95 protein-coding genes, 2 tRNA genes and 4 pseudogenes (1 of these 101 only partly in view) are annotated in these 83,344 nt (G+C 52.4%); 38 read left to right on the top strand and 63 right to left on the bottom strand.

From position 1 onward, the window contains the following. The 4 genes from IPK79_13245 to IPK79_13230 all read left to right on the top strand — a co-directional run. On the top strand, positions 1-568 hold a 568-nt coding region (locus IPK79_13245), incomplete at its 5' end, for an AAA family ATPase (protein MBK8191399.1). A 113-nt stretch (positions 569-681) separates the two neighbouring features. Continuing rightward, positions 682-1,044 (top strand): hypothetical protein, encoded by a 363-nt coding sequence (locus IPK79_13240; protein MBK8191398.1) that lies wholly within the window; start codon positions 682-684, stop codon positions 1,042-1,044. A gap of 18 nt (positions 1,045-1,062) precedes the next feature. Continuing rightward, positions 1,063-1,827, top strand: coding sequence for a hypothetical protein (locus IPK79_13235; GenBank protein MBK8191397.1), 765 nt, complete (start codon positions 1,063-1,065; stop codon positions 1,825-1,827). After that, positions 1,821-2,012, top strand: a complete 192-nt coding sequence (locus IPK79_13230) for a hypothetical protein (protein ID MBK8191396.1) — start codon at positions 1,821-1,823, stop codon at positions 2,010-2,012. The genes IPK79_13235 and IPK79_13230 overlap by 7 nt, the downstream gene beginning before the upstream one ends. Positions 2,013-2,298: 286 nt before the next feature. On the opposite strand, the gene IPK79_13225 is transcribed toward IPK79_13230, so the two are convergent. Together IPK79_13225 and IPK79_13220 are read right to left on the bottom strand one after the other, a co-directional pair. Next, positions 2,299-2,949, bottom strand: a complete 651-nt coding sequence (locus IPK79_13225; protein MBK8191395.1) for a hypothetical protein — start codon at positions 2,947-2,949, stop codon at positions 2,299-2,301. A gap of 59 nt (positions 2,950-3,008) precedes the next feature. Further along, entirely contained in the window at positions 3,009-3,245 is a 237-nt protein-coding gene (locus IPK79_13220) for a hypothetical protein (protein ID MBK8191394.1), read from the bottom strand. Between the two features lie 649 nt (positions 3,246-3,894). Between IPK79_13220 and IPK79_13215 the strand changes: the two genes are divergently transcribed. From IPK79_13215 to IPK79_13185, 7 genes are all read left to right on the top strand, one after another. After that, a complete protein-coding gene (locus tag IPK79_13215; GenBank protein MBK8191393.1) occupies positions 3,895-4,521 on the top strand; it encodes a DUF1738 domain-containing protein in 627 nt (208 codons plus the stop codon). Next, positions 4,428-4,781 (top strand): hypothetical protein, encoded by a 354-nt coding sequence (locus IPK79_13210; GenBank protein ID MBK8191392.1) that lies wholly within the window; start codon positions 4,428-4,430, stop codon positions 4,779-4,781. The genes IPK79_13215 and IPK79_13210 overlap by 94 nt, the downstream gene beginning before the upstream one ends. Positions 4,782-4,895: 114 nt before the next feature. After that, positions 4,896-5,291: a hypothetical protein gene (locus tag IPK79_13205; protein MBK8191391.1), complete on the top strand. Its 396-nt coding sequence runs from the start codon at positions 4,896-4,898 to the stop codon at positions 5,289-5,291. Positions 5,292-5,343: 52 nt separating this feature from the next. After that, the gene (locus IPK79_13200) at positions 5,344-5,697 is read left to right on the top strand and encodes a winged helix-turn-helix transcriptional regulator (GenBank protein MBK8191390.1); all 354 of its coding nucleotides are present in this window, start codon (positions 5,344-5,346) and stop codon (positions 5,695-5,697) included. Continuing rightward, a complete protein-coding gene (locus tag IPK79_13195; GenBank protein MBK8191389.1) occupies positions 5,678-6,280 on the top strand; it encodes a recombinase family protein in 603 nt (200 codons plus the stop codon). The genes IPK79_13200 and IPK79_13195 overlap by 20 nt, the downstream gene beginning before the upstream one ends. Before the next feature lie 189 nt (positions 6,281-6,469). Next, positions 6,470-7,177 (top strand): hypothetical protein, encoded by a 708-nt coding sequence (locus IPK79_13190; GenBank protein MBK8191388.1) that lies wholly within the window; start codon positions 6,470-6,472, stop codon positions 7,175-7,177. Further along, the gene (locus tag IPK79_13185) at positions 7,174-8,616 is read left to right on the top strand and encodes a hypothetical protein (GenBank protein ID MBK8191387.1); all 1,443 of its coding nucleotides are present in this window, start codon (positions 7,174-7,176) and stop codon (positions 8,614-8,616) included. Before IPK79_13190 ends, IPK79_13185 begins: the two co-directional genes overlap by 4 nt. Before the next feature lie 245 nt (positions 8,617-8,861). On the opposite strand, the gene IPK79_13180 is transcribed toward IPK79_13185, so the two are convergent. From IPK79_13180 to IPK79_13095, 18 genes and pseudogenes are all read right to left on the bottom strand, one after another. Continuing rightward, on the bottom strand, positions 8,862-9,545 hold the full coding sequence (locus IPK79_13180; protein MBK8191386.1) for a zeta toxin family protein: 684 nt from the start codon (positions 9,543-9,545) through the stop codon (positions 8,862-8,864). A 573-nt stretch (positions 9,546-10,118) separates the two neighbouring features. Next, positions 10,119-11,648, bottom strand: a complete 1,530-nt coding sequence (locus tag IPK79_13175) for a trypsin-like peptidase domain-containing protein (GenBank protein MBK8191385.1) — start codon at positions 11,646-11,648, stop codon at positions 10,119-10,121. A 182-nt stretch (positions 11,649-11,830) separates the two neighbouring features. Continuing rightward, positions 11,831-12,667, bottom strand: a complete 837-nt coding sequence (locus tag IPK79_13170; protein ID MBK8191384.1) for a phosphoenolpyruvate carboxylase — start codon at positions 12,665-12,667, stop codon at positions 11,831-11,833. Then, positions 12,640-14,715 carry a phosphoenolpyruvate carboxylase gene (locus tag IPK79_13165; protein ID MBK8191383.1) on the bottom strand — a complete coding sequence of 692 codons (2,076 nt, stop codon included), beginning with the start codon at positions 14,713-14,715 and terminating at the stop codon, positions 12,640-12,642. Before IPK79_13165 ends, IPK79_13170 begins: the two co-directional genes overlap by 28 nt. Positions 14,716-15,738: 1,023 nt before the next feature. Then, a complete protein-coding gene (locus IPK79_13160; GenBank protein MBK8191382.1) occupies positions 15,739-16,356 on the bottom strand; it encodes a hypothetical protein in 618 nt (205 codons plus the stop codon). A gap of 72 nt (positions 16,357-16,428) precedes the next feature. Next, positions 16,429-16,566 carry a transposase gene (locus IPK79_13155; GenBank protein ID MBK8191381.1) on the bottom strand — a complete coding sequence of 46 codons (138 nt, stop codon included), beginning with the start codon at positions 16,564-16,566 and terminating at the stop codon, positions 16,429-16,431. Beyond that, positions 16,535-17,110 carry an IS3 family transposase gene (locus IPK79_13150; GenBank protein ID MBK8191380.1) on the bottom strand — a complete coding sequence of 192 codons (576 nt, stop codon included), beginning with the start codon at positions 17,108-17,110 and terminating at the stop codon, positions 16,535-16,537. The genes IPK79_13155 and IPK79_13150 overlap by 32 nt, the downstream gene beginning before the upstream one ends. A gap of 20 nt (positions 17,111-17,130) precedes the next feature. After that, positions 17,131-17,397: a transposase gene (locus tag IPK79_13145; GenBank protein ID MBK8191379.1), complete on the bottom strand. Its 267-nt coding sequence runs from the start codon at positions 17,395-17,397 to the stop codon at positions 17,131-17,133. A 211-nt stretch (positions 17,398-17,608) separates the two neighbouring features. Continuing rightward, the gene (locus IPK79_13140; protein MBK8191378.1) at positions 17,609-18,046 is read right to left on the bottom strand and encodes a hypothetical protein; all 438 of its coding nucleotides are present in this window, start codon (positions 18,044-18,046) and stop codon (positions 17,609-17,611) included. Between the two features lie 134 nt (positions 18,047-18,180). Further along, positions 18,181-18,870 (bottom strand): RHS repeat-associated core domain-containing protein, encoded by a 690-nt coding sequence (locus IPK79_13135; protein MBK8191377.1) that lies wholly within the window; start codon positions 18,868-18,870, stop codon positions 18,181-18,183. A 24-nt stretch (positions 18,871-18,894) separates the two neighbouring features. Next, entirely contained in the window at positions 18,895-19,188 is a 294-nt protein-coding gene (locus tag IPK79_13130; protein ID MBK8191376.1) for a hypothetical protein, read from the bottom strand. After that, positions 19,166-19,382, bottom strand: a pseudogene (locus IPK79_13125) (hypothetical protein). Before IPK79_13125 ends, IPK79_13130 begins: the two are co-directional and overlap by 23 nt. Before the next feature lie 285 nt (positions 19,383-19,667). Further along, positions 19,668-19,982: pseudogene (locus IPK79_13120) on the bottom strand (hypothetical protein). A gap of 100 nt (positions 19,983-20,082) precedes the next feature. After that, positions 20,083-20,439, bottom strand: a complete 357-nt coding sequence (locus IPK79_13115; GenBank protein MBK8191375.1) for a hypothetical protein — start codon at positions 20,437-20,439, stop codon at positions 20,083-20,085. Between the two features lie 131 nt (positions 20,440-20,570). Further along, positions 20,571-20,819, bottom strand: coding sequence for a hypothetical protein (locus tag IPK79_13110; protein ID MBK8191374.1), 249 nt, complete (start codon positions 20,817-20,819; stop codon positions 20,571-20,573). Between the two features lie 170 nt (positions 20,820-20,989). Beyond that, a complete protein-coding gene (locus IPK79_13105; protein ID MBK8191373.1) occupies positions 20,990-21,541 on the bottom strand; it encodes an RHS repeat-associated core domain-containing protein in 552 nt (183 codons plus the stop codon). After that, positions 21,510-22,184 carry an RHS repeat protein gene (locus tag IPK79_13100; protein ID MBK8191372.1) on the bottom strand — a complete coding sequence of 225 codons (675 nt, stop codon included), beginning with the start codon at positions 22,182-22,184 and terminating at the stop codon, positions 21,510-21,512. The genes IPK79_13105 and IPK79_13100 overlap by 32 nt, the downstream gene beginning before the upstream one ends. Next, positions 22,136-23,017, bottom strand: a complete 882-nt coding sequence (locus tag IPK79_13095; GenBank protein MBK8191371.1) for an RHS repeat protein — start codon at positions 23,015-23,017, stop codon at positions 22,136-22,138. The genes IPK79_13100 and IPK79_13095 overlap by 49 nt, the downstream gene beginning before the upstream one ends. 196 nt (positions 23,018-23,213) lie before the next feature. On the opposite strand from IPK79_13095, the gene IPK79_13090 reads away from it, so the two are divergent. The 3 genes from IPK79_13090 to IPK79_13080 are packed head-to-tail and all read left to right on the top strand — an operon-like array spanning position 23,214 to position 24,286. After that, complete coding sequence (locus IPK79_13090) at positions 23,214-23,429, top strand: transposase (GenBank protein ID MBK8191370.1); 216 nt, start codon at positions 23,214-23,216, stop codon at positions 23,427-23,429. Positions 23,430-23,482: 53 nt separating this feature from the next. Then, on the top strand, positions 23,483-24,106 hold the full coding sequence (locus tag IPK79_13085; GenBank protein MBK8191369.1) for a transposase: 624 nt from the start codon (positions 23,483-23,485) through the stop codon (positions 24,104-24,106). Between the two features lie 27 nt (positions 24,107-24,133). Further along, positions 24,134-24,286 (top strand): transposase, encoded by a 153-nt coding sequence (locus IPK79_13080; protein MBK8191368.1) that lies wholly within the window; start codon positions 24,134-24,136, stop codon positions 24,284-24,286. A 236-nt stretch (positions 24,287-24,522) separates the two neighbouring features. On the opposite strand, the gene IPK79_13075 is transcribed toward IPK79_13080, so the two are convergent. The 3 genes from IPK79_13075 to IPK79_13065 are packed head-to-tail and all read right to left on the bottom strand — an operon-like array spanning position 24,523 to position 26,486. Next, the gene (locus tag IPK79_13075; GenBank protein ID MBK8191367.1) at positions 24,523-25,095 is read right to left on the bottom strand and encodes a hypothetical protein; all 573 of its coding nucleotides are present in this window, start codon (positions 25,093-25,095) and stop codon (positions 24,523-24,525) included. A gap of 28 nt (positions 25,096-25,123) precedes the next feature. Then, positions 25,124-26,002 (bottom strand): hypothetical protein, encoded by an 879-nt coding sequence (locus IPK79_13070; protein MBK8191366.1) that lies wholly within the window; start codon positions 26,000-26,002, stop codon positions 25,124-25,126. A gap of 37 nt (positions 26,003-26,039) precedes the next feature. Continuing rightward, complete coding sequence (locus tag IPK79_13065) at positions 26,040-26,486, bottom strand: ATP-binding protein (GenBank protein MBK8191365.1); 447 nt, start codon at positions 26,484-26,486, stop codon at positions 26,040-26,042. A gap of 365 nt (positions 26,487-26,851) precedes the next feature. Here IPK79_13065 and IPK79_13060 point away from each other — a divergent pair, with 365 nt between their 5' ends. Both IPK79_13060 and IPK79_13055 read left to right on the top strand, forming a co-directional pair. Further along, the gene (locus IPK79_13060; protein MBK8191364.1) at positions 26,852-27,163 is read left to right on the top strand and encodes a helix-turn-helix domain-containing protein; all 312 of its coding nucleotides are present in this window, start codon (positions 26,852-26,854) and stop codon (positions 27,161-27,163) included. Then, a complete protein-coding gene (locus tag IPK79_13055) occupies positions 27,147-27,977 on the top strand; it encodes a tyrosine-type recombinase/integrase (GenBank protein MBK8191363.1) in 831 nt (276 codons plus the stop codon). The genes IPK79_13060 and IPK79_13055 overlap by 17 nt, the downstream gene beginning before the upstream one ends. Before the next feature lie 19 nt (positions 27,978-27,996). Here IPK79_13055 and IPK79_13050 read toward each other — a convergent pair. Together IPK79_13050 and IPK79_13045 are read right to left on the bottom strand one after the other, a co-directional pair. Then, positions 27,997-28,741: pseudogene (locus tag IPK79_13050) on the bottom strand (IS5 family transposase). 258 nt (positions 28,742-28,999) lie between these two features. After that, the gene (locus IPK79_13045; protein ID MBK8191362.1) at positions 29,000-29,668 is read right to left on the bottom strand and encodes a tyrosine-type recombinase/integrase; all 669 of its coding nucleotides are present in this window, start codon (positions 29,666-29,668) and stop codon (positions 29,000-29,002) included. A 132-nt stretch (positions 29,669-29,800) separates the two neighbouring features. On the opposite strand from IPK79_13045, the gene IPK79_13040 reads away from it, so the two are divergent. Both IPK79_13040 and IPK79_13035 read left to right on the top strand, forming a co-directional pair. Then, positions 29,801-30,976: a hypothetical protein gene (locus tag IPK79_13040; protein MBK8191361.1), complete on the top strand. Its 1,176-nt coding sequence runs from the start codon at positions 29,801-29,803 to the stop codon at positions 30,974-30,976. Positions 30,977-31,028: 52 nt separating this feature from the next. Continuing rightward, positions 31,029-33,305 (top strand): hypothetical protein, encoded by a 2,277-nt coding sequence (locus IPK79_13035; protein MBK8191360.1) that lies wholly within the window; start codon positions 31,029-31,031, stop codon positions 33,303-33,305. 226 nt (positions 33,306-33,531) lie between these two features. Here IPK79_13035 and IPK79_13030 read toward each other — a convergent pair whose 3' ends face one another. Then, positions 33,532-34,362: an IS3 family transposase gene (locus IPK79_13030; GenBank protein ID MBK8191359.1), complete on the bottom strand. Its 831-nt coding sequence runs from the start codon at positions 34,360-34,362 to the stop codon at positions 33,532-33,534. A 17-nt stretch (positions 34,363-34,379) separates the two neighbouring features. After that, entirely contained in the window at positions 34,380-34,646 is a 267-nt protein-coding gene (locus IPK79_13025; protein MBK8191358.1) for a transposase, read from the bottom strand. A 179-nt stretch (positions 34,647-34,825) separates the two neighbouring features. Between IPK79_13025 and IPK79_13020 the strand changes: the two genes are divergently transcribed. After that, the gene (locus IPK79_13020; GenBank protein ID MBK8191357.1) at positions 34,826-35,053 is read left to right on the top strand and encodes a hypothetical protein; all 228 of its coding nucleotides are present in this window, start codon (positions 34,826-34,828) and stop codon (positions 35,051-35,053) included. 9 nt (positions 35,054-35,062) lie between these two features. Here the strand turns inward: IPK79_13020 and IPK79_13015 are convergent, their stop codons facing one another. Genes IPK79_13015 through IPK79_12980 form a run of 8 tightly spaced genes read right to left on the bottom strand, consistent with a single transcriptional unit; the run spans position 35,063 to position 43,482 of the window. After that, positions 35,063-36,628, bottom strand: a complete 1,566-nt coding sequence (locus IPK79_13015; GenBank protein ID MBK8191356.1) for an ATP-binding protein — start codon at positions 36,626-36,628, stop codon at positions 35,063-35,065. A gap of 2 nt (positions 36,629-36,630) precedes the next feature. Continuing rightward, positions 36,631-39,144, bottom strand: a complete 2,514-nt coding sequence (locus IPK79_13010) for an Hsp70 family protein (protein ID MBK8191355.1) — start codon at positions 39,142-39,144, stop codon at positions 36,631-36,633. Positions 39,145-39,147: 3 nt separating this feature from the next. Further along, positions 39,148-39,525 carry a hypothetical protein gene (locus IPK79_13005; protein ID MBK8191354.1) on the bottom strand — a complete coding sequence of 126 codons (378 nt, stop codon included), beginning with the start codon at positions 39,523-39,525 and terminating at the stop codon, positions 39,148-39,150. An 11-nt stretch (positions 39,526-39,536) separates the two neighbouring features. Continuing rightward, positions 39,537-41,582 carry a hypothetical protein gene (locus IPK79_13000; GenBank protein ID MBK8191353.1) on the bottom strand — a complete coding sequence of 682 codons (2,046 nt, stop codon included), beginning with the start codon at positions 41,580-41,582 and terminating at the stop codon, positions 39,537-39,539. Next, positions 41,582-42,247: a hypothetical protein gene (locus IPK79_12995; protein MBK8191352.1), complete on the bottom strand. Its 666-nt coding sequence runs from the start codon at positions 42,245-42,247 to the stop codon at positions 41,582-41,584. The genes IPK79_13000 and IPK79_12995 overlap by 1 nt, the downstream gene beginning before the upstream one ends. After that, positions 42,240-42,599 carry a hypothetical protein gene (locus tag IPK79_12990; protein ID MBK8191351.1) on the bottom strand — a complete coding sequence of 120 codons (360 nt, stop codon included), beginning with the start codon at positions 42,597-42,599 and terminating at the stop codon, positions 42,240-42,242. The genes IPK79_12995 and IPK79_12990 overlap by 8 nt, the downstream gene beginning before the upstream one ends. Further along, the gene (locus tag IPK79_12985; GenBank protein MBK8191350.1) at positions 42,596-42,991 is read right to left on the bottom strand and encodes a hypothetical protein; all 396 of its coding nucleotides are present in this window, start codon (positions 42,989-42,991) and stop codon (positions 42,596-42,598) included. Before IPK79_12985 ends, IPK79_12990 begins: the two co-directional genes overlap by 4 nt. Further along, positions 42,988-43,482, bottom strand: coding sequence for a helix-turn-helix transcriptional regulator (locus tag IPK79_12980; GenBank protein MBK8191349.1), 495 nt, complete (start codon positions 43,480-43,482; stop codon positions 42,988-42,990). The genes IPK79_12985 and IPK79_12980 overlap by 4 nt, the downstream gene beginning before the upstream one ends. Before the next feature lie 389 nt (positions 43,483-43,871). Between IPK79_12980 and IPK79_12975 the strand changes: the two genes are divergently transcribed. After that, the gene (locus tag IPK79_12975) at positions 43,872-44,372 is read left to right on the top strand and encodes a thermonuclease family protein (GenBank protein MBK8191348.1); all 501 of its coding nucleotides are present in this window, start codon (positions 43,872-43,874) and stop codon (positions 44,370-44,372) included. 76 nt (positions 44,373-44,448) lie between these two features. Here the strand turns inward: IPK79_12975 and IPK79_12970 are convergent. Beyond that, a protein-coding gene (locus tag IPK79_12970; protein ID MBK8191347.1) for an IS3 family transposase occupies positions 44,449-45,584 on the bottom strand; the annotation gives its coding sequence in 2 pieces (ribosomal slippage) (positions 44,449-45,320 and positions 45,320-45,584; 1,137 coding nt in all). A 398-nt stretch (positions 45,585-45,982) separates the two neighbouring features. Here IPK79_12970 and IPK79_12965 point away from each other — a divergent pair. From IPK79_12965 to IPK79_12955, 3 genes and pseudogenes are all read left to right on the top strand, one after another. After that, a pseudogene (locus IPK79_12965) lies at positions 45,983-46,615 on the top strand (phage tail protein). Between the two features lie 76 nt (positions 46,616-46,691). Next, positions 46,692-47,827, top strand: a protein-coding gene (locus tag IPK79_12960; GenBank protein MBK8191346.1) for an IS3 family transposase whose coding sequence is annotated in 2 segments (ribosomal slippage) — positions 46,692-46,956 and positions 46,956-47,827 — 1,137 coding nt in all. Because the reading frame shifts where the segments join, the coding sequence is not laid out codon by codon here. Between the two features lie 74 nt (positions 47,828-47,901). After that, positions 47,902-48,339, top strand: a complete 438-nt coding sequence (locus IPK79_12955) for a hypothetical protein (GenBank protein ID MBK8191345.1) — start codon at positions 47,902-47,904, stop codon at positions 48,337-48,339. Here the strand turns inward: IPK79_12955 and IPK79_12950 are convergent. The 14 genes from IPK79_12950 to IPK79_12885 all read right to left on the bottom strand — a co-directional run bounded on the left by IPK79_12950 (position 48,336) and on the right by IPK79_12885 (position 60,749). Beyond that, positions 48,336-49,097: a Fic family protein gene (locus IPK79_12950; GenBank protein MBK8191344.1), complete on the bottom strand. Its 762-nt coding sequence runs from the start codon at positions 49,095-49,097 to the stop codon at positions 48,336-48,338. The two genes, IPK79_12955 and IPK79_12950, sit on opposite strands and share 4 nt — an antisense overlap. 167 nt (positions 49,098-49,264) lie before the next feature. Beyond that, a tRNA-Ile gene (locus IPK79_12945) sits at positions 49,265-49,341 on the bottom strand. Between the two features lie 334 nt (positions 49,342-49,675). Further along, on the bottom strand, positions 49,676-51,910 hold the full coding sequence (locus IPK79_12940) for a tetratricopeptide repeat protein (GenBank protein ID MBK8191343.1): 2,235 nt from the start codon (positions 51,908-51,910) through the stop codon (positions 49,676-49,678). A gap of 39 nt (positions 51,911-51,949) precedes the next feature. Then, complete coding sequence (locus tag IPK79_12935; protein ID MBK8191342.1) at positions 51,950-53,467, bottom strand: YncE family protein; 1,518 nt, start codon at positions 53,465-53,467, stop codon at positions 51,950-51,952. Between the two features lie 102 nt (positions 53,468-53,569). Next, positions 53,570-54,478, bottom strand: coding sequence for a diaminopimelate epimerase (locus IPK79_12930; GenBank protein MBK8191341.1), 909 nt, complete (start codon positions 54,476-54,478; stop codon positions 53,570-53,572). A 151-nt stretch (positions 54,479-54,629) separates the two neighbouring features. Then, a complete protein-coding gene (atpG, locus tag IPK79_12925) occupies positions 54,630-55,577 on the bottom strand; it encodes an ATP synthase F1 subunit gamma (GenBank protein MBK8191340.1) in 948 nt (315 codons plus the stop codon). Positions 55,578-55,582: 5 nt separating this feature from the next. Continuing rightward, entirely contained in the window at positions 55,583-57,109 is a 1,527-nt protein-coding gene (locus IPK79_12920; protein ID MBK8191339.1) for a F0F1 ATP synthase subunit alpha, read from the bottom strand. 109 nt (positions 57,110-57,218) lie between these two features. Continuing rightward, entirely contained in the window at positions 57,219-57,779 is a 561-nt protein-coding gene (atpH, locus tag IPK79_12915; GenBank protein MBK8191338.1) for an ATP synthase F1 subunit delta, read from the bottom strand. Further along, positions 57,779-58,363, bottom strand: coding sequence for an ATP synthase F0 subunit B (locus IPK79_12910; protein ID MBK8191337.1), 585 nt, complete (start codon positions 58,361-58,363; stop codon positions 57,779-57,781). The genes atpH and IPK79_12910 overlap by 1 nt, the downstream gene beginning before the upstream one ends. A 33-nt stretch (positions 58,364-58,396) precedes the next feature. Next, positions 58,397-58,837, bottom strand: a complete 441-nt coding sequence (locus IPK79_12905; protein ID MBK8191336.1) for a hypothetical protein — start codon at positions 58,835-58,837, stop codon at positions 58,397-58,399. Positions 58,838-58,852: 15 nt separating this feature from the next. Next, positions 58,853-59,071: an ATP synthase F0 subunit C gene (gene atpE, locus IPK79_12900; protein ID MBK8191335.1), complete on the bottom strand. Its 219-nt coding sequence runs from the start codon at positions 59,069-59,071 to the stop codon at positions 58,853-58,855. A gap of 98 nt (positions 59,072-59,169) precedes the next feature. Then, positions 59,170-59,934, bottom strand: coding sequence for a F0F1 ATP synthase subunit A (atpB, locus tag IPK79_12895; protein ID MBK8191334.1), 765 nt, complete (start codon positions 59,932-59,934; stop codon positions 59,170-59,172). An 81-nt stretch (positions 59,935-60,015) separates the two neighbouring features. Continuing rightward, entirely contained in the window at positions 60,016-60,411 is a 396-nt protein-coding gene (locus IPK79_12890) for a hypothetical protein (protein ID MBK8191333.1), read from the bottom strand. Next, positions 60,408-60,749: an AtpZ/AtpI family protein gene (locus IPK79_12885; protein ID MBK8191332.1), complete on the bottom strand. Its 342-nt coding sequence runs from the start codon at positions 60,747-60,749 to the stop codon at positions 60,408-60,410. The genes IPK79_12890 and IPK79_12885 overlap by 4 nt, the downstream gene beginning before the upstream one ends. Positions 60,750-60,971: 222 nt before the next feature. Here IPK79_12885 and IPK79_12880 point away from each other — a divergent pair, with 222 nt between their 5' ends. Next, positions 60,972-61,469 carry a YajQ family cyclic di-GMP-binding protein gene (locus tag IPK79_12880; GenBank protein MBK8191331.1) on the top strand — a complete coding sequence of 166 codons (498 nt, stop codon included), beginning with the start codon at positions 60,972-60,974 and terminating at the stop codon, positions 61,467-61,469. 17 nt (positions 61,470-61,486) lie between these two features. On the opposite strand, the gene IPK79_12875 is transcribed toward IPK79_12880, so the two are convergent. Then, positions 61,487-62,362 (bottom strand): alpha/beta hydrolase, encoded by an 876-nt coding sequence (locus IPK79_12875; GenBank protein ID MBK8191330.1) that lies wholly within the window; start codon positions 62,360-62,362, stop codon positions 61,487-61,489. A gap of 3 nt (positions 62,363-62,365) precedes the next feature. Next, the gene (gene alaS / locus IPK79_12870; protein MBK8191329.1) at positions 62,366-65,068 is read right to left on the bottom strand and encodes an alanine--tRNA ligase; all 2,703 of its coding nucleotides are present in this window, start codon (positions 65,066-65,068) and stop codon (positions 62,366-62,368) included. Positions 65,069-65,280: 212 nt separating this feature from the next. Between alaS and IPK79_12865 the strand changes: the two genes are divergently transcribed. From IPK79_12865 to IPK79_12850, 4 genes are all read left to right on the top strand, one after another. Beyond that, entirely contained in the window at positions 65,281-66,078 is a 798-nt protein-coding gene (locus tag IPK79_12865; protein ID MBK8191328.1) for a sigma-70 family RNA polymerase sigma factor, read from the top strand. Positions 66,079-66,159: 81 nt separating this feature from the next. After that, complete coding sequence (locus IPK79_12860) at positions 66,160-67,176, top strand: prepilin peptidase (protein ID MBK8191327.1); 1,017 nt, start codon at positions 66,160-66,162, stop codon at positions 67,174-67,176. A 173-nt stretch (positions 67,177-67,349) separates the two neighbouring features. After that, on the top strand, positions 67,350-68,069 hold the full coding sequence (locus IPK79_12855; protein MBK8191326.1) for a glutamine amidotransferase: 720 nt from the start codon (positions 67,350-67,352) through the stop codon (positions 68,067-68,069). Next, complete coding sequence (locus IPK79_12850; GenBank protein MBK8191325.1) at positions 68,066-69,739, top strand: glycosyltransferase family 39 protein; 1,674 nt, start codon at positions 68,066-68,068, stop codon at positions 69,737-69,739. Before IPK79_12855 ends, IPK79_12850 begins: the two co-directional genes overlap by 4 nt. On the opposite strand, the gene IPK79_12845 is transcribed toward IPK79_12850, so the two are convergent. From IPK79_12845 to IPK79_12830, 4 genes are all read right to left on the bottom strand, one after another. Further along, on the bottom strand, positions 69,694-71,109 hold the full coding sequence (locus IPK79_12845) for a glycogen synthase (GenBank protein ID MBK8191324.1): 1,416 nt from the start codon (positions 71,107-71,109) through the stop codon (positions 69,694-69,696). The genes IPK79_12850 and IPK79_12845 overlap by 46 nt on opposite strands. Next, the gene (locus IPK79_12840) at positions 71,106-71,744 is read right to left on the bottom strand and encodes a M48 family metallopeptidase (protein MBK8191323.1); all 639 of its coding nucleotides are present in this window, start codon (positions 71,742-71,744) and stop codon (positions 71,106-71,108) included. Before IPK79_12840 ends, IPK79_12845 begins: the two co-directional genes overlap by 4 nt. Positions 71,745-71,836: 92 nt before the next feature. Further along, positions 71,837-72,802, bottom strand: coding sequence for a bifunctional riboflavin kinase/FAD synthetase (locus tag IPK79_12835; GenBank protein MBK8191322.1), 966 nt, complete (start codon positions 72,800-72,802; stop codon positions 71,837-71,839). A gap of 164 nt (positions 72,803-72,966) precedes the next feature. After that, on the bottom strand, positions 72,967-73,287 hold the full coding sequence (locus IPK79_12830) for a helix-turn-helix transcriptional regulator (protein MBK8191321.1): 321 nt from the start codon (positions 73,285-73,287) through the stop codon (positions 72,967-72,969). Between the two features lie 164 nt (positions 73,288-73,451). Here IPK79_12830 and IPK79_12825 point away from each other — a divergent pair, with 164 nt between their 5' ends. The 5 genes from IPK79_12825 (at position 73,452) to IPK79_12805 (ending at position 75,753) form a co-directional block, all read left to right on the top strand. After that, positions 73,452-74,063 carry a 5-formyltetrahydrofolate cyclo-ligase gene (locus IPK79_12825; GenBank protein ID MBK8191320.1) on the top strand — a complete coding sequence of 204 codons (612 nt, stop codon included), beginning with the start codon at positions 73,452-73,454 and terminating at the stop codon, positions 74,061-74,063. Between the two features lie 49 nt (positions 74,064-74,112). Then, positions 74,113-74,185, top strand: a tRNA-Val gene (locus IPK79_12820). A gap of 109 nt (positions 74,186-74,294) precedes the next feature. Next, positions 74,295-74,582 (top strand): Mitomycin resistance protein mcrB, encoded by a 288-nt coding sequence (locus IPK79_12815; GenBank protein MBK8191319.1) that lies wholly within the window; start codon positions 74,295-74,297, stop codon positions 74,580-74,582. After that, positions 74,579-75,313, top strand: coding sequence for a phytanoyl-CoA dioxygenase family protein (locus IPK79_12810; GenBank protein ID MBK8191318.1), 735 nt, complete (start codon positions 74,579-74,581; stop codon positions 75,311-75,313). The genes IPK79_12815 and IPK79_12810 overlap by 4 nt, the downstream gene beginning before the upstream one ends. A 98-nt stretch (positions 75,314-75,411) precedes the next feature. Then, the gene (locus tag IPK79_12805; GenBank protein MBK8191317.1) at positions 75,412-75,753 is read left to right on the top strand and encodes a hypothetical protein; all 342 of its coding nucleotides are present in this window, start codon (positions 75,412-75,414) and stop codon (positions 75,751-75,753) included. Here IPK79_12805 and IPK79_12800 read toward each other — a convergent pair. Continuing rightward, positions 75,750-77,045 carry a 1-acyl-sn-glycerol-3-phosphate acyltransferase gene (locus IPK79_12800; protein MBK8191316.1) on the bottom strand — a complete coding sequence of 432 codons (1,296 nt, stop codon included), beginning with the start codon at positions 77,043-77,045 and terminating at the stop codon, positions 75,750-75,752. The two genes, IPK79_12805 and IPK79_12800, sit on opposite strands and share 4 nt — an antisense overlap. A 221-nt stretch (positions 77,046-77,266) precedes the next feature. Here IPK79_12800 and IPK79_12795 point away from each other — a divergent pair, with 221 nt between their 5' ends. The 4 genes from IPK79_12795 to IPK79_12780 all read left to right on the top strand — a co-directional run bounded on the left by IPK79_12795 (position 77,267) and on the right by IPK79_12780 (position 80,035). Further along, positions 77,267-78,325 (top strand): TonB C-terminal domain-containing protein, encoded by a 1,059-nt coding sequence (locus tag IPK79_12795; GenBank protein ID MBK8191315.1) that lies wholly within the window; start codon positions 77,267-77,269, stop codon positions 78,323-78,325. A gap of 27 nt (positions 78,326-78,352) precedes the next feature. Then, on the top strand, positions 78,353-79,030 hold the full coding sequence (locus tag IPK79_12790; GenBank protein ID MBK8191314.1) for a MotA/TolQ/ExbB proton channel family protein: 678 nt from the start codon (positions 78,353-78,355) through the stop codon (positions 79,028-79,030). A gap of 67 nt (positions 79,031-79,097) precedes the next feature. Then, positions 79,098-79,595, top strand: a complete 498-nt coding sequence (locus IPK79_12785; GenBank protein ID MBK8191313.1) for a biopolymer transporter ExbD — start codon at positions 79,098-79,100, stop codon at positions 79,593-79,595. Continuing rightward, complete coding sequence (locus IPK79_12780; GenBank protein MBK8191312.1) at positions 79,595-80,035, top strand: biopolymer transporter ExbD; 441 nt, start codon at positions 79,595-79,597, stop codon at positions 80,033-80,035. Before IPK79_12785 ends, IPK79_12780 begins: the two co-directional genes overlap by 1 nt. 28 nt (positions 80,036-80,063) lie before the next feature. On the opposite strand, the gene IPK79_12775 is transcribed toward IPK79_12780, so the two are convergent. Both IPK79_12775 and IPK79_12770 read right to left on the bottom strand, forming a co-directional pair. Then, positions 80,064-80,423, bottom strand: coding sequence for a hypothetical protein (locus IPK79_12775; protein ID MBK8191311.1), 360 nt, complete (start codon positions 80,421-80,423; stop codon positions 80,064-80,066). A 54-nt stretch (positions 80,424-80,477) separates the two neighbouring features. Beyond that, a complete protein-coding gene (locus IPK79_12770; GenBank protein ID MBK8191310.1) occupies positions 80,478-81,899 on the bottom strand; it encodes an amino acid permease in 1,422 nt (473 codons plus the stop codon). On the opposite strand from IPK79_12770, the gene IPK79_12765 reads away from it, so the two are divergent. Continuing rightward, complete coding sequence (locus IPK79_12765; GenBank protein MBK8191309.1) at positions 81,796-82,005, top strand: hypothetical protein; 210 nt, start codon at positions 81,796-81,798, stop codon at positions 82,003-82,005. The genes IPK79_12770 and IPK79_12765 overlap by 104 nt on opposite strands. On the opposite strand, the gene IPK79_12760 is transcribed toward IPK79_12765, so the two are convergent. The 4 genes from IPK79_12760 to IPK79_12745 form a co-directional block, all read right to left on the bottom strand. Beyond that, on the bottom strand, positions 81,965-82,243 hold the full coding sequence (locus tag IPK79_12760; protein MBK8191308.1) for a type II toxin-antitoxin system RelE/ParE family toxin: 279 nt from the start codon (positions 82,241-82,243) through the stop codon (positions 81,965-81,967). The two genes, IPK79_12765 and IPK79_12760, sit on opposite strands and share 41 nt — an antisense overlap. Next, complete coding sequence (locus tag IPK79_12755) at positions 82,209-82,487, bottom strand: ribbon-helix-helix protein, CopG family (protein ID MBK8191307.1); 279 nt, start codon at positions 82,485-82,487, stop codon at positions 82,209-82,211. Before IPK79_12755 ends, IPK79_12760 begins: the two co-directional genes overlap by 35 nt. 112 nt (positions 82,488-82,599) lie before the next feature. Continuing rightward, on the bottom strand, positions 82,600-83,247 hold the full coding sequence (locus IPK79_12750) for a DedA family protein (protein ID MBK8191306.1): 648 nt from the start codon (positions 83,245-83,247) through the stop codon (positions 82,600-82,602). 92 nt (positions 83,248-83,339) lie between these two features. Next, on the bottom strand, positions 83,340-83,344 hold the 3' portion of the coding sequence (locus IPK79_12745) for a TMEM165/GDT1 family protein (protein MBK8191305.1). The gene runs 556 nt beyond the window's last position; the window shows 5 of its 561 coding nt (coding positions 557-561); its start codon lies beyond the right edge, outside the window; it ends in the stop codon at positions 83,340-83,342.

The raw sequence follows: 83,344 nt of genomic DNA, 5'->3' as shown, positions 1-83,344 counted from the left end.
AAGTGCGAATGTTCAAACCATTCAAGCCGAACTTGGAACATTAAACGCATCAAAGAATAGACATCTTCGAGTGTGTGAAACACTATGCCAAAGCTACCAGCAACTTCTCACAGAAAAAACGGTCCTGGAAACGCAAAAAACAGATGTAAAAACCCGGCTCGATGAATATACCAACCAGGCAATTGCACCCTATGAACAAACCATCAATCGATTTTTAGATCAGTTTAATGCCGGTTACAAAATTCAAGGGGTCTCTCATTCTCGTTCTGGTGGTGCTCCAAACACAAGTTATCAGATTGTCATAAATGATACCCTTGTAAACATTGGTGCTTCGGACACGCCGCTAGATACACCGAGCTTCAAGAATACCCTCAGTTCTGGAGATAAGAGTACGTTAGCTCTAGCATTCTTCTTGGCCCGTTTAGAGCAAGACCCTGATAGGGCTAATCGTATTGTTGTCTTTGACGATCCATTTACAAGCCAAGACAGTTTCAGGCGGAACAACACTGTCAGGCAAATTAAAAATTGCGTTCAAAATTGCGCTCAAGTGATTGTACTCTCTCTATGATATGCGCTTCCTTTACCAGGTTTGGGAAAAGCTAACCCCGCCTGAAAGGAAAGCTCTTCAGTTGATTCGAGTTGGAGAAATAAATACAAACATAACCGCTTGGGATATTGAAGATGAGACACGAACTCGTCACGAGAAAGAGCTTTTTTGAATTAAATGACTTTCTTGCCGAAGGTGTCGGAAATCCTATTGATATTATCCGTAAGGTGAGATCTGTTCTGGAAACACACTGCAAGAAAAATTATCCAGCACATTTTGACTCCGCTGACACACTAGGAAATATTTGTGAAAAAGTCAGGCTGGCAGGAAATGTTCATCCTTTAGGGTCTATTTATACAACTCTGGATGAGCTAAACGAATACACACGGCCATTTCATCATGGACATAATCCGCAAGCCTCCTTAGAAGATATTGATGGAACAGAGCTATCAGGAGCCGTCCGAAGAACTCTTGTTTGCGTTGGACTGATTCATTAGATTTGAGGAGCCCAGTACATGCCAATTGAAGCCCCTTCCAAGCTCAAAGCAAAATCCAAAAACCTCACTTGGACACAGGTGAAGAAGCACATTGAACATTTCAGCCAGGCATCCTTGCTGGATTTGGTTCACCAGCTTTATGAACTCAATGACCTGAACAAGGCATTTCTCACCGTTCGGTTTCAACCGGACGCTACATTCGGATCAAAAGAGTTAAACACGCTCAGAAGGCGGGTTTATCAAATGATGAACCCGGATATTACCCATGCCAACAGCTACCCGAAACTTGAGGAAGCCCGTCAGATTATCACTGACTACGAAAAGACCAAGGACACCTTGGGAACGCTGGACCTGATGTTGACCTACGTGGAAGCAGGAAATGATTTTACGTGCGAGTACGGAGATATTGATGAGGAGTTCTATATTGCTGTGGAAACGGTATTAGACGATTTTGCCAAACTCTTCCAAGTAGGCCCAGACAAATATATGGTCTATTTTAACGAGCGATTGAAGGATCTATCAAAATCAGCGAGCGGCATTGGCTGGGGTATGGCGATGCCGTCACCGACACCGTTGAGGAATTGGGCGTTTGGGAATACAATCCTGAAGAAGAGGCATAACTCCAATTACAGCCCCTTTTCTGCATCCAGAAACTTAATGAAATTCCGTTTGGCTTTGTGGGTTGCCCGTATGTCATTCAGGTATTTTTTAAACGTGGTCTGCTTTTTGAGACGTGTCATGAGTTCCTTGATTTTCACCAGATACCGGATAGCCTGTTGGTAGGCCGTATTATTTTTGATCGCGAGCGTGGGTTCTACCTGATCCTGATAAATCTTCAAAGCATCTGCCGGGTGGTTTTCTTCCCGCTTTTGGGCCAGCTCAATCCAGAGCGAATTGGGACACCAACCTTGTTGCGCTTCTTCCCAAGCGGTTTGAACATCACCTTCCCACAGCAGGATTTTGATTAACTCGGTTTGGTTTGGTTGCCCGTCCCGTTGGGTATAGGCATAAGAGGATTTTCGGGATTGGTGGTTTTTCTGGATCTCTTCCCGGATAAACGCCAACGCTTTAACCCGCATGGGTGGCCAGGGGTCTTCCCAATCGTCTTGTTGGGCAGTGTAGGTCTTAAGCTTTTGGTAGGTGCTTAAATTGGGTGACTCGGTAAATGCCTGCCATGCCAGTTCAAGCGTTTTCCGATGATTGCCGCATTGATGATACGCCTCGATTAAAAAGGAATGGAGGCGATGGTCTGTTTTACCGGGGAAGGCGTGTACCCCTTTCTCGGCCCAAACCAATGCTTTTGAGGTAACCCTGCATCTCGGTAAAGGTGCGCAATCCGCAAGAAATCGTAGGGTTCGGACAAATCCCGTTCTCGGACAGCGACCACAGCTTCGATATCTCCGGCCTGCTTGGCCAAAGAGTCCATAATCTGGGTAATTCGGTAACGGCGTCCGTATTTCTCAGAATCTTTATCCCCGGCTTTAAGGCGGGCACTTTCTCCCATTCCGCTTCGGCCAAGCGCCGGTAAAGACTGATGCCTTCTTTGCCGAACACATCCGCGTAATCTTCCAGAACGTTTGAAAAGGTATCCCACTCGGTTCTGATTTGCCATGCAAAAAGACGTTTGACCAGCGGCTCGATTTTGGGTTGGCCTTGTTTGCAGGCATCGTGATGGAGCGTTTCCAAGGTCTCCATAATCCCGGTCATATATCCAGCAGAATCATCCATGCTGTTCAGAGAATCTTCCAGCAAAGACAGGGCATATTCGGTCAAGTCTATGGTTTCCTGGGTGTACCCCTCTTTCAAAAGCTCTTGAAGCGATTCGGTAACTGCATCAATCCCAGCCGCGTAAGCACGCATGTGGTAATAATCGACAAAATCACGCACCCGAATGGCTTTTTCCAAAGCCTTTTTAAATTGCTGAAGGTTTAGATCCTTGCCCTGGGTAGATTTGGCTGTCTTAATTAGGAGTTTTCCCGAAGCCGGTCATCTTCTATAGCTTGCTGCATCAGCATCTCGACCAACACATCCGGTTTTTGTTGTTTCAGGTAGGTCTTCACATCCTCCATCGACACCGAAGGCGTCTTGGCGTTGGAACTCGCCTCTGAGGCATCTTCTTTCAAGTCTAACCATGTCAACCCCACAGCCACACAATGCTTGCAAAATTCCCCCTTCATCTCCCAAAGGGCAAGAACAGTCATGATCCAAGCTCTCTCCATTCCAGATAAGTTTGACCCGGTAGGAAGACTGGTAAGAACCCCGGACTTTGGCGGTTAGCGTGCCTTGGTAAACCACTGAATCAAAAACAAAGCCTCGATCATAGTAGTCTTCACCGCGCTCAAAATACTTGGCTCCGGCCAATCGTTTGAGGAGCTGGCGAGGAGGAAGTCAGGAGTGGGCGTCAAGGTTACCATGCCTTTAGCATACGACGTTTTAGAGGGGCCTGTCGATGAGCACGAGCAAAACTTTCACCACAAATTTGTGAGAGGGGATATCGACATTAAGGGGTCGAGTGATCCCCCCACACCCTCTTACGTTTTCAGAGTGTCGGTTCTTTTCTTGCGGGCTTGGGTGTTCAGAAAACCCCATGAAAACCATACCCTGGAAACCCGTATGAAACCGGGATCGCATGAGGCTGTTTTGAGTTGTTCAGGAAACAAATGATTTTTGAACACGTTACAAAAGATTTCCATAAGCCTGGATAGCCTTATTTGATAGACGTTTCACCGTCAGACCTTCTCGTTATTTTTAGAAAAAGGGTTGACAAATTTTTTGCTTTAAAACATGTATGAATACATGAAATGTTTTAAAGCATTTTATGAATCAGCTAAGCAAGAGGAGTAAAACCCGATGGAAAAACCCAAGCGCGATCTCTATCAGGAGATCACAGACAAGATCATCACGTCCCTGGGACAAGGCGTTAGACCCTGGAAATGCCCTTGGGATCAGTCACGCTATGGCGGCTTTGAGGGTATCCCTTACAACCTCAAAACCAGCTTTGGTTACCGTGGCATCAACATTCCCATTCTTTGGGCTACCCAACAGGAAAAGGGCTATAACGCCAATGGCTGGCTATCTTACAAACAAGCGGAAGCCATGGGCGGTAACGTTAAAAAAGGTGAAAAATCCACAACCGTTGTGTTCTGGAATTTCATCGACAAAGAGGAAGATGGTAAACATAAGCGGATCCCGTTCCTCAAGTGGTACAACGTGTTTAATCTGGATCAATGCGAAGGCATCGACCTGACGCCACCGGTTAAACGGGAACAGACATGGGATGACATACAACGCATTGAAGGCGTGATCACCGATTCCAAAGCCTTGATTCACTTTGAAAAATTGGTGTTCGAGCTTGCTATAGCCCCTTGTCAGATTTCATTAATATGCCCAAAAAGGAACGGTTCAAGGAATCAGGGGATTTCTATTGCACCCTATTTCATGAAATGGCGCACTGGACCGGCCACCACTCAAGGCTAAACCGTGATTTTTCTGGGCGCTTTGGGGATGAGTCCTACGCCTTTGAGGAGCTGATAGCCGAAATGGGCGCGGCGTTCCTGTTTGCCGATCTGGGCTTGGAAGGCAACGTGCAACACGATTCCTATATTGCCTCATGGCTCAAAGTCCTGAAAAACGATAAAAAGGCGATTTTCAAAGCGGCAACTGAGGCCAGCAAGGCCCATCAGTTCATTCTCAAGGGAACCGGTGAACAAGAGGAACCCATGGAGGAAGCCGCCTAGCGCGGCTCTCTCCATGCAGCTCTGTTCGGTTTTCATCCCTTATTTGTCCCTTATTCATCCCTAAAAACATCCCTAATTCGTCCCTATATCAGAAAACTTTGAGGAGCAATAACCATGTCCGTTGCCTATGAACAAGACACCTATTACCGATTCAGCCTCTTTGCCAAGAACTGGATCGCCACCAGCGGCATCATGAACCATTGCCAGCGAAACCAATGCTTTTGGGTTCTGGATACCCTGGCATCCTATGTTCCAACCCTGGCCAGAGCCCAAGGTGTTGACTACTTCCTGATTGTTCAAGTAGAGGTCAGCCTGGATAAAACCTCCGTGTTTACCATCCAACAGGAACAGCATGATAAAGAGGGAAACGCCACGTATCAAACCCTGGTCCGGCAAGAGATTGACTATACGGACCTCAAAGAGACCTGGACATTCTGGGCCATCAATGAGAGTTCAGGAGCCTATGATCCCGCCTGTCAAACAGTGGTGTTACTCCCGGAGGAGTATTGAAGAAATGCTACAATAAATGCATCAATGCATTCGCTGTAATGAAAGGAAATCTATGTCTGAACTGAAAAACGTGATTACCCTTTATGCCGAACTGGAAAAGGCTTTGCCTTATCCCCAGTTGTTCCCGGTGTTCCTGTTGATTTGTGACAAGGAACCTATTCCTTTGAGTGACATCAATAAGGCCCTGAACCTGGAACAATTCCAGGTCTCCCGGCATGTTTCCGCTTTGGGCAAGACCTACAAAAGTAACCGGGAGCATCATGCCGGGCCGGACTTGGTAACCACTCAAGAAGACCCGGACAACCGGACCCGAAAGATTGCCATGCTCACCAAGAAGGGCCAAAAGCTTCGAGATAAAGCTCTTGAAATATTGAAAGGAAAGACCCATGCAAAATCAAAGAGCTAAACGGGTTGCTCTATATGTCCGAGTTTCCACCGACGGGCAGACGGTTGAAAACCAGTTGATGGAACTGGAACGCATCAGCCAGCGGATGGATTGGGAAATGGTTCATATTTTCAAGGACGAGGGCATCAGTGGAGCCAAGGGACGCAAGGACCGACCGGGCTTTGACGCCTTGAGCAAAGCCGTGATCCGCAAGGAAATTGATATGGTGGCGGCATGGTCCGTAGACCGCTTGGGCCGCTCGCTGCAAGATTTAATCGGGTTTCTGTCCGAACTCCATGCCAAGGGCGTTGGCTTGTATCTGCATCAACAAGGCTTGGACACCACCACCCCAGGCGGCAAAGCGATGTTTCAGATGATGGGCGTCTTTGCCGAATTTGAGCGGACCTTGATTCAAGAGCGTGTCAAAGCCGGATTGCATCGGGCCAAAACCCAAGGCAAGACGCTGGGCCGTCCCAAGGTATCGGAGGATGTGGAACTCTCCATTTTAGCTGCCAGAGAAGACGGCAAGGGCATTCGTAAAATTGCCCAGGAAGTGGGTGTTGGTGTGGGAACCGTCCTCCGAGTGCTGAAAGAGGCATCGTAAGAAGCCGAAATTTTTATTTTACGTGTTTGTGAGAGGGGGTGAACCAACAGAAATCGACATTTTTTTGGGGATTTTGGCCCAATTGAAGCTATTTCTCGCTGAAACTTCGATTAAAACGCCGTAAGTCACGTTTAAAGGGCCTAGCCACAAGGGAATAATAACCATGGTTCCCTCAAGTGGTGTCAGGCAATGTCATTGAGCAATTCACAATGGAAACATCGCTCTCAAAACCGGTGGCAGCAATGCGAAGTCGGCGGATGTTACAAGCCGCGCCACCAGTCTTCCCAGTATTGCGCCAATCATGCCAGACGGCAACAATACTATGGCCACGCAGAAGGCTACCGCATCAAGAAAAAAGACCTCGCCCCTTTCCTGAAGTCCGTCAAGCGTTTCTTTCGGAAGCACAAAGAGCATCCCGCTATCGTGGAATCTATCAAGGTTCTGGACGAATGGTTATACGAAGGCGTGATTCTGGCCTCCAACGGAGGAGGAAAAGCCTGCCAAGAATTGCGACGCCTCTATGATTCCGGTATCCGAGGCAAGGACGTGTTGGAGGTGGCAGGAGCCGTCTGGTTGATGTCCCATCATCTCCCGGCGATGATTCCCGACGATGAACGACTCACGTTTGCTCTGTCCCGCGCCATCCTCCAAACCTGTCCCCAAACGGAACGGATTACCGGGTTCTCTTCAACCGGTGAAGCCAAGAGATCCCATAATCGGGCTGGAGCCACTGTGCATCGTGTCGTTGGCCAATTCATCCGGGACAGCATCGGGATTGTCTATTACCGGATGTTTGAAGCAATGGCACGGGATACCGAGCGAGAGAAACAACAACGCCAAGACCGCAAACACCGGCTCAGAATGCCCTTTGTAAACGGCACGGAGGACGGGCCATGAACCAACCGCTTCACAACGATTCCGCCGGTGGAAAACTGAAGGCCAATCAACTGGCCCGACAGGTTCTTCAGGAGCATCCACTGCTCACCGATCCCTTTGGCAACACCTATCGCTACAACGGCCAACATTGGGAACCGATGGAAGACCGGGTGTTAGAGAAGCTTTGTCGTCATTACGATGATTGGCAGCACAGCACCCGCCAGCGGGTTCAGGACACGGCCTATTACGTCAAGAACTTCACGTTGCTGGAAGCGGGCGTTCCCTGGAACAACCTGAAGCCCACCCAGATCCCTTTCAAGAACGGCCTCTATGATTTGAGTGTGGGTGCTTACCCGGAAGACCTGACGTGCCTGGATAATCCGTTGAAAACCGAACGGGTGGAGCTGAAAAGCATGTTGGGACTGAGGAACCATCGACCGGAAGACTATCTGGAAACAGTCTGGCCAATCGTTTGGAATCCCTTTGCCCAATGTCCCACATGGGATCTGTATCTCCAGGACTGCTTTGGCGATCTGGCCGAGTTTGAGGAGTATGTTGCGGCATTGGAGGAGTTTCTGGGTTATCTCCTGATGACCAAAGCACCCTACAAGAAAGCACTGCTTTGCTACGGGGAATCCAACACCGGCAAAACGGTTCTGGAAAACGTCATGATTGCGCTGGTTGGTGAACACAACATCTGTCACATTCCCATTGACCGGATGTGTGACGCGAGAGCCATTGCCCCTATCAAGGGCAAAGCCTTGAATGTGATTGGCGAGCTGAAGTTTGACACCATCTTGTCTGACTCTGGCTTCAAGCGGCTGGTCTCAACCGGAGAGCCTGTGGAGCTGGACCGCAAGTACAAAGACCCGGAAATCTATCGGCCTTTCTGTAAACACGCCATTTTCACCAACAGCCTGCCCGTGATTCACGACTACTCCGAAGGCGTCTTTAACCGCCTGCTTTTGATTCATTTCCCCAACGTGATTCCCAAGGACCGGCAAGATCCGTTTCTGACGGATAAGCTTCTGAGTGAAATCGACGGGATCGCGTTGCGAGCCTTACAAGGGTTGACCCGACTGATTGAGAACAACGGCCAGTTCACCATTCCCAAGTCGGTTGAAAACCTGCTCTCCGAGTACAAGGAAGAGACCAACGTGATGTACGAGTTTCTGAACGACTGCTTTATGCCAGATGGCAAAGGCCATGCCCGGATGGATCAGGTGAGAAAAGCCCTTTGGTTGTATGCGCCCAAGTGCCGCCAGTGGACGCCCACCCGGATCACCCAAGCCTTGAAAGCAACCGGATGTGACATCCAAAAGACCACCCGCAACGGTCAACGAGGACGCTTCCTGTTGGGGTACACGCTATTGGAAAACACCATGCCTTGTCCCTTCCCGGAGACAGACGGCTACCGACACACCCCAACCAACATCGACCCAGACAACCCCTACGACTGACGCCCAGATGGATGTGTTGGTTTCCTGCTTCAGTGACTTTTGAAGTGTGGTGCTGCTGGTGGTGTTTGGGCACGGGACGGAGGAGAAGGACACTTTCCCCAACGCTAAACAGACTGAAAGTAGCCTTTGGTTACCTCTTTACGGCACTTACGGCAGCAAAAACAACACTCTCATGAAAACGGAAGGAATATAGAGCAGAAAGCAAAAAAGCAAACCGTTTCAGCACACTAACGCCGTAAGGGGTGTTACGGTCCTGTTTGCTCTGGTAGCTCTTTGGAGATATCCACCACCTGACCGTCCCGAAAGACGTAGATGGGTGTCCCCAGCTTACGGTTAATCTCTACCGCCTCGGAGATAGCTCCCTTTATCCAAGCAGACAGTTGGGTTAAACGTTCCGGTTCGGTTCCGGTAGATGCTTCGGTTGATACCGGTTCCCTATCGGAATTGTCATAGACTCCCCAAGCATCTGCCAAGGGTTGGTATAGATGCCTCAAGTTCTGAAGGCTACGCCTATAACGGCGTCGGATATCGGCTTCAGGAATATGATGGCCTCCCGCCAGAACACGTTCGGCCACCCTGGAAACAGCCAACTCTGGCGTCTTGAGGTAGAAATAGAACAACACCACTTGATACCCTTCTTCTTTGCGTCGTTTGAGAAATGGCGCAAAGGAACGAGAGGCCAACGTGGTTTCAAATGCAAAGTCTGCCCTTTGATCAGCCAGTTTATGGATGCGTTGCAACATCATCCGTCCGGCTTTAAGGGCACTCTTTTCTGGCTGAAAGGGGGATAAAGCAGCCGCAATGGCATCCGCGTTGACATATTCCATGTAATCCAAACGGGGCAAAACCCGAAGGGACACTGAGGTCTTCCCGGCCCCGTTGGGACCTCCAATCACATAGCAAGTTGGTTGTTTTTTGCGGCTATTCATCTCCTTATCATCCCTGAATGCCGTACAGGAAGACAGCACAAAATCCCCATCCTGTGTGTTTGCCTCGGTCGTTTTCAAGGGATTTGAAGCCGGTCTGACCAAACCAAAACCATCCAGAGATGTCTCAGACCAGACCTCAGCCCCTGAAAGTGCGTCGGTCAAAGCAGATGGAGAAGTGGGATTTCAACCCAATTTTATTATGCCCAGAATCGTCTAAAACTAAACTCTGGAAAGGGTTTTTGCGTGTTTTAAAATATGATAAGGACTGTTGTAAGGCTCCCCAAAGACTGCCTCACTTGAGATATAATGGGGACGTTTTGTTTGTTAGTTGACAAGTGTAAAGTACTTTCAGGCTATCAATTTTGAAGTTTATTGAGCCACGCGGTTTTCAGACTCGTTCCAAGCGGTTTCGTAAACCGTAGGTCACCGGTTCAAATCCGGTCATCGGCTCCAGTTTTCTGGAGGACCCCTGCTGCCCGGGCGCGCCAAGCGGGATCAAGACGTGCGGGGAGGGGCTGTTTCCGAGAAACGGCTGGGGCCTGAAGAAAAACAGACCTCCTGAATATCCTGCCTCTAGGGGGCTCCCGGCGCGGTTTCTGTTGCGGATTTCGGGGGCGTTTCTGATGCGGGTATCCTGTTTAATTCGCTCTTATTCGTCGAATGAAGACTGTTCACATACGACCAGTATGGCTTAAAGTCGGAGACAATCAGTTCCTGGATTTTTCTGGGGAATCGCAGCGTCCTGTCTTCATCTTTGCTTCCTTCTATATCGATGACCAGCTTTAAACTGCTGGGGGTCTCAAAGCATTTTGAATCGAATGTATAGAGGCCCACATAAGATTTATCAATAAATTCATTGTAAAGATAACCGGTCATTTGACGCATCGATTCCTTGAAGGGGGCTCTGCCCGTTTCAATGGGCGTGCAAGCAAGTTCATTATTTTCTTTTTTAAGTGACATTTTCAGAAAATCTTTTTTAATTTCATGCTTTCCCATATAAAATGGGGCGAGCATGAGGGGCGTACCTACGCCAAACGAGGCGGCGCTGGCGACTGCGGCTGCTAAAAAAGAAAGAGTATTGACTACTTTGCTGGTGGTGGTCAGTTTTGGGTTTGGAATTACCACGACGGTCACAACGGGCTTTTGATAGTTGTAAAAAGCAAGGTTTTTATAATCAATCTCATCATCCGTCAGTTGAAAGCCTTTTTTCCTGGCTCGCCCCTTGCGGTGTTTGAGGATTTTATCCTCTGCTTTAATAATTTGATGATACCCCTGAATAGGCGTCAGGACACTCACGCTGAAATAATTGGATTTAAAGTTGTAATCCTTCTGATCTCTGTCTGTAAAAAGAGAGGGGGATTCTTTTACGAGTTGGGCGATGGGAAATGGGATCGCAGGGGTATCCGGGAGTAGTTCTGAAGAAGGCTTCTCTGAAGTTAGAATGTCTGCTTTGGCCTTGGAGAGAAGGAGAATCGCTTTTGTGATGGGGACAGCGCCTGCAAGAGGGGGGCCGTTTGCTGCCTGGACGAACGTATTGATCCCGACAATCTGGCCGTCGTAATTTAAGAGTGGGCCGCCTGAGTTTCCGCCATTGATGCTGGCGTCGTGTCGAATTACTTCCCCCTCAAATTTACCGACGACGCCGGTGGTCAGGGTTTTTTCAAGCGTTTCGCGTTGAATGGGACTCCCCACGGCAATAATTTCTTCGCCTACCAAGACCAGATCTTCGCCTGGCGGAGGGGTGAAAATGGGAAGAACCGTTGCCTTACCTGCCTTTTCAAGATTCACCCAGAGAATGGCCAGATCATTTGCTCGATCATTTTCCAGTAATTTGGCTTCTAAAATAACGCCGGGGGTTATTTTAACTCTTAAATTCCCTGCGTTTTCTTTAACTACGTGGCTGTTTGTTAGAATCAGCCCCGAAGCGTCGATGATCACGCCTGACCCATGCCCGGATGATGAGAAAACCGTGACAATACCGTCTTTGACTTGCTGGAAAATCTGCCCGGCTTTGGATAATTCTCTGGCCGGCAAAGGTGGACACCAGAATATGACCTGAGAAATTAACAGGCACGCTAAAGCTCGCGCAGTCCAACGTTTCATGCGTTTTCTCCAATTGTATTTCGGGGCAAGCGTATCAGCGCAACGCTATTAAACCCAACCGGCCACCAGGGACGGACCTTCTGTGAAAATGAAATATAGCGTATTATCAGTAATATTAAGGCGGTTTGTCAATGGTTCTTTCGGTGACTCTGTTGCAGTGCGTTATATTTGTCTGTAAATACTTAACCGGAAGTCCCCAACCCCGCGACAATACCGCCGGTTGAACTGATGAAGGCGCGATAGTATAAATCCTGAAGTTGCTGATCGTGCGCGCTGGATTGACTTCTGTATTGCTTCAACAGGTACACTTGTAAATAATTCAGCGGGTCCAGATACGTGCGTTTCATGGCGATGGACTTCTGTAACGAAGCGGTTTCTGGTGCAGACAGCAGGTGTTCGCAGTTTATGACGCTTAACAGCATGGCGCGGGTCAGCGCGTATTCTGCCTGAATTGCGTCAAAAATGGCCTGGACTTCCGTACGGTTATGGGAGGGTGTTTTGAGAAGCGTGGTGTAATGTTGTGAAATGGGCATGTCGGCTTGAAGAATGCCGATAGCGCTGTTATTGAGGACGCCATGAAAGAAGGGCCAATCCTGATAAAGCGTCCGAAGAGCGCTCAGTCCTTCCGCGTGCTGCTGTGCGTACGCCTGCAAAGCGGATCCCAAGCCAAACCACCCTGGAATAATGGTGCGAGACTGGAACCATCGAAAAACCCACGGAATAGCGCGTAAATCTTCTATGCGCGCAATTTTGCGCCGGTGCGTTGGTCTCGATCCGATATGAATGGTTTCAATCTCGCGAGGGGTGGCATCGTGAAAATAGGCCACAAAGCCTGGCAATTGCTTAAGGTCTCGATATTTTTGATACGACGTGGCCGACAATGCTTCTGCTATCGCCACCCAGGCTGGCGGATCGTGATCGATATTTTCCTCGTCTTTTAAATTACGCAGGAAGGCGGCGCTCAACAAATTATTCAGGTGGGCTTCGGCTGTTATTTCCGATAAATAATGCCTGGCCAATACTTCGCCTTGCTCGGTAATCTGAATGCCGGACCGAAAACTTTCGGTGGGAAGAGATAAAATATGTTGTCGGGTCGGTCCGCCGCCTCGACCAATACTACCGCCGCGCCCATGGTAATACTGAATGGTGACGCCATATCGATGCGCAATGTCGGACAATTGCTGTTGTACCAGATAGAGCGACCATTTACTGGTAAAATACCCCCGTCTTTGTTGCTGTCACTATAGGCGATCAGGACTACCTGGCGATTGCCTCGCGCGCGAAGATAGCCGCGATACGCAGCGGATTCAAATAATTGCGTCATCATCTGTGGGGCCGCGACCAGATCGTTGATTGTTTCAAAGAGCGGCACAATATCTACAGCGCCCATCCATTGGTCATTTTCATAGTGCGCTAACTGTTGCCACTTGAGCAGCGCAAGCGCCGCCAGTGCGTCTGATGCCGAATGCGTCATGCTGAGCAATACATGCCGTGACGCTTGCGGCCCGATTTCGGCATGCGCGAGCTTCATGACCGCTGTCATGCCAAACAGGCGCATTTCTGAGGCGCCGCCTTCTGAAAACCATTGTGGCCAGTGGGTGACGACGCGCGCTAATTCATGAGGCTGAATATGCGTTGTGGTTGCCTGGGTCAAATACTGCTCTAAAAATGCGAACCATGCGTCAGTGGCGTGCGTATTATCATTTGGGTTAAAGAATGGCGCTAAATCATATCCTCTCGCCATCAACCCGCAACGTGCGGCGGATTGGAAGTGCTCCGCCTCTTCTCGCAGGTCAATGCCTGCAAAGTGAAAATCAAAAATCTGGACGGCATTTAAACAGGTTTCAATGGGCCGTAGAAAATTATCGGAAAGCCCTAGTTCATTCAGTCCGTCTAAAATCAGCTTCAAATCTGAGATGAGTTCGGCGGCGCGTCTATAAGCGAATCCATGTGGAAAAGGCTGCGGGAGGAAGCTGAATTGACTGCTGAAACGAGGCGCGTCTAACATGCTTAAAGTGAGGGGATAGGTCAGGGTGTGATTCAGCTTGGCGACCATTAACAGTAGTTTCTGACGATAGGGTTCTCGTTCGTGGTACTTATAAATCCCTTCTGACCGCTCAAAGGGATGCGATTTTGCGGCTTCAAATTCTTTTAAATCCTGCTCAATTGAAGATAGAAGCGCTTCGTGACGCTCGATCCCTTTAAGTGCGGAGAAACTATATTCTTCCGCTAACGCCGCTAATTGATCCCGATACTTTATCAATATCTGCTGTCGGCGAGAAGCTAGAATCGCGGCTAAAACATGGGGCTGAGCATTCGGGTTGCCGTCCATGTCCCCGCCTACCCAACTGCCGATCTCAACGGCGGGATGGTTTTTGAATAATCGTCGCTGAGTGCGCAACGTCGTTTGTAATGTGCTCTCTAGCGTAACCTGGAGTTCGGGGAGCGTGTTAAAGAGGACATCCAGATAATTTTCTAATGCCTTGGCTTCGTCCTGCACCGTAGGTTTGACCCATTTCACAAAGCCTGTGAGCCAGAGGCACTGAATACGCGCTTCCAGCGCTTTAATAACGCGAGCTTGGTCCTCCGCGTTCTTGGCGTCATGAAATTCCCCTAATAACTTTAAAATTATCTTGTGATGGTGAAGATACGTCGTTCTGAAAATCTGAGTAGGATGCGCAGTCGAGACCAGTCGCAAGCAGATCTTTTCCAGTGCAAGAAGGATATTGTCTGACGGGACGCCACCGAGCGCCTTTTGAGCAATAAGCTGCTCAATGGAAGGTTCTGGAGGTTGAAATTGGTCATGATGATAGCTTTCCGCAATAGAGGCCAACTCCAGAAAAATGCGAAACGTATCGACGATTTTCAGTAATTTTTCGAGGTCTGCTTTTGTCGATTCGCTGGCCAGCAGGTTAGACAGAATATTTTCTACGTCCGATTGCGTGGTATCCTGTCCTGCGGCGCGAGACGCCTGAATCTGCCGACGTAACTCGCGAATTAGCAGGAATAGCTCATGTCCATTGGGCCGATCGCCCACAACGACCTTGCCCAGCAAGGCCCCTAACAAGCGAATGTCATCATATACCGGGGTCTGGGGGCTGATTTATGGGGGCCCGAAATGCCGGGTAACGTCTGTACAATGCGTTGGTACCACGCCCATGCAGACAGTGTTTGCGAGGTCTCTGCCGACGATTGTATGCCTGCGCCCTGCATGGCCATCCCCTTTCTCAGCATGGTGATCCGAAGCGATTCTCATGGTAACACAACTTCGTCTGGCCTCTCTGAGTGTGTGTGCCTGAGGGTCCGGCGCGGCCCCGTAAGTAAAAATCATAACAGGAGAATTTCTGTACGACAAGATAAATAGATTGTCCCCAATGCGATCGGTTCAGGTTATGGGGCTCTGGATCTGGGCGCTGTCCCGTTAGGCGGCAAGCCGACAAATAGTGATAGACGGGATTTAAATATTGAGAAATTCTTCGTAGAAACCTCTTTCTTGCGCCAAATCAAAAATTATTCGCTAATTCTCAATTCGGTTCCTCCGGGCTGTATTATCTGGCGTTTTTCCACCTCTTGAAATAATTTTTCGGCCTTGTTTTGAGCTTCCAGAAGACTTAACGCCTGAGGACTTCGTGCGGGAATCACGATGTGCTAATATCCTTTAAAATTTCAGGCTTTCTGAACAGGGGGCATAATTCATTTTTTTCCGTTACGATTTTTATCTGTCAATCTTTTTGCGCCGCTTCAGGTGTGGTTATTTTACTCCTTTTCATAACTCTCGACAAGACTCGATGAGCCTCCTGTTTTTACAATACAAATAAGGGATTGGATGCCCGTTACGCTCATGCTGAAAAACCCACTGCCCAATGTTTTTTCTACGGTTTCTCAGGTGAGGTCTTCCCGACAGCCGTGTGGAGATGGGCTAAACCCGCCTTGCGAATGACGACTGTTGCGGGCCTGTATAAACCCTTCCTCCTGATCCTCGCGCTGTGGGGTGCGCTATGGTCACAATTTGTTAAAATAGTCGGTGTATATTACCACAGCTTTCCCGCTTAAAATTGAGGTTCCTGGGGCGGGTAATTCGATACGCGCCCTAATTGCCGAATGGTTTTTGATTAAATAAAGAAAAAATTAAACGCTTCTTCCCGATTTGAAAGCATATAAGGCTGAGGAAAAGAAGTATTGGAACGGCCAGGATCATGAAAAACTCCCGGAGTCTGATTTCCTTGTGTATGAAAGATTCTGCTGGGTTTTTGCTGTTGTAATGTATGCTGATAATATTATTGGGTCTGTATTTTGTGGCGCATAGCCTGTTTAGTTCGGTCACATTGGCGGATTTTTTGCAGGGACTCTGATCATTAAAATTTTTCCCAGTGTGCTCGATTCCTTTTTGATCTCTGAATGTATACATTACACAGAGGGACGCCGGACCCCGTGTCGGTATTAGAACAGTAGAGCTTTTTACTCTTGCAGCTTGTGTAATAAAGAAATAGCCTCGAATGTCATTGGGCGCCTCTGCAAGACTGGCTGTTAAAAGGGCGCAAGAAAACACAAACAAGAAAAATCCGCCAAGAAAAACTAAAACGATTTTCTGTCCAAAGTCCAAAGGTTCGATTGGGAGGTGCACAGATTGACTCTTTCCTGCTCTGTTGAAGTTAACGATTAGGTAATTTGATTGATCATTTTGACCGAGCCCCGTACCCGGAGCCATCCAAAAGTCGAATTTTAGGATTTTTTGGTCTTGCCCCGAAAAGCGGACCGTTTGAAATGAGAAATCGGGGATTCAAACAGCTTGGCTAGCCAGGCTGTTTGCGGCGGCGAAGGAATGAGGGGTCAGCTCTCCCAATGAGCTATGCGGACGCACGTCATTGTAGTCCTGCCGCCACATTTCAATTTTCTCCTGAGCATCCTCCAAAGACAAGAACCAGTGCTGATTCAGGCATTCCTGCCGGAATCGGCTCAGGTTGGCCATATCGCTGCACTGCCAGGTTCAGCGTGTTAATCACGTTGCAGGCCGTGTAGCGAAAACCCACACCAATCGCCGGACTGATTCGGGTGTGATTATCGACAATGGTCAGGCAGCGCAGTTTCTGTCCGTCGTACAACTGGTCAGATACAAAATTCATGCTCCAGCATGGATTCTGCTGCTGGGCCGGTTGCCGGACCTGCCGCAACTGCGGAAAAACCCGCCGCTTGGGGACTTTCTTGCGCATCTGTAAGCCCTCTTCCCTGTACAGCCGGTAGACCCGCTTAGGATTGACCGGCAAGCCCTCCCGTCGCAGCAGAATCGTAATCCGGCGGTAGCCATACCGGGGCTTTTCAGAAGCAATCTCACAAATGCGTTTGGATAGATACGCCTGCTCAGAGAGTTTGGATTGGTAGTAGTAAGTTGGCCGCCGAAACCGAATTAATCGGCATGCGCGACGCACGCTGACCTTGTGGCAAAGCTTCAGCCAGTCAACCAAATCCCGTTCCTGAACAGGCTTCAGAGCTTTTTTTGAACGATTTCCTGCAACATATGCCGATCCAGGCTCAGTTCAGCTACAAGTTGCTTGAGTCTGGTGTTCTCTTCCTTGAGCAGACGCATTTCTTTGACTTCCATGACGCTCAGGCTGCCAAACTGTTGCTGCCACCGGTAGAACGTCGCCTGCACTACTCCCAGTTTCCGGCAGATGTCTTCCACTTTCGTACCCTGCTGGTGCTCTTTTAGGGCAAACACAATCTGCTCTTCGGTGAATTTGGACTTTTTCACGGGTTAAACTCCTTCACTTCTTTAACTGGTTTAACCCGATTTTCTCATTATCCCTGGTTCGTTTTCTGGGGGGCAGACCAACCCCTGTACCATATAGGCTCCCTCACATTGACAACTCCACTTATAGAGTAGGAACGCGAACCATAGTAACCAGCCAATAGATCCTAAAAACAAATAAATAATTTTTTGAGATTTTTTCATTGCAGCGTTTTTACCTTTTTGTCCGGCAATATTTATGAAGAAATTCACAGGCAGATTTTTGCCCTGCCGAGCAAGATTTTTTTAAATAGAACTGCCCTTCTGCTATTTTTCCCATTTCACAAAGCCTTTCGCCATAATCTTCCATCCCCCATATAAAATTATTTTCTGCAGACAATTTTAACCATTTATTGGCTTTTTGGTAATCATGAACGGATATCGCGTAGTATTGATATGTCCAATACATCGCTTCAGCATCGCCCGCCGCGGCTTCTTTTTCTAATCGTTCAGATTTCCTAACCTCTTCTTTTAAGACCTCCTGCTGTTCCATTCTAGCCTTTTTACAACTGGCGGCGTCACCTGACAATATAAACTCGCCAATCCCATATACAGAAAGAGCCCATGGGGTTGCAAGAAGCAGAATTAGTAGAATTTTTTTAGACTTTTTCATTATCTAAGGCTTAAAATCAGTAAGAGGGCCTTTGAAAAGGGGCTGATCAGGAGCAAAAGGATTCATTATTTTGGGAGCGCTATAGAACTCTCCTTTTGAAGTAACCCAACCATAATCTACAGGGGATTGAACTTTCATTCTAGATAATTTTGCAAGTTTTTTGCGATCGAATCATCCCCACCTCGCCCGGCATGGCAGGCCTGAAGAATAATTACATCTTGAATTCCTATATTTCTATTCCCTTTTATGTACTTGCTATAAAATTCCTCAACGGAGATTCCCTTATAGTAGATGCGTTCTCCGTTACTACCCAAGACGGGCGTTTTTAAGGGTACAAATAATTTCCTCCCATCACTATGGACAACAATCATATATGATTTTGAGCTATTTTTAATATTTTTGGCACTATAATAGAGACGCCGATCCTTTGGGCTCTTATTTGAATTGATAAAGATTGCATCCGCTTGCAGCCCGAACGGATCCACCCACCGCAAAGGATTCCCCCCAACATACCGCTGGCCATCCCCCAGCGGATCGTCGGAAATAAATATCTCCAGACTTGGATCGTAATACCGCGCGCGATAGTACATCAAGCCGGTACCGTCGTCTTCACGAGCCGTGTAAGTCAGGCTATTCGTCGCCGACGGATTCGGGAGGCTGCCTTCTGGCTTGCCGTAGCCCGAATAATCATACCTCGTCTGAAACGCGCCATCCGCATCACTGAGCCACGCAGTGGATCTCAAATGATCGCCAAGGTAAGTCTGCGTCGTTGAGCTGTTGGTAATGGTCAGAGGTTCGTCAATTCCTGCTCCATTTTTCAGCATGTTTAATCTGTCATATAAATACGTCTAACATGGTTCCGAATATTTATACGGGTTGAATATATTTATTAGTGCTTCAATACGTTCGCCAAAGGCTGTCACTTCATCGTCAGCATCTAATCCTTTTGAAGCAAGTGAATCTGTTAATTCCTCATTAACGAGCCCTATGTATGAATAATCAATATAAAGAACAAAAGCGTTATTACCAATTTTAGATGATCTCTTTAGAAGACCCTGCTTACTGCTATCGCTTAATAATGATAGCAATAAGTTAAAATCAGAGTCTGCTATCTCTATTTTAAGGCTTTCGAGGCTTTCCATAGGTGGTTACGATTTTCCCCTTTTTTATTAACTACAACCGTGGCATTTCTGCCTATATACTTAGTGGTGCCGGCTGCCTGATTTGTGATTTTTTTAGGGTTTCTCAGCGCGTCATTTATAGCGTTAATACTAACTCCTTTACCTTCTCTTCCAATAGCCTGATTCAAACCATGTCTAGTATAACCAAATACAATCTTTCCATCAGCAGTTTTAATAAACTTACTGAATTTCCCTATTTTTGAAAACTCGCCCTCCGGTGTGAGGCTGAATCCCGACCAAGCTTTATCAATAAACGATGAACTGGGACTTGACAGTGTGCAAATGTCATCCCCTATTAAAAACATCCAGACTTTAGCACCTAATTGAAATGCATTATTAAGCGCATTATACCAATTCTCAGTGGGCCCATATGTCCCATCCCTATGCTTGTAAATACCAAGCTCTAGCCCTAAAGGATCTGTCGCAATTGTTGGCATCCCCCCGACATACCGCTGGCTATCGCCCAACGGATCATCGGAGATGAAGATTTCGATCGAGGGGTCGTAATACCGTGCGCGATAGTACATCAGACCCGTGCCGTCATCTTCGCGGGCGGTATAGGTCAGGCTATTCGTCGCCGACGGATTCGGCAGGCTGCCTTCCAGCCTGCCATAGCTCGAATAATCATACCGTGTCTGGAACGCGCCGTTTGAATCGCTCAACCAACTCGCAGATCCCAAATGATCGCCTAAATACGCCTGCGTCGTTGAGCCGGTGGTAATGGTCAGCGGTTCGTCAATGCCTGCGCCGTTCAGAAACGTGCTGTTTCCGTCCTTGAGTGATCAAGCCCGTCGTAGAAATAGGCTTTGGTCTGATTATTATTCATAAAGTCCGAAAAAGTCCTAATATTATTTATTATTGGGTATGTATCATCTTAAGAATCTGGCCTGTGCTCTTTGACAAATAAATATAAGCGACTCCCCTAAGCGCCCCTTTTTTTAATGTGCCTTTGATCTGCCAGACGTCGTCATTTAGAATGGCATGAAACGGCCTTTCTGAAGAAATCATCTCTTTTCCATAAACTTGAGCTAATATTATTTCAGCTATTTCTATGGCTGTTTCTTTATTTGGAATAAAACCATCTGAAGGGGCATATCCCTTCCCTTTAAAGAGGCTTTCATTAAATAGCTCAGGGCTAGAGCTGTTTCCAAACGGCTCTAGAAACAACATGAGAGTAAATAATATTACAGCTAAAAAAGCAGAATTTTTCATGTTTATTCTCACTTATTTCACAAAGCTTTCCGAGCCGCCCAAAGGCTTGTTTGGCTTGGGGGTATATTTTTTTATTTTATTGTTTGGAGTTCCTGCATATCTTGGGGGGAAGTGAAAGTAAAAATTAACGCTTAACTTTCATCATCTTGAATGGGGAAAAGAACATTAAGTATTGACGGTATTCGCATTAAAACAGCTTCACCTACAGCACGACAGGCTTCTCCAATCTCTGCCTGCTCAAGCTTAAAAAGCCTAAATTGAGCGTATAAAGCCTCCATGGTTTCATCAGTTTCTTCATTATATCTGTGATCGTATATGCAAACTGAATTGATATCCTTCTCATATCTAACAGTTAAAACATCTTTGACAAAGATTATCATAAAGCCTCATTTCAAATTACCATAATACCAATGGGGGAAGTGGCTTTCTTGTGCGACAAGCCCCATAACGAACATTCGCAGATTCGAAACACCTATATCTGGCTGATTTATTTGGAAGGCGTCTACATTGAGCATCATCGAGTTCTTTTTGAAAATCACAATGGTCTATATTATTGTTTTGATTCGAGGAGACAGTACAAGGGGCAGAAGAAATCTCTCCCCAATGATCTTCGAGGAAGCTGCCGAAAATTGCCCCAAGGGAGGCGCCCCCAGCAGCGCCCAGTATAATTCCATTCTGCGCTCCATATCCGCCACACACAGCAGCGCCGGGTCCAGACCACGAACATGCCGCAGCGCCCCCGCCGCCGCCTGCTAGTGCTCCGAGGGCGGCTCCCAATGCCGTGCCAGTAGCGGCACCTTGAGCTGCTCCCTTTCGGCCCTAGCCCAAGTGGGTCTTTGAGGGCCACCGAATTCCCCTCGACATACCGCTGCCCATCACCCAGCGGGTCGTCGGAAATAAACCGCTCCAGACTTGGATCGTAATACCGCGCGCGATAATACATCAAGCCGGTGCCGTCGTCTTCACGAGCCGTGTAAGTCAGGCTATTCGTCGCCGACGGATTCGGCAGGCTGCCTTCCAGCCTGCCATAGCTCGAATAATCGTACCGCGTCTGGAACGCGCCATTCGCATCACTGAGCCACGCAGTGGATCCCCAAGTGATCGCCTAAATACGCCTGCGTCGTTGAGCCGGTGGTAATGGTCAGCGGTTCGTCAATGCCTGCGCCGTTCAGGAACTGATTAGCGCCATCGCTGAGCAAGTCCAGCCCATCGTAGAAATAGGTTTTCGTTTGGCTGTTCTTCACAAAACTCACTCTTCGGCCTAAGGGATCGTAGGCAAAGGTAGCATTAACGCCGGTTTTATTCAAGGCGGTGAGCTGATCCAGCGCATTCCATGTCAGCGTGCGGCCTGTGGAGTCGCCGGTCATGTTGCCGTTGGCGTCGTAGGTGAAGGTAATGGCCGAGCCCACGGGCGGCGTCAGCGTCGTGAGCCGGTCGGCGGCGTTGTGGGCGTAGGTGGTGGTGTCCGTTCCACCCAAGTGCTTGCGCACGGCTTTACTGGCAATATTGCCTACTGGATCAAACGTCCACGTCGCGGTTTCTGGCAGTGACGCCCCCAAATTCTCGGCATTTAGGAGATAGGTTTCGCGCAAGGCCGGGTTGCTGGTTTGCTGGGCTTGCGTCAGCCAGTTAATGGCGCTGTCTTTGGCCGTCTGATTGGCAAAGCTGCTGGCGCCGAAGATAATGCCCAGGCCATCTACATGCGTGAGACGGTTGAGTGCGTCGTAGCTGTAGTTACGCACCATTTTGTCGGATGCGCCGTACAGGTAGCGGCTGTATTGCGTGATATTGCCATTGTTATCGTAGCCATACTCATTGTTTTCCTGCGCGCCGCCATCTTTTTGTGGATGAGTGCCGTCAATCGGTCCGCATCGTCATAGTAATAGTACGTATTGACCCCATTGGGACGTGACAAATTAATCCGTCGACCGACTGCGTCGTATTGATAGGTATAAATTTGATTATTCTGCGTGACGCTGGTCAACTGGTCTAAGAGGTTGTAACCATACGTGACGCTGGGATAACCCGTCGCGCTCATACTCGTCGCCAGGCCGTCGGCATTGTACGTATAGCTCACACTGCCTTGAGGCGACGTCATATTGCTGACCCGCCCCATTACGTCGTAACTGTACCCCCATGTCCCCGAACCGTCTGCGATGGACAGCAACTCGTCGTTTGCGTCGTAAGACATCGCATAAATTTTCTGGCCATTGTAATTGACCCAGTTTAATCGACCTGCCGCGTCGTATTCATACGTGGTGGTCTGCGACTTGGGATCCGTCGCGCTTACCATACGGTCCTGCTTGTCGTAAGCGTAGGTCGTGGTTTGATTCAACGGATTATTGACGCTGGTCACGCGATCCCGGCTGTCGTAAGCGTAGGTCGTCGTGTGATTACTGGCGTCTGTCACCGTTAACAGGTTACTGTTGTTGTCATAAGTGTAAGTGGTCGCTTGATTCAACGGATTGGTGACGCTGGTCAGCCGGTTCAAAACGTCATAAGCGAACGTCGTCACATTCTGCCTGGGGTCCGTCACGCTCGTCAGGTTGCCCCGATTGTCATAAGCAAACGTCGTCACATGGCCCAGAGGGTCCGTGATCGTCGCCAGTTCGTTATGAGCGTTATAGGTATAGCTGGTGGTCTTGCCCAGCGCATTGACGCGCGTCAGCGTTTGTCCCTTGGCGTTGTAAGTAAAAGTTGACCTGAGCCCAGAAATGGGGACCGTTCAAAAGTAGAGGATTTTGTTCTTCAATCTTTTGAAAGGAGTGTTTGGAATGAAAACGAGCCGATTCACGGAAGAGCAGGTTATTACTGCATTACGGACACAGGAAAGCGGTCAGAAGACGGTCGAAGGTGTCTGTCGGGAGCTTGGCATCTCGCAAGCTAGGCGTTTACGGATTCTGGAAGCAGAGAATTCTCGACTGAAAAGGCTGTTGAGTGAGCGCACGCTGGAATTGGATGCGTTGCAGGATGTGCTAAAAAAGCTCTAGGGCCTTCCCGTCGCCGGATTCTGTTTCATTGCCTGCGCGCAGAGAAATACAAGTTGTCGAAACGCCAATGCGCCCGGCTATTGAGCGTGCGGCGGCACACCGCCTGTTCCTTGCCAGGCGCCAGGAATGAATCCCTGCGTCAGGCAATCCTGCGTCTGTCCAATCGCTTTGCGAGGTTTGGCTACCGCCGGATTCATGCCATACTGGTGAAGCAGGAAGGCTGGACCATCAACGTGAAGCGGGTGCGGTGGATCCGGGGCGAGAAAGGCCTGCAAGTGAGAAAGAAAGCGAAAAAACGCAAACGCGGCCAAGGCGTTCAGTCGCCCGAGCAGGCCGTTGCGCCAAATCACGTATGGACGGTTGATTTTGTGCAGGACCGCCTGACTTCTGGCGGCCGTATCCGGCTATTGACGGTGCTGGATGAATTTACGCGCCAGTCCCTGTGCATTCGCGTGGAACGTTCTCTCAGGGGCGAGGATGTGCGCCTGACATTGCAGACGTTGTTTAGGGGTTACGGGATTCCCCGGTATCTACGCAGCGACAACGGGTCGGAATTTGTCGCCTGTTGCCTGCAAAGCTGGCTACAGACGCAGCACACGCAGTCGCTCTTTATTGAGCCGGGCAGCCCGTGGCAAAACGGCAAGTATGAAAGCTTCAACGGTCGATTTCGGGACTAATGTTTAAATGCCGAGTGGTGGGGCAGCTTGCGAGAGGCTCAGAACGTTATTGAGATGTGGCGTGAGCATTACAATACCGAGCGACCTCACAGCGCCCTGAGATACTGGACCCCCGAACAGTTCGCCGCCGCCTGGTATTCTACGAATACCAGGCCTTCTCCACAATCAGGCTGCCATTAAACAGGCTGTGTTATGATCCCACTCTCTGGTTTTATTTGGATCAATTCTAGGGGGGCAGTCACATTGCAGACGAAAAGGAACGCCGTCTCAAGGATGCCCTGGAAAATTTCATGGATCACGTAATAGGTCACAAGCCGAAAAGCGACACTTGGATGGATGTTTGATCCTAATTTTAAAAAAAGCCGTGATATTGGGAGCGTGACTACCCATATTTTGATCGAAATAAAAATTTTGCTTTAGGCATTTAGCTTTTGAAAGAAAAATTCATGCCGGTCTTTTGCATCTTGAATCAGCCTTGCCCAATCCACAACATAGTGAATACAGTTAAAGCCTTCATAAGGACGGCTGAAGGCATCTCGGTTGCAGGACGGCTTATAGCCTTCATAGTTTTCTAGGGTGTTTCGGGTTCCGTCCGTCAAGGTAAGGACAGTATAGGCATGGGTAATTCTATCTGCCTTTTTTAACTGTTGTCCTTTATGGGTATATTTTCCGTTCTGAAGGGGATCAACATATTTGGTTATCACCTCTTTAAGCTCATCCCCTTTTGTGATTTCCCTGCCGGGTCTTTTAAATTCAACCACTGCAACATTATTTAGCGTATTTGCGCTTTTGGACTCAGCCACAACAAGAGGTTTTTCAAATAAGATATCGGCTTCTTTTCTCGAATCAGCCTTGCCAGCACTGGCCAAGGAGCAATCCGAATAAAACTCTTTTAGGAGCATCAACCGATCATCTAACAGCCATAAGTTATGCTCATGCGAGGTAAGCGTTTCATGGCTTTCCCTCATTGGACAAATGATCTGGTGCAAATGTTCTTCCAGAGGGAAAGTTCCCGTGTCATCTTGATATTGTAGATATTTGTCTAAAAAGGTCTAAAACGACCTTTCTATAAGCCATATAATGGCCTAGTTGTAATGAATTCTCATGAGTGACTTCAGCAATGGTTTTAGCCAGATTCTCTTTTTCTGCGTCGGTTGCCTTGGAGAGAGGTTTTTGAGCAGCTTCCAAAAGTTGCTTTTTCACCTGTTCTGCATGTCTAGCTTGTTCTGTTACAGCCTCAATAATGATTTTTTCCTTGGTATGTCCATACCCGATTTTAGGGTTAAGGGTCTCAACACTTTTGGCAAGATGCGGATACTCCTGAATCACTTCTTGAATCACTGTGTTCTTTTTGTTGTTGGCCTCTTCGATGTGTTGCTGAGCATAAGCATTGGCTATCTCAATAATGTGATTCTTAATCTCTTCCATATAAAGCGCTTCTGGTTCCAGTTCGAGAGAAGGGCGCTTCTCTAAAATCTTGAAAGAATCTCTAGTCGTTGAAACCCGCTCATTCAAATAGTCGCTAATAATGAAAAAATAAAGATAGGCAGGGTTTTGACCATCCACAGCCAGCTTTTCATTGGGGTAGATATCCAAACTCTCGGACTTAACAACCCGATTATCCCCACACAGATTGTATGCATGGTGAGCACTGGTAAGTTTTATATCACTACTCAAACAATAAACCGTAAAATCAACCTCGTTTAGAGGTTGAGTGGGCAAAGATTTAATGTTCAAATTTGCATAATCAATCGTTTCAGATTGCCCGTCCACCATATCGACATAAATGGACAAATTCTGGTGCTGGATGAGATACGGGACAAATACCCGTTTGATTTGGTTCACAAAGCTGATAGACAGCCTTTTATCATCATAAATATTGGTAAGAGGCTCCAACAGCCTTACTTTCGTTCTAGGCTGAGTAGCTTTAGGGTCAGCGGGTTTGTTTTTCTTTTTCTTCTACTTCCTTGTCCAGGGAGAAGTGTAACTCCCTATAACGCAAAGTCTCTCCATGCTTGTAGGTGCTTTCAATCACCACACGCTTAAAACAGCAGAGCCAACTTAAACGCCCCATTCCTTTGCAACCCATATCTTCCTTATGGGTACTGCCTACTCTCTTGAATGAGATTGCATTCCCGTCATCAAAGCCGGTTCCACAATCCTCAATAACAATCTCATCTATTTGTTGGGCCACCTGTCCGACAAGCAAAGAGCTTTGATTCGTGACAAACGAAACCCTAACGGTCTTATTGCTTGGGTTTGCCTTGATAATCGAGTCAAAGGCATTGGTAATGGCTTCAATAATCGGCAAGTAGGGGTCTTTCTTGACGGCCTCTTCATAGATAGGAAGAAGCCCCTTTAGCTCTGCCTCCATTGTCATTTGTAAAGCTCCTACCGGCCAGAAGATGAATTAGGGCCAAAAACAACTGCGTAAGGTCATGATTTTATCATCAAGGGTACAGAGTATAAAACATCATCTCATAAACGGTAAAAGCCCCTCAATGAGGAGCTTTTAAGGGTTTTAAAAGTGAGTGCCAACTGAGTAGTTGGTGATTTTTTTGGTCGATTCTTTTGGCTATACTTTTTGAAGAATCGTTGTGAGAAAATGGTGGGCCTGCGGTGACTCGAACACCGGACCTCACCCTTATCAGCCATGTTATTATTGTAACAATCAATAAGGTAGGATCGCCTAAAAACCAAGCGCCATAACGATCTCCGCTGTTAGAATACAGAAGGAGATTATATATGACGTATGACAAAAAAGACCCGAAAAACTCCAAAAGTGAGTACAAAGTGAGTAGTTTTTCGGGGGCATTTTTGACCGTTTCCGAGGTTTCTCAAGTCCTGGGTAAAACCAGGAAAACCGTTTTAGAGTGGTGCAAGAGCGGAAAGCTGATGGCCACACCCAGGGTGTATAACGGGATCATCACCTATCAGATCCATCAGCAAGCCGTCGAGGTCTACCTTCAAGGGCAAGCCGCCCTGGAAGAGATGAGGCTGCGAAAAAAAACAGATAGGGATTCAAGACCATACTCCCTACGTGGCAGGCTGGCGTAAGGCAGCCAAGGCTGGTCTGTTGGGACGGCGGGCCTACGCTGAGAATACTCTGAACTCGTATGAGTCCTATATCAAGAAGTACCTGGCCAAGTACAAGCTTCTGACCTTTAGCCGGGTCAAGAGCGAACTGGCCGAATGCCCGGCGGATCTCCCGGAACGGCGGCGGGGCTTGTACCGTTCCTTCGTGTCCTTTGCCAAGTATCTGGTAATGGAAGAGGCTTTGGACAAGGAATTCCTCGAAAAGGCTTTGGACAAGAACTTTGCCCCAAAGCCCAATCCGAACCCCAAGCAGCATGTGGTATCTGAAGAGGACTTGCCCAAACTGATCGCCGCTACCAAGACCCTCCAGGAACGGGCCATGATTATGCTGATGGCCAACACCGGCATCCGAGCCAGTGAGTGTTGCAAACTGAAACTGGAAGACGTGGATCTGGAGAAGCAGGAGATTTGGGTCGGCGAAGCCAAGTATGATGAAGCTCGGAGCCTGGGCTTTAACGATGACACGGCGCTTGCCATTCGGAGCTACCTGGATAAGGAACGTCCCAAGGTGAAGTATGATTTCGTATTTTTAGACAAATATGAAAATCCGATGCGACGGGATGGCTTGTATCAGCGGATAGCCCGGATAGCCAAAAAAGCCGGAGTCTATGCCTATCCTCACGCCCTGAGAAGCCGCTTTGTGACCTACAACCTCACGATGGGACGGAATCCCCAGGATGTTCAGGAGGCTTGCGGACATAAGAGCATTTTGACCACGATGCTCTATAACCGCCGCCGGACTCAAGACCGCGTGGATTCTATGAAAAATTGGTAAAGCTAGGCAGTGTCGACATTCATTTTAGCCAGAGGTAGATAGCGGCTAGGTGAATAAAGCTCAAAAAGGCTATATCCAGCTTGTCATAGCGGGTAGCGACACGTCGAAAGTTTTTAAGCTTGTTGAACAGACGCTCAATTTGGTTGCGCTCTTTGTAGAGATGGGTATCGTATTCTCTTTGTTCTTTCCGGTTTTTGTGGGCGGAATCACACGCTGCACTCCAATTTCTGAGATTGAGTCTGCCAAAGCATCCGAATCATACCCTTTGTCAGCCAGAATAGCCTCTTCTGCCGGAAGATCCGCGAGCAAAGCGTGCGCTTGTGTGTGGTCAGATGCTTGGCCGGGAGTCAGGATAAAGCGCAGCGGGTTTCCGTGACTATCGCATGTGGCATGAATCTTGGTGGAAAAGCCTCCCCGGCTTCTCCCTAACGCTTGGGGACCAGCGCTTTTTTTGCCCCTGCCGCGCATTGGTGCGCCCGGATAATGGTGGAATCAACCATGGGCCATTCGGTGTCCGCATCTGCTGCCAGTGTATTGAAAATCATCTGCCATACACCCTTTTCAGCCCAGCGTAAGAAACGCTTGTGCACGCTATACCATTTACCGAACTCCGGTGGTAAAGACCGCCAGCGGCCTCCGTTTCTGCCCACCCAATAGACGGCCTCCACAAACAAACGATTGTCCGACGCCGTTCTGCCCGGATCACCGGCCTTCCCCGGCAGGGCGTCCTTGATTTTCTCCCACTGCTCATCCGTTAATTCCATCTCTCTATCCTCGCATAACCAACAAGGATAGTAGATCACGGATTCCTAATTAGGGGAAGTGTGAATGTCGACACCACCTAGTCTTCATCGCCTCAATGACTTCCTCTTCGCTGGTCTGGCAGTAAGACCGGGTAGTGGTAATCTCCCCGTGGCCGCAGGCAATCTGGAGATAGACCAACGGAACGCCGTTTCGGACATTGATGGTGACAAAGGCCCGGCGTAGGGCGTGGGGTGTGACTTTAACGTCTACCCTGCGCCCTATTTTTCGAGCCGCTGGTAGACGCCATTTCGATCCAACGCTTCTCTGGCCGTGTTCTGGAGAAGCTGATCGGAGGACTTGAGGCCAGGGCGGGTTTTTAAGTAGTTCTGAATGGCCAACAGAAGCCCTTCTCCTATTCCAACCTTGCGTTCCTTCCCCCACTTGCCGCAACGGACAACAAGCCGCCGCTCCTCAAAGTCGATATCTTCTAGTTTCAGGTCACAGGCTTCCGAGGCCCGCAAGCCCGTAGAGGCCAGGAGGATGATCATCAGGCGATCCAGGGGGTTCTTGGTAGCGTTAATCAGTTTCTGGATGTCTCCTTCCTTCACGCTATGGCGTACCGGTGGCCGGTGACGTTTTGGCTTGAAGGGTTTGGCCTTGTCCAGAAAGGTGGGATGGAGGGTGTTTTCCTGGATAAGGTACTTGGCAAAGGAAACGACGGCCCGGAAGATACTGTTCCGTTTGGAGAACTGGTCAGTGGGGACGGCTGACAGTTCGGCCTTCAAATTCTCGATGGAGACACTGCCATACTTCTGGAGGAAAGGAACCATATACCGGACGTACTGGCTGGAAGTATGCCTGCTAAAAGGACGACCGGTCATCAAACCGGTCGCCATCGCTCTCTGCCATCCATCCAGGTAATCGCGGTGTTTCTTGAAATTGAACATACGAAACCCTCTTATGGCTTGGCTTTTAGATACAAAAAAGACCGGCCCCAAGACCGGACTGTAAGCATTATGGTATCCTCCACTAAAGACCGCTGTAACAGTGAAGGCTTAGAATCGCTATAATGGTAATAAATGAAAACAAGTAGAGAACAACTTTGGAAATGTAGTCGATCTGGTGCTCAATCCGGTAAAGGGTATAGGTATCAAGATCATTTCATTGCGCTTTTGCTTATTAAGCAGTGGGCCGGGCAAATTCCAAGTGGCTCCGTCATACCAGAAGGGTTTGAAGATGTAGTTCTGGAATTTGAAAACCGTGAGATATGGATACAGATTAAATCTCGTAAATCCAATTCTTTTAGTTTGAACGAGGTGGAATCTTATCGTAAAAATGCTGAAGAAAAACTTAAAACGCTTAATGAAAATAAAGTCTTTGAAATAGGTATAGGCTTACAAAAGCCTTGTAGCAAAATAACTCCCTGTCCTCTTGAAGAGCTACTCAATAGCTCAGGAGAGCAAGTTGTGGTGTCAGAGTTTCCTAACAATGAAGCAGTGGAGATATTGATCCAAACTTTGAAGATAGCCGATTCAGTGGCAGAAGCTTTGTTTAAGAGTTTGAGTGCCTTTGTAGGGGAAGTTTCGGATGCAAATGAAACCACGGATTTTCACAAAAGAATTCAAATTAGTCCAACAGACATCGAGTGGCTCATTTTAAAATTTTTAGAAGGAATGGATAGTTCTGCTATTGATACAGCCCTTCTAAAGGGTGCCATTGAGCCTATTGATTTTAATTCACCAATTGAAGATCAAGCCTTTTATAGTGGCGTTAAAGCGCAACCGGGTCATATTGCGGCTGGGCTTATTATTGATAGACCTCAACAAGTAGAAGCTGTTTACCAGCAATTCAAAACAGCACGTCAAATCTTGGTTACCGGGCCATCTGGGGCAGGAAAATCATCGTTGATATGGCTTACTGCTAACAAAATGGCTAGTACTACACGTTGGTTCCGCCTGAGCGCAATGGTTAAAACTGAGGATGTGAAGGATATACAGAGATTCATTAAGGCAAGAAACCCTAATCAACACTCTCCCATAGGGATTGTATGCGATGAAATTAATCCCACTAATATGGCTGTTTGGACTGTATTAGCTGAAGAAGCATCGAAGCTTCCAAACGTAATCCTTTTGGGAGCGGTGCGTAATGAAGACCTTGGCATACTAAAAGGTATTCAAGATGCCGAGATGTTCCCTGTTGAACTTGATGCAGATTTAGCCAGATCCCTTTGGGAGGAACTTAAAAATAGGGGGTAAAACCAACTGGCCCTATTGGAAAGAACCATTTGAAGACTCAAAAGGCCTTTTATTGGAATATACTCACATTCTGACTCAAGGGAAGCGATTGGAGAAACTTTTATCGGAGCAAGTCCAGCAAAGATTGGAAGATTCGACTAGAACCATCGAAGTGAAAATACTTCGAGCATCTTCACTAATTACAAGTCTAAATGGTGAAATTGAAGTCGGAGTCCTTTTAGACATCCTGGGAATTTCTCCAGAAGAAGGTCTCCGCTCTCTATCGAGATTACTTAAGGAACACCTCGTCAAAGAGAAATCTCCAGGTATTTTAGGGGGATTACATAACCTGCGCTCTTCGGCACTGGCCAGACTCACTCATGACGAGCTTGTAATACAAACAGAAGACTCATTACTTCAATCTATTCGTGCTGTGACAACTGCTTCGCTTCCATTAATCATTCAAGCGGTACTGAGAGAGCCTGAAAAATTCAATCGTTTAAAATTGATTGATGCTCTCGTTAGTCTTCAGAAGGAACAAAATACCGTTGAGACTATGACTGCTATACTAACGGGCTTAGGTTTTGCAAGTCTTGAAGTTCGAGCAAAGCAGTTTATCCAATTGCTAGAGGAATGGAATATTGAGCGGTCTTTGTGGTCAGTGACTGCGATGTTTGCAGTGGCAAAAGGAGTGGAGTTTCCCGACCTTCCATCTGTAGGTGAAGGTTGGAACCGTCTTAAAGAGCTTGTTCAACATTTTCATTCGACACCACTAGAAGATTTTAGAATCACTTTTTTAGACAAAATTCATGTGTTTCCAGCATTAGAAGGATTAGATACCTTACAGTTATTACTTGCTTCTATGGTCAATATGAGTCACTTTCCTTCCTTTGATTTGAATATTCTGGATGCCGAAACAAACAATTATTGCATTAGAAAAATTTCAAAAGTTCTTGAGACGGCTTATTCCGTATCACCGGACTTTGCTTTATCACTAAGCAAATCATTTGGTGGTGAAGAATACTTGTTAAAAACGGCTTCAGAACAAATTTCCTGGATCATGCCACCGATTATAGGAGAAGAAGAACATGGCCGAACTGTAAGGGCAGACTACCAATTCATATCTGCACAAGCTTCGGATAATATGAATGATAAAGCAGTAGAAATTTGTAAAATTATAATGGCGCTTGTTCCTTCTTCAGAAGCTGCCGCTTGCTCATTTGTCGATACAAATGGAATGGTTATTCAGATTGAAGGCCGTCCTATGATGGCTAAAAATATTCCTCGGTCTAACCTCCCTACTGAAGTGGTTGTGGCCTGGAATAAGGCTCTTGGCTATTTTATACAATCTAATGCGAATATTATTTCCTTATCTGAATACTCAACAGTTATGTCGAGTTTAATCACACGAACTGAATCTGTCTTTCGTGAGGTTACAGAAAAATGGATTCGAGGCGTAAAATTTAATAATCAAGAGCAGATTGCTGAAGAGCTCAATTCTATTGTTCAAGCATGCAACGGGCTTAGTTTTACAATGGTTCCAAGCCTTCTTGGAAGTCTTAAAAATGCTTCTAATCTTGGGATATCCAGCGATACTATAGGAACGCTCCTAACTTCCATTTTAAATAATTTAATACCTCGTCTGTGTGCTGTATCTCAGAAGTCTGAGGCACAAGCGGTAGCTAGTTTTTCACTACATTTATCCGAGGATGCTCAAAAGTGTACAAGCTCGACAATATGGAGGATGTTAGATGACACTCCTGCCGACCAATTAATAGCCATTTCTGAACGACTTGAATATTTATCTGAAATTCTACAGGAGTTTGCAGCACAATATGAGAAAGATTCTATAGAACTTGCTGTAGCAATGGCAAAACGAGCTAGCTTTGGGAAGTCTATTGCAGCCGCTTCAAAATTTAGCAAAAATCGGGGCGAACATCGTTTAAAGAAAACTTTGGAATGCTTGTTGAGGAACCTAAAAGAAGAAGGTATAGAGGGAGAATACAAGACTGTTCCATTAAAGAAAAACGATGGTATTTACTGGCCTGCGGTTGAGATTGCAATTATTATGACTATATCAGAGCTTGAAGAATTAAATAAACTTGAAACGGTTATTCAGATTGCCAAAGAAGCTCTTGATGAGAAGAGAATATTTACAGTGGTTCCTAAGCTTAATGGGAAAATTATTTCTAACTTAGCGATGAAAATTTATCCAACCAAATCTCTTCCAGATGTGAATTTTAATGATATATGGTTGCCAGAATTCCAAGAGCAAGTCTTGAAATCTAAAATTATAGAGACGTTTAGTAATGCCATGTCATCAGCTTATGATATATCTGCAATTTGCTGACCGAGCCCCGTACCCGGAACCATCCAAAAGTCGAATTTTAGGATTTTAGCACGTTTTCAGGTCGGCGTCCTGAGTTCCAATTTTAAAATCGTCGTCGAACGCCAAAAACTGGTGTTGAAAAGCGGTTGGAAAGCGCCAGCGCTTTTCAACCGCTTTTCAACACCTTTCCATTTCCACGATAAATTCGCCCGCTGTGGTTTCAGCGGGTTTGGAATGCTGGATTTTTTCAGGCGATCAGACGTAAAGCCGCCTGCTCACCCTGCCAGTCGAGAATAAAAACTTCAGGCGTTCGGTATTGCAAGGCGCTGTGAGGACGCTCGGTGTTGTAATGCCCGCGCCATGCTTCAATCACGACCTGAGCCTCGCTCAACGTATCGAAGGCTTCCATGTTCAGGCATTCATCCCGCAAACGGCCGTTGAAACTTTCGCACTTGCCGTTTTGCCACGGGCTCCCAGGCTCAATAAAGAGCGACTGCGTGTGCTGCGTCTGTAGCCAGCTTTGCAGGCAACGGGCGACAAATTCCGACCCGTTGTCGCTGCGTAGATACCGGGGAATCCCGTAATCCCTAAACAACGTCTGCAATGTCAGGCGCACATCCTCGCCCCTGAGAGAACGTTCCACGCGAATGCACAGGGACTGGCGCGTAAATTCATCCAGCACCGTCAATAGCCGGACACGGCCGCCAGAAGTCAGGCGGTCCTGCACAAAATCAACCGTCCACACGTGATTTGGCGCAACGGCCTGTTCGGGCGACTGAACGCCTTGGCCTCGCCTGCGTTTCTTCGTTTTCTTTCTGACTTGTAGGCCTTCCTCGCTCCGGATCCGCCGCACCCGCTTCACGTTGATTGTCCAACCTTCCTGCTTCACCAGTATGGCGTGAATCCGGCGATAGCCGAACCTCGCGAAACGATTGGAAAGACGCAGGATTGCCTGACGCAGGGATTCATTCCTGGCGTCTGCCACAGAGCGTAAGCCGTGCCGACGCACGCGCGATAGCCGGGCGCATTGACGTTTCGACAGCTTGTATTTGTCCGCGCGCAGGCAATGAAACAGAATCCGACGACGGGAAGGCCCTAAAGCTTTTTTAGCACGTCCTGCAGCGCATCCAGTTCCAGTGTGCGCTCACTCAACAGCCTTTTCAGTCGGGAATTCTCTACTTCCAGAACCCGTAAACGCCTGGCTTCCAAGATGCTCAAGTTTCCGTACTTCTTTTTCCACTTGTAGAACGTGGCTTGCGAGATGCCAAGCTCCCGACAGACACCTTCGACCGTCTTCTGACCGCTTTCCTGTGTCCGTAATGCAGTAATAACCTGCTCTTCCGTGAATCGGCTCGTTTTCATTCCAAACACTCCTTTCAAAAGATTGAAGAACAAAATCCTCTACTTTTGAACGGTCCCCATTTCTGGGCTCAGGTCATTGCACTTCCGCCAACAATGAGGTCTTAAGAGGAGAAGAAAACGATGCGCTTACCAGCGCAGTCGAAAAGTTTACAGCCGCTATAAACCTATTAGAGAGATTATTGGAAATAGATAGAAAACCATCACACGCCGCTGCTGGGGAGTTTATCATTAATTTATCTACTAGATTGAAAGTAGAAGTCGAAGGAAAAGAACAAGGAATAGTGATTGAAGATCCAATTGTTTCTGAAAATCATCAAATTTTGAATGGGCAGCTTTCCGAGTTATTACAGGAATATTCGATGGTCAATCTTCTGTTGATTGCTGATGAATGTCATCAACTTGTTTAAATCAATCTTTTATATTCCTCGTGACGTAAAGCTCTTATAGCGAGTGGTGATTTCATCTGTGATTGATGCTGGTATCTTAGCCATTACCTGAAACATAATTTCGCTGGAAACAGGATTTTCGGTTCTCATCGCAAGTCGGGCTGCCTCGTCCACAAGAAACCTAATATCACTGGCCGAATACCCTATAAGCTGTTTTGAGAGTCCCGCCAGATCAATAGTCTCATCTGTAGGCCGATTCTTTAGGTGCAATTTCAACATTTCTTCTCTAGCTTCCTCGTCAGGAGGGCCTACATAAATTAACTTATCTAGTCTTCCTGTTCGCCTAATGGCAGAGTCTATTTTCTCTGGTTCATTGGTGGCGGCGATCACAAATATGTTCTTCGCAGCACATTCGTTTAACTGGGACAAGAATTCATTTACTTCCCCAGCTTTATGCTGCTGATGCCCACCAAGTTCTGAACGGGAAGGAACCATAGCTTCAAACTCATCAATAAAGAGAATTGATGGCGCTCTCTCTTTGGCTGTCTCAAAGATATCTCGTATGTGCAAAATGGATTGATTAATATATGGGCTAGCAATTTCTGAAGGAATAATTTGAACAAAATACAGGCCTAATTCTTCAGCTAATTGCTTGGCAATGTAAGTTTTACCGCATCCAGGAGGCCCAAACAGGAGTATTCCATTGGGGATTGAGAGGCCATACTTCTTATAAGGCTCAGGGTCATTTATGGGCTTGATAACCTCTTGGACTAAAAGGTCTTTAAGCTCTCGCATACCCGCAACCTTTGCAAGGCCACCCTCTAATGGTTTTTTAGTTTGCACCTGAGGGGATTTTCGACGTGTAGAAGTAGCCCTAGGTAGGTTTGGAAGGGCCATAGTTTCTTCTTCTGTGAATGATATTGCCTCATTCTCAATATCCAAAAGGGACGGTACAGCTTGGTCAATGCAACGGTTGATAAGCCCAGATAAGCCTGGGCCAGCATTAACACACCATTTGCTTAGTGGTGCGAAAAGACCTATATCTTGGCTCTCATTTAAATCTATTCCAGTAGTAAGGGTGTAAAATGTTTTTCCGATTAACTGAATAAGCTCTACTTCCTTTAAAGCTATCGAAGTCAAAATCAAGCCTGATAGAGGCATTTCTTTATTCACGGATAGCCATAATAATGACGGTGCATATCTGGGAGAAGCCTCAAAAGACTCACTAGCCTTTGCGAGCTTAACAAGGGCAAGTAAAAGGTTTACGAGTCCTTTCCTGTCTAACTCAGGGGAGTAACCACCTAACCATTTCCCAGAGACTTTTACAACCGCTTGAAACGAATTAGGAGCCTTCTGAGAAATGAATTGGATTTTTTCTACTGGGAAATATTCTATTTTATTCTCTTCCCACCATCTGATTATTTCCTGTTCTTCTCTTTCAGAAACAATAATAAATAAAAGGCTGGAATCTGAACATTCTTCCAGCAAATAAACTTCACAGGACTTATCAGAATGAAGTGCCTTTTCAATAGCCGGATGACCTGGAATAGGGGTTCCTATTGGAAGCTTTGGCTTTTGAGTTAGATAACTCATCATTCTTAATACCTCTTAAGCCCAGCAAGAAGGACTCTTTCTTTATCGGCTTCGGCAGCGCTTACTGGTTGTAGTTCCCATAGCTTCCGAACGGCTTCCCGAAGTCCTTCACCATCTCCTCGGCGAATAGAGTCATCACCGTGTGCTATCCATTTTTGAGCTTCTTGCTTGTTTGTAAATTCTTTCCACGGCTCCTTCATTGATTCAAAGATGTCTTTCCAGAACCAGTCTTGTTTGAATAAAATTCTCCACTTTAAAGTTTCTAAAGAGTCAACTGTTTTCTGAAGACTTCGTTCATCACCTTTGTCTATTGAGCGTTCAGCTTGCCGCTGTAACATTTCAAATTCTTTCTTTTCCAAGGGAGAACCAAGATCATCAATAACTCTCTGAAGGCTTAATAGGAGTTCTTCAGCCTCTTCTATCTTGAGGGTATTAGAAGTCCCAGTTCCAAAGTTCCGCTCTATTTTCGATAGCTTACCTCTGATTTCACGAGATGTTTCAACCAATCTTTTTGCCTGATCAGGATCATTTGTCTCGTTGCCTGTTTTGCTGGCTTCAATATCCAGATTTTCAATATCTTCTCGTAGTTTTTCAATTTCATCCTGTGCTTTAGCATCTTCAACGGACAACTCAAGGTCATCCAACCTACTTACATGAGTTTCTATTTCTTGGGGTATATTCTTGAGAAGGTCGGCAAAATCTTTTTCCTCTCTCTGAGGTACATATACATTATCTGAGAAATTCTGGTTCAACTGCGGAACAAACGCATCCACTGTCATTCTTCGTGAAGCATCTATTGCGATTGTAATTTCAATCTCTGAACCTTCAGGGATTGGTCTACGAATGTCTTCTGAGCTAATGGTAAGATTGCCAACCCACTCATTTGCTTCCGGGTCTTCTATTATCTCTCCTTCCCATAACTTAATGGGCAATGCACTCCCAGCTTCGCTTGGCCTTAAAGTGCGTTGTGCCCTATAACGGCAGGTCTTCTCAGCAGGAAGAGGAGTGCCTTTAGGAAAGATGACTTCAAGCTCAGGCTTATTGTTATTTCCAACAATCTCTATTGAAATTGAATGCGGCAATGGTGGAGAGGAAACCACAAGACCATGGCGGATAGAGAACTCTTCAGGCTCAATATCAACCATTTCACCAGTTTGTGTTCTTGTATAAAGCCAAAAACGGCTTTGTTTCCCTTCTTTAAGGGTGACAGGAATATCAAAGTGTCCTTCTGGAATTGGCAACCACCCGCTCGTCCAGTAGCCACCCTCCGCATCAATCTTGATTTCTGAAATACTCGCTTGTTTAGCATTCTCTATCCGACCGGCAACATGAGCAGTGACTGAGGCACTAACCGGTTCGTAAGCCAAATGTACCAGGGCTTTACCAGAATCAACGCTCAGAGGAACCGGTTTAGCTGCTTTCTCGATAGTGGATGCGTAAATGGCAGCACCTCTCGCTACAACAGTCATCGGATCGAGCGAAAAGTCCACTTTGGAACCGATTCTTTCGGTTATTGCTGAACGAACATAAGGTATCTGGGTAGGCCCACCAACCAAGAGAACTCTATCTAAATCTTTTCCTGAGACCCGACTGCTCGATAAGACCTCTTCACAAAGTTGCAAACACTTCTCAACCAAAGGCTCTATAGAATACTCATAATCTTTACGGGAAATAGTAACCTCAATGTCTATAGGATTGCCTTCCTCATCATCACCCAGGTCAAAGAGACCAACCGGAACTGACTCCGCTGAACTCAATTCTATTTTTGCCTCTTCCGCTCTCAAGGCCAATCTTCTGATTAGCCTGTCGTACCCTTCAGGATTGTCTTTGGGGTCTGGTAACACAAATTCCTTAGTGAGGGTTGGCAGGAAAAAGGTATCAATGATGATACGGTCAATATCCTTGCCTCCTAAGAGGTTATTTCCTCTATGTTCAAGAACATTCAGGCGTCCATCTTTGGTTGAGACAAGCGCAATATCCAGGGTGCCTCCTCCGAGATCGAAAACTAACCACCGCTGATCGATGGCTCCTGGAGTTATACCGTATGCTATGGCAGCCGCAATAGGCTCTTGAAGCAAAGGTGCTTCAATAATACCAGCCAACTGGGCTGCTCTTGCGGTAGCTTCGCATTGTAATGCACCAAACGCGGCTGGAACTGTTATAACGGCAGCAGATATGTCTTCGCCTGTTTGCCTTTTGACATCTTCCTTCAGTGCTTTTAAGACTTCAGATGATAACTCTTCAGCAGACATGCTTCGGCCAGAAGCCGAAAAAGACTTTTTATCTTTCTGTCCCATCCAGCGTTTGAATTCAGAGACCACATTATCAGGATCCTCCACAATAGCGTTGTATGCACGTTTACCAATAAGAACCCGATTATTCTTTTGGACTCTGACAACGGAAGGAGTGACATTCATCAAATCATTATTTTGATAGATTCGGACATCGTTACCGTCCCAGGAGGCGGTACAAGAATTGGTTGTGCCAAGATCGATGCCGTAATTAATAAATTGGTTCATTCCTTATTGCTCCTCAGCCGTCGCTTGCTCTAAAACTTCTGCTCTTTTACGAGTGACTACCTGCCCATGCCTGATTACCTGCTCTTGGTAAACCACAATGGGAGCAATGGTTTCGTCTATAACTTCAATACCCGATTCAAGAGTGTCATCCTGAATAGAATCAATAATATCCAAGGCCATTCCAGGATCATAAGTCTTTCCTGTCATATCCAAAACCTCAATTCCAAGGTCTTGGAAGAACCTTTCATACTTTCTAAGAACATGCCTGCCAATAGAGCTTTGTGAGTCAAGCCTTGAGAGCCATTGGCCTAAACGCCATGCCTCAACCGAAAGCTCTGATAGCTGTTCGACAGAACATTCGATTGTTCCTTTTGAAGACATTATCAACCTCTTTATAGCGAATTATATTCCTGAACCATCCTGTGATCCTCTTCGAGAACTGCATTGTATTCTTGCTCAGCTTTTTTAGCCCTGGAAAGCGTTTGATTATGCTTTTCAACGAACTGATTATAAGCTTGTCTCTTAGATTCATACTGTTCAACATCAATGCCATACTTGGCTTGGGTTTCAAGCTTTTCAACTTCAGCTTGTTTCTGATTAAGTTCAAGCTTCATGCTCTGCACCTCATCCGCTAATTGATTATAAGAGGCTTCCAGAGAGGCCAATTTGGCTCTACCCGCATCTATCTTTGCTTTCAAGTCGATTTTGTAAGTAGAGCTGAATTGATTGGTGGGTATTATACCCTCTGGAGGAGTTTGAATTTCCTGAGTCGCTGGTTCATTTGTGGAGGTCGAAGTGGATTCAGGATCTGTGTATGTTTCACTGGGAGTAGAAGAATAGTTTGTTGTTTCACTAGGAGCAGAGGAGTAGTTTGAAGAATAATTCGATGAGCTTGTTGATGAGCTAGCTGAAATCCACAGAAAAGCAATAAGAATCAGGCACAGTGATATGCCTAGGTGCCACTTATCCCCCTTTCTTAAGGGGGCTTTTCCTAAAAATCTATAGCTCCTATCACCTGTTGAAATTACTCTGTATCGACAAATGGGGAATATAGGAATACCTAAAATTACAAAGTAATATGTTGACAAGCCAGACTGTGTTTCAGGATCAACATTAGTACAACCATATAAAGTGAAGCCGCAGGCGTTAATGGTTTGAAGGACAGGAGCACTCTTGATAGGTTTTAAGTCTTTCCATATCTTCTGCTTCTCAGAAGTTTTTTCAACATCTCCTGAGTCCTCTAGCAGTCGATGATAGACGGAAGAATCTTTAGGAGCAATAGTTATAGCCTGTTCAAGCAACTCTTTAGAACGGATAAACTCATCTGCCCAAGTAAAGTTTATAGCAATGCCCCTTAGACAACCGGCGGCTTCTTCTTTAACACGATTAGCAAGTTCCGTATTTTGACCAGCTACATTCAGCAATTTGCTTAAGAGAGGCCGAACCTCATTATTAAATCGGTTTAAGGCTGTAGTACAGGCTTTGATATTATCTGGCGCATTGGTATCCTGCTTGTTAAGAATACTATTTGAATCATTCCGAATCTGTTCACATAATTCAGTGAGTTGATCTTCCAAACTTCCAAAGGCTTGAGTTTCAAATTCGTAAAAAATATTTCTGGGTATTTTTGAATCTTTAAGAATGCTAAAAACTTGCCTACAAATCCCTTCATTCTTGGCAACTATACCCTCATTTGCTAGGGCTAATAGCTTTGAGCAGACCAACCTGTAAACATTCAGTTTTAGGTTCTCTACCTCTTCTATGGTGGCAAAAGGCTCAAATTCACCGTCCATTTCCATATCGAGCAAAGAGGCCCAATAGTCGTCTGAAGAAATGACTGTTTCCCAAAGAGTTATTGCTTCTATCCAAAGTTTTATATTTTTGAGTTCAGGATCAATCAAATTAGCGTAGGCAAGCTTTACCACTGCAAGATCATGGCTATTGGCTTTTGTTTCAAGCTCAGAAATGACGGACGATAGAGATTCTATGGTTGCTTCATTAAGTAGAGGCGTATTACTTGAAAACCAAAATAAGCGTTCCTGAAGACGTTGAACTGGATTCATAAGCCTGCCTATAGCAGACTGTAAATCTTTCTCGCTCCTATTGATTGGGCCAATCCAAGCCAAATCCCAGGGAGAGGATTTGCTTACCCCAATCTTTAGAACTCTACGAATAGAGCTATTAGCTTCATGAATCGATTCCTGAGAGGCATCAGCAGGAAGTCCTAACACCCTATAGGCATTGTTATTAATTAAATCAAATGAATGCCTTACAGGAGTATTATGGATTTCTATCCCAACATTAGACTCAGAAATGTTTGACGCTTTTTCTAAAGATTGTTCTATGAAACTTTTACAATGTTTGCACTTAATGGCTTCAGCCAATATTTCATTATTGCAATTAGGACAAAGCTTCGTTTGCTTGACTGTATTTGGCATTAGTTATTACCTCCCACTAGAGCACCCACAATACAGAGAAGCCAGAATAGTCCTAATACTATTAAGAATACCCATTCCCAGACAGTGGGAAACTTTCTCGTTTCGAGCGACGGCTGTGTTTTATCCCAATAAGCGTTAAGTTTTCCTTGCAGGTAAACCGGAGCCCAGAAGCCAAAATGAAAGATTACATAGCGGGAAACTATATTTGAGAATATATAGCAGAACCCTACCAAAAAGGGATAAGGGTAGGTCTTATTGCCAACACTGTCTCCCAGTTTTTTAACCTCACGAATAAAGTTATCGAGTAGGTAGAGATTGAGAAAGGGAACAAAAAGACCTAATAGTCTCAATCCAGGGGAAATTTTATAACCAATAGACTTTAGCTGTCTCCAGTTCTTATAGAACCAGTACAGGTCATATATACCAATCGAAAGGAAGGATAGTAAAAATAAGAAAATAAGACTTTGTTTGTTGCTATAAAGCTTCTTGCCAGAATTACTTTGATCGATAAGCCATTCCTCACAATGTTTGCACTTTATCGCATCTATTAAAATACTCTCTGCACAGAAAGGGCACTGCTTTTGAGGTGCTATATCTTCTACAAGAGCAAGCTCTTGAGTCTGGCTTTGTCGCATCTGCCTCAGTACATCTAAATGATCACTCATTGGCTGGGAACCTCTTGGTATTGTTTTCAAGTTTGAAAATAGACACCAAAAAGATAGCAGCAGTTACTAAATCCAGAACTGTCCACAATTGCTTGTTTAAGTGAACCGGGATCAGGGGATTGAATAAGAAGGCAGTAATTAGCAATGTGATAAACCAGCCTTCCTTATTTAATGCCTTAAAAGAAAGAGCTATACTAATGGCTGCAATGCAAACAACCCAGCGAAGCAAAACATAGTAGCTATAAGGATTATCTGCCAAAGTACCTAACAGCATTAAAATAGAAATAATGCCCAGCACCTTTTTAAATGTTTTATAAGACGTATCGCTCATTGCTAAAACCATTTCTTTCAAAATTTACTCTTCTTATAGCCTGCTAGCCATGCTTCCCATTCTTGAGAAAAACAGATTCTGTTTTCGCGGGCTTTATTTCTTTGGAGTAGTTCAAGATAGTGGTGTTCCTTAGGAGTGTGATACAACTTTGAATCGACATTTCCGATGATTGGACACTGCTTTGCACCCAGCGCCTCATCTATAGCGGTAGGTTTATAGCCAAGTTGGGAACGCCCATACAGGCCAGCAATAACTAACAGGGTAAGAATTGTGAGAAAAAGGCCGTAGCGACGAGCTTTACTGGCGTTTGTTGTTATTTCTTTAGTGCTCATAAGGCTTTTCAGCAGGTCATATCTGCTCATCTTGTCTTGTCTCTGACTGATGGGGATAACCTTTTCTGTATCTTGTGTCATAGAGCATTAACCCTCTTTTCATGGGTCTTGCTCAGGGGAGGTTTCGTTTTCTGTTTGTGCAGAAACCCCGCAGACTTCAACGATTCTAAAAAATCTTTCCATCCAACGGAAACGTATTGTTTCTGCAAATCTAAGTCTCGGTGAAGCTGTTTCAACAATTCTTCCAGATCATCCTCATTGTCAATCAGGCTTTGGAGTTCCCCTACTTGTTCTTTGGTCAAGAAAGAGTCAAAGACCCCAATGGTAATCAGTTGCCACAACGGATACCGATCTAAGAGGGCGGCTCTCTTCAAGGTGATGTAATCCACGTCCAGGAATAAAGCCATCCTGATCAGAATCTCATCCCCTGGTTCCCGTGCGCCTGTGCAGTATTGCGACAAGGCATTTTTAGCTACACCAATACGTTCTCCAAACTCCGTAAGAGACTTCATCCCCTTTTCATAAAGGAGATCGTCCAATAAGTCGCCGAAAGCTGTTCTGTACTTGCCCATATACGCTCCTTCACAAAACTTGCATTGTCACAATTTGTGATATATTATCTCATTATGTGAACTTTTATCAATGTAAGTTCCTGAAGTTTAATAAATAGAAACTTGTATATTATCTCGTAAAGGTAATCGCAGATGCAACTTTTAATCTCTACGCTGGTAACAATGTCTTTACTCTTTTCGGGCGTGGCTTTTGCCAAGGACTACAGTCCAAATGACTGCCCCGTAGTCGGTAATACAGCTTCGATGATTTATCACGCGCCAGGGCAGAAATACTATGATCGGATGTTGGTTAGGAATAAAGGCAAAGACAATCGGCGATGCTTTAAAAGTGAACAAGAGGCACAAAAACAAGGTTTTAGGAAAAGTAAAGTCTAACTAGGAGAATATAAATGAGGAAACTAAAGGGGCTGGTCATAGCCCTCTACTTGGCTATGGCATCATTTTGTTATGCTCAGGGACTGCCAAGAGAGTCGGTTACCCTACTGAGGGTTGTCGATGGAGATACTATAGAACTCATATATCATGGCAAACGGGAAAAATTGAGATTGGAAGGGATTGATGCCCCTGAAGAATCTCAAGGAGTCTGGGGACAAAGAGCCACTACCTATCTACAAGACCAGCTAAATGAAAAACAAATTTTCGTACAGATAACGGGCCGAGACAAATACAAAAGGTTGCTTGGGTATATTTACGCTGAAGATAAGGATATTAACCAAGCCCTCGTGGCTAATGGCTATTCTTATGCGTATCTGAAGTATTCATTTGAGTTTGAAACTGAAGAGGAACAAGCAAAGAGCCAATGTCTTGGATTCTGGTGTAAGAAGGATCAACCCCTCTATCCCTGGGTCTACCGGCATCCCGAATTAAAGCTAGGCAATCTCAAAGGTTAATATGTTAAGGTTTGGTCAACCCCCAAAATATGATCCAGTTGTAAGTCAGTGGTTTGGTGTTGATGGGGTTCAGTATTCAGGCGCATGGAGCGGAGCGGAATGGGACTGAATACTGAAGTCGCGCAGCCGGAGCTGGTGGCTTGTATCCCAGTGAGCTGTGCGGCCTGACGTGATTGTAATGCTCACGCCAGTCTTCAATAACCGTCTGTGCTTCTTTGAGCGTATAGAACAACTCCCCATTCAGCAATTCATCGCGTAACCTTCCATTAAAGCTCTCGTTGTAACCGTTTTCCCAAGGGCTGCCCGGCTCAATGTAGGCCGTCTTTACCCGCAGTTGATACAGCCACTCCTTGAGTGTGGCAGCGGTAAATTCGCTGCCGTTGTCTGAACGGATATAATCCGGCAATCCTTCTCTCAGAAACAAGTCACTCAGAACATCCAGCACATCATCACTGTTCAGACGATAATCCACACGGATGGCAAGGCATTTGCGGGTAAACTCGTCAATCACGGTGAGCATCCGTATCTTCTTGCCACAGGCCAGCCGGTCTGCCACAAAGTCATAGCTCCACACATGGCCCGGCCAGCAGGGACGAAGCCGAATGCAGGAGCCATCATTCAAATACAGACGGCTCCGCTTCTTCTGGCGTTTAGGAACCTTCAGACCTTCCTCGCGCCAAATACGTTCCACTCGCTTGTGGTTAACCCGCCAGCCCTCAGCACGAAGCAAGGCGGTGATGCGCTTGTAACCGTAGCGACCATACCGACGGGCCAAACGGATAATATCACCCCGAAGCGCCTCTTCATCATCGGGCTTTCGTTTGAGATAGCGCTGAACGGAACGGCAAACGCCGAGCGCATGACACGCCCGGCGCTCCGATATACCATAGCGTTGCTGGCTTTTTACCACACAACGACGCTTCCGCTCAGCGCTTAAAAGTTTCCCGCTGCCGCGTCCCTGAGGATCTGCTTGTCCAGAGTTAAATCGGCTACCACACGCTTTAACCGCGCATTCTCAGCCTCCAGCTCTTTAAGCCGCTTTGCCTGAGAGATACCCATGCCCCCATACTCCTTGCGCCATTTGTAATAGGTCGCATCCGAAACACCCAGCTCCCGGCATATCTCTTCTACCGTCTTCCCCTGACCCGATAATACCTCCGCCTGGCGCAGCTTGCGAATAATCTGCTCCGGCCTGTGACGCAGTTTGCTCATATCTCCCTCCTATTTGTCGGTCTCTTCTTTTTACCTCAACTACGAGATAATTTCTGGACCGAATTATAGGGGGCGGGTCACCGTCGGAGAGCGTCGGGTCGTGCGCTTTCTCATCGAACAATCAAAACGTCAGCAAGAAAACCTTTTGGAGAATGTGTAGATGTGCGGATCCAAACCTAAAATGCCAAAGATTCCTGCCGTACAACCCACACCGCTCCCGCCGGTCCCGCCCCCTCCAGAGCCCACACCGACCGCGCCTTTATCTCAAGAAGATGAACAAGCCCGTAAAAGGAAGACGGATAGCAATTTGGCGTCCGCTCGTCGGAGTGGCACCCGGTCTCTTCGGATTGATTTATTGATTCCGGGTCCAGGCTCGGGGCTGAACGTGCCCAATTAGTATGGATAGCGCTGTGGTCGGAACCGCCGAAGCTCGGTATCGGGAGCTGGAAACCCGCCGCTTTGTCTACCTGGACCGGGCGCGGGAAGCCTCGAAATATACCATCCCTAGCCTGCTCCCACCCAACGGACATAATTCCACAACGAAGCTGGAAACACCCTATCAAGGAGTAGGAGCCAGAGGGGTCAACAATTTAGCTTCCAAACTATTGTTGGCTTTGTTGCCGCCAAACAGTCCCTTCTTTCGGCTACGGGTGGACGAGTTTATCCAGGGTCAGACGGATCCCGGATTGAAAACCGAACTGGAGACGGCGCTCTCCCGAGTCGAACAGGCCGTGATGACCGAGATTGAGGTCTCAGCGGATCGCGTGGCCGTCTTTGAAATCCTGAAGCACTTGCTTGTGGCCGGGAATGTCCTGATGGATATGTCCCAGCCCGACGGGATGCGGGTCTTCCACTTGGACCGTTACGTGGTCGTGCGCGACCCGATGGGTCATGTACTGGAAATCGTGATTCATGAAACCGTTGCCCCGGCGGCATTACCGGAGAAGATTCGTCAACTCGTTTTGGGTAAGACCGATGAAGCCCCGGAAAAGACTGTCAACCTCTATACATGGGTGAAACGAAAAGGTGACCCGCCCCCTATAATTCGGTCCAGAAATTATCTCGTAGTTGAGGTAAAAAGAAGAGACCGACAAATAGGAGGGAGATATGAGCAAACTGCGTCACAGGCCGGAGCAGATTATTCGCAAGCTGCGCCAGGCGGAGGTATTATCGGGTCAGGGGAAGACGGTAGAAGAGATATGCCGGGAGCTGGGTGTTTCGGATGCGACCTATTACAAATGGCGCAAGGAGTATGGGGGCATGGGTATCTCTCAGGCAAAGCGGCTTAAAGAGCTGGAGGCTGAGAATGCGCGGTTAAAGCGTGTGGTAGCCGATTTAACTCTGGACAAGCAGATCCTCAGGGACGCGGCAGCGGGAAACTTTTAAGCGCTGAGCGGAAGCGTCGTTGTGTGGTAAAAAGCCAGCAACGCTATGGTATATCGGAGCGCCGGGCGTGTCATGCGCTCGGCGTTTGCCGTTCCGTTCAGCGCTATCTCAAACGAAAGCCCGATGATGAAGAGGCGCTTCGGGGTGATATTATCCGTTTGGCCCGTCGGTATGGTCGCTACGGTTACAAGCGCATCACCGCCTTGCTTCGTGCTGAGGGCTGGCGGGTTAACCACAAGCGAGTGGAACGTATTTGGCGCGAGGAAGGTCTGAAGGTTCCTAAACGCCAGAAGAAGCGGAGCCGTCTGTATTTGAATGATGGCTCCTGCATTCGGCTTCGTCCCTGCTGGCCGGGCCATGTGTGGAGCTATGACTTTGTGGCAGACCGGCTGGCCTGTGGCAAGAAGATACGGATGCTCACCGTGATTGACGAGTTTACCCGCAAATGCCTTGCCATCCGTGTGGATTATCGTCTGAACAGTGATGATGTGCTGGATGTTCTGAGTGACTTGTTTCTGAGAGAAGGATTGCCGGATTATATCCGTTCAGACAACGGCAGCGAATTTACCGCTGCCACACTCAAGGAGTGGCTGTATCAACTGCGGGTAAAGACGGCCTACATTGAGCCGGGCAGCCCTTGGGAAAACGGTTACAACGAGAGCTTTAATGGAAGGTTACGCGATGAATTGCTGAATGGGGAGTTGTTCTATACGCTCAAAGAAGCACAGACGGTTATTGAAGACTGGCGTGAGCATTACAATCACGTCAGGCCGCACAGCTCACTGGGATACAAGCCACCAGCTCCGGCTGCGCGACTTCAGTATTCAGTCCCATTCCGCTCCGCTCCATGCGCCTGAATACTGAACCCCATCAACACCAAACCACTGACTTACAACTGGATCATATTTTGGGGGTTGACCACGGGGATGGGATGTTCGAGCAACTCCTCAAGCCTTTCCTAACCCGCATTTACCCGGTGACCACCGAGGAGGTGAAGCACAGTATCCAGAAAGAGAAGCGGATTATTGATACCCTCGAACCCGTGATGAACCAGCACCGCTTGATTGTGAATCGAAAGCTCATTGACCGGGACTACAAATCGACCCAGCACCTACCGCCAGAGCAGGCGTTGAAGTACCAGCTTTTCTACCAGATGAGCCGTATTACCCGAGAACGGGGAGCCTTGGCCCAGGATGACCGTCTGGACGCCTTGGCAATCGCCGTCGGGTACTGGGTGGAAGCGATGGCCCGCGATGTGGACAAGGCGATGAGCGATGAAAAGGAACGTCGTCTCAAGGAAGCCTTGGAAAACTTCATGAGCAACGTCTTTGGCGACAAGCCCAAACATGACCGCTGGATGGACGTTTAACGGGGTTGGAGGTGCTTGAGTAGCCGGAGCATATCCTTGGACGACTCAACTACCACGTTGGAAATGAAGTTCAGAAACGGCGTGTTGTCCTGGCTTTCCTGAAATGACCGTAGGCAAGCCATGTAATCCGACCGCAACACCGGCGGGATAATCGTGATGGGGTAGCCTGTCTTCAGCAACAGAAGATTCATGAGCAGCCGGGCCGTCCGGCCATTGCCATCCAGAAACGGGTGGATGGTCACCAATTCCAGGTGGGCCAGCGCCGCCGTATGAATGGGATGTTCGGCCTTGATCCAGTTGGGAAGCTTGTCCTCAATGAATGTCTGCATCTGTCCTGGAACGTCGGCAGGTTGAGGGGGGACGTAGGCGGTTCCGGTAATGATGACGGGCTTGCTTCGATATTGCCCTGGTTTGGTGCCGTCAATGCCTTCCACGACCAAACGATGAAGGGCCAGTAAATCGGCCTCGGTCACGCTCGGATTTTGAATCAGGTCATACAGTAGGTCATACGCTTTGGCGTGACCAATGGCTTCCAGGTGATCCTTCATGGGCTTACCGCCAATGGTAATGCCGTCCTCCAGTACCACCTTGGTTTCAGTCTCGGTCAGGGTGTTGCCTTCCAGGGCGTTGCTGGCATACGTCAACCCTACCCGGTAGTAGGCCTTGAGCTGGTTGAGGGTGTATTCATCCAACGGACGATAGCTGTCGATTTCCGCCTTAAGCGCCTCGCAGTCTGTGATTCGGCTATCGGTGTTCATGGCCTCACCCTTATGACTCAGTTGGGTTGTGAAAACTGAGTAATCCGTAAAAACGTGAAAAGCCCCTCAAGGAGGAGCTTCTAGAGGTTTTTTGATTGTAAAACTGAGTCATTTTTGTCGGGATTTTTCTCTCGTTTCTGGCTTGGATCGGCTGAAAGTGGCGTGGATGGTGGGCCTGCGGTGACTCGAACACCGGACCTCACCCTTATCAGGGGTGCGCTCTAGCCAACTGAGCTACAGGCCCATCGTGCGTTTCAGCCATTTTGGAGCGAGGAAAACTGAGTAAAAAGTGAGTCATCGGTTTTTTTACATCGGAGAATCCATGTTGTATCATAAGAGAACCGGAGATTCGAGATCCTGAATGGGACTGCTTTTGGCCTAGTCTCTCTTTCCTGACTCAAGCTCATGGGCTCTACGTTATCAGGGGTGCGCTCTAGCCAACTGAGCTACAGGCCCATCGTCTGTTTCAGCTATTAGGGAGTTGGGATTAACGGGGGTAAAAACAGGATGTGCAACCACGATAGCACAATCAGGGGGCGGCTTGTCAATGCGCGCGGGCATGGACGGCTTTCGGTGCGCTATAAGGCTTTCAGGCGCTCGCGCGCATAACGGGTGAAGTCGTCGTCGGGCTGACCTGCCGATAATTCCACGAACTTCTGAAAAGCTCCGCGCGCGCCTGCGCGATCCGACTTCTTCTCTAATGCAACCGCCAGGCCAAAATAAGCGTCCTTGAAGCCTGGGTCTGCGCGCAGGGTGTCCTGATAGCCACTGATGGCCTGCGGCAGCTTGCCCTGATCGCTATATATCATCGCCCGGTAGTAGAGCGCCGTCGCGTTGCGCGGAGACTCCCGCAAGGCTTGCTCGACCAGTGTTAAGGCTTGGGCGTAAGCTTTTCGGTTGTAGGCATCGACCGCCTTATTAAGCGTATCGGCCGCGTGCGCTTGGGTTAAGCCGTCCAGCGCCTGCTGCGCCTGGGGTTTGAGCGCGTCGTCGAGCGAGGGGGCCGCAAGCGCCCGACGATACTCTGCGGCGGCCTTGGTTAAGTCGCCGGACTGATGATAGGCGGTGGCCAGATAATAGCGAAAATCCCCTTTGTCAGGCGCGGCAGCGATTGCTTTCTGGTACTGAGCAATCGCCTCGGGCAGGCGCTGCAAATTCTGAAGCGCAATGCCGTAAGAGGCCCGGGCCTCAGGGGTGTCCGCTCCGGCTGTTTGTAGCGCGCGCTGGTACGCGCCGGCAGCGTCTTCATAGCGGCCGGCGTGAAGTAAATCCCCGGCTTTGGAGAGCGCGTCCTGGCCCGCAGCCGATTGGGCGTCTTTGAGCAGGCCTGTTACTGTCTGATTCTGCGGATCCAGTCGCGCGGCCTTCTGCAGGTAAGGGAGCGCTTCGTCGAGCTTGCCTTGAGACTGTAATAAGACGCCTAAATTGGCGTTTGCCGAGGCCAACTCCGGATTAATAGCGAGCGCGCGCTGATAATAGGCGGCGGCGGACTCATAATTTTTCATGGCGTGGAATTCCTCGCCCACGCGCGATTGCGCTAAGGCGTTGCCCGCAAACTGATCGGCATAGGCTTGCAACTGAGGCGCAGCCTTCTCGGGCGGCTGGCGACGAATTAATTCCAGCAGATCTTTCATCGCGTCAGTATTGTCCGGGTCTGCCGCCAGGAGACGACGGTATTGACCCATGGCCTGATCCACGCGCCCGGAATCACGGTACATGGCGGCCAGATAATAATTCGCCAGACGGTTGCCCGGCTCAATTTGAAGGACGGTCGTATAGGCCTTTTCCGCCATCGGGAAATCGCGCATTTCCTGATATAGCGTCCCCATATTCAGGCGGATTAATTTTTTGACGTCCAGCGTCGTCGCCGGATCCTGACTGGCGTATAGTTCTGCATTGTTATAGGCTTTAAGCGCCTGATCATAAAGTTTGCGTTTTTGGAACACTCCTGCCAGATTGGCGTGCGCCAGGACGCTTTTTGGATTGTACTTTAATTCGCGCATCCAGATATCTTCAAGCTGACGCAGGGCAGTCTGATTATTGGGATCGGCTTCGAGCGCCTTGTTAAGACTTTGAACCGCTGCGTCTGTTTCGCCGCTCTTGCTTTGGGCGTCCGCCAGGCGCGTCAGTAAATCGCCGTCTTGCCCGCCTGCGCCATTTTTAACGGCGATCGCGTAATATTTCTTGGATTTCTCGGCGACGCCTAACACGTTAAATAAATCACCCATCGCCTTGGCGGAATCGGCGTCGGAGGGGCTTAATTCCAGTACGCGGGCGTACTCGACAACGGCTTCCTGGAATTTCCCGGAAAATCGCAGTTTTTTGGCGAGCTCACGGTGCGCAGACGCATCGTTTAGGCTGATTTGTAGATTGCCGTAACCGATTTTAAGGTTCTCGCGTGAAATCTTGCGGTTGGCGTCCTGCTTTTCAGAACGCTCCATGCCATCCGGCCAGGCGGGTTCTAATAAATAATACGCGCGCCGAAAATCCGACAGCGCATTTTCCAATTGTTTGACGCCAATAAAATAATTGCCCCGACGCATATAAATCGCCGCTAGGTTATTGTAGGCGATGGGGATGCTGGGGCCTTCGGCAAGCGTGATAGCCTTTTCATACATCTCAATCGCTTTTGTGAGTTCGCCTTTTTCAAAAAAGCTGTTCCCTTGAGCGTAATAATAGGCGTAATCGCCCAATTGCCCCCATGCAGGCGGTGACGCGCCGGGACAGACTGGGCCCAGCATCGCCGTGATCACGAGCGCCTGAAGCAACAACCGCGAAGGCGCCCCGAGACGGGGGGTAAAACATGACGTCATCGCAAAGACCTCCTGAGCAGACCCAGTCGTATGGCGCCGTTACGGCGTTTGTTTGAGCGGGGTGGTGGTTTTAATGGGGAACGAGGCCGCCGTCGCATCGGGCGTCGCGCCGACCATGGCGATGCCGGCGCCGCGCGTATTGAGCGATACGGTTTTTTCGAGTTGCTGCGCATTTAAATCCAGCACAAATAACTGATCGCTTCCGGCGGCAGAAAGATACGCTCTCAAGTCAGATTCTGACGCCACAATGCCAGTGGGGAAACTGCCATCGGGCAAGGTAATGGGATGCAGGGCGGCGCGCGTGGTCAAATCAATCACGTCCACCAAATCGCCGCCAGCCGAGACGACGTAGAGTTTTCCGCCGCAGGAGACCATGCCTACCGGCTTTTTACCGACGGCCAGACTGGCGACAATTTCGCCGCTGCGCAGATCCAGCGCCTGAATCTTGTCTTCAGTGCGGCTAATCGCCCAAATCGTGGCCGCGCCCGGCGTACGATCGTCAATCCACAGGGCCGACATATTGCGCAGGCCGTTAAGCGTCCGCAGCACTTTGCGGGTGGCGAAATCCAGTTCGTAAATCTTATTTTCGGTGTAATCGGCGACATAGAGCAGATTCAGCGCAGGAAGAGCCGCCATGGGACCTCCGTTGCCGGGTAACTGCGCCTGAGCGCCGCTCACCAGCTCATCGGCAGGAACCAGCGTCAGAAAATTCGAAAACCGGTGACTCACCGCCAGCGTCTCGCGTCCGCCTGCTTTTGACGCCGGTAGATACAACAGGCCCGTGGGTTTCGCCCCGACCAGAATGCGCGTGCGCACCAGACTGGATCGCGTGTCCACGACCACGACTTCGTCTGTCGTCAGACAGCTCACAAAAACCGAGTGACCGTCCGGCGAGGCCAGCACGTTAGAGGCGACGCAGTTTAAATCAATATTTTCGCGCTTCTGGCCGGTGGTCGGCTCGATCACGGCGAGCGCCTGACGATCGAGATCGGCTACGTACAATGTTTTTTTAACGGCCGTGCGGGCGGCGTTGGTAAAATTGCTGGAGGCGAGCGACGCGGCGGAATTATCGCCCATCACGGTTTCAATCGGATTATAGGGCAAATCCCCTAGAATGACTTTTAATTCGTTTGGAAGAAATAAATTGGGCGGCAGCAATAAATCCTGCGGCAACAGACCTTCCTTCAGTTCGATGGGATAGGCGTCCATACGCGCCAGCGCCAGCTTTCCAGAACTCGTATTGACCAGCCGAATCAAAAAGAAGTGATTATCAAATTGAATCAAATCCGGCGATTTCGCCTGTTGTGGATATTCACGCAGGACTTGCGACGGATTGGGCGGGTGCGACGGATCCTGCGGGAAAACGGGCAAATATACGTCATGATTGCTCAGCGTCACCATGCCGTCAAAGCGAATCTTGACGGCCGGATCGCGCTTTCTTAAATACGACAGCACCGTAGGCGGTAAATCGGTCGCCCAGCACAGAGCCATCGGGCTAAGCGCAAAGAAGGCTGATACAATCAGCGAAAACGCAAGGCGCGAAATCATCGGTTTCATAGAACGCAGGGTCGCCTAAATCATCAATACGATAAACGAAAAAGCAGTGGGCCCATTATAGAGAGGTTCGCCCCAATTGCAAAGAGGCCTTTCGGACGGGCTTTACGAAGCCATGACGCCGGGCGTCGACGTTCGTTCCGGCGACGCGACGCGCAGCGGCCAATCAATGCTCCCTTCAAATGTCGTTTCGGCGGGGCCGGTCATCAGGACGCGCGAGGCCGGGTCGGTTTTGTCCCACTGAATGCGCAGCGCGCCGCCGGGCAACAGCACCGTCGTTTCGGCATCTGTCCGATCCTCTAATGCGCAGACAACAGCAATGGCGCATGCGCCGGTGCCGCAAGCCAGCGTGAAGCCACAGCCGCGTTCCCAGACAATGGCGCGTACGGTCTGGCGATCCAGAATATCAACAAATTCCACGTTGGTTTTATGAGGAAAACCCGGATGGGTTTCGATCGCCGGGCCAAAGACGGCTGGATCCAGCGGCGAGCTGAGCGAGTCTTGCAGAATCACGCAATGCGGATTTCCCATACTCACCAGCGATACCCCAAACGAGCGTCCCAGCGCGCTCAGCGGATAATTGCGCACGGGTGCGTCCGGCGCCTGATGCTCGCCGGCAAAGGGGATGTCTTGCGCCCTCAATCGCGGCGCGCCCATATCCACTGTCACGCTGCCGTCGGCGTTGAGCTGCGGCGTTAAGACGCCCGCGTCGGTTTCCACGCGCATGATATCGCTCGAAACAAGCCCCTGCGCCCGTACAAAGCGCGCAAAGCAGCGGATGCCGTTGCCGCACATCTCGGCGCGGCTGCCGTCGCCGTTGTAATACGTAAAGCGGGCGTCGGCGCGCGCCGCGTCACTCGGCGGACCCGCGATAATCAGGCCGTCAGCGCCAATGCCGAAATGCCGATCGCATAGCGTCTGGGCCAGCGTCGCCAGATCTGTCTGCGGGGGCAGGGCGTCGGCTCGCAGCATGACAAAATCATTGCCCAGGCCGTGCATCTTCACAAACGGCAGGCGGGCGACAGGAGCGCCGTCAGGACGCTGGGGCAGGGCAGAGGACGCAGGGGAAAAAGACGTCACTTCAAAAGCCTCGCGGGCGGTGAATCGTGTTGAAAATGGGATTTCTCACAGAATAGCGCGACGCCGCGTCAGCTTCAAGCGCCCGTTACGCCAAGGCCTGCGCCCCGCTGACGACTTCGAGAATTTCTTGCGTAATGGCCGCTTGCCGCGCCTTGTTATATTGCAGCGTCAGCTTCTGGATGATATCCGCCGCATTGCTGGTAGCGCTCGCCATGGCCGTCATACGCGCCGCCAGTTCGCTGGCCGCAGATTCCAGCAGCCGAATATACAGGATATTAGACAGGTACAGCGGCGTGAGCCGCTCCAGCGCCAAGGCAGGCGTGGGCTCCAGTTCGAGTTGCGGGTGCGCCTTGCCGGGCGAGAACATCGGGTTGACGCGATCGCCAATCGCATCCAGCGCAATGTCAGACGAAAGCTGCGTGATGCTGCCTTGAAGCGGGAGGACCGGGGTCATCATCGCCCGATACGAAATCATAGACTTAAAGTGCGTCGACAGGATGGCGATGCTGTCAATTTCGCCGCTCAAAAACGCCTGGGTGAGGGTCTCTGCAATCACATCGGCGTCATGAGAAGACGGCGTGGCCGTCATATCCACCATACGTCCCAGCGCAGGCGCGTCGCTATAGCGTTGGAAGGCAGTCGCCGCCTTGCGTCCGACCAGATAAAACGAGGGCGACAGACCGCGCTCGCGGATAGACCGCTCCAACTTGAAGGCCTGGCGGATAATCGTCGCGTTAAACGCGCCGCATAAGCCGCGATCTGAACTGATAACGACCACCCCGACCTTTTGCGGCGGGCGTGGATTAAACAATTCAAGATACCGCGTGCCTTCCAGTGAACGCCGGTTGCGCGAAGCCTCCTGATACACGCTGGCGAAGACGCTTTCGAGATATTCGCCAAAGGGGCGTGCAGCTTTCAGGCGGGCTTCGGCGCGTTTGACCTTGGCCGCCGCTACCATGCGCATCGCCTGCGTGATTTTCTGCGTGTTGCGGACGCTTTTAATGCGTCGGCGGATATCCTTGAGGTTTGGCATTGCGCTTAGGCTCCCGGCGTAAAGGCGCTGTCTCTGAATTTGACTAATTCCGCCAGCAGTTGCTTCTCGCCTTCGGCGTCCGGTTTTTCGCCTTTGTTCAGCGAGGCTTCCAGTGACGCCAGATTCGCTGAGAAATACAGCCCCCATTGCTCCTTGAATTGCGCAATCTGGGCTTTGTCCAGCTCGTCCAGCACGCCCTGATTGCCGGCAAACAGCAGCGTGTACTGCAGGGCGACCGACAATGGCGAATATTGTGGCTGTTTCAGGATTTCAACCAGCTTGGAGCCGCGCCGCAATTGTTGTTGCGTGGCCTTATCCAGATCGCTGGCGAATTGCGCGAAGGCTTCCAGTTCGCGATATTGGGCCAAATCCAGCCGGAGCTTGCCGGCAACCGATTTAATGGCCTTGGTCTGCGCGGCGCCGCCGACCCGCGATACCGAAATCCCGACGTTAATTGCCGGGCGCACGCCCGCATTAAACAGATCGGTTTCCAGAAAGATCTGGCCGTCGGTGATGGAAATCACGTTGGTGGGAATATACGCCGACACGTCGCCCGCCTGCGTCTCAATAATCGGAAGCGCCGTAAGGCTGCCAGCGCCTAACTCGTCACTGAGCTTGGCGGCGCGCTCCAGCAAGCGTGAGTGCAGATAAAACACGTCGCCCGGATAGGCTTCGCGGCCCGGCGGACGCCGCAGCAGCAGGCTGGTGGCGCGATAGGCCCATGCGTGCTTGGTTAAATCGTCGTACACGCACAGCACGTGCTTGCCCTGACGCATAAAATGCTCGCCCATCGCAACGGCGGAAAACGGCGCCAGATACTGCAGCGGCGCCGGATCAATCGCGCTGGCCGCGACGATAATCGTATACGCCATCGCGCCGTAATCTTCAAGCGTTTTGACGGTTTGCGCGACCGAGCTGGATTTTTGCCCAATAGCGCAATAAATGCAGATGACGTCCTGTCCCTTCTGGTTCAGGATGGTATCCAGGGCAATGGCGGTTTTACCCGTCTGGCGATCGCCGATAATCAGCTCGCGCTGGCCGCGACCGATGGGCGTCATCGAATCAATGGCGGTAATGCCGGTTTGCAGCGGCTGATGCACCGACTTGCGGGCGATAATGCCGGGCGCTTTTTGCTCGATGGGCGCATAACCCTGCGCTTCGATCGGCCCTTTGTTGTCGAGCGGACGGCCAAGCGGGTCAAGGACGCGGCCCATTAAGGCGTCGCCGACGGGCGTTGATGCGATCCGGCCGGTGGCGCGAACGAGCTGACCTTCCTGCACGTGGGTGAATTCGCCTAATACAACGGCGCCGACGTTGTTTTCTTCGAGGTTCAGCACCATGCCCATCGTCTGATGGCCGTCCTCGAAGGCAATCAGTTCGCCTGCCATCGCGCCGCGCAGGCCGTGGATGCGGACGATCCCGTCGCCGACTTCCATTACGCTGCCGACGTTGCTGACCGACAGTTCGCTTTCAAACCCGGCCAGTTTGGCTTTGAGAATGGAACTGATTTCATCTGCGCGCAAGGTGGCCATCGGTGGGGATTCCTTTTATTTGCCGAAGGGAAATACGAGGGGAAATACCGGAAGAATCATCAAAAAACGGAAAAATCATAACCGGGAGAGCGATGAGAGAGAAGTCGGGTTAACCAGAGGCTTTCTCCAGTTGCATGAGGCGCTCTTCAAAGCTGCCGTCGACCACTGAGTCGCCTACGCGAACGACCACGCCGCCTAACAGGGCCGGATCCAGACGTTCGTGGAGAATCGCGCGCTGGAATCCCCAGCGGCGACAGACCGCCTCCGCCAGCCGCTCGCGTTGCGCGTCACTGAGCGCAACGGCGGTTGTGACCCAGGCTTCGCCTTCACGACGCGCTTGGGCGATGAGGTCCGAAAGCGCCTGCTTAATGGCGGGCAATAGCGCCATCCGACCGTTTTCAAGCAACAGGCGGGCCAGATTCGCGCCTAAAGGCGACAGATGCGGCGCCACGTCCGCTTCCATCAACGCGCGCTTGCGTTCAATCGCCGTCGTAGGATGCGACAGGAAGGCGGCGAGTTCTGGCAATTGGGTTCCCAGCTCGCTGAGCAGGCGTAAATCCGCCAGCGTCTGATCCAGCGTGGCGTCAGGAGCCTCGCTCTGCTTCGCCTGATCAAATAGGGGCCGGGCGTATCGCTGGGCGAGCGCCAGATCGTCAGCCAGAACCGTCATCAGCGGGCCTCCTGTTCGAGCTGGCCTTGCGCGCGCGCTGTGGGCAGCGCGTCGATAAAGTCATCAATTGCGCGTTGCTGCGCATCTTGCGGTAAACGCTTGAGTTCCTGGCGCGTATCGCTGAGCGCTTCTTTCAGCAGACGGGTTTCCAGCATTTTGGCAGCGGTTTTCTGTTCAACTTCAATGCGCGCGCGCGCCGCGTCGACGATCTTCTGCGCTTCCGCCTGCGCATCCGTCAGCATTTGGGTTGAAAGGGTTTCGGCCGCCGATTGCGCCTGCGACAGAATAGCGTCAATGTCGCCCTGAATCGTCTGCATCCGGCCCTGAATCTGCTCCAGCGCGCTGAGCGCTTCCTGTTTTCGGCGTTGAGCCGATTCAATCTCTTGCGCAACCGCCCGCTGCTTGTCTGCGAACCCCTTAAAAAGGTTCAGCCGCTTGATCAAAAAGCCCAATAAAACGGCGACCAGCGCAATATTAAAGACGTTGCTGGACAACAGCCATGACAGCAGCGAGCCATCGCCTTCTGCGGAGGCGCTCGCCGTCAGCAGAACGGGGTGAAAGGGAAACAGGGAAGGAAACGACATGAAGGGCTCCAGAGAAAAGCGGGGCGGTCGACGTTACGAAGAAGCCGCCGCAACCGCCGGTCGGCGGGTAATACGCTCCAGCGCCAACGTCGCCAGATGACGACGTTCTACGCCCAGCTCCTCGTACGTTTGGGCTTGCCAGCGTGATAATTCTTCAAGCTGGGCGTCAAGCGTCTGGCGAGCGGATTCGCGCGCCGAGGCCATCATGCCCCGGGCGCTGTCCTTGGCCGATTGGCGCTTGGCCTGAATGCGCTGCTGCGCCTCCTGACGCGCCTGACGCAGGCGGGCTTCAAGTTCCGCTTGCAAACGTTCGCACTGAGCGGCAAACGCAGCTGCCTCCTGCTGCTCGTGGCGCAAGAGCGCCTCGCGTTCAGCTTTGATACGGCGAATGGGCTCGAAATAAATCGTCCGCATCGCCAGCATAAAGCCGACAAAGCTCAGCAAAACCAGAATCAGGGTGCCGTCGAACTGCATGGTCGCAAGCGCGTCCTAAAATCCGACGTACTTGCTGAAGACGAGGAAGAACGACACAAAGCCGAAAAGGCCCAGCAGTTCCACGACGCCCAGCGTAATAAAGTACTGGGGCGTGATATTGCCTTGAACTTCCGGCTGCCGCGCGACGCTGTCAAAGTAATGGCCGGTCATGATGCCGATGCCGATGCCCGGGCCAATGCCCGCCAGTCCGACGGCAAAGGGAACGCCCAGCATGGCAAAGGCTTTAAGCATATCGGGTTGCGCGATCGATTCCATAATCGGGTGAATCTCCTGTCTCTAAATGGGAACGGGGATATACGGGGACCTGCGCCTCAGGCGGCGCGGACGGATGGCGTTTCGCTCAGCGCAGCGGGCGTCTGGGCAGCGTGTGGTTCTGAATGCGCGTGATCGTCATGCGTTTCGCTCATCAAGGCGATATACACCGCGCTGAGAATGGCGAAAATATACGCCTGCACCACGGCGACAAACAGTTCCAGCCCAATGACGGCGGCAGGGACCATCAGCGGGGCGATTGTCAGGGCCAGATGCGAGAGAATCTCGCCGACCAGGATATTGAAGTACAACCGGATTAGCAGCGAACCGGGCCGCGTAATATGTTCCAGCAGATTCAGCGGAAAAAACGCCCAGTGCGGCTGGAAATGATGCTTGATAAAGCCCTTCAGGCCTGTCCGCTTGATGGCGACGCCTATATACATTGCCAGCGACAGCAGCGCGAGCGCCGTGGTCGTGTTGATATCGCCGGTAGCCGCAATCAGGCTGCCATGGGGCAGCAGCGGATCCGCCAGGCGCAGGGGCAGTTGGCCCATGAGGTTCGCGGTGAGGATGAACAGAAACAGCGAGCCGATAAAAAACAGGTAGCCGTCGCCGCGCGGTCCGGCGGTGGCCATCGTGATGCTGCGGCAGAAATCATAAAACCCTTCGCCCACGGTTTGGCGCAAAGAGGGCGAAACGCGCAATTCGCGCGTGGCGAGCCAAGCCAGCGCCAGCAGTAGGCCCATCGCCGCCCACGTCATAATCAGCGTGTTGAGGTGAACGGTAAAGCCGTTGAACAGGGTGATGTTCCAGAAATGATTCATACGCGGGGACGGGATCTCTCTAAAGCGCGATACGAGACGACGTCAGCAGCGGCGACAGGCCCGGTTGCGGGCTTTTTCTTGCTATCCGGCGGGTCGCGAGGCTTTCAGGCGGCGCGCTTTCCAAAGCTGAACCGCGCCAATGGCCGCGACGCCCCCTTTGTAACTTAAAAAACCGAAAATGACAATCGCCAGATTCACCCCGATGCTGTGCGAAGCTGCCGCAATCATCAGAGCGAAGGTGATCACGCGCAGCGCCGAGAAGGTGAGCTGGCCCTGAACGGCGCGCGGATGTCGCGCGTTCCAGAACAGGCTGAACTGATACGCGCCCCCCAGAACGATGCCAATACAGGCCGAGCGCAGCAGAGTGGGCGCCAGCAGGGCGACTCCTGCCAGTAACAGCGCGCTCCAGAGGGCCCAGCCCACCCACATGGCGCGCTGAGGAAAGGGGTTTTGAATGACTGGGTCAGGAGGGGTCATTTGGGGGACTCGTTTTCGTCGTACAGATCTCGCCAGAGGTCGCGCGCGCGTTGCTCTGAATGTTTTTTCTCACCCGGATTTCTGTTGTCTGACTCTGCATCGTCTGACCCGTCATCGTCTGAGTCATCATCGTCTTGCGCGCGGCGAATAATGGTTTTCGGGTCGCGACGCGGATAGAGCATCGCGGAGCGCTTGTACAGGATGCCGATGCCCGCCGCCATGCCCAGCGCCGCCAGAACGACCGACCACAGAGACGATGCTCCGAACTGGTCGTGCAGCCACATGCCCAGCCAAAGCCCCAGACCAACGGGGATGAGCAATTGCAGGGCGTATTCCATATCGAAGCGCAATCTGGCGGGACGAGGCCATTCTGAAGCAGGGAAAATCTAAAAAATATAAAAGAGAAAAATCTGAAAAATCAGCGTCCGAAGGCGGCAAAATCGCTGAAAGCGTCGTTAAGTCTGTACAGGACGCATTTTTTCCGTTACCGTTTTTCGGTACCATTTTCGATATCATGCCGCACCGCATACCATCATAAAATAAACGGGAGGATTGTCGCGATGGCGAAAGATTGCAGTTTTGACGTGGTTTCCGAATTCGATCAGCAAGAGCTGGTCAACGCCGTGGATCAAACCTGTCGCGACCTGACCGCCCGCTACGATCTGAAGGATTCCAACAGCACGGTTACGCTTGAAAAAGACAGCATTGCCATTAACACGACTGACGAATATTCCCTCAATAGTATCTTCGAGATTCTGGCGATTAAGGTGACCAAGCGCGGCCTCAGTCCCCTGATCCTCGAACGCGGCAAGGTGGAAGAGTCGCTCGGCGGGCGCGTTCGCGAGCATGTCAAGCTGCGTCGGGGCATCGAAACCGATCTCGCCAAAAAAATCGTCGCTGAGATCAAGAGCGCCAAGCTCAAGGTTCAGGCCAGCATTCAGGGCGATCAGGTCCGCGTCAGCGGCAAAGACAAAGACGACTTGCAGCAGGTCATCGCCTTCTTGCGGCCCAAGGGCGAAGAATGGAACGTGCCGCTCCAGTTTACCAATTATCGCTAGGCGCGAGGCGCTGGGCGCTACTGGGCTGACTGCTTCTCTGATGCCTTCAGCAAAGCCGCCAGCGCGTCAAAAAACGCGCGACGCCCTGCGGTAAACGCCTCGTTGTGACCGGCGCCGGGAATCACCAGCGTCGTTTTATACGGCGCGCCCGCGTGGTCGTATAGCGCTTGGGGCATGGCAAGCGGCATCATGGCATCGCGCTCGCCCTGCATCAGTAAGAGCGGGCAGGTCACGCGGGGAATTTTGGAGAGCGAATCGAAACGTTGCGTGATGATGCGATCAACCGGCAACCGCCCCAGAAGGCCCAATTGTCCCGTCTGGCGTAGATGCGCCACGACCGCCGGAATCGACGTATACGCCGAATACAGCGCTACTGCCCGATACGGCAGGCGCGTTGCGACATCAACCGCAACGCCGGTTCCCAGCGACTCGCCCAGCGCGATTTGCCGTTCGATCGGCGTATTGTGGGCGGCCAGATAACGGCTTGCCGCTTCCATATCGCGGTAGAGACCTTTCTCAGACGGCTTGCCCTGGCTTTTCCCGTACCCGCGATAGTCAAATGCCAGAATGCCGTAGCCTTCCTCTAGGCAGGCTTGCAAAACAGCCCAGCGATTGGCCAGATTCCCCGCATTGCCATGCGCAAACACCATGGTATACGCCGATGCCGACGGCGCCGGTAAATACACGGCATGAATCCGCTTGCCGTCGGCGGTCTCAAACTCAACCTCACGCAGGCGATCGCGGATGGCAATCCCCGCCAGCGCCTTCCACGGGTCGCGCTCCTCGGCCATTTCCGGGTGATACAGCGCGCCGCGCTCAAACCACAGAAACCCGCCGGCAATCAGCGGCGCAAGCAACAGTAAGGCGAGGGCGCCCGTGGCCTGAAACGACATGGCTTAAGCGCCGCCTTCTTCCCAGGCCTTTAGAAACGCCGTGCGAATGGCCGCAACGGCAGATTCTGCCAGATCGGCGCGCTTGCCGCCCGCCTGCGCGAAGCCCGGCTTGCCGCCGCCGCCGCCTTCTGCCATGGCGGCTGCTTTTTTTACCCAGTCGCCCGCCTTGAATCCTTTTTGGACGTAGTCTTCTGACGCGACGCAGACAAATTGCGCGCGACCGTCCCAGGCGCTGGCCAGCAGCGCAAACAACGAGCCGTGATGCGTCAACAAGCGTTCCGCCAGCAGGCGCAAGCCATCGGCGTCGAGGTCGCCGACAAAGCGAAACAGGCGCGGGGGAGCGGCTTCGACTTCTCTCGCCAGCGTTTCCGCGAACTGTTCGGCTTGAGCGGCCTCAAAGGTTTTGAGTCGTTTTTCAAGCGTTTTGACGCTTTCCTGCAAGCGTTCGACGCGCTGAGGCGCTTCCTGCGGCGGCGATTTGAGAAGTTCCGCCGTTTTCAGTAGTGCGCTTTCGGTCAGCTTGAAGGCTTTATAGGCCGTTTCGCCCGCCGCCAGCTCAATTCGGCGAACGCCCGCGGCGATGGCGCCTTCCGACAGAATCTTTACCAGCGCGATTTCGCCCAGCGCCGAAACGTGGGTGCCGCCGCACAGCTCGCGACTGCGCGGGCCATAGCTCAGCACGCGCACCGTGTCGCCGTATTTCTCGTCAAAGGCGGCCACGGCCCCCGAGGCTTTGGCAGCCGCCACGTCCATCACGTCAATGGCGCGCGGAATATTCTCGCGAATCCAGAAGTTCATCAGCGATTCGGTGCGGTTCAGCTCGTCTGACGTGAGACCGCGCGAGAAGGTAAAGTCAAAACGGGCCCCATCGGGGGCCACGCGCGACCCGGCCTGAGAGACGCCCTCGCCAAGCACCTGGCGTAACGCAGCGTTGAGCAAATGCGTCGCCGTGTGATGAATCGCCGTCTGCTGGCGCGCATCAGGCTCGACCTGGGCGCTGACGGGCTCGCCCACGCGCAGGACGTCGCCGTTATCAAACAGGCAGTGATGGACGATGAGTTCGCCCACTTTTACGGTGTCGCGCACGACCACCGTGAGCCCGTGCGGGCCTTCTTCGCGCGACAGCGTGCCGTGATCGCCGACCTGACCGCCAGATTCCGCATAAAACGGCGTCTGATCCAGAATCAAAGAGAAAGGCTGGTTGACCCCGCCGACAGAGTCGACCGACTGGCCGTCGACGATTAGCGCTTTGACGATGGCAGGCGCAGAAAGCGTCTCATACCCGACAAAACGCGTCGGGCCGATGGCGTCCAGCAGGGTGGCGAATAACTGATCGGCCACAATCGCTTCGCCTTTGCGGGCCTTGCGGGCGGCGTCTCGCTGGGCGTCCATGGCGGCGTCAAATCCCGCCTCGTCGATGCCGAATCCTTTTTCAGCGGCGATATCGGCGGTCAGTTCCTTGGGGAAGCCATAGGTATCATAGAGCTTAAACACGCTTTCCCCGGGAATCAAGAGCTGTTCGCCCGCTTTTGGCCGTGGGAGACGGGCGATAATCTCATCCAGAAAGGCTGCGCCGCGATCCAGCGTCGCGAGAAAGCGCTTTTCCTCTTCCTGAACCTGCTGCGCCAGGCCCGGCTTCTTTAATTCGGGATAGGTTTCGCCGTAAAGCGACGCCACGGCAGAAATCACGCGCCAGATGACCGGTTCCTGCGCGCCCAGACGCTGGCGGGCGAAGCGCATGGCTCGCCGTAGAATCATCCGCGCGACGTACCCCCGCCCTTCGTTGCTGGGCGTGATGCCGTCAGCGAGCGCAAACGCCGTAAAGCGCGCATGATCGGCAATGATTCGCAGCGCAACGTCTGTTTCCGGATCGGCTCCGAGGGTTGCGCCCGTCTCCTGCGCAGCCCGTTCGACGAGAGGACGCAGTAGATCGGTTTCAAACGTGTTGGCGACGCCTTGGCAGACCATGGTAATGCGCTCAAGGCCCATTCCTGTATCGATATTTTTCTTTTCAAGCGGCGTCCGCGTCCCGGCCGCGTCCTGAAACAGCTCCATAAACACCAGATTCCAGATCTCCGTAAAGCGATCCGTATCCAGCAAGGCGAGATCGTCCTTGGGGCTGGGGCCGTCCGGGTGACGGTCGTAATGAATCTCAGAACACGGGCCGCACGGACCCGTCGGGCCGGGCGGACCCCAGAAATTGTCTTTTTCGCCCAGAAATAAAATCCGGCTTTCGGGGACGCCGACCTGATCGCGCCAAATCGTGAAGGCTTCTTCATCGAATTGACGCTCTGTTTTGAGAACCGACACCCATAAATGATGCGGCGAGAGGCCGAGCTCCTGGGTAATGAATTCCCACGCCCATGGAATCGCCTGCGCTTTGAAGTAATCGCCGAAGCTGAAGTTGCCCAGCATTTCGAAAAACGTATGATGATGCGGCGTGCGACCGACGTTTTCCAGATCGCTGGCTTTGCCGCTGACGCGGGCGCATTTTTGGGACGAGGCGGCGCGCGGCGGCGCAGGCGGCGGCTCAATCCCCAGAAAAATGGGCACAAACGGCAACATGCCCGCCGGCGTTAGCAGCACCGTGGGGTTGGAAGGCGTCAGGCTGGCGCTGGCGGCGCGTCGATGCCCGTATTTGTCGCAGAAGAAATCCAGAAACTTGCGGCGAATCTCAGCGCCGCCCAGCGCGGGAGGAGTGGGCATAAACAGGGTCCTGACGGTTGAAAGGGGCACGCGCCGCCACAGGCGGCCAGCCGATTATACGTCAAGAGCGCCTCGCCCCAAAAAGAGGTCGCGTGCGCGCGGAATCATCAAAATAGACGGGGCGCCGCCGCGCCGCGCAATGTTACCGTGGCAGAAGGGAGACCCCAACAAGGCGCGTCTCGCGCCGGATGCGAGCCGGAGTCGAGTCCAACATGCCCCGAAAATCTCTTTCGGACAAGGTTTTTACGCCAGAGCTGAACGAAATGCTCTTGCGCTATTCTCGTTTGCAGGAAGCCTCTCCCGTTAAGACCCGTCTGCGAAACGAAATCGTCTCGCGCGTAATGCCCTATGTCACGAAAATCGCGCGCGGTCTCGCCCGACGCAATACCGACCCGGTCGATGACATCATCCAGACCGGCAGCATCGGCCTGCTCAAGGCCATCGACAAGTATAATCCCGCTTCCGGGGCGAGTTTCAAGACATACGCCACGTATCTCATTACGGGCGAAATCCGGCATTATCTGCGCGATAAGACCGGCATGATCAAAGCCCCGCGTCAGATTTACGAATTATATTACCGGGTCAATCAAATCGTGCATCGCCTCAGCGAAGATCTGGGCCGGATGCCGACGGACGTCGAAATCGCCGAATTTCTCGAATGCCCGCTTTCCAAAGTGACCCAGGCGCAAGAGGCCGACCGGCGCCGCGCGCCCATTTCGCTCGATCAATTCGTCACCTCCGGCGGCGGCGAGACCGTCTATCTCGAAACGCTGGTAGACGACAAATATTTTGAAGTGCTCAGCCACAGCGAAAACAAAATCACGCTGGAAAACGAGCTGGTGCGTCTCAGCGACGAGCTGCGCGCCGTGGTGCAAATGACGTACTACGACGATCTCAGCCAGAATGAGATCGCCCAGCGCCTGGGCATCTCTCAGATGCAGGTGAGTCGCCGTTTGCGCAAAGCCCTCGACTTGCTGTCGCGCCGCCTGTCGCAGCCTGCCAAGACGTAAGCCCTCTATAATAGCCTCATCCACAGGCTTTGCCAGAGTCCTCCCCAACGCCCTTTTTGCTGGAACGCTCCCTGAATTTCTATGATGATAACGCCTGAACCCGCCTATTGGCCCTATTTATACGCCCTCGCCGCCATTTTGGGCCTGTGCTTCGGGAGTTTCCTGAATGTCGTGGCGCATCGCTTCCTGACGGATCAGCCGATTACGTTTCCCGCTTCGCATTGTCCGGCCTGTAAGCGTCCGCTGGCGTGGTTTGAGAATATTCCGCTTGCGTCATGGCTGGCCTTGCGCGGTCGCTGCCGCACGTGCGGGGCGTCCATCGGCTGGGAGCATCCGCTGACCGAACTGGCGACCGCTGGTCTGTTTGTCGGCGTGCTGCTGTTTGCCGGGCTGAGCTGGCAGGCCCTGTTGTTGCTCTTTCTGGTCTGCAATCTGGTGGTCATCACGCTGACCGATCTCAAGGAGAGCCTGATTTTCCAGGTGAATTCGCTGTCGTTGATCCCGGCAGGACTGGCGTATCATGCGCTGAATTTCTGGAATCCGGCGGCTTCCAGGACGCTGGTCCTGGGCGCGGCGATTCCCGACGGGCTGATTTCTGCGCTGATTGCCATCGCGGCGGCGTTCGTGTTCTTTGAGGGGTTGATTCTCCTCAGTCAGAAATGCCTGGGCGCTGAAGGCTTCGGCCATGGCGACACGCACTTGATGATGGGCGTCGGCGCGTTTCTGGGCTGGCCGATGATGGCGCTGGCGTTAGGGCTTGGCTTCATTCTGCAATCCGCGCTGGCCATTCCGGCGCTGCTGATCCAGTGGATTCAGCGTCGCGATTACGTGTCGTTGTCGGCGGGCGCGCTGGGCGTCGTGTTCGGCTTGCTGCCGATCTGGCTGGTGAGACTGCCGCTTGCGGGCGGCTGGCGCAGCGCGCTGGCCATGGCAAGCCTGCTGCTGTGTCTGGTTTGTCTTCTGCTGTTCCTGCGTCAGATGAAGTGCAGCGAGAGCCTGACGTATATGCCTCTGGGCCCGGCGCTGGTATTGGGAACCCTGATTGCGCTGTTTGCGGGCCCATGGCTGGTGGACCTGTATCTGAAGCATTGGCTTTAAACGCCTGAATTCTCGCAGGCTAAGCCCTTAGCGCGTTTCATCCGGCGCGGCGGCAGGTCCTGCCGCCTCACGCGCATTATTTCTGAGATAGAATGCTGAGCAGAGAATCAGGGCAAGCCCTGACAATCGGTTGCTTCCGGGTAGATTTCTGGGTTGATTGTTTTATGGCTCACATCCGGCTTGTCATTGGCCATTTATATCCGGATCTGTTGAATATCTACGGGGATCGCGGCAATTTGCTGACGCTGTTGCAACGCGCCCGCTGGCGTGGATTCGACGCGCAAATCGTCGCCATTGGGCCGGATGAGCCGCTGGATCCAGAGGCCTGCGATCTGTATTTTATCGGCGGAGGGCAGGACTGCCAGCAAATCCGCGTCAGCGAGGATCTGCGCGCGCATAAGGCCGACGCGCTGCGCGAGGCGGTGGCGCTCGGCGCGGTGATACTGGCGATCTGCGGCGGCTATCAATTACTCGGGCATTATTACCGTCCGCATCAAGGACCAGAACTTCCCGGCATCAGCCTGATCGACGCCCATACGATCGCAGGCGATAAACGCATGATTGGCAACGTGTCTATCCGCCGCCCGGACGGCTCGACCGTGGCGGGCTTTGAGAATCACAGCGGACAAACCTTTTTGGGGCCGGGCGTCTCGCCATTGGGAACCGTGATACGCGGGGGCGGCAACAATGGCCGCGATAAAACCGAAGGCGTCGCGGTGGGCGGCATTTACGGCACGTATCTGCATGGATCGCTGCTGCCCAAAAACCCGGCGCTGGCCGACGAGCTGATTTTCAAGGCGCTCAAGCGCCGGTATGGCCCGCTTACGTTGTCGTCGCTGCCCGATACGCTCGAAAACGACGCGCATCAGCGTGCGCTCGCCTTGCGTCCATGATGTCCGCAACGTCCGTAACGTCTACAATGGCTGCGTTGCTGACCCGTGCGATCGCCCCCTTTCGATCGATAGATCCGGTTTTAATCGCGCTGATGGCCTTGGGCTTGGCGCTGCGCCTGTTGTTTCTGTCGCACGACAGCCTGTGGCTCGACGAGATTAATTCGCTGATTGTCGCCGCCGCGCGCGGTTATCCCAGTCATCCGCCGGAAGGGGCGCAAACGGCCCAGTGGTTTTTTGAGCGGCATCTTGCCTGGCGCCCGCTCGATCTGGCTGCGTTGACGGCGATGCTCAAGCAAAACGTCCACGCGCCATTGTACTATCTGCTGCTGAACCCGTGGCTGGGCGCGTGGGGCCTGTCCGAGGCCAGTTTACGCGGATTCTCGGTCCTGTTTTCGGTTCTGATGATTGTCCCGGTTTACGGGCTGGCGTTTGCCGTCGCCCCGCCGGGCGCAGCTCGCCGGACCGCGCGATGGGCGGCGCTGCTGGCTGCCGTCAGCCCTTTTCAGCTTGCCTTTGCTCAGGAAGGGCGCATGTATGCGCTTGCTCTGTTTGAGTCGGCCTTGGCTGCTCTGGCCTTGTGGCAGACGCTGTACGGGGCGCGCTTTCAACGATGGGCCGTTGTTTTGGCGTTGTCTGCCATTGCGGGGTGTTTCACCCACTACAGTTTCTGGTTTCAGACGCCGTTTTACGCGCTGTTCGCCTTCAGCGCGCTGGCCGCTTCCGGCGATGACCCTCTGCGGGCGGCGCGGCGACGGGCCCTGATGGGCGCAGGACTGGCATTGACGCTGGCGATGGCTGCCTGGAGCCCGATTTTGCTTGCGCAGCGCACGGGCGTCTCCAGTGGCGGCGATCATTTCTCGCTGGGATTGCTGCCGCCGTTGCGTATGTTGGGTATGCTCGGCTGGGAGCCGCTGACGACGCTGGGTGGCGAAACCATCGGGGGGCGTATTTTTTACGGCGTGCTGCTGTTGGCCGCGTTGGCTGTTATCGCGCTGACGATGAGGCGGCGCAAGCCCGCCCTTGCGCGCGAAGGCTTTCTGTTTATGGGGATTTTACTGCCGCTGGCGGCGCAGGGCGTGGTCGACTGGTTCGGTGACACGCATACCCTGACGATCGTCCGTTATGCCATGTTGATTGCCCCGCTCACGATTGTGCTGGCCGCTTTCGGTTTGGGCGCGCTGCCGCTTCGGCGGGCGGTTTCGCGCAGCGCGGCGACGGTCCTGACGCTGGCGCTGCTGGCCACAGGCGTATTGGCCGTATGGCCGGGCGCGCCGCTGCGATACAAAGCCAAATTCCCCGCCCGGGCGATGATGGCGCAATTGGCGGGCAAGGCCGCCCCTTCGGACTTGCTGGCCATCAATGGCCCGTTGGCCACGCCCTGTGAGGCGGCCTATTACCTCATGCGCTATCGGCCGCAGACGCCGATTCTCTACTGGGCGCGCGGAGGGCTTTTTCCCGCTGGGACTGCGGCGCCGTCAACGCCGCAACTGGCGAGCTGGTCGCGGGTCTGGCTGTTTTTCTACCGCAGTCGGCAGGCCCACGGGTCGCACGCCTTGCGTCAGGCCCTGCGCGATGCTTTTCTGATTGAAGAACCCCGGCTTGGCTACGGCGGCAAGCTGATGCGTTACCGCTCGCCCCGGCTGGCGAGCTCTTCGTATAAATCACAATAAGCCCGGGCGCTCTGGGTCCAACTGAAATCGCGCGCCATGCCGTTGAGCGCCATGCGTCGCCACGGATCGGGGTACAGGGCGGCGGCGGTTTTCAGCGCGTCTACGAGCGCATCGGCGTTGTAATCGCCAAAACGGACGCCGACGCCGGTTTTTGGCTCATCTCGAATATCCGTCACCGTGTCGGCAAGGCCGCCCGTGGCGCGCACGACCGGCGGCGCGCCATAGCGCATGGCAATCAGCTGGCTCAGGCCGCAAGGCTCAAAGCGGCTTGGCATCACGAAAAAATCGCATCCGGCGTAAATTTGCTGACTAAGCGCGGCCTGATACCCCCGACAAATCCGCAGGTCCGGCAAACGCTGCGCCATCGCTTCGAGCGCCTCTTCGTAAGCGGGTTCTCCGCTGCCGAGAATCACCCACTGGGCGTTTAGATACTCAGACGATTGCGGGTCGGCCAGGCGCGCTAGGGCGGGCAGCAGGATATCGAGCCCTTTTTGCTCGACCAGGCGGCTGATCATCGCAAATACGGGGCGGCTGGCATCGACGGCCAGGTCGAAGCGCTCTTGCAGGAAGCGCTTACAGGCGGCCTTGCCTGCGTCAAAACCCGTCGCGTCATACGGCGCGCTCAGATGCGGGTCTGTCGCCGGATCAAACAGGGCGGGATCAATGCCGTTGAGAATCCCGCGAACGCCGCCGGGCGTGGCGCGCAGAAGCCCATCAAGGCCATAGCCGCCTTCTGGCGTCTGAATTTCCCATGCGTACGTGGGCGAGACGGTGGTAACGGCGTCGGCAAAGCGAATGCCGCGCGCCAGCCAGTTCTCGTCGCCCCATTGGCCCTGATACGCCAGATTATGAATCGTCAGCACGGCGCCCGTCTGCTGAAACAGATGAATCTGCCGCCGTTTGGCCGCCAGCCGGTCAATGGCCGGGGCCAGATGCCAATCATGCGCATGCAGGATGTCTGCCCGAAAATCCAGATGTCGCAGCGCCGCGAACACGCATTCGCTGAAAAACAAATAGCGCCCAATCGAAAACGTCGGATGTTCTGCGGGATACGCCTGCTGACATGGCGTAAAAAACGTGTCGTTCTCAATCCACAACGCCGGCGGCCCGGCTTGCCCCGCCCCATTGGGCAGATGCCCGCGCCAGAGTCGAACCGGATAGGCCTGGCCGTCGAAAGAGACCATTAAGGGCTCCGAACTGGGTTCAAATCCGTGGGCCGAGGGGTCCATAAAGCCGTATTTCGGGAGTATTAGCAGTACGGAAGCGCCCAGTCTGGCCAGCGCCGGGGGCAGACTTCCCGCAACATCGGCCAATCCGCCGACCTTGACGAAGGGAGCCGCTTCCGCCGCCGCGAAAACGACGCGCGTCATGGCCAGTACATCTTGATCAACTCATGCCAGGGGGGCATCAATTTTTTGATGTAATCCGGCATCCGCGCCCATTCTTCCTGGGTGGGAGGCGTGGGTAAGGGCCGGGGCTGGCGTTTCTTGGGCGGCGGCGCAGGATGCAGGCGCTCTTCATCCGCCACCGACTGCGCGTGAACAGCCCGAATAATACGGCTCTGGCGCTCATAATCGGGTACAAAGCGCTCCACATGCTTCCAGAAGCGTTTGTTATGATTGGCTTCCAGACAATGCGCCAGCTCATGTACCAGCAGATACCGCAGGCTTTGCTGGGGGACGTTGCGCAGGCTGAAGCGCGACACCCGCATGACCCGCGTGCGGATGTTCATCTGGGCGAGGCGGGTATAGCGCGAACTGCCGATTTCGGCCCGGACGCCGTCGATTCGAAAGGTCTGCGCGTTGATTTCGTCCACCAGCGCCTGAAGCGCCTCGTTCGTCTCAATGGTGACGCGCGGCGACTGGCTGAGGTCAATTTCCTGCAGGATGCGACGGCGCTCTTCTTCGCGCTCTTTTACCTTGCGCGCCAATTCTTCGGCGACCGACGCCTTGTGCCGCTGCGACCAGCGTTTGGGCACCTGCACCTGAATGCAGCCGTTACGCATTCGCCCGACGGCTCTGTCAATGTCGTCGCGCTCGAAGATGCGGATCTCTCTCTCAAGCTCCGCTCCTATTTTTGACGCGATGCTTATTTTCATCAGGCGTGTTCTGGATGGGCGACAACGGAAGCGTCGTCAGTCAGCGCGCGCGCAGAGGCGCAATCGCGACGGATCTGCTCAACCAACGCGTCGGCGCTGGGGAATGCGCGCTCGTCGCGAAGGCGGGCAAGAAAGGCGATGCGCATCGTCTCGTCGTAGAAGGACGGGCCGTCATAGTCCAGCAGATGCGCTTCCACCCGGCGCGGAAAGGCGTCCTCGAACGTAGGCGCATGGCCAATGTTGCACACGGCGCGATACGTCTTGCCGCACACGCGCGCCTGAGCCGCATACGCGCCAATCGCCGGAATCAGCCGCTGAGGCGCCACGTCCAGATTCGCGGTCGGAAAACCCAACTGACGCCCGCGCTGCACCCCGGCCGTCACGCGGCCTGTCAGGGCGTAAGGCTGCCCCAGCAAGCTATTGGCCTGCTTCACGTCGCCAAAATTGAGGAGCTTGCGAATCAGCGTACTGCTGACAATCGCGTGACCATCGGCATCCGGCGCGCGCACCGGGTCGACAATCTGCGCTTGAAAGCCCTCGCGGGCCGCGCACTGTCGTAAATAATCGCAATCGCCGCGCCGCCCGGCCCCGAAGCGATAGTCGTAGCCGACTGAGACGCTTCTGACGTTCAGAAATCCCCGTAAAATCCGCTGGACGAAGACCGGCGCTTCAATGGCGCGCATGGCCTCATCGAACGGCAGAATCACGGCGGCGTCAAACCCCATGGCGGCGAAGGCCTCGAGCCGCTCCTCGCGCGAAGACAGCAATTGGGTGGGCGTGGCCGACAACAGCGCCTGCGGATGATTGGCGAAGCTGAACGCCACGCTCATCCAGCCGTTGGCGCGGGCCTCGCGCAGGGCGTTTTCCAGCACCATGCGATGACCCGTATGCACGCCGTCAAACATCCCCATCGCGCAGGACGAGGGCGCTAAAGACGGGCCGGTCAGCGTTTCAATCAGTCGCATCAGGCGAGGCCATTCAGACAGGGGAATCCATCAAGCGAAACAGACGTGACAAACCGTGGAATTCAAACCCGGACAAGTTACCAGACGCAAGCGGTATCGGTCGTCTGGCGAGAATCTTGAGGGCTGGGGCTGGACCCTCATGGGCGGTCTATCCCTATTTTACGTCAAAGGCGTCCGGCTGGCGCGCGCTTGTGCGAATCGTTCCACAGTTCCGGGTGTCCGCTGAAGAACCAGTCCATCGGCTGACGGTACAGGCGCGCCAAGGCGAACAGCTCGAAGGCGTCGACTTTGCGCTGACCGTTCTCCATGGCCGACATACTGGAAACTGAGACGCCCACGCGCCGCGCAGCATCCGCCTGTTTGAGCCCGCGTTGCTGGCGCGCCTGTTTGAGTCTGGCCCCCAGCGACACCCATACCGATGCGGAAGAATCGCCGGGCGATGACGAAGAGGAAGACGATGACGAAGAAGATGATGAAGGCGTCATACCAGCACTATCGTTTTCATACGGCGCGCGCCCTCACTGTACAATAAAATTCAACGACCCAGAATCAAAAAATCCCCTTGAAATCCCTTTAAATCTTCCCCATTCCCCTTCCCTCACCCCGGAGACCCCCCAATGATGGCGCGTTTGCGCTTGGCCTGTCGCTAATGTCAGACATCACCGCGCGATTCTGCGATAAGAAGGCGCTTCGTCGCCAAGCGCGCGCCGTGCGTCGAACCCTGGATCGCGAGGCGCTGGGCGCCGCCCTGATCGCGCGACTGGCGGCGATGACCTGTGTCCAGTCGGCTCCCTCGCTGTTGCTGTTTTGCGCCACATCAGATGAAATCGACCTGTGGCCGCTCACCACGCGCGTGCCGCAGGCCGCCCTCTATTTGCCGCGCATGGACGGCGCTGACGAGGCGCTGACCTTTCACCGCTACGAGCCCGAGACGCCGCTGATCGAAAACGCCTACGGCATCCGCGAGCCGTCTGCGCAGGCGCCCCCGTATGTTCCGCGTCCCGGCGACGCGCTGATCGCCCCGGCGCTGATGGTCGACGCGCGCGGCCATCGTCTGGGCTACGGCAAGGCCTGTTACGATCGATTTCTGGCCGGGTCGCTGGCGGCGGGTCTGACCGCCATCGCCGCGATTCCAGAAGCCTTGTTCTGCGAGCGTCTGCCTGTGGCGCTGGCCCCGTGGGATTATCCGGTCGACTGGATCGTCACCGAGGCGCGGACTCAGCGGCGCGAGCTGCTGACCCCGCTTGACGCGCGCCGCTGACTCCGCTTGACGCGCGCCGCCTCAGGGCGCTATGCTCAGACGCATTCGCGGGCGTTTAGCTCAGTTGGTAGAGCGCTTCCTTTACACGGAAGATGTCGGCGGTTCGAGCCCGTCAACGCCCAGTTTTTAGCCATTTTCAGGGTGGCCCCTCCTGTGGAACGCGCTATTCGGCGGCTTTCGTTTTGTGTGGCTGCCGCAAATGGGCGCTTTTCCTGAGAAAACCTCTGCGAGATGAGTCGACGTCCTGCCTCTCGAAAACCCGCCAGCGGCCTTGGGTCTCTTGCCAACATCGGCCCGGCGGCCTTGCGCGATTTCAGCGTGCTGGGCATCGAGACCATCGCGGCGTTGGCGGCGTGCGACGCCGATGATCTCTACCGGCGTCTGGCTAGCCTGACGGGCGCGCGTCATGATCCGTGCGTGCGCGACGTCTTTCGCGCGGCGATCCACGAAGCGCAAACGGGTGAAAAAACCCACTGGAGCCAGTGGACCGCCGAACGCAAGGCGCTGAATCCGCCATGATAAGCCCGATTGCGCTCGGCGATGCCCACGCCTGTCGCGCCGCGCTGGACCGCGACGGATTCACCTTGCGTCCTGCGGCGCTCGACGTGGGCGAGACGGACGCGTTGCTGTCGATGCTCACACGGCCAACGCGCCCGAATCAAGGGGGCGATGTCGTCCGCCGCGGGTTTGCCGAGCGAAACCTGCTGAAGGCCCTGCCCGAGTTGCGGCGCTGGCTCGAACGGCCGTCGATTCATGCCTCTTTAACGCCAGTGTTTGGAGATCCCCCGCCCATTGTCCGGGCGATTCTCTTTGATAAAACGCCGCAATCTAATTGGAAAGTCCCGTGGCATCAGGATTTAACCATTAACGTGCGGCATCGCCGCGAGTGCGCCGGTTTTGAGAACTGGCGCATCCGTTCATGGGGCGCGTCCGTGCAGCCGCCTGTCGAGATTCTGCGCCGCATGCTGACCCTGCGCATTCATTTGGACGCCGCCGACGCCGATAATGGCGCGCTTCGCCTGATTCCCGGTTCTCATCGCGCGGGACGCCTGTCCGACGAGCAGACCCGCGCCGTTATCGCCGAGACTGCTCCCGTGCTGTGCGTCGCCCAGCGCGGCGATATTCTGGCGATGCGTCCGCTCGTGCTGCATGCGTCGGCTTCCGGCGGATCGCCGCATCACCGGCGTATTTTGCACCTCGAATTCTCCCCCGACGCCTTGCCCGGCGGCTTGGAGTGGCTTGGAACCTAAGGCCGCGCAATTTCCCGCCGCTCGCGGCCTTGATGGATCGTGCGCCTCTCAACGAGAGGCCTCTGGATAGCCTACTCTTTTAGGAGCCCTAAACCGCAATGAAGATACCGCCTCCCTCTTCTTCGAGCTCGAGACAGCCATCTCCCCCCCCTATTGTGTCTGTCGATTATCTGAAAGAAATCACTCCCATTCAACACCAAGCCGGCTTGCTGGTTCTAAGCGATCGTCTTGCTGAAGAACTCGCGCACAAGCCTGATGCGCCCGGCTTAGTGACGGTTCTGGGGGGAAATAACACCCCTCATGACAAAGGCCCGTCAACCGTTTGCCTGGGTATTCAGAAGACCGTTGATGACCGACTCATCACGATAACGCCAAGCAGGCTACTTTCAAAAGCTCTCAAAATGGTCTGCTGGCGTAAAGCAGAAAAGCCGTCCCCCTAACCCGGCGGTTGGGCGGTTTGGAGTAAGGCGCGCATGTCGGCTTCCAGCGAGCGACAGAGGTCGGCGACGGCCTGCTTGCGAGAGGCTTGCCACTGCGGCATGCGCGCGCGCAGATCTTCGCATTCGCCGATCTGAATCGCTGCGGTGCGCGGATGACTCAGCCGACGCTCGCCGAAGACTTCTTTCTCCAGCCGGTAGATCATCTCAACAAAGCGTTCTGACGGCGACTTAGCCGTGAAGTCTTCTTCTTTGTACGTCATGAAGTTCACCACGCGATCGAGATCGTCGTAAAATTCGGCGAAAGCGCGGCTGCGGCCCTGAATCCCCTCGCGTTCGTAAGCGCACAGGCCGTCGGGGTCGTCATAGGCGTATAGAACCTTGTCCATGCGGTTGCGAATGGCGCGCACGCGATCCAGCGGGTTCTCGCCAGAAGGCGTTTCAAGCTCAAGGTAATGCTCCATCTTGGCGAGCAGCTTGTTTTTGAGCTGCGACACGCGCTCGTTCATGGTCTTGCCTTCACCGGACAGGCGCATAAGCGCTTCCTGCATCCCCACGATCCGCTCGCCGATGGCCACAATACGCCGGAACAGACCGGTGGACGCTTCGCCACAAGCAGCAGACGAGTCCCCGAAAGCATCTGATCCTGACACTTCGGAGTCAGGGGTTTCCAGGCCCAGCGCCTCTTCGAGGCGTTCGACGCTCTGACGCATGGCCGCTTCCACGCCCGGCGCGTAAAAATACCGAATGGCGACCGGCGCGACGTACACCGGCGGCGCGCTTTCAAATTGCTCGCAGACGTCTTCCTGCGCCGACAGCGCCAGTTGCAGCACGCCTTGCTGAAACGGAATCAGGATATCATTGCGATACGAGATTTCCCCTTCGACAAATATCACCAGCCGCCGCGACCCACGCGTCAGAATCTGGCGCGTCATTCGGAATGACTCGCGATCCGGCGCGCCGCGAATCACCGAATACACGCCGCAGCGCTGAAACAGCCATCCCCGCACCCCATGATCGAAGTCAAACACCTCGCGCGCGGCGACGTAATGCATCGGCTCTCCCAGTTGGCGAGCCAGTTCAAACATCGTAATGGGGTCTTCTGTGCTGGGATGATTCGGCAGTAGCAGCATCCGCTCGCCGCGCAACTCGCCGAGGCGGCGCAGATCGTCAGGGCGAAACGTCACGCGCAGGTCGTGGAACATCCCTTTCAGCAGCAGCGGGACGCAGGCGCGCGTCAGCGACTCGATCAACGGGTTTTCAACAGGCGGGCGAAAGGCGGCTTTGGCTTTCATCCTGTTTATTTTATAACGAGCCCCGAGGCGTGTTCGCGTGACTTACGGGTTTTCGCGGGTTCGCGCGGGTTTGCGTGGGTTTGCGGAACTTTCTGCGCGATTTGACTTCCTTTTAACAGACGACGGCGCCGTTTGCCGTGTTACGCGTATAATAAGGAATCCATGCCCGCGATGCATTTCCTTTCGCGCGCCGCCCTGCGCTTTTAGAGGCGCTGCGCCCGATGCTTTTCCGCTTTTCGCCTGCCTGCGGAGCCCCGCCCGACGTGCCGAAACCTGCTCTTTTTGTCATCTCCTCGTCGCCTCGCCCGGCGCGTCCTGCGGCGAGTCGTTCGGTGATCGGTCCTACGCGCCTGATGGCTGCTAAAAGTTTGCAGTCAACGCCATTTAAGCGCGCCTTAGGCCTTTCCGCAGCGATTCACGCCGCGCTGACGCTCATGCTGGCGCTGGCGCCGTTACTGTCGGCGCAGTGGCGCACGCCGCCCGAGCGCGCAATGGAATTCACGCTGGCGCAAACCCCTTCGCAAGAAGCGCCGCGCAAGGCGTCCTTTTTCGGCGAGAAAAATCAACAGGCGGGCAATCCCCGTCATGCGCGCAAACAGCCGCAACCGCCGGAAAACGCCTCGAAGCAGACGCTTCACGCGCCGCCGCCGCAACCGGCGCCGCCTGTTCAGCCTGCGCCCAAGCCCCCGCCCCAGTCTGCGGCTGCGCCGCCGACGCCCCAGCCGGTTTCCGCGAAAAATCCGCCCCCGCCACAACCGGCCGCCATCGCCCTGGCTAAACCCGATCCGCCCAAGCCCATTACGCCGGAAGGCCCGGTGCTGATGACCAGCCTCACGGATCCCGCTGTCAATGCCGTGGACGCCGCGAGTCTGCCGTCTGCACAGCCCCCCGCCGCCGCCGCTTCAGACGCTCCCGCCAGCGCCGATCGCCGGGTCGTGGGAGAAGAAGGGCCGTCTGCGCAAGAGGGCGTCGCCATCCAGGCGTCCGATTTCGGTCCGTGGATGGGCGTTTTCAAACGGCGTCTGTCGCGTAACTGGGTTCCGCCGCGCGGCGAGCGCCGCCGCAAGGTGACGCTGCTGGTGGAGGTCGCGCGCGACGGCTCGGTCAAGGCCATGCAGGTCGACCAATCCTCGGGCGAACCCCGCTCAGATGAAGCCGCCATGAACGCCGTGCGCGTTTCCGCTCCCTTCGAGCCCTTGCCTGCCGCCTATACGGGCGAAACTGTTCCCATCCTGTTTACCTTTGACTATACTGTCTTCGGCGACAGCCGACGTCCATAACCGTTCCCCCTGTCACAGGAGTTTCTCATGGAAAGCCAAAACGTCTTCCTATACGCGATCCAGAACGATTGGGCCGTCCTGATCCCCATCTTCATCTGCTCGATTCTGCTGGTCGCCGCCGCCGTCGACCGCATCATCTTCTACAACCGCAACAAGCGCGACGTCGTGCAGTTCATCCACCGCCTGCAACGCGAAATGAATCGCGGCAGTCTGGATAACGCGCAAGTCATCAGCAGCCAGCTCGGCGGCGTGGTCGGCGAAGTCGCCGAAGAAGGCATCCGCATTCTGTCCGAGCAGAAAGAAAGCTTTGACCGCGCATTCGACATCACCGCCTCGCTGGCGCGCCGCAAGCTGGAATCGCGGCTCTCGATTATTGGCACGATCGCCACGGTCTCGCCCTATCTCGGTCTGTTTGCCACCGTCGTGCGGATTCTGCTGACGTTCGGCGAGCTGGCGCAGTCGCAATCCGCCAACGCCGCCCCTCAGGTCATGTTCGGGATTGGCTCGGCCCTGATCGCGACGGCCCTCGGCTTGTTTGTCGCCATTTCCGCCGTTGCGCTCAATAACTGGTTCCAATCGACCGTGAATCGTTACGAAGATGACTTCCAACTGCTCAAGCTGCTCTTCCTGAGCTTTATGGATGCCCAGCAGGGTGACGTGCGGGCCTCTGCCGGCGCTGGCGGCGGCGGTTACCGGACGGTTTAAGGGGGCATAAAAACCCCGCTCGGCCCAAGAAGCCGCAGATTTTGGACAGACAGGAAACGAGCGCCCTATGAACGCGACCGCCTCTGACGCACGGCGTCAGGTCTTTAACGAGATTAACATCACGCCGCTGACGGATATCTTCCTCGTGCTGCTGATTATCATGATGGTCGTCGCGCCCATGATGCAGTCGCTTCGAGGCGATATCAAGCCGCCATCCGTACAGGGCGGACAACCCGTCGATCAATCCAAAATCGCGGTGGAAGTCAGCAAGTCCGGCGAATATTTTCTCAATGGCAAATCCGTGCCCGTGGCCTCTCTCAGCGAGGCGCTGGAAAAAGCTGTCCCGCTGAAATCCGCAGCGGCGGGCGCGGCGGCTGGCAGCGCGTCAAAAGAGCTCTCCACCCGCGTGGTCGTGGTGCGCGCCGACAAGCAGGCCCGCAGCGGCGCCGTACTGAAGGTGTTTGAAGCCGCCCGCGACGCTCATTTCCAGAAGGTGATCATCGCCGGGCAAAAGCTTCGCGCCGACGATCCCTTTAAACCGCAAGCGCAGGGAGACGCCTTCTAATGACCCCCGCCCGCAAACGCGTCTTTAACGAGATTAACATCACCCCGCTAACGGATATCTTCCTCGTGCTGCTGATTATCATGATGGTCGTCGCCCCGATGCTCGACTATCCGGGCCTCAAGCTGGCCGTTCCGACGCTGGGGCCAGATGCGACGGTTAAAACCCAGCCCAAGACCATTACCGTCAACGTGAACGCCAACGATCAACTGTCGGTTGACGGGCGCGTGATTCCCGACAAGCAGTCGCTGGTCAGCCTCCTGCGCCAGGAAAAAGCCCAAAAGCCGGATGGCGTCATTATCGCCAGTAATCCGCAATCCAGCCATAACGCCACCACCACGGTCATGGACGCTGCTCAAATGGCGGGCGTCGATAAAATCGCCGTGACCGAATCGCAGGGCGGCGGCGGCTCAGGATTCTCCGAGCAGGACCCGGAACGTTAAATTTTAGTCGCTAAAATTTAGCCAATATTTAGCCAATATACAGACTGGTGACGTAATTCAACAGGCGCAGCAGTAAGAAAACCGCTGCCAGCCATCGGTGCCAGCGAAAGGCCCATGGCTTCCCCTTGATCCAGTTAATCCCGGACACGATGAGCGCGCCGTAAAACGCCAGCACCAGCGTCGAGATGATGATATGAAACAGCAGCAGGCCGTGAACCCCGCCCAGCGCTTGCTCCACCGCATGGCGATTGAGTTCGATAGCCAGCACCAGGCCGAAATCCAGGGCGAAGGCGCTGAGCATCAGCGCCACGTGTGCGCGCCGCTTGCGCCGAAACACCAGGCCCAGCGCGATTAAGAACAGTACCAGCGATGAAACGGCAACGGCCATAAACCTGACAATCTCCTGTTTTCCCGGATGCGCGTGCGCGTCACGCGGGCTCTGTTACTCTATCACAGCGGCTTTTTTGTGGGCAAAACGACGCCAGAGCGCGTAGGCGGGAAGTCCCAGCAAAGTAAAGCCAATGCCCGCCAGACTCGCTTGCCGCTGATCCGGGCTGACCAGCAGCAACAGGGCGAGCGCAGAGGCTCCGGCTATATACAGCCCCGCCATTGCTTTATCCATAAACCCAGTAAAGTGCGCTGCGCCCGTATCGCGACGCGCCAGACGGAACAGCCCGCCGATGGTCAGCGCATAAAAAGCCAGCGCCGTAAAAATAATATAGCCCAGCAGTTGCCCGTACGTGCCGCTCAGCGCCAGCGCGCAGGCCCAGCCGCATTGCGCCCACAACGACGTGTTGGGGCTGTGCGTGGTGGGATGCGTCGCGGCAAAGCGCTGAAACAGCAGCCCGTCGCGCGCCATGGCGTAAAACACGCGCGCCCCGCTGAGTAGAATCCCATTCAGGCAACCAAACGTCGACACCAGAATAATCGCTGCCATGGCCGCCGCGCCCGCCGGGCCGAAAATCGTGGTCATCATCAGCGCGGCGACTTTGTCGTCTGGGGCCGATTGGATTTGCGGCAGCGTCAGGGTATTGACGTACGCCAGATTCGCCAGAAAATACAGCGTCACCACCAGCCCTGTTCCCAGCGCCAAGGCCTTGGGCAGCGTCTGGCGTGGATTCTTCACCTCGGCGCCGATAAACGTCACGGTGTTCCAGGAGTCGGACGCAAACAACGGCCCGACGGTCGCCGCCGCCAGCGTCGTCAGCGCGGCCAGCCATGCGCCGTCGCCACTCGCGTGCGGCAGGGCGAGCGTCCAGTCGTGCGCGCCGCTCTGCCATAGCAGCCCGCCGCCTGCCATTAGTCCGCATGCGATGAGTCCCAGCAGGGCCAGCGTCTTCAATACGGTAAACACGTTCTGGAGCGCCGCGCCATACTGAATGCCGCGCGTATTATAAAACGTCAGGCCAACCAGGCAGGCGATCGACAGGAGTTTTTCCGTCGAGAGTCCCAGCGGGCCGATGGGCGCGCTGTTAACGGCGGGCAGCAACACGCCCGCATAGCGCGCAAAGGCGACCGCCACAGCGGCCAGCGTGCCGGTTTGCAGCACCCAGAAAAACACCCAGCCATATAAAAACGCCGGAATCCGTCCCCAGGCTTCGCGTAAAAAGGCGTATTGTCCGCCCGCCACCGGGTACGCGCCCGCCAGCTTGCCATAGGACCATGCCCCCAGCGCCGTAAAGGCGCCCGTACCCGCCCAGATAAGCAGCGTCATGCCGGTAGAGCCCGTGTGTCGGGCCACATCAGGCGTCACCAGAAAAATGCCCGAGCCTATCATTGAGCCCGCCACCACTGCCGCCGCTGAGGGCAGCCCGAGGGTCGGGCGTAAATCGTCAGCAGGGGCGCTTGTCGAGTGGCTGGGCATCACGCGATCTTACCAGAAGGACGCCCAAAACGCCCGCCCGTCGTCCGCGTTGCCAAGCCTGTTTATCAGGATTCCCACCGTCGGCAATTATGGTGAACCCGAATAATCTCCACCCCCTCTTCCGTAAGACGGTAGCGAATCGAATAGGGAGTTCTGGCGACGCCGACGGAATACACATCCGGTAATCGCCATGGTTTACCCATCATGGGAAAAGTACGGAGGGTTTGGACGGTTTTCCAGATGGCGGTTACGATCGCAGCTGCCGCTTGTGGATTGTCTTGAGCGATATAGGCCGCGGCCTGTTCTAAATTAAAGAGCGCCCCTTGAGTCCAGCGTATCTTCATCTGTAATCCAGCGTCGTAATACTTCTCTAACATCTGTTTCGGAGGCAAACTTTCCAGCTTGAGCTTCTTCCAGGCCCTTACGGGCGTCGTCAATATGCCACTGGTGTACGTCCAGATAAAGCGTTACCGCTTCAGACAGCACGAAGCTTCTATCTCGTTGCATAGAGGCGGCGACTTCGTCCAGAGCCTCCTTCATGTCTTTCTTCAAGCGGAAGGTAACGATTTCTTTATCGACTTTTGCCATGCGGCGCCCCTCTGAATATTCTGTATTTTCTTGTAATACACTCTATTTTAGCATGCGATTTGGCAGGTCGCTACCCTTTGAGTGAGAGAAAAGCGCGACAAAAGATCTTCCCTCAGGATCCCTCGCCGCCGATGGCGGGGGCGTTCAGGCGCGAGGATGTCTGAAAGTGACGTACGTGCTTCCACACGTACAGGCCTCCCAACGCCAGCAGCACCGCCACGATGGCCACGTCAAACTGATGCCAGTAATGGCGAAACAGCTCCAGATTCTCACCGAAAACCACGCCCACGTAGGCCAGCGCGTAACACCAGACCAGCGAACCGACGAAGGTCAGGGCGATAAACGGCCAGAATCGCGCTTTCAGCACCCCGGCGGGCAGCGAAATAAACGTGCGCACCACCGGCAGCATCCGGCAGATGAAAAACGTCCAGTCGCCGTAGCGCGACACCCAGCGCTCGGCGCTGTCTAAATCGTGCGGCGTGAGCAGCAGCCACTTGCCATATTTTTCCAGAAACGGTCTGCCGCCAACGTATCCAAGCCAATACGACGGCGCTGAGCCCACAACACAGCCAATCGCTCCGGCCAGCGCGGCCAGATGGATATTCATGTGGCCTTGTTGGGCCATATAGCCCGCATAAGGCATAATCAGCTCACTGGGCAACGGGATGTTGCACGACTCAATGGCCATCATCAGCGCCACGCCGACGTATCCCAGTGTCTGGATACCGCCATGGACGAAGGCCAAGACCATTTCCACCATGCCCTGAACAAAAGAAACGACGGCGTCAATCACAAGCGCTTGTCCTCTTGGTTACGTCCGAAAAACTCGGCTAGACGAATCAAACCGGCGACCTAGG

The sequence above is a fragment of the Vampirovibrionales bacterium genome, assembly GCA_016712355.1.
Lineage (GTDB): Bacteria > Cyanobacteriota > Vampirovibrionia > Vampirovibrionales > Vampirovibrionaceae > JADJRF01.
Note: the sequence above shows the minus strand (reverse complement) of the source record. Positions and strands in the feature narration are given on the sequence as shown.

Excerpts from the sequence above, each read along its gene's own strand:
- IPK79_13240 (MBK8191398.1), top strand. The coding sequence starts at position 682 with ATGAGACACGAACTCGTCACGAGAAAGAGCTTTTTTGAATTAAATGAC.
- IPK79_13235 (MBK8191397.1), top strand. The coding sequence starts at position 1,063 with ATGCCAATTGAAGCCCCTTCCAAGCTCAAAGCAAAATCCAAAAACCTC.
- IPK79_13220 (MBK8191394.1), bottom strand. The coding sequence starts at position 3,245 with ATGACTGTTCTTGCCCTTTGGGAGATGAAGGGGGAATTTTGCAAGCAT.
- IPK79_13215 (MBK8191393.1), top strand. The coding sequence starts at position 3,895 with ATGGAAAAACCCAAGCGCGATCTCTATCAGGAGATCACAGACAAGATC.
- IPK79_13210 (MBK8191392.1), top strand. The coding sequence starts at position 4,428 with ATGCCCAAAAAGGAACGGTTCAAGGAATCAGGGGATTTCTATTGCACC.
- IPK79_13205 (MBK8191391.1), top strand. The coding sequence starts at position 4,896 with ATGTCCGTTGCCTATGAACAAGACACCTATTACCGATTCAGCCTCTTT.
- IPK79_13200 (MBK8191390.1), top strand. The coding sequence starts at position 5,344 with ATGTCTGAACTGAAAAACGTGATTACCCTTTATGCCGAACTGGAAAAG.
- IPK79_13195 (MBK8191389.1), top strand. The coding sequence starts at position 5,678 with ATGCAAAATCAAAGAGCTAAACGGGTTGCTCTATATGTCCGAGTTTCC.
- IPK79_13190 (MBK8191388.1), top strand. The coding sequence starts at position 6,470 with ATGTCATTGAGCAATTCACAATGGAAACATCGCTCTCAAAACCGGTGG.
- IPK79_13185 (MBK8191387.1), top strand. The coding sequence starts at position 7,174 with ATGAACCAACCGCTTCACAACGATTCCGCCGGTGGAAAACTGAAGGCC.
- IPK79_13180 (MBK8191386.1), bottom strand. The coding sequence starts at position 9,545 with ATGAATAGCCGCAAAAAACAACCAACTTGCTATGTGATTGGAGGTCCC.
- IPK79_13175 (MBK8191385.1), bottom strand. The coding sequence starts at position 11,648 with ATGAAACGTTGGACTGCGCGAGCTTTAGCGTGCCTGTTAATTTCTCAG.
- IPK79_13160 (MBK8191382.1), bottom strand. The coding sequence starts at position 16,356 with ATGGCTCCGGGTACGGGGCTCGGTCAAAATGATCAATCAAATTACCTA.
- IPK79_13140 (MBK8191378.1), bottom strand. The coding sequence starts at position 18,046 with ATGAAAAAGTCTAAAAAAATTCTACTAATTCTGCTTCTTGCAACCCCA.
- IPK79_13135 (MBK8191377.1), bottom strand. The coding sequence starts at position 18,870 with ATGCTGAAAAATGGAGCAGGAATTGACGAACCTCTGACCATTACCAAC.
- IPK79_13130 (MBK8191376.1), bottom strand. The coding sequence starts at position 19,188 with ATGGAAAGCCTCGAAAGCCTTAAAATAGAGATAGCAGACTCTGATTTT.
- IPK79_13115 (MBK8191375.1), bottom strand. The coding sequence starts at position 20,439 with ATGAAAAATTCTGCTTTTTTAGCTGTAATATTATTTACTCTCATGTTG.
- IPK79_13110 (MBK8191374.1), bottom strand. The coding sequence starts at position 20,819 with ATGATAATCTTTGTCAAAGATGTTTTAACTGTTAGATATGAGAAGGAT.
- IPK79_13100 (MBK8191372.1), bottom strand. The coding sequence starts at position 22,184 with ATGGTGCGTAACTACAGCTACGACGCACTCAACCGTCTCACGCATGTA.
- IPK79_13090 (MBK8191370.1), top strand. The coding sequence starts at position 23,214 with ATGAAAACGAGCCGATTCACGGAAGAGCAGGTTATTACTGCATTACGG.
- IPK79_13065 (MBK8191365.1), bottom strand. The coding sequence starts at position 26,486 with ATGACAATGGAGGCAGAGCTAAAGGGGCTTCTTCCTATCTATGAAGAG.
- IPK79_13060 (MBK8191364.1), top strand. The coding sequence starts at position 26,852 with ATGACGTATGACAAAAAAGACCCGAAAAACTCCAAAAGTGAGTACAAA.
- IPK79_13045 (MBK8191362.1), bottom strand. The coding sequence starts at position 29,668 with ATGTTCAATTTCAAGAAACACCGCGATTACCTGGATGGATGGCAGAGA.
- IPK79_13040 (MBK8191361.1), top strand. The coding sequence starts at position 29,801 with ATGAAAACAAGTAGAGAACAACTTTGGAAATGTAGTCGATCTGGTGCT.
- IPK79_13025 (MBK8191358.1), bottom strand. The coding sequence starts at position 34,646 with ATGAAAACGAGCCGATTCACGGAAGAGCAGGTTATTACTGCATTACGG.
- IPK79_13015 (MBK8191356.1), bottom strand. The coding sequence starts at position 36,628 with ATGATGAGTTATCTAACTCAAAAGCCAAAGCTTCCAATAGGAACCCCT.
- IPK79_13010 (MBK8191355.1), bottom strand. The coding sequence starts at position 39,144 with ATGAACCAATTTATTAATTACGGCATCGATCTTGGCACAACCAATTCT.
- IPK79_13005 (MBK8191354.1), bottom strand. The coding sequence starts at position 39,525 with ATGTCTTCAAAAGGAACAATCGAATGTTCTGTCGAACAGCTATCAGAG.
- IPK79_13000 (MBK8191353.1), bottom strand. The coding sequence starts at position 41,582 with ATGCCAAATACAGTCAAGCAAACGAAGCTTTGTCCTAATTGCAATAAT.
- IPK79_12995 (MBK8191352.1), bottom strand. The coding sequence starts at position 42,247 with ATGAGTGATCATTTAGATGTACTGAGGCAGATGCGACAAAGCCAGACT.
- IPK79_12985 (MBK8191350.1), bottom strand. The coding sequence starts at position 42,991 with ATGACACAAGATACAGAAAAGGTTATCCCCATCAGTCAGAGACAAGAC.
- IPK79_12980 (MBK8191349.1), bottom strand. The coding sequence starts at position 43,482 with ATGGGCAAGTACAGAACAGCTTTCGGCGACTTATTGGACGATCTCCTT.
- IPK79_12975 (MBK8191348.1), top strand. The coding sequence starts at position 43,872 with ATGAGGAAACTAAAGGGGCTGGTCATAGCCCTCTACTTGGCTATGGCA.
- IPK79_12955 (MBK8191345.1), top strand. The coding sequence starts at position 47,902 with ATGTTCGAGCAACTCCTCAAGCCTTTCCTAACCCGCATTTACCCGGTG.
- IPK79_12950 (MBK8191344.1), bottom strand. The coding sequence starts at position 49,097 with ATGAACACCGATAGCCGAATCACAGACTGCGAGGCGCTTAAGGCGGAA.
- IPK79_12940 (MBK8191343.1), bottom strand. The coding sequence starts at position 51,910 with ATGACGTCATGTTTTACCCCCCGTCTCGGGGCGCCTTCGCGGTTGTTG.
- IPK79_12935 (MBK8191342.1), bottom strand. The coding sequence starts at position 53,467 with ATGAAACCGATGATTTCGCGCCTTGCGTTTTCGCTGATTGTATCAGCC.
- atpG (MBK8191340.1), bottom strand. The coding sequence starts at position 55,577 with ATGCCAAACCTCAAGGATATCCGCCGACGCATTAAAAGCGTCCGCAAC.
- IPK79_12920 (MBK8191339.1), bottom strand. The coding sequence starts at position 57,109 with ATGGCCACCTTGCGCGCAGATGAAATCAGTTCCATTCTCAAAGCCAAA.
- atpH (MBK8191338.1), bottom strand. The coding sequence starts at position 57,779 with ATGACGGTTCTGGCTGACGATCTGGCGCTCGCCCAGCGATACGCCCGG.
- IPK79_12910 (MBK8191337.1), bottom strand. The coding sequence starts at position 58,363 with ATGTCGTTTCCTTCCCTGTTTCCCTTTCACCCCGTTCTGCTGACGGCG.
- IPK79_12905 (MBK8191336.1), bottom strand. The coding sequence starts at position 58,837 with ATGCAGTTCGACGGCACCCTGATTCTGGTTTTGCTGAGCTTTGTCGGC.
- atpE (MBK8191335.1), bottom strand. The coding sequence starts at position 59,071 with ATGCTGGGCGTTCCCTTTGCCGTCGGACTGGCGGGCATTGGCCCGGGC.
- atpB (MBK8191334.1), bottom strand. The coding sequence starts at position 59,934 with ATGAATCATTTCTGGAACATCACCCTGTTCAACGGCTTTACCGTTCAC.
- IPK79_12890 (MBK8191333.1), bottom strand. The coding sequence starts at position 60,411 with ATGACCCCTCCTGACCCAGTCATTCAAAACCCCTTTCCTCAGCGCGCC.
- IPK79_12885 (MBK8191332.1), bottom strand. The coding sequence starts at position 60,749 with ATGGAATACGCCCTGCAATTGCTCATCCCCGTTGGTCTGGGGCTTTGG.
- IPK79_12880 (MBK8191331.1), top strand. The coding sequence starts at position 60,972 with ATGGCGAAAGATTGCAGTTTTGACGTGGTTTCCGAATTCGATCAGCAA.
- IPK79_12875 (MBK8191330.1), bottom strand. The coding sequence starts at position 62,362 with ATGTCGTTTCAGGCCACGGGCGCCCTCGCCTTACTGTTGCTTGCGCCG.
- alaS (MBK8191329.1), bottom strand. The coding sequence starts at position 65,068 with ATGCCCACTCCTCCCGCGCTGGGCGGCGCTGAGATTCGCCGCAAGTTT.
- IPK79_12865 (MBK8191328.1), top strand. The coding sequence starts at position 65,281 with ATGCCCCGAAAATCTCTTTCGGACAAGGTTTTTACGCCAGAGCTGAAC.
- IPK79_12860 (MBK8191327.1), top strand. The coding sequence starts at position 66,160 with ATGATGATAACGCCTGAACCCGCCTATTGGCCCTATTTATACGCCCTC.
- IPK79_12850 (MBK8191325.1), top strand. The coding sequence starts at position 68,066 with ATGATGTCCGCAACGTCCGTAACGTCTACAATGGCTGCGTTGCTGACC.
- IPK79_12845 (MBK8191324.1), bottom strand. The coding sequence starts at position 71,109 with ATGACGCGCGTCGTTTTCGCGGCGGCGGAAGCGGCTCCCTTCGTCAAG.
- IPK79_12840 (MBK8191323.1), bottom strand. The coding sequence starts at position 71,744 with ATGCGTAACGGCTGCATTCAGGTGCAGGTGCCCAAACGCTGGTCGCAG.
- IPK79_12835 (MBK8191322.1), bottom strand. The coding sequence starts at position 72,802 with ATGCGACTGATTGAAACGCTGACCGGCCCGTCTTTAGCGCCCTCGTCC.
- IPK79_12830 (MBK8191321.1), bottom strand. The coding sequence starts at position 73,287 with ATGACGCCTTCATCATCTTCTTCGTCATCGTCTTCCTCTTCGTCATCG.
- IPK79_12825 (MBK8191320.1), top strand. The coding sequence starts at position 73,452 with ATGTCAGACATCACCGCGCGATTCTGCGATAAGAAGGCGCTTCGTCGC.
- IPK79_12815 (MBK8191319.1), top strand. The coding sequence starts at position 74,295 with ATGAGTCGACGTCCTGCCTCTCGAAAACCCGCCAGCGGCCTTGGGTCT.
- IPK79_12810 (MBK8191318.1), top strand. The coding sequence starts at position 74,579 with ATGATAAGCCCGATTGCGCTCGGCGATGCCCACGCCTGTCGCGCCGCG.
- IPK79_12805 (MBK8191317.1), top strand. The coding sequence starts at position 75,412 with ATGAAGATACCGCCTCCCTCTTCTTCGAGCTCGAGACAGCCATCTCCC.
- IPK79_12800 (MBK8191316.1), bottom strand. The coding sequence starts at position 77,045 with ATGAAAGCCAAAGCCGCCTTTCGCCCGCCTGTTGAAAACCCGTTGATC.
- IPK79_12795 (MBK8191315.1), top strand. The coding sequence starts at position 77,267 with ATGCTTTTCCGCTTTTCGCCTGCCTGCGGAGCCCCGCCCGACGTGCCG.
- IPK79_12790 (MBK8191314.1), top strand. The coding sequence starts at position 78,353 with ATGGAAAGCCAAAACGTCTTCCTATACGCGATCCAGAACGATTGGGCC.
- IPK79_12785 (MBK8191313.1), top strand. The coding sequence starts at position 79,098 with ATGAACGCGACCGCCTCTGACGCACGGCGTCAGGTCTTTAACGAGATT.
- IPK79_12780 (MBK8191312.1), top strand. The coding sequence starts at position 79,595 with ATGACCCCCGCCCGCAAACGCGTCTTTAACGAGATTAACATCACCCCG.
- IPK79_12775 (MBK8191311.1), bottom strand. The coding sequence starts at position 80,423 with ATGGCCGTTGCCGTTTCATCGCTGGTACTGTTCTTAATCGCGCTGGGC.
- IPK79_12765 (MBK8191309.1), top strand. The coding sequence starts at position 81,796 with ATGCCCGAGCCTATCATTGAGCCCGCCACCACTGCCGCCGCTGAGGGC.
- IPK79_12770 (MBK8191310.1), bottom strand. The coding sequence starts at position 81,899 with ATGCCCAGCCACTCGACAAGCGCCCCTGCTGACGATTTACGCCCGACC.
- IPK79_12760 (MBK8191308.1), bottom strand. The coding sequence starts at position 82,243 with ATGAAGATACGCTGGACTCAAGGGGCGCTCTTTAATTTAGAACAGGCC.
- IPK79_12755 (MBK8191307.1), bottom strand. The coding sequence starts at position 82,487 with ATGGCAAAAGTCGATAAAGAAATCGTTACCTTCCGCTTGAAGAAAGAC.
- IPK79_12750 (MBK8191306.1), bottom strand. The coding sequence starts at position 83,247 with ATGGTGGAAATGGTCTTGGCCTTCGTCCATGGCGGTATCCAGACACTG.